Source organism: Streptomyces sp. NPDC045899 (assembly GCF_056431485.1).
In genome coordinates this window covers 1-115,343 of record NZ_JBWKKP010000007.1, presented here as the reverse complement: position 1 = coordinate 115,343, position 115,343 = coordinate 1, and the positions used below count along the sequence as shown (strand labels likewise).

At 70.7% G+C, this 115,343-nt stretch carries 96 protein-coding genes and 1 pseudogene; 54 read left to right on the top strand and 43 right to left on the bottom strand.

Annotated features, from left to right (window positions below; translation table 11 throughout):
- Window positions 1-99 precede the first annotated feature (99 nt).
- The 3 genes from AC07FT_RS12995 to AC07FT_RS12985 all read left to right on the top strand — a co-directional run bounded on the left by AC07FT_RS12995 (window position 100) and on the right by AC07FT_RS12985 (window position 9,621).
- Window positions 100-1,311 carry a serine/threonine-protein kinase gene (locus AC07FT_RS12995; RefSeq protein ID WP_479176317.1) on the top strand — a complete coding sequence of 404 codons (1,212 nt, stop codon included), beginning with the start codon at window positions 100-102 and terminating at the stop codon, window positions 1,309-1,311.
- Window positions 1,312-1,393: 82 nt separating this feature from the next.
- Window positions 1,394-4,423 carry a helicase-related protein gene (locus AC07FT_RS12990; RefSeq protein ID WP_479176316.1) on the top strand — a complete coding sequence of 1,010 codons (3,030 nt, stop codon included), beginning with the start codon at window positions 1,394-1,396 and terminating at the stop codon, window positions 4,421-4,423.
- An 11-nt stretch (window positions 4,424-4,434) separates the two neighbouring features.
- The gene (locus AC07FT_RS12985; RefSeq protein WP_479176315.1) at window positions 4,435-9,621 is read left to right on the top strand and encodes an Eco57I restriction-modification methylase domain-containing protein; all 5,187 of its coding nucleotides are present in this window, start codon (window positions 4,435-4,437) and stop codon (window positions 9,619-9,621) included.
- Window positions 9,622-9,703: 82 nt separating this feature from the next.
- On the opposite strand, the gene AC07FT_RS12980 is transcribed toward AC07FT_RS12985, so the two are convergent.
- Both AC07FT_RS12980 and AC07FT_RS12975 read right to left on the bottom strand, forming a co-directional pair.
- A complete protein-coding gene (locus tag AC07FT_RS12980; protein ID WP_479176314.1) occupies window positions 9,704-9,964 on the bottom strand; it encodes a DUF397 domain-containing protein in 261 nt (86 codons plus the stop codon).
- A complete protein-coding gene (locus AC07FT_RS12975; RefSeq protein WP_479176428.1) occupies window positions 9,961-10,854 on the bottom strand; it encodes a helix-turn-helix domain-containing protein in 894 nt (297 codons plus the stop codon). The genes AC07FT_RS12980 and AC07FT_RS12975 overlap by 4 nt, the downstream gene beginning before the upstream one ends.
- Window positions 10,855-11,003: 149 nt before the next feature.
- Here AC07FT_RS12975 and AC07FT_RS12970 point away from each other — a divergent pair, with 149 nt between their 5' ends.
- From AC07FT_RS12970 to AC07FT_RS12960, 3 genes are all read left to right on the top strand, one after another.
- Window positions 11,004-11,507 (top strand): ATP-binding protein, encoded by a 504-nt coding sequence (locus tag AC07FT_RS12970; RefSeq protein ID WP_479176313.1) that lies wholly within the window; start codon window positions 11,004-11,006, stop codon window positions 11,505-11,507.
- Between the two features lie 158 nt (window positions 11,508-11,665).
- A complete protein-coding gene (locus AC07FT_RS12965) occupies window positions 11,666-12,085 on the top strand; it encodes an effector-associated constant component EACC1 (protein WP_479176312.1) in 420 nt (139 codons plus the stop codon).
- A gap of 6 nt (window positions 12,086-12,091) precedes the next feature.
- On the top strand, window positions 12,092-16,015 hold the full coding sequence (locus AC07FT_RS12960) for a caspase, EACC1-associated type (protein WP_479176311.1): 3,924 nt from the start codon (window positions 12,092-12,094) through the stop codon (window positions 16,013-16,015).
- 30 nt (window positions 16,016-16,045) lie between these two features.
- On the opposite strand, the gene AC07FT_RS12955 is transcribed toward AC07FT_RS12960, so the two are convergent.
- Window positions 16,046-17,104: a beta family protein gene (locus AC07FT_RS12955; protein WP_479176310.1), complete on the bottom strand. Its 1,059-nt coding sequence runs from the start codon at window positions 17,102-17,104 to the stop codon at window positions 16,046-16,048.
- Between the two features lie 231 nt (window positions 17,105-17,335).
- On the opposite strand from AC07FT_RS12955, the gene AC07FT_RS12950 reads away from it, so the two are divergent.
- From AC07FT_RS12950 to AC07FT_RS12935, 4 genes are all read left to right on the top strand, one after another.
- The gene (locus tag AC07FT_RS12950; RefSeq protein WP_479176309.1) at window positions 17,336-18,628 is read left to right on the top strand and encodes an AAA family ATPase; all 1,293 of its coding nucleotides are present in this window, start codon (window positions 17,336-17,338) and stop codon (window positions 18,626-18,628) included.
- A gap of 113 nt (window positions 18,629-18,741) precedes the next feature.
- Window positions 18,742-19,260, top strand: coding sequence for a hypothetical protein (locus AC07FT_RS12945; protein ID WP_479176308.1), 519 nt, complete (start codon window positions 18,742-18,744; stop codon window positions 19,258-19,260).
- Window positions 19,261-19,361: 101 nt separating this feature from the next.
- Complete coding sequence (locus AC07FT_RS12940) at window positions 19,362-26,312, top strand: DEAD/DEAH box helicase (protein WP_479176307.1); 6,951 nt, start codon at window positions 19,362-19,364, stop codon at window positions 26,310-26,312.
- Window positions 26,309-28,585: a UvrD-helicase domain-containing protein gene (locus AC07FT_RS12935; protein WP_479176306.1), complete on the top strand. Its 2,277-nt coding sequence runs from the start codon at window positions 26,309-26,311 to the stop codon at window positions 28,583-28,585. Before AC07FT_RS12940 ends, AC07FT_RS12935 begins: the two co-directional genes overlap by 4 nt.
- A 116-nt stretch (window positions 28,586-28,701) precedes the next feature.
- Here AC07FT_RS12935 and AC07FT_RS12930 read toward each other — a convergent pair whose 3' ends face one another.
- The gene (locus AC07FT_RS12930; protein ID WP_479176305.1) at window positions 28,702-31,254 is read right to left on the bottom strand and encodes a GmrSD restriction endonuclease domain-containing protein; all 2,553 of its coding nucleotides are present in this window, start codon (window positions 31,252-31,254) and stop codon (window positions 28,702-28,704) included.
- 494 nt (window positions 31,255-31,748) lie between these two features.
- Window positions 31,749-32,381: a hypothetical protein gene (locus tag AC07FT_RS12925; protein WP_479176304.1), complete on the bottom strand. Its 633-nt coding sequence runs from the start codon at window positions 32,379-32,381 to the stop codon at window positions 31,749-31,751.
- A 521-nt stretch (window positions 32,382-32,902) separates the two neighbouring features.
- Here AC07FT_RS12925 and AC07FT_RS12920 point away from each other — a divergent pair.
- The 3 genes from AC07FT_RS12920 (at window position 32,903) to AC07FT_RS12910 (ending at window position 36,390) form a co-directional block, all read left to right on the top strand.
- Entirely contained in the window at window positions 32,903-33,145 is a 243-nt protein-coding gene (locus AC07FT_RS12920) for a DUF6411 family protein (RefSeq protein WP_432586698.1), read from the top strand.
- Between the two features lie 199 nt (window positions 33,146-33,344).
- Window positions 33,345-33,725 (top strand): hypothetical protein, encoded by a 381-nt coding sequence (locus AC07FT_RS12915; RefSeq protein ID WP_479176303.1) that lies wholly within the window; start codon window positions 33,345-33,347, stop codon window positions 33,723-33,725.
- 196 nt (window positions 33,726-33,921) lie between these two features.
- Complete coding sequence (locus AC07FT_RS12910) at window positions 33,922-36,390, top strand: penicillin-binding transpeptidase domain-containing protein (protein WP_479176302.1); 2,469 nt, start codon at window positions 33,922-33,924, stop codon at window positions 36,388-36,390.
- A 53-nt stretch (window positions 36,391-36,443) separates the two neighbouring features.
- On the opposite strand, the gene AC07FT_RS12905 is transcribed toward AC07FT_RS12910, so the two are convergent.
- On the bottom strand, window positions 36,444-36,821 hold the full coding sequence (locus AC07FT_RS12905) for a hypothetical protein (RefSeq protein WP_479176301.1): 378 nt from the start codon (window positions 36,819-36,821) through the stop codon (window positions 36,444-36,446).
- Window positions 36,822-37,023: 202 nt separating this feature from the next.
- Between AC07FT_RS12905 and AC07FT_RS12900 the strand changes: the two genes are divergently transcribed.
- Genes AC07FT_RS12900 through AC07FT_RS12890 form a run of 3 tightly spaced genes read left to right on the top strand, consistent with a single transcriptional unit; the run spans window position 37,024 to window position 40,439 of the window.
- A complete protein-coding gene (locus tag AC07FT_RS12900; protein WP_479176300.1) occupies window positions 37,024-37,479 on the top strand; it encodes a hypothetical protein in 456 nt (151 codons plus the stop codon).
- 13 nt (window positions 37,480-37,492) lie between these two features.
- Entirely contained in the window at window positions 37,493-39,787 is a 2,295-nt protein-coding gene (locus AC07FT_RS12895) for a hypothetical protein (protein ID WP_479176299.1), read from the top strand.
- 19 nt (window positions 39,788-39,806) lie between these two features.
- The gene (locus tag AC07FT_RS12890; RefSeq protein WP_479176298.1) at window positions 39,807-40,439 is read left to right on the top strand and encodes a hypothetical protein; all 633 of its coding nucleotides are present in this window, start codon (window positions 39,807-39,809) and stop codon (window positions 40,437-40,439) included.
- On the opposite strand, the gene AC07FT_RS12885 is transcribed toward AC07FT_RS12890, so the two are convergent.
- The 3 genes from AC07FT_RS12885 to AC07FT_RS12875 all read right to left on the bottom strand — a co-directional run bounded on the left by AC07FT_RS12885 (window position 40,436) and on the right by AC07FT_RS12875 (window position 42,030).
- On the bottom strand, window positions 40,436-40,900 hold the full coding sequence (locus AC07FT_RS12885; RefSeq protein ID WP_479176297.1) for a hypothetical protein: 465 nt from the start codon (window positions 40,898-40,900) through the stop codon (window positions 40,436-40,438). The genes AC07FT_RS12890 and AC07FT_RS12885 overlap by 4 nt on opposite strands.
- 73 nt (window positions 40,901-40,973) lie before the next feature.
- The gene (locus AC07FT_RS12880; protein WP_432011628.1) at window positions 40,974-41,369 is read right to left on the bottom strand and encodes a DUF427 domain-containing protein; all 396 of its coding nucleotides are present in this window, start codon (window positions 41,367-41,369) and stop codon (window positions 40,974-40,976) included.
- A gap of 124 nt (window positions 41,370-41,493) precedes the next feature.
- On the bottom strand, window positions 41,494-42,030 hold the full coding sequence (locus AC07FT_RS12875; protein WP_479176296.1) for a MarR family winged helix-turn-helix transcriptional regulator: 537 nt from the start codon (window positions 42,028-42,030) through the stop codon (window positions 41,494-41,496).
- Between the two features lie 112 nt (window positions 42,031-42,142).
- Between AC07FT_RS12875 and AC07FT_RS12870 the strand changes: the two genes are divergently transcribed.
- Complete coding sequence (locus tag AC07FT_RS12870; RefSeq protein WP_479176295.1) at window positions 42,143-44,536, top strand: MFS transporter; 2,394 nt, start codon at window positions 42,143-42,145, stop codon at window positions 44,534-44,536.
- A 67-nt stretch (window positions 44,537-44,603) separates the two neighbouring features.
- Here the strand turns inward: AC07FT_RS12870 and AC07FT_RS12865 are convergent, their stop codons facing one another.
- Complete coding sequence (locus AC07FT_RS12865; RefSeq protein WP_479176294.1) at window positions 44,604-44,846, bottom strand: hypothetical protein; 243 nt, start codon at window positions 44,844-44,846, stop codon at window positions 44,604-44,606.
- A 182-nt stretch (window positions 44,847-45,028) separates the two neighbouring features.
- Between AC07FT_RS12865 and AC07FT_RS12860 the strand changes: the two genes are divergently transcribed.
- Window positions 45,029-45,802, top strand: a complete 774-nt coding sequence (locus tag AC07FT_RS12860) for a thioesterase II family protein (protein ID WP_479176293.1) — start codon at window positions 45,029-45,031, stop codon at window positions 45,800-45,802.
- 407 nt (window positions 45,803-46,209) lie between these two features.
- Here AC07FT_RS12860 and AC07FT_RS12855 read toward each other — a convergent pair whose 3' ends face one another.
- Window positions 46,210-47,508, bottom strand: coding sequence for an MFS transporter (locus AC07FT_RS12855; protein ID WP_479176292.1), 1,299 nt, complete (start codon window positions 47,506-47,508; stop codon window positions 46,210-46,212).
- A gap of 104 nt (window positions 47,509-47,612) precedes the next feature.
- On the opposite strand from AC07FT_RS12855, the gene AC07FT_RS12850 reads away from it, so the two are divergent.
- The gene (locus AC07FT_RS12850) at window positions 47,613-48,512 is read left to right on the top strand and encodes a LysR family transcriptional regulator (protein WP_479176291.1); all 900 of its coding nucleotides are present in this window, start codon (window positions 47,613-47,615) and stop codon (window positions 48,510-48,512) included.
- 287 nt (window positions 48,513-48,799) lie between these two features.
- Here AC07FT_RS12850 and AC07FT_RS12845 read toward each other — a convergent pair whose 3' ends face one another.
- Together AC07FT_RS12845 and AC07FT_RS12840 are read right to left on the bottom strand one after the other, a co-directional pair.
- The gene (locus tag AC07FT_RS12845; protein WP_479176290.1) at window positions 48,800-49,324 is read right to left on the bottom strand and encodes a GNAT family N-acetyltransferase; all 525 of its coding nucleotides are present in this window, start codon (window positions 49,322-49,324) and stop codon (window positions 48,800-48,802) included.
- Between the two features lie 268 nt (window positions 49,325-49,592).
- Entirely contained in the window at window positions 49,593-50,675 is a 1,083-nt protein-coding gene (locus AC07FT_RS12840; protein WP_302887807.1) for a ferritin-like domain-containing protein, read from the bottom strand.
- Between the two features lie 246 nt (window positions 50,676-50,921).
- Here AC07FT_RS12840 and AC07FT_RS12835 point away from each other — a divergent pair, with 246 nt between their 5' ends.
- The 4 genes from AC07FT_RS12835 to AC07FT_RS12820 all read left to right on the top strand — a co-directional run bounded on the left by AC07FT_RS12835 (window position 50,922) and on the right by AC07FT_RS12820 (window position 54,372).
- Window positions 50,922-51,851 (top strand): AurF N-oxygenase family protein, encoded by a 930-nt coding sequence (locus AC07FT_RS12835; RefSeq protein WP_471193749.1) that lies wholly within the window; start codon window positions 50,922-50,924, stop codon window positions 51,849-51,851.
- Between the two features lie 59 nt (window positions 51,852-51,910).
- A complete protein-coding gene (locus AC07FT_RS12830) occupies window positions 51,911-52,693 on the top strand; it encodes a TetR/AcrR family transcriptional regulator (RefSeq protein ID WP_479176289.1) in 783 nt (260 codons plus the stop codon).
- 33 nt (window positions 52,694-52,726) lie between these two features.
- A complete protein-coding gene (locus tag AC07FT_RS12825) occupies window positions 52,727-52,993 on the top strand; it encodes a hypothetical protein (RefSeq protein WP_479176288.1) in 267 nt (88 codons plus the stop codon).
- A 182-nt stretch (window positions 52,994-53,175) separates the two neighbouring features.
- Window positions 53,176-54,372 (top strand): C40 family peptidase, encoded by a 1,197-nt coding sequence (locus AC07FT_RS12820; RefSeq protein WP_479176287.1) that lies wholly within the window; start codon window positions 53,176-53,178, stop codon window positions 54,370-54,372.
- Here AC07FT_RS12820 and AC07FT_RS12815 read toward each other — a convergent pair.
- The 5 genes from AC07FT_RS12815 to AC07FT_RS12795 all read right to left on the bottom strand — a co-directional run bounded on the left by AC07FT_RS12815 (window position 54,353) and on the right by AC07FT_RS12795 (window position 60,049).
- Window positions 54,353-55,606, bottom strand: a complete 1,254-nt coding sequence (locus tag AC07FT_RS12815) for a styrene monooxygenase/indole monooxygenase family protein (protein WP_479176286.1) — start codon at window positions 55,604-55,606, stop codon at window positions 54,353-54,355. The genes AC07FT_RS12820 and AC07FT_RS12815 overlap by 20 nt on opposite strands.
- Window positions 55,607-55,682: 76 nt before the next feature.
- On the bottom strand, window positions 55,683-56,375 hold the full coding sequence (locus AC07FT_RS12810) for a GTP-binding protein (protein ID WP_471193759.1): 693 nt from the start codon (window positions 56,373-56,375) through the stop codon (window positions 55,683-55,685).
- Window positions 56,356-56,748, bottom strand: a complete 393-nt coding sequence (locus AC07FT_RS12805; protein ID WP_254738445.1) for a DUF742 domain-containing protein — start codon at window positions 56,746-56,748, stop codon at window positions 56,356-56,358. The genes AC07FT_RS12810 and AC07FT_RS12805 overlap by 20 nt, the downstream gene beginning before the upstream one ends.
- On the bottom strand, window positions 56,745-57,236 hold the full coding sequence (locus AC07FT_RS12800; RefSeq protein ID WP_471193762.1) for a roadblock/LC7 domain-containing protein: 492 nt from the start codon (window positions 57,234-57,236) through the stop codon (window positions 56,745-56,747). Before AC07FT_RS12800 ends, AC07FT_RS12805 begins: the two co-directional genes overlap by 4 nt.
- A complete protein-coding gene (locus AC07FT_RS12795; RefSeq protein WP_479176285.1) occupies window positions 57,233-60,049 on the bottom strand; it encodes a sensor histidine kinase in 2,817 nt (938 codons plus the stop codon). Before AC07FT_RS12795 ends, AC07FT_RS12800 begins: the two co-directional genes overlap by 4 nt.
- A gap of 379 nt (window positions 60,050-60,428) precedes the next feature.
- Here AC07FT_RS12795 and AC07FT_RS12790 point away from each other — a divergent pair, with 379 nt between their 5' ends.
- Complete coding sequence (locus tag AC07FT_RS12790) at window positions 60,429-61,199, top strand: hypothetical protein (protein WP_479176284.1); 771 nt, start codon at window positions 60,429-60,431, stop codon at window positions 61,197-61,199.
- Window positions 61,200-61,315: 116 nt separating this feature from the next.
- On the opposite strand, the gene AC07FT_RS12785 is transcribed toward AC07FT_RS12790, so the two are convergent.
- Entirely contained in the window at window positions 61,316-61,846 is a 531-nt protein-coding gene (locus AC07FT_RS12785) for a MarR family winged helix-turn-helix transcriptional regulator (protein ID WP_479176283.1), read from the bottom strand.
- 204 nt (window positions 61,847-62,050) lie between these two features.
- Here AC07FT_RS12785 and AC07FT_RS12780 point away from each other — a divergent pair, with 204 nt between their 5' ends.
- Together AC07FT_RS12780 and AC07FT_RS12775 are read left to right on the top strand one after the other, a co-directional pair.
- The gene (locus tag AC07FT_RS12780; RefSeq protein WP_479176282.1) at window positions 62,051-62,893 is read left to right on the top strand and encodes a lysozyme; all 843 of its coding nucleotides are present in this window, start codon (window positions 62,051-62,053) and stop codon (window positions 62,891-62,893) included.
- Window positions 62,894-63,011: 118 nt separating this feature from the next.
- Entirely contained in the window at window positions 63,012-63,590 is a 579-nt protein-coding gene (locus AC07FT_RS12775) for a TetR/AcrR family transcriptional regulator (RefSeq protein ID WP_479176281.1), read from the top strand.
- 79 nt (window positions 63,591-63,669) lie between these two features.
- On the opposite strand, the gene AC07FT_RS12770 is transcribed toward AC07FT_RS12775, so the two are convergent.
- Complete coding sequence (locus AC07FT_RS12770; RefSeq protein WP_479176280.1) at window positions 63,670-64,221, bottom strand: NAD(P)H-dependent oxidoreductase; 552 nt, start codon at window positions 64,219-64,221, stop codon at window positions 63,670-63,672.
- Between the two features lie 186 nt (window positions 64,222-64,407).
- A complete protein-coding gene (gene lon, locus AC07FT_RS12765; protein WP_479176279.1) occupies window positions 64,408-66,822 on the bottom strand; it encodes an endopeptidase La in 2,415 nt (804 codons plus the stop codon).
- Window positions 66,823-67,152: 330 nt separating this feature from the next.
- Here lon and AC07FT_RS12760 point away from each other — a divergent pair, with 330 nt between their 5' ends.
- The 5 genes from AC07FT_RS12760 to AC07FT_RS12740 all read left to right on the top strand — a co-directional run bounded on the left by AC07FT_RS12760 (window position 67,153) and on the right by AC07FT_RS12740 (window position 74,363).
- Window positions 67,153-67,866 carry a spermidine synthase family protein gene (locus AC07FT_RS12760; RefSeq protein WP_471193775.1) on the top strand — a complete coding sequence of 238 codons (714 nt, stop codon included), beginning with the start codon at window positions 67,153-67,155 and terminating at the stop codon, window positions 67,864-67,866.
- Between the two features lie 106 nt (window positions 67,867-67,972).
- Entirely contained in the window at window positions 67,973-68,713 is a 741-nt protein-coding gene (locus AC07FT_RS12755; protein ID WP_432035819.1) for a response regulator transcription factor, read from the top strand.
- The gene (locus AC07FT_RS12750) at window positions 68,710-69,978 is read left to right on the top strand and encodes a sensor histidine kinase (RefSeq protein ID WP_479176278.1); all 1,269 of its coding nucleotides are present in this window, start codon (window positions 68,710-68,712) and stop codon (window positions 69,976-69,978) included. Before AC07FT_RS12755 ends, AC07FT_RS12750 begins: the two co-directional genes overlap by 4 nt.
- A 239-nt stretch (window positions 69,979-70,217) precedes the next feature.
- Complete coding sequence (locus AC07FT_RS12745) at window positions 70,218-74,048, top strand: multifunctional oxoglutarate decarboxylase/oxoglutarate dehydrogenase thiamine pyrophosphate-binding subunit/dihydrolipoyllysine-residue succinyltransferase subunit (RefSeq protein WP_479176277.1); 3,831 nt, start codon at window positions 70,218-70,220, stop codon at window positions 74,046-74,048.
- Window positions 74,049-74,180: 132 nt separating this feature from the next.
- Window positions 74,181-74,363 carry a DUF6104 family protein gene (locus tag AC07FT_RS12740; protein ID WP_201871287.1) on the top strand — a complete coding sequence of 61 codons (183 nt, stop codon included), beginning with the start codon at window positions 74,181-74,183 and terminating at the stop codon, window positions 74,361-74,363.
- Between the two features lie 36 nt (window positions 74,364-74,399).
- Here the strand turns inward: AC07FT_RS12740 and AC07FT_RS12735 are convergent, their stop codons facing one another.
- On the bottom strand, window positions 74,400-75,215 hold the full coding sequence (locus AC07FT_RS12735; protein ID WP_471193781.1) for an AfsR/SARP family transcriptional regulator: 816 nt from the start codon (window positions 75,213-75,215) through the stop codon (window positions 74,400-74,402).
- 19 nt (window positions 75,216-75,234) lie between these two features.
- Window positions 75,235-75,894, bottom strand: coding sequence for a TetR/AcrR family transcriptional regulator (locus tag AC07FT_RS12730; protein ID WP_471193783.1), 660 nt, complete (start codon window positions 75,892-75,894; stop codon window positions 75,235-75,237).
- Between the two features lie 126 nt (window positions 75,895-76,020).
- Between AC07FT_RS12730 and AC07FT_RS12725 the strand changes: the two genes are divergently transcribed.
- Window positions 76,021-76,641 carry a malonic semialdehyde reductase gene (locus tag AC07FT_RS12725; protein WP_479176276.1) on the top strand — a complete coding sequence of 207 codons (621 nt, stop codon included), beginning with the start codon at window positions 76,021-76,023 and terminating at the stop codon, window positions 76,639-76,641.
- Between the two features lie 84 nt (window positions 76,642-76,725).
- Here AC07FT_RS12725 and AC07FT_RS12720 read toward each other — a convergent pair whose 3' ends face one another.
- From AC07FT_RS12720 to AC07FT_RS12710, 3 genes are all read right to left on the bottom strand, one after another.
- Entirely contained in the window at window positions 76,726-77,124 is a 399-nt protein-coding gene (locus tag AC07FT_RS12720; protein WP_479176275.1) for a nuclear transport factor 2 family protein, read from the bottom strand.
- A gap of 62 nt (window positions 77,125-77,186) precedes the next feature.
- Entirely contained in the window at window positions 77,187-78,140 is a 954-nt protein-coding gene (locus AC07FT_RS12715; RefSeq protein ID WP_479176274.1) for an NAD-dependent epimerase/dehydratase family protein, read from the bottom strand.
- A 49-nt stretch (window positions 78,141-78,189) separates the two neighbouring features.
- Window positions 78,190-81,027, bottom strand: coding sequence for an AMP-binding protein (locus AC07FT_RS12710; RefSeq protein WP_479176273.1), 2,838 nt, complete (start codon window positions 81,025-81,027; stop codon window positions 78,190-78,192).
- Between the two features lie 392 nt (window positions 81,028-81,419).
- Here AC07FT_RS12710 and AC07FT_RS12705 point away from each other — a divergent pair, with 392 nt between their 5' ends.
- From AC07FT_RS12705 to AC07FT_RS12695, 3 genes are all read left to right on the top strand, one after another.
- Window positions 81,420-82,274: a DUF4097 family beta strand repeat-containing protein gene (locus AC07FT_RS12705; RefSeq protein WP_479176272.1), complete on the top strand. Its 855-nt coding sequence runs from the start codon at window positions 81,420-81,422 to the stop codon at window positions 82,272-82,274.
- Window positions 82,274-83,362: a PadR family transcriptional regulator gene (locus tag AC07FT_RS12700; RefSeq protein ID WP_479176271.1), complete on the top strand. Its 1,089-nt coding sequence runs from the start codon at window positions 82,274-82,276 to the stop codon at window positions 83,360-83,362. The genes AC07FT_RS12705 and AC07FT_RS12700 overlap by 1 nt, the downstream gene beginning before the upstream one ends.
- 126 nt (window positions 83,363-83,488) lie before the next feature.
- The gene (locus AC07FT_RS12695) at window positions 83,489-84,250 is read left to right on the top strand and encodes an antibiotic biosynthesis monooxygenase (protein WP_479176270.1); all 762 of its coding nucleotides are present in this window, start codon (window positions 83,489-83,491) and stop codon (window positions 84,248-84,250) included.
- Window positions 84,251-84,296: 46 nt separating this feature from the next.
- Here AC07FT_RS12695 and AC07FT_RS12690 read toward each other — a convergent pair whose 3' ends face one another.
- Both AC07FT_RS12690 and AC07FT_RS12685 read right to left on the bottom strand, forming a co-directional pair.
- On the bottom strand, window positions 84,297-85,259 hold the full coding sequence (locus AC07FT_RS12690; protein ID WP_479176269.1) for a zinc-binding dehydrogenase: 963 nt from the start codon (window positions 85,257-85,259) through the stop codon (window positions 84,297-84,299).
- A gap of 185 nt (window positions 85,260-85,444) precedes the next feature.
- On the bottom strand, window positions 85,445-86,671 hold the full coding sequence (locus tag AC07FT_RS12685; protein WP_431774876.1) for an NAD(P)-dependent malic enzyme: 1,227 nt from the start codon (window positions 86,669-86,671) through the stop codon (window positions 85,445-85,447).
- Window positions 86,672-87,184: 513 nt separating this feature from the next.
- On the opposite strand from AC07FT_RS12685, the gene AC07FT_RS12680 reads away from it, so the two are divergent.
- From AC07FT_RS12680 to AC07FT_RS12670, 3 genes are read left to right on the top strand one after another with little or no spacing between them, the layout of a single operon-like run.
- The gene (locus AC07FT_RS12680; RefSeq protein WP_479176268.1) at window positions 87,185-88,141 is read left to right on the top strand and encodes an ABC transporter substrate-binding protein; all 957 of its coding nucleotides are present in this window, start codon (window positions 87,185-87,187) and stop codon (window positions 88,139-88,141) included.
- 45 nt (window positions 88,142-88,186) lie between these two features.
- On the top strand, window positions 88,187-89,125 hold the full coding sequence (locus AC07FT_RS12675) for an amino acid ABC transporter permease (protein ID WP_471193798.1): 939 nt from the start codon (window positions 88,187-88,189) through the stop codon (window positions 89,123-89,125).
- Window positions 89,122-89,883, top strand: a complete 762-nt coding sequence (locus AC07FT_RS12670; RefSeq protein WP_471193800.1) for an amino acid ABC transporter ATP-binding protein — start codon at window positions 89,122-89,124, stop codon at window positions 89,881-89,883. The genes AC07FT_RS12675 and AC07FT_RS12670 overlap by 4 nt, the downstream gene beginning before the upstream one ends.
- A 127-nt stretch (window positions 89,884-90,010) precedes the next feature.
- On the opposite strand, the gene AC07FT_RS12665 is transcribed toward AC07FT_RS12670, so the two are convergent.
- Window positions 90,011-90,787: a class I SAM-dependent methyltransferase gene (locus AC07FT_RS12665; RefSeq protein ID WP_479176267.1), complete on the bottom strand. Its 777-nt coding sequence runs from the start codon at window positions 90,785-90,787 to the stop codon at window positions 90,011-90,013.
- 94 nt (window positions 90,788-90,881) lie between these two features.
- On the opposite strand from AC07FT_RS12665, the pseudogene AC07FT_RS12660 reads away from it, so the two are divergent.
- A pseudogene (locus AC07FT_RS12660) lies at window positions 90,882-91,370 on the top strand (CGNR zinc finger domain-containing protein); the annotation flags it as partial.
- A gap of 44 nt (window positions 91,371-91,414) precedes the next feature.
- On the opposite strand, the gene sodX reads toward AC07FT_RS12660, so the two are convergent.
- Entirely contained in the window at window positions 91,415-91,912 is a 498-nt protein-coding gene (sodX, locus tag AC07FT_RS12655; protein WP_479176266.1) for a nickel-type superoxide dismutase maturation protease, read from the bottom strand.
- Window positions 91,913-92,071: 159 nt separating this feature from the next.
- On the opposite strand from sodX, the gene sodN reads away from it, so the two are divergent.
- Window positions 92,072-92,467 (top strand): superoxide dismutase, Ni, encoded by a 396-nt coding sequence (gene sodN / locus AC07FT_RS12650; RefSeq protein WP_176180689.1) that lies wholly within the window; start codon window positions 92,072-92,074, stop codon window positions 92,465-92,467.
- Between the two features lie 99 nt (window positions 92,468-92,566).
- On the opposite strand, the gene AC07FT_RS12645 is transcribed toward sodN, so the two are convergent.
- A complete protein-coding gene (locus tag AC07FT_RS12645; RefSeq protein WP_479176265.1) occupies window positions 92,567-92,938 on the bottom strand; it encodes an ATP-grasp domain-containing protein in 372 nt (123 codons plus the stop codon).
- 54 nt (window positions 92,939-92,992) lie between these two features.
- Window positions 92,993-93,499 (bottom strand): pyridoxamine 5'-phosphate oxidase family protein, encoded by a 507-nt coding sequence (locus AC07FT_RS12640; protein WP_479176264.1) that lies wholly within the window; start codon window positions 93,497-93,499, stop codon window positions 92,993-92,995.
- A gap of 174 nt (window positions 93,500-93,673) precedes the next feature.
- Between AC07FT_RS12640 and AC07FT_RS12635 the strand changes: the two genes are divergently transcribed.
- Window positions 93,674-94,882 (top strand): serine hydrolase domain-containing protein, encoded by a 1,209-nt coding sequence (locus AC07FT_RS12635; RefSeq protein WP_479176263.1) that lies wholly within the window; start codon window positions 93,674-93,676, stop codon window positions 94,880-94,882.
- A 223-nt stretch (window positions 94,883-95,105) separates the two neighbouring features.
- Here AC07FT_RS12635 and AC07FT_RS12630 read toward each other — a convergent pair whose 3' ends face one another.
- On the bottom strand, window positions 95,106-96,173 hold the full coding sequence (locus tag AC07FT_RS12630) for a LysR family transcriptional regulator (protein ID WP_471193810.1): 1,068 nt from the start codon (window positions 96,171-96,173) through the stop codon (window positions 95,106-95,108).
- Window positions 96,174-96,460: 287 nt separating this feature from the next.
- Here AC07FT_RS12630 and snpA point away from each other — a divergent pair, with 287 nt between their 5' ends.
- A complete protein-coding gene (gene snpA / locus AC07FT_RS12625; RefSeq protein ID WP_471193812.1) occupies window positions 96,461-97,126 on the top strand; it encodes a snapalysin in 666 nt (221 codons plus the stop codon).
- 265 nt (window positions 97,127-97,391) lie between these two features.
- A complete protein-coding gene (locus tag AC07FT_RS12620) occupies window positions 97,392-97,655 on the top strand; it encodes a hypothetical protein (RefSeq protein ID WP_471193814.1) in 264 nt (87 codons plus the stop codon).
- Here the strand turns inward: AC07FT_RS12620 and AC07FT_RS12615 are convergent.
- Together AC07FT_RS12615 and AC07FT_RS12610 are read right to left on the bottom strand one after the other, a co-directional pair.
- Window positions 97,627-98,178, bottom strand: coding sequence for an STAS domain-containing protein (locus AC07FT_RS12615; RefSeq protein WP_479176261.1), 552 nt, complete (start codon window positions 98,176-98,178; stop codon window positions 97,627-97,629). The genes AC07FT_RS12620 and AC07FT_RS12615 overlap by 29 nt on opposite strands.
- A gap of 244 nt (window positions 98,179-98,422) precedes the next feature.
- Window positions 98,423-98,800, bottom strand: coding sequence for an STAS domain-containing protein (locus tag AC07FT_RS12610; protein WP_254738366.1), 378 nt, complete (start codon window positions 98,798-98,800; stop codon window positions 98,423-98,425).
- 211 nt (window positions 98,801-99,011) lie between these two features.
- Between AC07FT_RS12610 and AC07FT_RS12605 the strand changes: the two genes are divergently transcribed.
- Window positions 99,012-100,040: a helix-turn-helix transcriptional regulator gene (locus AC07FT_RS12605; RefSeq protein WP_479176260.1), complete on the top strand. Its 1,029-nt coding sequence runs from the start codon at window positions 99,012-99,014 to the stop codon at window positions 100,038-100,040.
- 41 nt (window positions 100,041-100,081) lie between these two features.
- A complete protein-coding gene (locus AC07FT_RS12600; RefSeq protein ID WP_479176258.1) occupies window positions 100,082-100,729 on the top strand; it encodes an HAD family acid phosphatase in 648 nt (215 codons plus the stop codon).
- Here the strand turns inward: AC07FT_RS12600 and AC07FT_RS12595 are convergent.
- Window positions 100,717-101,916: a DUF2330 domain-containing protein gene (locus AC07FT_RS12595; RefSeq protein WP_479176256.1), complete on the bottom strand. Its 1,200-nt coding sequence runs from the start codon at window positions 101,914-101,916 to the stop codon at window positions 100,717-100,719. The two genes, AC07FT_RS12600 and AC07FT_RS12595, sit on opposite strands and share 13 nt — an antisense overlap.
- Before the next feature lie 266 nt (window positions 101,917-102,182).
- Here AC07FT_RS12595 and AC07FT_RS12590 point away from each other — a divergent pair, with 266 nt between their 5' ends.
- Window positions 102,183-103,145, top strand: coding sequence for a beta-ketoacyl-ACP synthase III (locus AC07FT_RS12590; protein WP_479176254.1), 963 nt, complete (start codon window positions 102,183-102,185; stop codon window positions 103,143-103,145).
- A 73-nt stretch (window positions 103,146-103,218) separates the two neighbouring features.
- Window positions 103,219-103,614, top strand: coding sequence for a VOC family protein (locus tag AC07FT_RS12585; protein ID WP_254738356.1), 396 nt, complete (start codon window positions 103,219-103,221; stop codon window positions 103,612-103,614).
- A 28-nt stretch (window positions 103,615-103,642) separates the two neighbouring features.
- Here AC07FT_RS12585 and AC07FT_RS12580 read toward each other — a convergent pair whose 3' ends face one another.
- From AC07FT_RS12580 to AC07FT_RS12570, 3 genes are all read right to left on the bottom strand, one after another.
- Window positions 103,643-104,398, bottom strand: coding sequence for a DUF6597 domain-containing transcriptional factor (locus AC07FT_RS12580; RefSeq protein WP_479176252.1), 756 nt, complete (start codon window positions 104,396-104,398; stop codon window positions 103,643-103,645).
- Entirely contained in the window at window positions 104,395-104,619 is a 225-nt protein-coding gene (locus tag AC07FT_RS12575) for a hypothetical protein (RefSeq protein WP_362432353.1), read from the bottom strand. Before AC07FT_RS12575 ends, AC07FT_RS12580 begins: the two co-directional genes overlap by 4 nt.
- A gap of 80 nt (window positions 104,620-104,699) precedes the next feature.
- Window positions 104,700-105,611, bottom strand: coding sequence for a glutaminase (locus AC07FT_RS12570; protein ID WP_479176427.1), 912 nt, complete (start codon window positions 105,609-105,611; stop codon window positions 104,700-104,702).
- A 165-nt stretch (window positions 105,612-105,776) separates the two neighbouring features.
- Here AC07FT_RS12570 and AC07FT_RS12565 point away from each other — a divergent pair, with 165 nt between their 5' ends.
- A complete protein-coding gene (locus AC07FT_RS12565) occupies window positions 105,777-106,367 on the top strand; it encodes an N-acetylmuramoyl-L-alanine amidase (RefSeq protein WP_254738350.1) in 591 nt (196 codons plus the stop codon).
- Window positions 106,368-106,403: 36 nt separating this feature from the next.
- Here AC07FT_RS12565 and AC07FT_RS12560 read toward each other — a convergent pair whose 3' ends face one another.
- Window positions 106,404-108,014 (bottom strand): Na+/H+ antiporter, encoded by a 1,611-nt coding sequence (locus tag AC07FT_RS12560; RefSeq protein WP_479176250.1) that lies wholly within the window; start codon window positions 108,012-108,014, stop codon window positions 106,404-106,406.
- A gap of 43 nt (window positions 108,015-108,057) precedes the next feature.
- On the opposite strand from AC07FT_RS12560, the gene AC07FT_RS12555 reads away from it, so the two are divergent.
- The 4 genes from AC07FT_RS12555 to AC07FT_RS12540 all read left to right on the top strand — a co-directional run bounded on the left by AC07FT_RS12555 (window position 108,058) and on the right by AC07FT_RS12540 (window position 110,491).
- Complete coding sequence (locus tag AC07FT_RS12555; RefSeq protein ID WP_471193833.1) at window positions 108,058-108,318, top strand: UBP-type zinc finger domain-containing protein; 261 nt, start codon at window positions 108,058-108,060, stop codon at window positions 108,316-108,318.
- 46 nt (window positions 108,319-108,364) lie between these two features.
- Window positions 108,365-108,904, top strand: coding sequence for an N-acetyltransferase family protein (locus AC07FT_RS12550; protein WP_479176248.1), 540 nt, complete (start codon window positions 108,365-108,367; stop codon window positions 108,902-108,904).
- A gap of 244 nt (window positions 108,905-109,148) precedes the next feature.
- Window positions 109,149-109,562 (top strand): ATP-binding protein, encoded by a 414-nt coding sequence (locus AC07FT_RS12545; protein ID WP_176180706.1) that lies wholly within the window; start codon window positions 109,149-109,151, stop codon window positions 109,560-109,562.
- Window positions 109,563-109,579: 17 nt separating this feature from the next.
- Entirely contained in the window at window positions 109,580-110,491 is a 912-nt protein-coding gene (locus AC07FT_RS12540; protein WP_471193837.1) for an RNA polymerase sigma factor SigF, read from the top strand.
- Between the two features lie 37 nt (window positions 110,492-110,528).
- Here AC07FT_RS12540 and AC07FT_RS12535 read toward each other — a convergent pair whose 3' ends face one another.
- Entirely contained in the window at window positions 110,529-111,065 is a 537-nt protein-coding gene (locus AC07FT_RS12535; protein ID WP_479176246.1) for a hypothetical protein, read from the bottom strand.
- A gap of 84 nt (window positions 111,066-111,149) precedes the next feature.
- Between AC07FT_RS12535 and AC07FT_RS12530 the strand changes: the two genes are divergently transcribed.
- Both AC07FT_RS12530 and AC07FT_RS12525 read left to right on the top strand, forming a co-directional pair.
- Window positions 111,150-112,118 carry a diacylglycerol/lipid kinase family protein gene (locus AC07FT_RS12530; protein ID WP_254738340.1) on the top strand — a complete coding sequence of 323 codons (969 nt, stop codon included), beginning with the start codon at window positions 111,150-111,152 and terminating at the stop codon, window positions 112,116-112,118.
- A 318-nt stretch (window positions 112,119-112,436) separates the two neighbouring features.
- Window positions 112,437-112,694, top strand: a complete 258-nt coding sequence (locus tag AC07FT_RS12525; protein ID WP_003953983.1) for a WhiB family transcriptional regulator — start codon at window positions 112,437-112,439, stop codon at window positions 112,692-112,694.
- A gap of 165 nt (window positions 112,695-112,859) precedes the next feature.
- On the opposite strand, the gene AC07FT_RS12520 is transcribed toward AC07FT_RS12525, so the two are convergent.
- Both AC07FT_RS12520 and AC07FT_RS12515 read right to left on the bottom strand, forming a co-directional pair.
- On the bottom strand, window positions 112,860-114,329 hold the full coding sequence (locus AC07FT_RS12520; protein WP_471193843.1) for a sensor histidine kinase: 1,470 nt from the start codon (window positions 114,327-114,329) through the stop codon (window positions 112,860-112,862).
- Between the two features lie 261 nt (window positions 114,330-114,590).
- On the bottom strand, window positions 114,591-115,343 hold a 753-nt coding region (locus tag AC07FT_RS12515; RefSeq protein WP_479176243.1), incomplete at its 5' end, for an SIS domain-containing protein.

Below are 115,343 nucleotides of genomic sequence, written 5' to 3'. Positions count from 1 at the left end.
GCACCGCCTCATCGGTGCACCCCCACGTCCTCAATGAGTGGTCTAGCGTGACGGTGAGCACTGCCCCTTGTACGCGCCGTCCCGAAGGAGAGGCCCCACGTGCACATCGCGCCCCTCAGCCCCGAGGACCCAACCGAGCTCGGCGGGTACGAGCTGCTCGGCAGGATCGGACAAGGCGGCATGGGTCAGGTGTACCTGGGGGAATCGCCGGGCGGAGAACCGGCTGCCGTCAAGGTGATCAAACCGTCTGTCGTGGACTCGCAGACGCGGCAGAGGTTCGCGCAGGAAGTGGAGATCCTCAAGGCGGTCTGGGGCGCGCGGATCGCCGCCCTGATGGACGCCGATGTGGAGGCGGACCCACCCTGGCTGGCCACCGAGTATGTCGAGGGACTGGACCTGAGCCGGCATGTGGGCACTCACGGTCCGTTGCCCGCCCTACTCACCGCCTCTCTGGGCGCGACGCTCGCCGAGGCGCTGGCGACCGTGCACAAGCAGGGTCTGCTGCACCGCGACCTCAAGCCCGCGAATGTGCTTCTCGGCCCCAACGGCCCGAAGATCATCGACTTTGGGCTCGCGGTGTTCGCCGAGTCGAGCGTGTCGCTGACTTCCCCGAACACGGTCGTCGGGACGCCTTCCTGTATGCCCCCCGAGCAGGCGAACGGCGAAAGGCCGCTGACTCCAGCGGTCGACGTGTACGCCCTGGGTGCCGTGCTGCTGTTCGCCGCCTCGGGCCACCTCCCCTACCGGGCCGACAACATCCACGTCCTGTTCCATCAGATCGTCGATCCCACGACCGCTCCGGATCTGTCCGGGGCTCCGGAGGGACTGGTGCCGCTGCTGACAACGATGCTGGCCCACCAGGCGCAGGACCGGCCCCCGCTCGACGATGTGGTGCAACAGTGCCGGACGCTGATCGAAGCGCATGGGCTGAAGGTTGCCCAGGCGCGGCGCAGGCTCACCAGCTACACAGCCGCTCCAGCACACCTCCTGGACGAGTTGCTCGCCGTCCCCCGAACCGAGGCGTCATCGCAGGCGCTCTCGAATGGCCAGCGGGTATCGGTTTCCCAGGCACCCTCGGAGGCGGCCAACACCCTGACTGACGCTCCGCCCGGCCGACAGCAGCCACCAGTACCGCCTCCCGGCGCCCCGAGCCACCCTGACCGCGCTTCCGCAGACGCCCCCGCCACACGGCCTCCCGTGCGCCCGCAGGACCGCAGCGGTGCCGGACGGCGATCGCTGCGGCACAGTGCCCAGGCCCGTATCACCGCACAGCGGCTGCGCGAGGCATACGCCGCCAGTACGCCCTTCTGACCAATACGCCCGTCTGACCCGCGATACTGAACGGGCCCTTGACGGGCGCCATGTACGACAGAACCGCCTCAGGAGGCCACGGGTGACCGCCGTCCAGACCAGCGCAGAGTTCAGTGGCGCCACAGCGGACCGGCCGGTGCAGGAGCAGGAGCAGTACCCGGCCGGTGCCCAGATCCTCGTACGGGACGAGGAGTGGCTGGTCAGGAGCTCCGCGCCGACGACGGACGACGGCACCCGGCTCGAAGTCGTCGGGGTGTCGGAGTTCGTACGCGACCAGGAGGCCGTCTTCTTCTCGGGCCTGGACCGGATCGAGCTGCTCGACCCGCGCGACACCCAGCTGGTCCGGGACGACTCGCCGAACTACCGGCGCTCCCGCCTGTTCCTGGAAGCCGTGTTGCGCCGCACCGCGCTGCCCCAGTCCGAGCGCCGCCTCGCCCTGGCCGACTCGTTCCTGCTGGATTCCCTGCCCTACCAGCGGCGCCCTGCCGAGCTGGCCTTGTCCGGCGCCAACCTCCGACCGCGTCTGCTGATCGCCGACGTGGTGGGCCTGGGCAAGACCCTGGAGATCGGCTTGACGCTCGCCGAGCTGATCCGCCGCGGCCGGGGCGAGCGCATCCTCGTCGTCACCCCGCAGCATGTGCTGGAGCAGTTCCAGCAGGAGCTGTGGACCCGGTTCTCCATCCCCCTGGTACGGCTGGACTCGGTCGGCATCGAGCGGATCCAGCGGGAGATCCCGGCCGGCCGCAACCCCTTCACCTCCTTCAAGCGGGTCATCGTCTCCATCGACACCCTGAAGAACGCCGACCAGTACCGGCACCATCTGGAGCAGATCCGCTGGGACGCCGTCGTCATCGACGAGTCGCACAACCTGATCAATCGCGGCTCCCTCCGCAACCAGCTCGCGCAGATCCTCGCTCCCCGCACCGACGCTCTGATCCTGGCCTCCGCCACCCCGCACAACGGTGACGCCAGGTCGTTCGCCGAGCTGATCGGTCTGCTGGACCCTGCGGCGATCCGCGACCCGGAGAACTACCACGCCGACGACATCAGGCACCTGTTCATCCGCCGCACCAAGATCAGCCCCGAGGTCCGCGAGCAGATGAAGGGCCAGTGGGCGGACCGCGGCCCCTCACAGTCGGTGCATTGCCAGGCGACCCCCGCCGAGGAGAAGGTCTTCGAGGAGCTGGCGTCCGTCTGGCTCCCCCACGACGGCAGCCCCTCGGTCAGCTCGGTCCCCCTCTTCCCGTACACGCTGCTGAAGTCGTTCCTGTCCTCCTGCGCGGCGCTGAGGGCCACCGTCTCCGCCCGCATCAAAAGCCTGGAGAAGAAGGACGACCCGCGGGCCACCGCTGCCGAACTGGCCGCCCTGGGCCGGTTGTCGGAGCTGGCTGCCGAGCTCACCGAGTCCGACTCCGCGAAGTTCTCCGCCCTGGTGCACCAGCTCAAGGAGGAGATCGGTGTCGGCCCCACCTCCGGCGCGCGGGTTGTGGTCTTCTCCGAACGCGTCCAGACCCTGGAGTGGCTGGCGAGGGTGCTCCCGGCCGCACTCGGCTTCAAGGGCCGGGCGGCCCGCGACTGCGTCCGCGTCATGCACGGCGGTCTCTCCGACGAGCAGCAGATGGCCCGGGTGGAGGAGTTCGGCCTGGCCGACACGCCCGTACGGGTGCTGCTGACCGGTGATGTGGCCTCCGAGGGCGTCAACCTGCACCGCCAGTGCCACCAGCTGGTGCATTACGACGTGCCGTGGTCGCTGATCCGCATCGAGCAGCGCAACGGCCGTATCGACCGGTACGGGCAGGCCCGGCCGCCGCAGTTCCGCGCGCTGATCCTGACCAGTGAGGTCGAGGGCGCCAAGGACGACACGGTCGTCGCCGAGCGGCTGCTGGGCCGTGAGGACGAGGCCCACCGCTCACTGGGCACAGCGGAGGCCGTGACCGGCCTGTACCGGGCGGAGGCGGAGGAGAAGTCCCTCATCCAGGACCTGCTGCGCGGGAAGACCGTGGACGAGTCGCTGGACTCCCGCCGCCCCGGCGCGGACGACGAGGACACGGGCATGGACGACTTCCTGGCCGACTTCTTCGGCCCGGTCGGTGAGGAACCGGCGGACCGGGCCGACCCGGCGGACTCCGCGGGCATGAGCAGGCCGGACGCGGCCTCGACGGCGTCCGGGCGCGCCGAGACGTCTCCCGTACTCCCCCGTCTCTTCGACTCGACCGCGCACTTCCTGGACGAGGCGCTGGGCGAGGTCTACCCCGACGCCCACACCCGGCTGGAGCTGGACCGCGACCCGCAGTCGGGGCTGCTCTCCTTCCAGCCGCCCCCGGATCTCGTCCACCGCCTCAAGGCCCTGCCCATGGACTACCTCCGCGAGCAGCGGCTGCGCGAGCGGCTTCTCGTCACCTTCAACCGCCGCCTCGCGGAGCACTCCCTCCAGCGGGCCCGCGAGTCATCCACCTCCAGCTGGCCGGAGATCTCCCTGCTGACGGACCTGCACCCGGTCGTCGAGTGGCTCACCGACAAGGTCCTCGTCCGCCTGGGCCGCCAGGAAGCCCCGATGATCACCGCGAACGTGGCGGAGCCGATCTACCTCGTCCAGGGCGTGTACTCGAACAAGCTCGGCAAACCCACGGTCGTCAAGTGGATGGGCGTGACGCGCAGGGGCGCGGTCGACGACGACATGGTGTCCTTGCTGCGTCGCTGCGGGGTCGACCCGACAATGGCCAACAAGCGTCACTACCGCGCCCCCGAGCCCCTGCGCGAGGCCCTGCCCAAGATCCTCGGCACGGCGGAGGCGTTCCTCGACGAGCGGCGCGACGCCTGGGACGAGCCGCTGCGCGAGCCCATCGCGGCGTACAAGAGCCGGCTCGCCACCTGGCACCAGCCGACCCTCGCCGGGGAGCGCGCCAAGGAGCGCCTGGCCGACCTCGCCGACTCCCTGCTGACGACCGGCCGGCCGCTGCTGCGGGTCCTGGCGGTTCTCCTGCCCGACCCCGATCGCAAGCCGGACGCCGCCCGCAAGCGCGACCCTGATGAGCCGCCGCCCGTCGTCCTCGGTCCCCCGCCGCTGTCCGTGCCCGCCGCTTGGTGGCTCTCCGCCCCCGTGACCCGCTGAGAGAAGCTGTCATGACGTACGACTCCCTGGTCAACCGCGGCGACTACTTCTCGGCCCACTACCTGGCCGAGGTCTTGCCCAAGGACCTCAAGTCGGGCCTGCTGCAAACGTGGAAGGAGCGCGAGGAGGCCGCGAAGCCCCCCGCGCGGACCGACAGCACCCCGGAGCCCGGACAGCCCGAGGCAGCAGCGCCCGGTGGCGGCGAACTGCCCGTGACGCCACGGACCGGGCTGCGGGAGCTGCGCCGCTCCTACTTCAGGGCCCGCTCCTTCTTCGCCCTCCCCGAGAACGAGGACGGCATCGTCGCCGTACGAGACACCGACGACGACGCGCTGACGTACGACGCGCCGGAGTGGCGGGAGCGGGTGCGGGCCCTCAACGCCGAGGTGCTGCGCGCCCTCGGATACGACGCGAAGCCGCGCACGCTCACGGTGGAGCGCGCGCGGCAGACGTACGAGGTCCCCGTCGCGCACGCCGAGAAGGGCCTGGTCGCCCTGGACTGCGGCTGGGCGGCCGAACCGGACGCCGCCCTCGACTCCGAGGGGCGCGGACGGCTGTTGGAGGAGGTCGTGCTCGACGGCTCGACCACCCTCACCACGGGCTCGAAACTGGCCTCGTTCCTGTTCGCCTGCGAGGAACCACCCCGGTACGTGCTGCTCCTCGGCGGCGGGGTGATCGTCCTCGCCGACCGCGCGGTGTGGGGCGAGGGCCGCTACCTCGCGGTCTCCCTGGACACGGCGTTGCAACGCAACGACACCAAGGCGGGCGGCGAACTCGACACCGTGGCCGCGCTGTTCGGCGCGGACTCGCTGCGCACCCCGGAGGAGGGCGGCGAGAACCCCCTCGCCGAGCTCCTCGGCAAGTCCGCGAGGCACGCGGTGGGCGTCTCCAGCGACCTGCGCGACGGGCTCCGGACGAGCGTCGAGCTGATCGCCAACGAGGTGCTGGCCCGGCTGCGCGAGCAGGGCATCCGCCCCGAGGACATCGGCGAGCTCCAGGAGCTGGGCCGCCAGTTGACCCGCGAGTCACTGCGCTATCTGTACCGCATCCTGTTCCTGCTGTACGCCGAGGCCCGCCCCGAGCTGGGCATCCTGCCCGCCGACTACCCGGAGTACCAGCAGGGGTACGGGTTGGGCCGGCTCGGCGAGCTGATCGCCGACCGGCAGCCGGTCGGCGAGAAGGCCCGCGAGGGCGTCTACCTGTACGAGTCCCTGGACCTGCTCTTCCGCAAGGTGCAGGACGGCTACCGCCCGCGCCGCACCCACGGCGTGGAAAACGAACCGGTGGGCGCGAAGACCAGCGAGGACATCGGCCTGCGCTTCGAGCCCCTGCACAGCAAGCTGTTCGAGCCGGAGTCGATCCGCCTGATCGGCGCCGACACCCTCCCCGACCCGCGCCACGACTCCGACGAGGCCCTCGCCCAGGGCGAGGCCGTCCGCTACCTCGACACCCGGCTGCGCAACGCCACGCTGTATGAGGTGCTGCACCGCCTGATGATCACGCGGGGGAAGAAGGGCGAGCGCGGCGGCTTCATCTCGTACGCCCAGCTCGGCATCAACCAGCTCGGCGCGGTGTACGAGGGCCTGATGTCGTACAGCGGCTTCATCGCGGGCGAGGAGCTGTACGAGGTCGCCAAGGGCGGCGACCCGAAGGACGGCTCGTGGCTGGTGCCGAAGTCGAAGATCGACGAGTATCCGGACTCGGTGTTCGTCACCCGCCGCGACCGGGACACGGGCGAGGTGCTGCGGGCCCGGTACGCGCCGGGGGAGTTCGTGTACCGGCTGTCGGGCCGCGACCGGCAGACCTCCGCGTCGTTCTACACCCCCGAGTCGCTGACCAAGGTCACCGTGCAGCTCGCCCTCCAGCACCGCCTGGACCAGGACGGCACGACCACGGAGGCGCGGGAGCTGCTGGAGTGGCGGATCTGTGAGCCGGCGCTCGGCTCGGGCGCCTTCCTGAACGAGGCGATCAACCAGGTCGCGGCCGAGTATCTGCGGCGCAGGCAGGGCGAGCTGGGACGGTCGATCGACACCGATCAGTACGCCGTGGAGTTGCAGAAGGTCAAGGCGTACATCGCGCTGCACAACTCGTACGGCGTCGACCTCAACGAGACGGCCGTGGAGCTGGCCGAGGTCTCCCTGTGGCTCAACACCATGCACCCGGGCATGGAGGCCCCCTGGTTCGGCCTCCACCTACGGCGCGGCAACTCGCTCATCGGGGGGCGGCGCGAGGTGTACGCGGCGGAACGGCTGAAGAAGGGCGCCTGGCTGGGCGCTACTCCGGAGCGCTTCCCGCTGGCGGACGCGCTGGGGGGCGGCGAGCGGTTGCCGGAGGGCGCGGTGCACCACTTCCTGCTTCCGGCCAAGGAATGGGGCGCGGTCGCGGCCGAGAAGGAGGCGAAGGCGCTCGCGCCGGAAGCGGCGAAGACGCTGGCCGCGTGGCGGAAGGCGATCACGAAGTCGCCGACGGCCAAGCAGACGGCCCGCCTTCAGGGGCTGGCCCGACGGGCCGAGTACCTGTGGGGGTTGGTGGTCCGGCGGCTGGAGCTGTCCGAGCGGGACATCTCGCGGCGGATCGGGGTATGGGGCGCGGAGGACGACTGGCTGCGGAAGCCGGAGGTCGCGGTGCAGCGAGAAGCCGTGCTGGCGGATCTGCTGGCGGCGGACACCCCGTACTGGCGGCTGAAGACGCTGATGGATGCGTGGTGCGCGCTGTGGTTCTGGCCGGTGCAGAGTGCTTCGCTGCTGAACGGTACGCATGAGCACTACGCGCGGGCCGAGGCGCTGGCGGAGCGGGCGGCGGAGTTCGAGGCGGGGGCGGGGGTCGTTCCGGATGCTGCTGGTGATGATGCCGTGGCCGAGGAGGACTCCGGGGTCTTGTTCGCTTGGGAGGCGGATGCGCTGCCCGGCTTTGTCGCCGAGCCGAAGCAGATGGCTCTGACGCGTGACTCGCTCTCCCGCCGCCGCAAGGGCCGTCGCGAGGAGCAGATCAAGGGCCAGCGTCGGCCTGTCATCCCGCTGGCCAATCTGGAGGATTGGATCCAGTTCGCGGAAGCGTTGCTGGGCACGCAGGACGTGCCGAGCGAGTCGCTGGTCTCGACGTTTGAGACCCTGGACGACCTCTCCGTGTACGAAGACGAGCTGCCCGAGTGGATGGGAATGGACCGCTTCCAGTGGCTGGAGACGCGGTTCCCTTGGACGGCGGTCGCGAAGGATGTCGCGAAGGGGCAGGGGTTCTTCCACTGGGAGTTGGAGTTCGCGCAGGTATTTGCGCGGGGTGGGTTTGATTTGCAGGTGGGGAATCCGCCGTGGGTAAGGCCGAGGTGGCAAGAGGACTTGGTTTTGGCGGAGCTGGAGCCGTGGTTCGTGCTGGCAGACAAGCCCAGCGCGGCGGAATGGCGCCTCCGCAAGGAAGACGTTCTGGCCGCACCGGCCGATGGTCAAGGTTTCCTCCTCAACGAACTGGCCGCCCACGCGGGGGCCGTCGCCACACTGGGCAGCCCGTCTACATATCCGCCCCTTGTCGGTACCCAGGGCGACCTCTACCGAGCTTTCATGGCGCGGGTGTGGCAACACATCGCAATGCGCGGCAGTGCGGGCCTGATCCACCCGGACACGCATTTCGGCGGCGCACGAGAGGGCGCTATCCGGGCTGCGGCGTATCGGCATCTCCGGGTCCATGGGCATTTCGTCAACTCATCCAGATGGGCGTTCGATGATCTGAACTGGTCCCAAGAGTTTGGAATGCACATCTATGGCACACCACAGGACCCCGATTTCTTGCACCTCAGCGAGCTCCGTGGTGCCGACGTCCTGCCCGATTCGCTAGCCCACGACGGTGTGGGAGCGACGCCCGGTATCAAGCACAACGGCTCGTGGGACATCCGGCCGCACCGCAAGCGCGTGGTGCGCGTGGACACGACATTGTTGGCCAGTTGGCAGGCCCTGACAGGATCGGCGAATGAGGCAGCACAAGCCCCTCTGCTGTACCCGGTCCTCGTTGGTGAGCAAGGGGCGATCGAGGCGCTGGCCACATATGGCAACAGCCTGGCCGACCACCACCCAATGATTTCAAGGGGATACCACGAAACCAGCGCGAAAAAGGATGGGCTGATCCGCTGGGGCAATCAGGCTGTTCCCAAGCTCGCAGACGTAATCCTCCAAGGCCCGCACTTTACCTCGGCGCTTCCTTTTTCGAAGGAGCCGAGGATCCCCTGCCGGAGCAACCGGGACTGGGACTTGCTCGTGCCGACGGAACTGCCGGAGGAGTGTGCTCCGGTGACCAATTATGTGCGGGCCACGGATGAGGCGACGTACTTGGCAGCCCAGGATTCCTGGCTCGGCAGGCCATTCACCGCGTACTTCCGGCTGGCCTGGCGCATCATGATCCCCTTCGATAGCAGCCGCTGCCTACACGCCGCTCTCATTCCTCCTGGCCCGGCTCACATTCATGGCGTGCACAGCATGGCGTTGTCAAGTAATCGTGCAACAGTCCTCAATGCAGGATTTTGGGACGCCCTTCCGCTGGACTACCTCCTACGGATCACTGGCCGGGCAAATCTCATGACGGGCGAAGCGTTGAAGATGCCAGCCCCCGATCCGAAACACCCCCTCGCCTCGGCCCTCCTCCTGCGCACCCTCCGCCTCAACGCTCTTACCTCCCACTACGCCCCCCTCTGGTCGGAGCTGTTCGATCGCCGCTGGGCAGGCTACGAGGATTGGGCCAACCCAAACTGGCCATACCTGAAGCCTCTCGCCGCCGAACTCAAGCCAACCTGGGAGTACAACACTCCCCTCCGCACTGAGCACCAGCGCCGCGCCGCACTCGTCGAGTTGGACGCTCTCGTAGCTGTCTGGCTCGGTATCACCGCTGACCAACTCTTCGCGATCTTCAAGTCCCGCTACCCGCAGCTCTACGCCTACGAGTCGGCAACCTACTTCGACGCCAAGGGGCGCAAGATCGCGGCCGACTTCAACACCTTCGGCCATGGGCAGAGCAAGCAGGACTACCTCGACCTCCTCGCCCACCTGGAAGACCCGGAGCGCACCCCGCCCCCGGCTGGCTACTCGGCCCCCTTCTACAAGGCGGACCGTGAGGCCGAGATGAGAGCCGCGCACGCACACTTCCAGGCGCGGCTGGATGCGGAGATCGCCGCCGGGCGATGGACGCCGCCCGTCCGCGAAGAGGCGAAGGCATAGTCGAAGGCCGTTGGCTCGGCACAGGGCTGCCCCTGACATCGTGGTGTCAGGGGCAGCCGTTCAATGTCTCTGGCGGCGACTCTTATCGGCCCGCGAAGTTGACGAACGCGGCCCAGGCGGCAGCACCGACCCTGAGGCCGGGGCGGGCTACGTCCTTGGAGTCGCGTATGTGGACAGCGTGGAGACAGGAAGCCACCTCGACACATTCGCCACCCGCTCCGCTGCTGTGGCTGGACTTATGCCATTCCATGGCAACTTCGACGCATTCGCCGCCTTCCTCACTGCTGTAGCTGCTCTTGGCCCAAACAAGCTCAGATGCGCACTCCCGAACCCTGGCTTTCATAGCTCTCCCAGCAGCTCCTCAACGTAGTTGAGCGACGCCTGAGGCGTGAGCGCCTGTGCACGTAGCATTCCGTACTTGATCTCAAGCCCCTTCACGAGCCGTCGCTCGGTGTGTACGTGGCTAACGTTCTGAACCTCAACATAAGCGATCCTGCGCCCTTCACCTGTCTCGATCAAGGTGAAGGGACCAGCAAGTCCAGCATTCTCTTCGCTACCCAGAGGCATGATCTGGATCTCAACCGTCCGCTTCTGTCCGGCCAGCAAGAGCTGCTCCATCTGGCCACGCAACACGCCCCGGCCGCCGATCGGCCTTCGAAGTACCGACTCATCGATGACGAAGCTCATCAACGGCTCGGGACGTTTGGCAAACACCTCTTGACGTGCGAGGCGGGCCGCAACTCGATGCGCGATGGAATCCACGTCCAATGGTGGACGCATCATTCCGAACACCGCCCGTGCGTACTCCCTCGTCTGCAACAACCCAGGCGCCGCCTGGTTCGCGTACACATGCAGCTCGACCGCCTGCGCCTCCAACCGCGCCGCGTCCTGGAAGAACGGCGGATAATGCGCCTTCTCCATCTCCCCCTTCATCTCCAGGAGGACACCGCCCGCGTCCAGCAGCTCGTCCGCCCGGTCGATCAACCGGGGCGGCGGGATACGCCGCCCCTGCTCGTATGCGGCGATCGTGGACACCGAGTACCCGACCATCGACGCGAACTCGGGGCGTTCCAGCCCCGCCCGCACCCGGCAGCACTTGAGCTGCCGCCCGAACACCCGCACAATGCCCGAGTTGACCTCTGGTTCCGCACCCGCCTCCGCCCCCGGCTCAGGCTGCTGCCCCTCGCCGAGGCCCGCCACGCCGTCGCTCTCCACATCTGTCGGTTCGCTCATCTCCATCAACCGCCTCCCCGGCCAACGCGCCCCCGCGTCGGCCCGTCACGCTCCGCCCCGCCTACACGCGCGCCTCGGCCACATACAGCGACAGCCCGTGTGCGCGTCGTATCTCGTCACGCTAGGACCAGGGCGGAAGCGTGGGCCATATGAACAGCGAGAATTCCCCCGCACAGGGGGTCACCAGCCAGGCTCACAAGCCCGCTCCCGCCGAGGCCCACCCGGCCCGGACCAACCACCCCCACTTCCTCCGCGAGTTCTCCATGCGGTTCACGTCCTCGCGGCACGGCGCTCGCCTCGCCCGTCGGCTCGTCTCCCACCGGCTGGACACCTGGGGCCACCCGTACGACGGCCGCCTCAACGAAACACTGACACTGATCAGCGCCGAGTTGGCCGCGAACGCCATCCGCCACGGGCACGTACCCGGCCGGGACTTCCGCGTCCGCCTGACCGAGACCGGGGACGCGCTCCGCGTCGAGGTCCCCGACACCCGCACCGAACGCGTACCGCCGCTGACCGCCCACGAGCCGCCGGGCGACGTCGAGTCGGGCCGGGGTCTGCTCATCGTCGCCCAGCTGGCGACCCGTTGGGCGGTCACCCCGCGCGTCAGCGGACCGGGGAAGACCGTATGGGCGGAGCTACGCCTCCGGTGAAGGACGTGTGACCGACACCAGCCGATTTCGCGCCAATGACCAGCGGTTTCCGGAATCTAACGCGCCCGTTGTCAGTCCCGCGGACTAACCTCGTGCGCTCCGTGCGGGCATGCGCCCACGCGGCCCGTCCACACTGCGGAAGCCCAGGGGGAAGCGCCGTGACCACCACACCCAACGACGGGACCGGATACCGGATCTCCATCCTCGACGAGGACCCGTTACGCGCCCGTAAGGAGGCGCGCGAGCTCCTCGCCGAGATCGCCGACGCCGATCCGGGCGCGACCCTGGACGTCCCCCGGCAGCGCATGCCCGGGGGTACGGACAAGGGCGGGCTGTCCGTCGACACGATCGGAGTGTTGATCAGTGCCGGCTCGCTGGTCGTGGCCGGGGTACAGCTCTGGCTGGCCCGCGTACCGCAGCGGACGATCGTCGTCAGGCGGCCCGACGGCGCGACCCTCCAGATCACGGGCAAGGATGCACGCGAGGACGACGAGCGGATCGCGCGGTTCTTCGCGGCCGACGGCGAGCCCGCGGCCAACCACGAGGACGACGACGGCGACGCGACGACGGCGGGCTGAGCGCGCATGACCGACAACGACCGGTACGCGATGCTCGTCGGCGTCTCCACGTACGACAGCGACGCCTACCCCGATCTCCCGCCCGTCCGCGCCGATCTGCATTACATGCGGGCGGTGCTGGAGAACACCGAGATCGGCATGTACAACGACTGCGCGATGGTCGCCGAGCCGACCCGCGCCGAGATGCTGCACGCCATTGAGACGTTCCTGGAGGAGCGGCAGCCGAGCGAGACGGCTCTGCTGTACTTCAGCGGGCACGGCGAGTTCTGCGAGGACGACAACCAGCTGTACTTCCTCACCCGGGACGCCGACCCCGACGACCTGCCGGGCACGGCCGTACCGGCACAGTTCCTGGAGCGGGTGCTCCAGTCCTGCCGTGCTCCGTCGAAGCTCGTACTGCTGGACTGCTGCTCCAGCGGGTCCGTCGTCCAGGGCTGGATCGCCAAGGGCGCCCCGGGCGACGCTGACGAGCGGCCCGTGCCCAGCACCCTGCTGCGGCCGACGGGCGTGTACTTCATCACGGCGTCCGACGCGCTGCAGTCGGCCTCCGCGATGGCGCCGCCCGGCTCCACGCTCGGCACGTCCCGGTTCACCGGAGAGATCGTGGAGGGGCTGCGGAACGGACACATCAAGGGCGGCGGCTGGATCAATCCGGACGACCTGTTCGAGTACCTGACGGCTCAGATGACGCGCAAGGGCGTGCCCGAGGAACAGCGCCCCACCAAGTCCACGTTCCGCGCCACGCGGAGCCTGCCTTTCGCGCTGTCCGTGGCGCGTCCCGTCCACCTCCCGACGCCACCGCGTGACGCGATGGAGGGGGCGCAATCGCAGCCGTCCCCCGCCCTGCTGAAAGCCCGCCAGCTGGCGTTGCTGGACGCGCGGGACGGCGTGGACTGGCAGCGGCTGCTGCACTACTACGTGCAGTGCCTCACTGCCGAGGCGGCGGCCGGGATGCTGCCCGACCGCGACAAGGAGCGGGACTCGGGGTATTTCCTGCTGGGCAGGGACGAGGAGATCATCCAGTCGGGGCGAGGTTCGACCTTTCGGGCACCCGGGAAACTGTCCAGGCCCCAGGCCAGGCGAGGCCGGGACGACGGCGACGCGGGAACGCAGCAGGAGTACTGGTACGGCTATCCCGCCGTCACGCTCCCCGTCCGCGAGGGAGGCGGCCGGGGGCGCCGTACGCCGGTGATGATCGCGCCGCTGCTGGTCCAGCAGATGGAACTCGCGCCGGACGAGAACGGCCAGGACGTACTGCGGCCGACCGGGGTGCCGTCCCTGCACACCGGTGTCATCTCGGAACTGCTCGACACGGACGACGCGGCCGACCTCATCGCCGGCTGGCAGCCGACCTGGCAGGAGGGCAACGACACGCAGATGCTGCGGGCCGTGCGGCAGTTGCTGGAGGAGCTGAAGCTGCCGGAGCTGGAGCCGCTCGATCCGTCCGCGCTCAGTGAGCGGACCGTGAATGAGGCGCTGCGGCCCGGCGCGCACAACGCGGCCGTCCTGCTGGTGCCGTCCGGCGTGGAGGCGAACGCGACGCAGGGTCTGGTGGACAACCTGCTGCAGATGTCGGCGCGGACCGGGCAGATCCCCGGCACCGCGCTGGACGCGCTGCTGAGCGGCGGTGAGGAGGAGGCGGGGGCGGGGTCCCCGGCCGTCGTGGTGGCGCCAGGGCCGTGCAACGAGAGTCAGGAGCTGGTGGTCTCCTCGGCGATGACGCGTGCGCTGACGGTGGCCACGGGGCCGCCCGGCACGGGCAAGAGCGAGGTGGTCACGGCCACCGTCACCACCTGTGTCGCCGCCGGGCAGTCCGTGCTGGTCGCGTCCACGAACAACGAGGCGGTGGACGTCGTAGCCGAGCGCTGCGATGCCATCGCGCCGGGGCTCATGATGCGGACGGGCAACGCGAAGGCGCTGAAGGAGGAAGCCGAGAAGCTGGAGCGGCTGCTCGGCGAGCCCACCGAGGCCCCGCGGCGGGGTTCGGCGACCGTGGGCGGGGACCTGCGCAACACCCGTACGCGGGCCGACGGGCAGCGGGCGGAGGCGGAACGCCGTGTCGGCGAGGAGGAGCGGCTGCTGGACCTGCTCCGTGAACGGATCGAGCGGGCGGCCGCGCTGGAGCTGCCGCTGACCCTGCTGGAGTCCGCGTGGGCGACTGCGGCGGCCGGGGACGGTACGGCCGCGCTGGGCCGCTGGGAGAGCAGGGCCCGGAAGGCGGCCGGGGCCGGCCGGTGGCTGCTCGGCGGGTGGCGCAGGGCACGGGCTCTGGCCGCGCTGGTCACGGCGGCCGGCGCCCCGGAGGGTGACGGCCCGCTGTGGCCGGGGTGGGCGAACCAGCGGCCCGTGCCGCCGGAGTTGCTGGCGGCCCTGGCGGACGCGGTGGCCGTGGAGCGCCGACTGCGGGAGCTCGTACCCGGGCACACCGAGTGGGACGAAGACGGGCTGAAGCAGGTGCGGCTGGAGACGGCGGGTGCCCTGTCGGAGCTGTCCGCGGAACTGTCCCGGGCGGTGTCGGCGGAGGCACTGTCGCGGGCACAAGGGCTGATGGGGCAACGGCTCCAGGCGCTGCGGAGCCGTCGGGGGCTCCGGAAGAGCCAGCAGAACCTGATGGCGCACCTCAAGGGATGGGCGATCAGCACCCACTCAGTGCGACAGCTCGAACTCGCCCCGAAGCTGTTCGACCTCGTCATCATCGACGAGGCCAGCCAGTGCTCCATTCCGTCGGTGCTGCCGCTGCTCTTCCGGGCCCGGCGGGCGCTGATCATCGGCGACCCGATGCAGCTGGGCCACATCACCAAGATCGCGCCGCAGCAGGAGCGGCAGGCGAGGTTCAGGGCCGGGCTGAGCGCGGCACAACTGGAGGACCACCGGCTCGCGTACCACGTGCACTCCGCGTACCACGCGGCCGCGCAGCATGGCGACGCCGCGCTGCTGCTCGACGAGCACTACCGCTGCCATCCGCGGATCGCCGATGTGGTCAACGGCTACTGCTACGCAGGGCAGTTGCAAGTGCTCACCGACGTACGGCGGCAGGTTCCGGCACTCGACCCGGTGGGGGCGGCCGATCCGGCGCCGGTGCTCGGCTGGGCGGACGTACCGGGCGGCGAGTCGGCGCGGGGCAGTGGCGGACAGTCCTGGCGCAACGAGGCCGAGGCCGAGGCCGTGCGGCGGGTGGTGGACGAACTGCTCGCGCGGCTGCCGCAGGACGCGACGGTCGGCGTGGTGACGCCGTTCCGGGCGCAGAAGCAGGCGCTGGCGCGGGTGTGGCGCGACGACGACCGGGTGCGGGTGGGGACCGTGCACGCGTTCCAGGGCGGGCAGCGCGACGTGATGGTGCTGAGCCCGGTGGCCACGCTCAACACCCCGCCGAGGACGACCCACTGGGTGGCCAGCCAGGTCAACCTGTGGAACGTGGCGATCACACGGGCCAAGTCGCAGCTGATCACCGTGGGCAGCCACGCGTTCTGGCAGGGTCAGAGTGGTCTTCCCGCGATGCTCGCCGGGCGCTCGGCGCCGCTGGGGGCCGATTCCGACCACGGCTCGGGCGCCGGGGACGCCGTCGGCGGCATGCAGAGTGCGGCCGGACCGGGCACCGCGTTCCGCGAGGAGCTCGCCGACCGGCTTCAGCAGTACTTGGGCGAGCGCGGCATCACCGATCTGGAGCGCGCTGCGGTCGTCGGCGGCCATGTGGTGGATCTGCTGTTCACGGTGGACGGAGAGAACACGGCGGTACTGATCGACACGGGGCCGCTGCCCGGCCGGGACCCGGCGAGGCACCTGCGGCTGACGCATGCCCGCAGTGATCTGCTGACCGGGCTGCCGTCCGGTGGGCACGGGGCGAAGGCATGCGAGGTGGGCCGGACGGTGCGGGTGCCGGCGTGGCGGATCATGGCGGGCGCGGAGATGCTGGCACCGCTGTTCGACTGACCCGGTCCACGCCCAGGCGGGCAGGCCGGGTCAACGTCCCAGAAGGCACCGGACGACGTGGGACATGTGCTGGACATTCCCGGCCCGCAGCCAGTCCATGACCTGTCCGGTGCCCTTGCTGGACGAGAGGGGGCCGTCGGCGCAGTCGCGCAGCCAGGTCTCCCCGGCGCCGGCCGAGGCTCCCCTGAACTCCGGTAGATCGCGGATCCCACGAGCCGCCGTTCGGATGCTCGCCGTGCGGTCGGGGCCGCCGTTCAGAACCTTGCACAGTACGAACCAGTCGTCGGTGGTGTAGCGGAGGAGACCCCAAGGCGGGCCTCCGCCGCCCTGCACCTGAGCAAGAGCGGTGACTGGCTGCACGCCGTAGTCGCCATACGCGAGCCGCGACAGGTAGTCGCGGCCGCTCACCCCTACCTCGCTCCACATCTGCCAGTCGGCGCGGGGTTCTTCGTGAAGCTCTCCCAGTTCCAGCATGTCGTCCGTGACCCGGGGGAAGCTCCCGCCGAGAACGGCGGCCGTGCGCCAGGCCGCCAGGGGGTACAGGGCGTCCAGGGCCCGCAGCGCCTCCTTGCCCGCGTCGGGGCGGCCGGGGAGGACGCTGCCCAGGTCCAGCAGCAGATCGACGGGCACGTCGGGGGCGGCCCGTCCCAGGAGTTGGCCAACCGCTTCGGTCGTACGACCGCCCCACTCCCCCGGCACGCCCACACGAATGCCGACCCCGCAGCCATAGCGGTGAGCTGTCCCCAGGGCGGCCGACTGCTGGGCCATGCCGCGCTCGGGCCCGGTCACCGGTCGGAGCAGGCGGGAGAGCCCGGTGCACTCGGCCAGGATCTCCGCGAGCGCCGGTAGCTGCGCCTCCTCGGCGAACGGGGCATCGAGCCAGCCGGGATGACGGCGGTGCGCTCCCCTCACCTTGCTCAGTTCCCTCTGCCAGCGGGCCTTCGTCAGCGCCGACGCGGGCATTCCGGGGCACGGCGGAAGGTTCCACAGCGGGGCAATCGCGGCCTGTATGTCTGGCCGGACATCTTCGTAGGCCATCCGGGCGTGCTGCCGGACGGGTAGGACGGGAACGTAGAGCGGTTCGGCCATCGCGGCTCCCCCTCGGCACTGCCCGCGCGCTTTCCCTTCTCGTCAGGATCGGCGGACGGCAAGACGCCGGAAAGAGGCCCTTTCGGTCCGGATGGCTGGAACCGGCAAGTACCTGGTACAGCTGTGACACAGGATGTACTGTTTGTGATGCTCGGTGGCCGGTCACTTCATGTGAACGGCGCACGTGGGGGACTGAGTACTGTTCAGCCAAGTGCGTGTGATCCGTCCGCCGTGCGCCGGAGCAGTCCGCCGGGTGCTTCGCGCCCCGGCCGTTCACGATTGGCGCGAGGCTTGAACCACCGCTTAACGAGGCTGACGGTGCGCAACTTCCGCACCTTGACCGACACGAAGCTGCCTCTGGGCCCCTTGACCGTGATGGTCGGCCCCAACGCGGCAGGCAAGTCAAACGTTCTGCACGCCCTGGAGTTTCTGGGTGATGTGTCCCGCAAAGGGATCGAGTCGGCCCTGGAAGAACGGGGCGGATTCGACGCCCTGGCCTTCCGCGGCGGCCGGAAGCCGGTGTCGCGCATCACCGTTGGAGTTGAGGGCATCTGGTCCGACTTCGCGTCGGAGGAAGCGCCGGACCGCTACGAGTTGAGAGTCTCGCGCACCCGGCAGCCCGAGGGGGCTCGCAAACGCTACTCGATGTACCGGCGCGAGAGCTTCACGCAGCATCCGGCAGAGGGCACCGAGACGTCGGTGGAGCTGACGAGCGGTTCCTTGACGGTCAGCAGTCCACTGGACGCCGACGGAGCGGACGGGGCGGTCAATGTCGGGCGCATGGCGTCCGCCCTGCACCAGGACCAGCTGTTGCCGCTGACCGACGGCAGCCCATCCGCCCACGTCGTGGGCAAGGTGAGCAGCCACCTTTCCGAGATCCGGGTCTTCGATCCGGACGTCCGGGAGGCCCGGAAGCCCTCTCCCATCACCAAGTCAGGACGAAGCCTGGAGGACAACGCCTCCAACCTGGCCGATTTCCTGAAGACCCTTCGGGACATCAGAGACGAGGACGGTGACCGAATCGTCTGGGAAGCCCTGATGGAAGACGTCAGACGAGTGGTACCGCAGATCCGTGAAATCCACATCGTGGATGTTCCTGGGCACGTCGACCGCATCGCTGTCGAACTGGAGGAAGACGGCCTCCGGGGGCGCACGCGCCTGACCGAGGCATCGTGGGGCACCGTCCGCATCCTGTGCATGCTCGCGATCTTCCATGATCCGAATCCGCCGCTGTTGACGTGCATCGAGGAGATCGACCACGGCATCCATCCGCATGCGCTGAGCCTCCTCGCGGAACGGCTGCGCGAGGCGAGCGAGCGGAGCCAGTACCTGGTCACCACCCATTCGCCGGTCTTCGTCAACGAGTTGGAGCCCGAGGAGTTCGTCCCCTGCGAGCGCCGCCGCAGCGGCGCCTCCGTCATCCCGGCGCGGAAGGCAAGCGACACCCGTCGGGTCGTGGAGGTGTCCGAGTACGAGCCCATGGGGAACCTCTGGTACTCCGGGTCAGTCGGCGGGACGCTGTGAGCCCCGCCCGAGGCCGGCAGCGGTCGGTCATCGTGGTCGCCGGCGAGAGCGAGAACGACCGGAGGGTGCTCCAGCACCTGATACCCGCTCTTTTCCCCAGGTGCCCCAAAGTCGTGACGATCAACGACAAGATCAGGCTCGCGCCCGCCCAATTGCAGCTCAGCCCGCGGATCGACACGTTACGCAAGAACGCGCTGACCAAGGCGGCATCGGTCGGGGCCGAGCTTGCGGGCATCGTCATCCACGCCGACCTGGACAAGGTCTCGGCCGAGACGTACGAGCAGGTCCGGGACAAGATCACGGCCCAACTCCGCAAGAACATCCCCTGCGACACCGCGCTCGCGCTTTCCGCTGTGGAGATGGAGTCCTGGCTGATGCTCTTCCCCGCCGCGTTCCCGAAGGTGAAACGCAACTGGGCCATGCGACCGGAGGACTGCCGGAAAGACCTCACCAAGCTGGCCGACCCCAAGGAGCACCTCAAGAGGCACTTGGGCAAACCTCCGTACCGGGAGTCCGACTCCCCGACGATCATGGCTGCGGCCGTGGAACTCGGCCATGTCAGCGCCCGGCCGAGTGGCAATAACCGGTCGTTCAGGGACTTTGCCGACGAACTGGCAAGCTGGAAGAAGTAGGTATCGGGCTCGTTGCCCAACTTATCGCGGCAGGGGCTGTCAGCACCCCCGTATACCGTGGTATCGATCATCAGGGCACCGGCATCGCAAGGGGGACCGTCGTGAAGCCCACCATGGCCGCCGCGCAGCTGCGCGGCAGTCTGACGCAGTACCTCACGACGACGTACGCCCTCGCCGACGAGGACACCAGAAGCGCCCTCGAACGCTTCCTCGGACATCCCGAGACCGGCATCTTCCGGGGACCCTACCTGCGGATCAGGACACCGTTCCACCTCGCCGAAGACGGCTGGCAGCATGACGTGGAGGGAGCGGCCGGGTTCCCGGGGTTCGTGCCGTGGCGGCACCAGGCGAAGGCGTGGGCGCGGCTGTCCACCCTGCGCGGCGCCGCCCAGCCGACTCTGGTGACGACCGGCACCGGCTCCGGCAAGACGGAGTCGTTCCTCGTTCCCGTACTGGACCACTGCCGGCGGCAGAAGGCCGAGGGGCGGGGCGGAGTCAAGGCGGTTCTGCTGTATCCGATGAACGCGCTCGCCACCGACCAGGCGGGGCGCATCGGGGAGTATCTGGCGCGGCCGGAGTTGGCACAGGTCACCGCGGGCCTCTACATCGGCGACCGGCCCGACACCGACTTCCGGCGAGTGATGACGCGCCGGGAGGAGATGCGAGTGTCCCCGCCCGACGTGCTGATCACCAACTACAAGATGCTCGACCTGCTGCTGCAGCGCGGGGAGGACCGGAGCCTGTGGGAAGGCGCCGACCTCACCTATGTCGTGCTGGACGAGTTCCACACGTACGACGGGGCTCAGGGCACCGACGTCGCGATGCTGTTGCGCCGGCTGGCCGCCGCCACTGGCGCGTCCCGGCCCGGCAGGCCGCTGGGGTCGATCTGCCCGGTGGCGACCTCGGCCACGCTCGGCGAGGGGGCACCGGACAGCGGGGCCGGGGGCGTCCTCGACGTGGCGGCGCGGGTGTTCGGGATGCCGTTCCCCGCTGACGCGATCATCGGCGAGGAGCGGCTGACCGCAGATGAGTTCACCGGATCCGTGGACTACGAGCTGGAGGAGCCGCCCTCCCCGCAAGAAGTGGTGGCGGTATCCGGCGGGCCGGACGTGGAGGCCCAGCCCGACCTGCTGGATCTGGACGCTCTCGCCACGAGGCTGCTGGGCCGCTCCGGGCTGGACGCCTTCCGTATGGGGCGGCTGCTGAAGCGGCACGACTTCACCCATGGCGTGCTGTCCCTGCTGAGCGGGGAGCCGCTGGACGAGTGGGCTCTGCGGGACCGGCTGGCCCGGTTCGGCTACTCCTGGGGCCGCACCGCGCGGGAGAACCCGCGGCTGGTGCTCCAGGCGCTCGGCCGGTTCGTGGCGCTGCTGTCGGCGGCCCGCGACCCGGAGTCCGATGAGCGCAGGCCCCGGCCCCTGCTGCACATCGAGGCGCATCTGTGGGTGCGGCCCGTGACGCGGGTGCTGCGCGGAGTGGGGCGCGCCCCGGAGTTCCGCTGGTACGAGGACGATCGGACCGCCGCCCGGCGGGCCGCGCTGAGCGCCGCGCCGCCCGGCGACGAGGACCCGGACGCCTCGTCCGGGGGCTGGCCGTCGTCCTCCGCGAGCAGCCCGCAGCCGCTGCCCGGTGCCGACACCGCGCCGCGCCCCGCCCAGGTGCACCTGCCCGCCGTGTACTGCCGCAACTGCGGGCGCTCCGGGTGGGCGGCGCTGTCCCCCGAGGCCGATCCGCAACAGCTGGTGACGGCGCAGGACCGCATCTGGCGAGCCGCGGTGGGGCGGGACAAGCGGCGCATCCGCTACTTCATCTCCGCCACCCACGGCGAGCGGCAGCAGGCGCTCGACGCGCTGACCGGGGCGCGGCCCACGGACGGCAAGGGCGACCCGCTGTCGGTCATGGTGCTGGACGGCGGCCAAGGCACCTACCGGCTGCCCACCGCCGGTGATGACGGAGAGCTCGTCGACGCCTGGTTCGCGCGGGCCCTGCTCGACAAGAAGACCGCCGACCGCGCGGCGAAAGACGACCGCTGCCCGGCCTGCCACACCGACAACAGCATCCGCTTCCTCGGCACGGCCCAGGCGGCCCTCGCCTCGGCGGCCGTGACCCAGCTGTTCACCGGCGGCGACATCGCGCTCGTACCGGAAGAGCGCAAGACGCTGCTGTTCAACGACTCCACTCAGGACGCGGCGCATCGCGCGGGGTACGTAGCCAACGCCTCGTACAAGTTCTCGCTGCGTTCGCTCCTCGCCCACAATCTGGACGACTCAGGAGCCCCGACAGCACTGAACGAGCTGATCGGCCATGTCCTGGACTCGGTGGACGACGCGGAGGCCCTGGCCGCCGTGGTACCACCTGATCTGCACGACGAGCCGGGCGTCGACCGTCTGCTGTCCGGCCGCGGCACCGGCGACGCGCGGACCTGGAAGCTGATCGGGGAGCGGCTGGCGTTCGCGACCGTGATGGAGTTCGGGCTGCGCAGCCGCATGGGGCGCACCCTGGAGCTGACGCGCACCGCTGCCGCCGAGGTCGTCGTGGCGGAGCCCGACCGCGTCACGGACCTCGCCCGTGACCTGCATCTGGCTCTGCCCGGGCAGCTGTTGGCGGGAGGGGGCCTGCCCACGCCCGAGCGCTATCTGGCGTATGTGCGGGGGCTGCTCGAGCGGCTGCGGATGCGCGGCGCGGTGCGGCACCGCTGGCTGGACGATTGGATCAAGGAGGCTGGCAGCAACCGGTACCTCATCTGGGGACTCAGGCCGCCCGGCATGCCAGCCTTCCCTGAAGGGGTCGCCCCACCTCGCTTCCTGCTGGACGGGCAGAAGGACCGGTCCGAGTTCGACGCGGTCACAGGGCGCCTGGGCTGGTACCAGGACTGGACCCGCAGGTGCCTGGCGCTGGATGCCGCCGGGGCCGTGGAGTATCTGCGCAGGCTGCTGCCCGCGCTCGCCGAGGAAGGCGTCCTCGCCGTGCGGACCGCCCGCGACCGGCAGACCCGGGTCTACGGGCTGCAGCCGGGGCACATTCAGGTGCGGCTGCTCGGCGACAAGGTCGTCAACAAGGCATTCGTCAGCTGTGAGGACTGCGGCTGGCAGCAAGTGGTAGCGCCCGAGCGGCGCACGCGCTGGTATGGGCACCCCTGCCCCAGGTACCGCTGCGGGGGGCGGCTGACCGCACCACAGCCAGGTGTGCCCCGCAACGAAGCGGGGCTCCCTCACCTCGGCGGCGTCGCGCAGGAGCGGGACTACACCGGCGATTACTACCGCCGCCTCTACCTGACGGGCGGCACGTTCCGTGTCGTGACCGCCGAGCACACGGGCATGCTCAGCCGCCCGGAGCGGGAGCGGGTGGAGCGCACTTTCAAGGCGGGCACGCACTATACCGACCCCAACGTGCTGTCGTGCACGCCGACACTGGAACTCGGCATCGACATCGGGGAGTTGTCCGCCGTACTGCTCGGCTCCCTGCCCGCCGGACCGGCCAACTACGTGCAGCGCGCCGGGCGGGCCGGACGGCACACGGGCAACGCGCTGGTGGTCGCCTTCGGCGGACGCAAGGCACGCGACCTGTACTACCTGGACGACCCGAAGGAAATGATCGCCGGCACCATCCTGCCGCCGGGCTGCTACCTGTCCGCCGTGGAGATCCTCCGCCGCCAGTACACGGCCCAACTGCTGGACCTCGCGGCCCGTGGCGAACTGCGGACGTCCGACGGCGAAGTGCTGGCACCGCTCCCCCGGCTGTCGTCGGCCCTGTTCGGGACCAGCGGATGGTGCCAGGACCTGGCCGATGCCGCGCAGACCCGCGGTGCCGAACTCGCCGAAGAGTTCCTGGCCCTGTTCCCCGAAGACAGCAGCAGGCGAGAGTCCGACGGCTCCGACGGCACGGGCGTCTCGGCGTACGCGGCCGAGGAGCTGCGGGCGTATGCGACCGACGGCATCGTACGTGCCCTCCAGGAGGCCGAGGAGGACTGGACGGGGCGGCGCGAGGAACTGCGGCGCAGGATCTTCGCGATCGACGAGGCCGCCGAGCAGCTGGCCCGGTCGGACGAGACGCAGAACCGGGAGCGGCGAGAGCTGCTGGCCGAGCGCCGCAGCGCCGGGGACCTGCTGCGGGAGCTGAGCCAGTCGAGCGCCCACGCCACCCTGGTGGAGTTCGGTCTGCTGCCCAACTACAGCCTGACCGATACCACCACGCAGCTGGAAGCGACGCTGTATTGGTCCGAGAATCCGGGCGAGGAGGACGACGGACAGGAGGCGGGCACCGAGGAGGGCCCGGCCCGCAAGATCTTCCGCAGTGAGACACGGGACTACGAGCGGTCCCGCAAACTGGCGCTCACCGAGCTGGCCCCCGGCAACAGCTTCTACGTCAACGGCTACCGCCATGTGGTACGTGCCCTCGACATCGGCAGCCCCGATCGCAGGGCCTGGTCGGCATGGCGGCTCTGCCCCGCCTGCGGCTACGTACGCACCGAGCACGAGGACGCCGAGAACAACACCGCCCCATGCCCGCGCTGCGGCAGGCGGGAAATCGCCGACGCGGGCTGCGTGCAGTACGTACTCCAGCCGAGGCGGGTGTTCTCCCGCGACAAGCGGGACGACGCCCGGGTGCGGGACGACCGCGACGAGCGGGACCGTAGGCACTACGCGGTTCTCACCACGGTCGATGTCGATCCCGACCGGCTCGCCCCCGGCTCCTGGCGGCACCACACCGCGGTCTTCGGAGTGGACTTCACCCGCCAAGCGAAGATCCGGACGCTCAATCTCGGGCTGGACCGCGAGGACGGCAGCAGCACGGTGCCCCTGGCGGGACGGGACGTGCGGATCAACCCGTTCTTCGTCTGCACCAGTTGCGGCGGGGCGACCGCCGAAGGGCGTCCCGTAGTGGACGTACCGCAGCACGCGCTGACCGAGTCGGGAGCGGCGAGCACCCCGGCCGCGAGGCACCATCTGCTGTGGTGCCCGCGTCGCCGCGCCGGGGGATCCACTACCGGCGGCGGCTCGGGCGGGCAGGGCAGAGGACAGGATGTGCCGCTGCTGCTCGCGCACGAGCTGACCACGGAGGCCGTGCGCATCCTGCTGCCCGCGTCGATGGCCCGGGTCAAGGAGCGCCTCGCCTCGTTCACCGCCGCCCTGTTCGCGGGCATAGCGGCCCGTTACGGCGGCGACCCCGACCACATCGACATCGCCGAGGCGACGATGCCCGACCACGCGGGCGGCTTGGGCGCGGACTGGCCGAGGCGCTTCCTCGTCGTGTACGACCGGCTGCCCGGCGGCACCGGTTACCTGCACCGGCTCGCGTCCGCCGACGGCTTCCGGGAGGTGCTCCTCAAGGCGCGTGAGGTCATCGAGGAGTGCGCGTGCCGCGTGAAGGGTCTCGACGGCTGCCACCAGTGCCTGCTGCGGCGGGTCCCGGCCGCCGACTACGACAAGGTGAGCCGCAACGAGGTCCGGCAGATGCTCGACGAGCTGCTCGGCGCGGAAGGCGAGCGCTGGCAGACCTCGCCGGTCGCGACGACACGGCACATCCCCCTGCAGCGGCAGGCCGAGAGCGACCTGGAGGTCCTGTTCATCGACACGCTCCAGGACTGGGCCAAACTGGCCGAGTCCAGGGCAGCCGCGGACACGTACACCACATCGGCCGGTACGTACGCCCTCGATCTGCGGCTGACGGCGGCGGACGGCACGACCGTGAGCTGGCGCGTCTCCCAGCAGCGCGCGCTGGACGGCACCCGGCCCGATTTACTGCTCGAACGGCTCGACGCCCCCGGCCCGCGCGTGGCTCTGTATCTCGACGGCTACGCCTACCACGCCACCAGCGAGCACAACCGGCTCGCCGACGACGCCATGAAGCGGACCCGGCTCAGAGCCGAAGGTCTGCGGGTGTTCCAGCTGACCTATCACGACGTCAAGGAGTGGCGTCAGCATGTCAAGGACACCGGGTACGCGGCGGCGGGGCCGAGTGATCCTGTGTGGGAGCCGTACGGCACGAACGGCCGGAAGCGCGCCCGTGACTACTACGAGCGGGTGGGCCGGGGTCTGCCCGGCGAGCTTGCCGAAACGATGTGGGTCAATCCGGCCCGGCTCCTCCTGGCCTATCTGCGTGCCCCGGAGCCCGGGCGCTGGCAGCGGAAGGCGGAGGCGGTGGCCGCGGGCCTGAGCGGGACCGACGGCATCCGTACGACCGCCCTCGTCGGTGACGGCGTCGGCGAGGGCATCCGGGAAGCGCTGCTCGGCGGTACTCCCTCCGGGGCCGCGGGGCCGGTGCGCCTGCTGTCCGGCCCGGGCGCGTCGGGCTGCCGTCTCGTGCTGGCCGCGGACGGCAGGCGCACACCGCCGGTGTGGACGGGGCTCACCGTCCTGGACGACGGCGACGCGGCCCTGGCCGACGAGCAGGCGCACAAACGGCGCTGGCGGGCCTGGCTGTACTGGAGCAACGTGCTGCAGTTCCTGGAGCACGGTGGCGGTGACAGCGCCCAGCTCACGACCAGCATGCTCGACGGTTTCGCCACCGAAGCGCTCATCGTGACGGGCGGAGTGGGCTGGCTGACGTCGATGCGGATCCCGGTACCGGCACGGGCGGAAGATCACGCCGTCCCCATCGTCGCCACGCCGGCCGTGCCCGCTCCCACCCGTGGTGAGCAAGTCACGCCCCAGTCCGGGGCGCGCGAAGCAACCACGCCTACCCATCCGAAGCGGGACCCCGGCTGGGACCAGGTCATCGAATACCTCGATCCGGAGGAGCCGGGGCTCACCGGCCTCGCGCACGCGCTGGCGGACGCGGGTGTGCCCGCCCCCCGGGACGGCTACGAATTGGACGAGCACGGATGGCAGGCCGAACTGGCCTGGCCCGACAGACGTATCGGAGTGGTCCTGGCACCCCGCGTGGACCGCGCCGAACCGGACCACGAGGCAGAGGACCGGGACAAGGCGTTCACGGCCGCGGGCTGGGAGGTCCGCACCGCCACGGCCTGGGACGGGGCGCACCTGATCGCCCGTCTCACCGGCCAGGAGCAGAACAGCACGGTCACCAGCGACGGGGAGTCGAAGCGATGAACACCTCGGGCGTCACTCTGCGCCTGCTCGACAAGGCCGACAAGGAAATTCTCAAGCTCCCCCGCACGGTCAAGGGCGCGTTCTTCGACTTCCAGCACAAGTTCAAGACCAACCCGCACACCGCCGGCCTCAAACTCCAGCAGCTCAAGGGCGACAACAGGCTGTGGTCGGCGCGGGTCAACGACGAGTACCGTGCGCTACTGCTGCGGCTCGCCGAGGACGACTGGCTGATCGTCTCCGTCAAGCACCGCAAGGATGTCTACGACCGGCTGTCGTACGGCGTCAACCAGGTCACCGGCGGTATCGAGTACGTGGACCTGGAAGTGGTGGAGGACAGCGTGCTGCGCCGTCTGCCGCCTCCGCCCTCTTCGAAGACCGCGCCCGACGCGGCCCAGGCGCCCGCGCCGCCCGAGTCGGCACGGCCGCTGTTCGCCGACTGGAGCGACGGGCAACTGCTGGACCTGGGCGTCGCCGAGCCTTTGCTTCCGGTCATCCGCACGCTCACCACCGAGGACCAGTTGCTCGGTCTGGTCGAGTACGCGCCGCAACTCACCGGCGAAGTGCTGCTGTCGCTGTTCGACGGGGCGTCGTACGACGACGTCCTCGATCAGGTGACGAAGCCTGTGGCCACCGCCGAGCCGGTCGACCGGGAGGACTTCGCGGCAGCCGTACAGCGTCCGGCAACGGTTGTCACCACGACGGACGAAGCCCTCCGGGAGGCGCTGGAAAGCGGCGACTTCGGCCGCTGGAAGGTCTTCCTGCATCCCACCCAGGCCAAGCTGGTCGAACGGCGCTACAACGGCCCCGCCCGGGTGGGCGGCGGCCCCGGTACCGGCAAGACCATCGTCGCCCTGCACCGGGTGCGGCATCTCGTGCGGCATCTCTCCCCCGGGCGCGACAAACCCGTCCTGCTGACGACCTACAACAAGAATCTCGCCGCTGACCTGCGCTCCCGGCTCCTGGAACTGGGCGGCGAGGATTTGCTGGCCCGGGTCGAGGTGAGCCACGTCGATCAGCTGGCGCTGCGGATCGTCCGGGAAGCCGAACCCGGCAACGGCAAGCAGACCATCGACGACAGCCAGGCAGTACGGGAATGGCGTGCGCTGCTCGACGAGCTCGATGAGAACACCTGGGATCCGGAGTTCCTGCACGAAGAGTGGACGCAGGTCATCCTGGGACAGGCCGTCGGCACCCGCACCGACTACTTCCGTGCCCGGCGTGCCGGTCGCGGCAGGAACATCGGCCGCGCCGAGCGCGCCGAGATCTGGCAGCTCGCCGAACGCTTCACTCAGCGACTCGACCGTCTCGGGCGGCAGACCTGGGACCAGGTGGCCGAGCGTGCCGCGCGCCTGGAGATGGGCCGTGAGCAGCGCATCCTCGGCATCGCCCGGCAGCGGGAGGAGGCGGGCGGCCTCGACAACGTCCACGTGGCGGACGGCTCGGGAGGTTGGCTGCGCCACCGGTACCGGCACATCGTCGTGGACGAAGCCCAGGACCTGCGGCCCGCCCACTGGAAGATGCTGCGCGCGATGGCTCCTTGTGCGGCTGACGACCTGTTCCTGGTCGGCGACACGCACCAGCGCATCTACAAGAACCAGGTGACCCTCGGCAGTCTGGGCATCCATATCCGCGGCCGGTCCTCGAAGCTGAGCCTCAGCTACCGTACGACCCGGCAGATCCTCGGCTCCGCCCTAGGCGTACTGGGAGAGACCAAGTACGACGACCTCGACGGCAGCGAAGAGAACCTGTCCGGCTACCGGTCGGTGCTTAGCGGCAGCCGACCGACCGGGCACCCGTTCCCGGACTGGGCCTCGGAGCGGGAGGGTATCGCCGCGCTGATCAAGGAGTGGGACGTGGCTGCGGAGCCGACTACTCCGCACGAGCAGATCGCGATTTGCGTGCCCACCAACCAGATGGCGGCCGAGGTGGGCTACACGCTCAAGCTGCAGGGCATCCACTCGGTCGAGATCCGTTCCGACGGGCCACACGGCACCCGCGGCGTACACATCGGCACTATGTTCCGGTTCAAGGGGCTGGAGTACCAGCGGATGATCATAGCTGGGGTGACGGACGGTCTCGTGCCCAGGGAAGCCATCAACGCGTTGCGCGATACGGACCCCATGCGATACCGGCACGAAATCCAGCGATCCCGTTCCCTGCTGTTTGTGGCGGCCACCCGGGCACGCGACACCGTGGATCTCTTTTGGCATGGAACCCCTAGCCCATTTCTGAGTTCCTCATTGACAGACGCGACGGAGAGAATCGGCCGCTAAATTCGGCTAGGCCAGGCTCGGGTAAGGTACAGACGCTGGCAGAAACCGTCCTCGGCATGGCCGGGGGTAGTACCCCCGGCCATGCCGAGTGAAAGAATAAGGCTGCTCGCCGTACGTCACAGGCTCTGTTGACGGAACCATTCCAGAATCTCGGCAAATCGCACCAGCCCACCGCCGCGCAGGACGCCCAGCGGAAAGCTCGGCCGTCGACGGGGCAATTCCGCATTGGGGACGGTCAGCGTCACTCCAGGGATCGCCCGGATGCGGTCACGGAGTTCCGCAAGCAGCCCCGGCCTGGTGAAAGGCTCCCTCCTCGCCAAGTGCGCGAAGACGACTTCGACGACCCCCGACCGCGGATAGATACTCACGGGCCATATCGAACCCCGCGGGCCGTTTCCATCGCGAAGCATCGGCGCACAGCTCGTCTCCTCGGCGAGGCCGTATCCGAGCCACCCCCCATCCGTCTCCCACTTGCGCAACAGGGTCAGCAACCCATCGGCCAGGTCGGGGTGGTGATCGCTGAGCAACCTGCCAAAGTTCTCCGCACGGCCGGTGATGGTGCTCTCGGCCTCAGATGTCGCCACGGCCTCCTCTTGTACCTCACGGGGCCTGTCAAGACCGGCTAGATCGGCCAGTTCTTCCGTGGTCAGCTTCTGTTCAGGGTCGGCCACCGCACCGTTGAAGCGGACGCCATCACGCTCGAGCGCCTCACGCTGAGATTCCTTACGGCCGTCGAGCCAGGCGAAGTCGGGCGAAGACTCACCGCTAGCCCGCAGTACCCGATAGGCATTGGGGACATCGGTGCGGGTGGCCAGATAATTCCCGACAGTCTGCGGAGAGCCGGCTCCGGTCACTGCGGCGAGGTCCTTATATGTGGCCCACCTGCCGGAAGGCAAGGCCGCCAGCACCTTCCTCAGCCGCAGCCATTCCGAGCGCTCACCGGACTGACCGTCGTCGCCCGCGATTGGTCCGGGCCACATGCGCACCGCACGATCAGCAAGCCGACCGGAGCGGCTGAGAATCTCCTTCCTCCCCCAGCGTTCGGTGACGGCAATCTCCCGGTTCATCCGCAGGGCGCTCTGGTCGAAGATCTGCTGCTTGCGCTCGTAGGGGTGGTTGGACAGGCGTGTGTTCTCACCAGTCAGGGTCAGATTGCCCAGAGTGTGAACCACCGTCTCGTGCAAATCCTCTGCCCGCTCCCCCTCCTCGGCATCCTCGGCGAGCATGGTGAGCCATTCGTGTCCGGGCCGCTGCGGAAGTACGTGCTCGATGGTCGCCCAGGCCCGCGAGAAGTCGACCGGCTCCGGAGCCATGTAGTCCTCCTCGAACCTCCGGAGCACGTAGGCGCGATGGCGGCTGCTGCCCTGCCAGTAGAAGGGCTGGGTACGGATCGCTTCCCGCAGGTCCTCGTCCCGTGGCCACCCCCGCCGCAGGCCGGACAGATAGCGGCGTACCGCCTCCGGCAGCGAACGGTCCCGCTCAATACTCGAAGGCAACGTGGCCAGAATCTGCCGAACGCTGTGCGATGGTTCCCGACAGATCATGCGCCGGACCAGGAAGCTCTCCACAAAGCTGAGCGCTTCGAAGGCCTCCCTGGGCTCGACTGTCCCACGATCCACCCGGTCCAGAACATGGAGTGTCGGAGGGTAATGGGCTTCCCCGCCCCACTGGACAAGACGCTGCAGCACCGCGCGCAACTCGACGTCGGGCTCGCGCTCGGGTTCGAAGACCCGCATGAGCAGGTGGCCAAGGCGCCGGAGTCGAGCCAGATCGTCCCGTAGCCCTTCCTCATCGGAAGCAGCGACAATCCGGCCCATTCGGCTTTGCTGCCCCTGGTAGACGTCGCTGACGGTGGCCCGCGACTGCCCCTGCAGAACGAGGTCCAGCCACGCCAGAGTGGTGAGTCGCTCCGGCCCGAGTTCCGTCTGCAGAGGAAGCCATATCTTGTCGTACACGCGCTCGCCCAGACGCGGGAGCTGCATGAACACATAGTTGCGCAAAAGGTCGGCCTGGCTCAGCGGCTTGCCTGTGTTGTTCAGGGACTCGAAAATTCGAAAAGCGTTGTCCTGTGGCCCGGCAGTGATCGTCACCAGCGTAAGCCGGTGTCGCAACGCCTGGTCGATGTGACGAACGGTGTCCCACTCCCCGGCGGCGTCATACTCGGCCAGCGCCGCAAGGAAGAACCGGTAGGCGACGCCGATACTGTCGTCCCCACCCGCCCGGGGGTCGTTGTCCACACACGCGAGGTACGAAGGCCGGTCGGCCTGTGTCGGGAGCAGGCGGTAGGCGTCGAGGCCGCTGTAGTCCTCTTCGTTGATCAAGTACCGGCGGTGAATGAGATCGGCCTTGACCTTGTCGAATATCCGCACGTGATCACGAAGGGCGCAGGCAAGCAGCATCAGCGTGGTCAACCGCTGCTGACCATCGATGACGACCCAGCGTTGCACCGTGTCGGGCATGGGCGGGCGGGGATCGAGCACCAGCGACCCGAGGAAATGGCCACTGGGCGCCTGCGGCGCGTCCAAGCCGGACGTCGTCTGCTCCACCAGGTCGTCCCACAGCCGCTGATGATCGTCGACATCCCAACTGTAGGTGCGCTGATACAGCGGAATCTGAAACTGGTTGTCCCCCTGAATCAGCCGCTCGAACGTTGTCTCCCGTGCTTCCACCTGTTCTCCGCCTCCCCCTGTGCCGGCACCTTCCGCCCGGCGTCCCCAAAGCTGACAACCTAACGAGATTGCATCGTGGGAGCAGAGCTATCTGTACATTTTCGGGGTTCTTCTGCCACCTTGGCCGAAACCTGTGATAGGCCCGGCACCATGCCCGGCATGGGGGCCTGTGCGGTCTGCGGACACCGGACGTTCAGCCACGCTGATGGAACTACCGGGCCAGCCGGAAAGCAGTCTGAATCACAAGCTCACCGACCCAGGCCAACGGCTCCGGCTCCACGCGCCCCACGATGCCGTGGGTCCTTCGCCGAGGGCACCATGCATGAGGCGCCTAAAGACCCCGCCATCAGCTCAGACTCTGGGAGCGGGGTCTTCGCTTAGGTACGGCCGGACGCCACCGAAGGCAGCCCCAGGCCAGTGATCACGTGAGGATCTTGAAGGACCAATGTGCAGGCCACGCGAAGACTGAGCGTCGCTCCACACAGTCCCTTCCTTCAGCTGCCATCGGCAGGGTCGCGCCAGATCGTCGCAGAATTGGACGGCATCCAGACGGCAGGTGAATCTCGGTCGAGGGCCGGAGGCTCTTCGTGGACAGGCAGTGGCTCGCCATCTATGACGAACCCGAGAGACACCTGCACGTAACGCAGATAGTTGCGCACGTCTCGGATCAGCCGTTCGGGATGTCGGCCTCCGGCCCCACGCCACCCCGCGTCGTAGACGAGGCGTACCAACACTCGATACCGCTCACGCAACTCGGTGTCGGTAATCGAGAAGAGTTCGGTGAACATCCCCCGGTGGACGGACTCCATCGCCTCGGCGCAGCGCATCCGCGCATGGTCACTCAGTCTAGGATTTTCAAGAGCGACGTCTGGCAATGACGGTAACCACGCATAGAGATCGGCCAAGCGCTCGAGGAGTTTCTTGGCTGCGACCACCGCGTTCTCCTGCTCCCTCCCAGCGCGCGCCAGTTGAACGCTGGCGGCATGTTGCTCAGCTGCTAGGTTGACCTGTGCATTGATCGTCTTGGCGGTTTGCCAGCGTGCAACGAAAACCGTGATCGCACCACCGACAACGGTCCCCAGTAAGGCGCTGAGCGCTTGGCTTATGAGATCAGTCCAGTCTGGCACGCACGATACGATCCTTGGCTCGGCTCACGTTCAGCAACAGACATTCCCGCCTCCTCATGCGGCCACTTCCGGAGCGGGAGTACCGGAGTTGAGCCACTGGGAGACACCTGCATGCCGCAGGTCTAGGCAGAAGCGGCCAGCACCGAGGAGACCTGCCCGGGCAGCAGCGTCAGTTGCCGCGTCGCCTTCCAGACGTGCGAGTCCGACGGCGCGGCCACGACGTTGTCCGGCTTACTGTTAACAGGCGTCCGTCCTCCCCCGTCCCGAACTCTTCCAGGTGTTCCCGGAGCAGCCGGGCCAGCGGCGGCGGGTTAGGAAGGAGAGCCGCCTCGCAATCGTCGCGCTGGTTTAGCCCTCGTCGGTCGTGCACCTCGCCGGAATCGGTCCACACCTTCCCTGCTGTCGAACGTGTCTCCTGAAGCGCTCCGTCCCAGCCGCATGTGGGGGCGTCGCGGTGATGACGCATGTCCCGGCTTCCCCGGGGCACTCGGCAAAGACCGCTCATGTTCAGGAGGACCATCATGGTGATCGTGGGAATCGTCGCCGTCTGCGCCGTTCTGCTCGTCCTTGCATTCCTCGTGCCGCGTCTGTCCCGGCACCCGGAGCGCGGAACGCAGCGGACGCTCGGCGCTGGATCACGTGTCGGCGGAAAGGCCCCCGGGATCTTGGGCCGCGCGCTCAGCAAGCCCTTCCGCAGCAGTTCCAGGGCTGTTGGCCGCAGCGGTTCGGCTGGTCGGCGCGCCCGTGGTCATATGCCGTTCTGACCCATTCCCGTGGTAGTGATCGGGCGGGGACGCACCGAGGCAAACTGCGCGTCCCTGGATCGTCGGCACGGTGTCGAACGCATGCGCCTTACTCCCTGAAGGCGCATGCGTTCATCCCGGGTTCGGTCCCGCGCGATCGGACGGTCCCGACTTTCGGCGCAATGTGGAATCGTCTACTCCCCTCCACCAGGGGAAAGCGATGGCCATGACAATGGCCCGTTCTCTCCCCGACAGCGCCAATGAGTGGTGGATCTTCCTGGGCGCGTTCGTGCTCTACGCATCGAGCCGTTGGATTTTCGCCTGGCGGCAGGCTCGACGTGCAGGCGAAGGGCATCCCGTACGAACCGCGCTCGCCGACGAGGACGGCCCCACTACCTCGAACGCGACGCCAGGCGGTGGCTTCGGCTCCTACCGGCAGTTCTTCGGGTTCGTCGGCAGCGTGGTCGTGGTGGTCCTGATTGCCGTCCTGACCGAGGGGCGACTTCGGCTGACGCTGTTGTGGACCATCGCTCCGCTCCTGGTCATCGCGCTGTCCTACCTCGACTTCCGCCAGGCGGGGAAAGCCCGTACAAGGGCCTGACGGATCGTCCGCGCCATCGAGAAGCTGGGCAGCGTCGCCCTGAGCGGGTGCGCCTCGTACCCTGCCCCGCTGGCGTCGGCCAGCGAGGCCGTGCTGGAGTATCGCTGCTTCCACGGTGCCGTGACCGACACCACTAACATGATTCCCCATCGCGGCAGTCCATGAGCCGTGAGCTGTGGCCGAGGGGGACGGGTCAGTGGACGCTTGGGGTGGGGACGAGCCCGCGGAGATCGCCGGGTACCGGGTGCGGGGCAGGCTCGGGGTCGGGGGGATGGGCGCCGTGTACCTGGCGTACACGCGGGGCGGTCTGCCCGTGGCGCTCAAGGTGATCCGCGACGAGTACGCCCAGGACCAGGAGTTCCGGCGGCGGTTCGCACGGGAGGTCGCCGCGGTGCGGCGGGTGCAGGGGCCGTACACCGCGCCCGTCATCGACAGCGACGCCGACAGTCCGCGCCCCTGGCTCGTCAGCGCGTACGTCGCCGGGCCCTCGCTCAGCGCGGCGGTGAGCGAGCACGGGGCGCTGCCGACCACCACCGTGCTCCAGCTGGTGGCCGGAGTGGCCGAGGCGTTGCAGTCGATCCACGGGGCGGGGCTGATCCACCGTGATCTGAAGCCCTCCAACGTGCTGCTTGCCTCCGACGGGCCGCGCGTCATCGACTTCGGTATCGCGCACGCCATGGACGCCACGGCGCTGACCGGGCCGGACGCACGGCTGGGTACGCCCGGGTACATGGCTCCGGAGCAGATCTCCGGGCGGGCGGTCAGCCCCGCCCTGGACGTCTTCGCACTCGGGCTGCTGGCCCACTTCGCCGCCACCGGCACCCATGCCTTCGGCGAGGGGTCGTCGCACGCGCTGCTGTACCGGATCGTGGCCGAGGAGCCGGATCTCGGCGACTGCCCGGAGGAGCTGCGGGGGCTGGTGTCCCGCTGTCTGGCGAAGGATCCGGTGGAGCGGCCGACACCGGCCGCGGTGATCGAGATCTGCCGGGAGCTGGCCGGGGACGAACTGTTGGAGCGGGACTCCCGGGGATGGCTCCCCGCGGCGGTCGCCGGACATGTGGCCCGGCGGGAGAAGGAGGAACCGCGGCCGGAGGCGGCCCGTGAGGCGGGGGCCCGTGAGAGGCCCGTACCGGACGGACCGGACCCGCGCGTTCCGCACTCCTCCCCCGCCGTACCTGCCGCACCACCCCGGCCCGGCGTCCCCGCCGCCCCTCCCGTACCCTCCGCTCCCCCCGTTCCGGCTCCCGACTCGCGACGGCGGTCGCGGGCGCGCGTCGCGCTCGCGGTGGTGGCCGCGCTGGCGGTGATCGGTGGCGGGGTGTTCACCGTCGTGCAGCTCACGGAGGACGACGGGACTCAGAAGGACGGCGAGAGCAAGGGCGGCTCCGCCCAGCGCGGCGGCAACAAGGGCCTCGGCGACATCATCGTGGACGGCAAGCCGGTGACCGGTTCGCGGTACACCCCCAAGAACGGCTTCCCGTACCAGCGCACGTACACCGACGGTGCGCTCTACCTCCCCGTGACCGGACAGTCGTCCCAGTCCTTCGGCGCCTCGGGGATCGAGAGCCTGTACCGCGAGGTCCTCAACGGCAAGGAGAAGGGGCTGACGGCCCCGGGCAACGTCATCACGACCGTGGATCCCGCGGTGCAGAAGGCGGCGTACGAGGCGTTGGGGAACGCCAAGGGCGCGGCCGTGGCCATCGATCCGTCGAACGGCGAGATCCTCGGGATGGTGAGCACCCCGTCGTACGACCCCTCGTCCTACGCCGGGAACACCACCGAGGACCAGAAGGCATGGCGGGAGGCCAACGACGACGAGAACAAGCCGCTGCACAACCGCGCGCTGCGGCAGACCTATCCACCCGGCGCGACGTTCGAGCTGGTGGTGACCGCGGCGGCGCTGGAGAACGGTCTGTACGAGTCGATCGACGCGGCCACGCGGAGCCCCGAGCCGTACGCCCTCCCCGGCACCGCCACGGTCGTGCGGAACGAGGGCGCGGGGCACTGCAAGAACGTCAGCCTGCGCGTCGCGCTGCGCGAGTCCTGCAACACCGTGTTCGCCAAGGCGGCCGCCGACCTCGGGTCGGAGAAACTGCGCGGCACGGCGGAGAAGTTCGGCTTCAACTCCGAAGACCAGATGACACCGGTCCGGGCCGGTGTGAGCCAGTACCCGGAACCCGCTGACCAGGCGCACACCGCGCTCTCGGGCCTCGGTCAGTCCGAGGTGACGGCGACCCCGCTCCAATTGGCGATGGTGTCCGCTGCCCTGGAGAACGACGGCAAGCTGGTCGCGCCCCATCTGGTCTCGCGGGTGACCGACTCCGAGGGCAAGACCCTGCGCGGCAGGACTCCGGAGTCCGCCACCACCCAGGTGGTGAGCGCCAGGACGGCGGGCGAGCTGCGCTCGGCGATGGCGGACGTCATCGCCGACGGCGCGGGCCGCCCGGCCCGTATCAGCGGCGCCGACCTCGGCGGCCAGCCGGCCACGGCCAACGGCGGTACGGACGAGGGGCAGACCAGTTGGTTCACCTCGTACGCACGGGGTGGCGGGGGCGGGAACGGCGGGAAGCGGGTCGCGGTCGCGGTGGTCGTGGAGGACGCACGGGCCGGGGACGACCGGGCGGCGGCTGTCGCCAACCGGATGATGCGGGCGGCGATCGGCTGAGAAGCGGGCCGCTACCTCCGCGGAGTCCTATCGCATCGGCGGCGCCCCGGGGCTCAGGTGCTCGGAGGCCAGTCGACCATGCCGTTGAAGACGGCGTACAGGACGAGCACGGCGATGGGCACCAGCAGGGCGAGGACGCCGCGACGGAGGCGCTGGCTCCGGTGTCGCGGCAGGGTCCAGCTGGCCACCAGCAGTGCCAGCGGGAGCAGCAGACCCCAGAAGTACACCTTGATGGCGGGAGCCGCACTGGCGTTGCAGCGGCTGATCTCGGCGCTGGAGCCGGTGTCGCACGACATTCCGGCGAAGCCCACCCCGATGCTGAGCACGTAGACCAGCGGAAGCGTGACGAGCAGGGAGAGCAGGGGGAAGATCCAGGCTCGCTGGTCGTACGCGTCATCCGGTGTGGAGGCGGGTGCGGTGCTGTCGGGCATGGGCACCATCCCACCCTGCGGGCAGCGCCCGCGCATGAGTCCTGCTACTCAGATCACCTGGTGTTTCTCCCCCGGCGTCAAGGGCCGGGATGGTGCGCCTACCGCTTTTCGGTGACACGCCGACCTTCGCGCATCCGTACGAGGCGTCAACTCCCATAAGCTGTGCGTGACTTCATGTTCATGGCGCACCTGGGGAGAGAGCGTGTCATTCGACGGGGAATGGAGTGGGCTGCGTGCCGAGGCGGCGTCCCGGATGCGGGTCAACAGCGCGGGTAAGAGCTCATCGAACGGGGATTCCGGCGATCTCGTGGTGCATCAGGACGATCTGGGACGGGTTGGCCATGAGGCGTTCTTACTCCACGCCCGCCTGAAGAAGGCGGGCGATATGACCCGGGGGGCGAAGGACGACGGCGCGACGGCCGAGGCCGCGACATCTCTGGGGGCGCACCACTTCAGCATGGCCGATGCCCTCACCACCATGGCCACGATGTGGAACGACCAGCTGAAGACGTTGCTCCAGGCGTGCGCCCATATCTCCAACGGTCTCGACTACACCAAGAAGTCACAGGCCCATACGGACAAAGAGATCGGCGCTTCCATGTCGCATCGGAACGGAAGCGCCATGTCGGTTTCCGAGATCTCCCGCTACTACCGGTAGGGGGAAGGCGACCATGACTCGATTGACCTTCGACGACCTCTATCACGTCTCCTTCAAGAGTCTCGGCGCGGCGGCCGACGACTGGAAGGAGATGGTGGACCAACTGGACACACTGGCCACGGATGCCAAGGACGGCATGGTCAAGCAGTCCGAAGCGGCGCGCTGGGCGGGGCTGACCGCCGATGTCACCCGGCCGTTCGTCCGCAAGACCGGGAAGGAGTTCCGGGACGCGCACACCGAGGCCAAGGCCATCTGGAGCATGCTCCGGGACGCGCACACGGATCTGACGGAGATCCAGTCCGACCTGAAGACCGCTGTGGACGTCGACGCCAAGAAGTCGCACATCAGGGTCACCGGGCTGGACGACGGCACCGTCTCGTGCGTGGCGGTGGGGCGGCAAGGGGACACCAATCAGGAGACCCCGACGCAGGCCCGGGAGCGGGAGGCCCTGGAGAGCCGGATCAACGGGCTCATCGCGCAGGCGGACGAGATCGACAACTCCGTGGCCCGTGCCCTGAAGAAGATCCATGGCGGCGACAGCCACAACTTCGGCCACGCGAACTATGACTCGCTCGATGACGCCCAGGCGGAACGGGCCGTCGAGCTCGCCAGGCTGGCCCTCGAACCCGGCAAGGCGTGGGACAAGGAGCTCACCGGGGCCAAGCTGGCGGAACTCAAGCAGCTTCTCGCGGGGAACCGCAAGGACCGTGAGTTCGCCGTGGACTTCTACCGTTCGCTGGGGCCCACGGACGCCTTGCGCTTCCAGCAGTACGTCGCGCTCGGTGCCCCGGAGGGATGCAGCAAGGCCCAGCTCGAACTGGCCCACAGCATTCAGGTCAGCATGGGCGAGACGTTGGCCACGGCGACCCACCGGCCGACCGGGAAGGACGACCCGCACACCGCGTTTCGCGAGGACAAGGACTACCTCGGGAAGTCATGGGTGACCGAGCTGAAGAAGGTGGGGAAGGAATCTCTGCCCTCCGACCCATGGGGACGGGCGGACACCACCGGCTATCAGGTCCTGTCCACCCTGCTGCGCCACGGGAAGTACGACAAGGAATTCCTCGTCCCCATCGCGCAGGACATGGTCGCCTTCGACCGGAAGAACCCGAACGAGTGGGTGTGGGCCGAGGGGCCCGATGGGGACACGAAATACCGGCTCAACCTCGACAAGAAGGGCGGGCCCGGCTGGGACCCGATCCCAGGACTCCTCGAAGGGCTCGGTCACAGCCCGGAGGCGTCGACGGAGTTCTTCCAGGGATCGACGGGTGGGGGGAAGGACGACGGGCTCGAGAAGCTCCGCAATCTGGACTACTTCCTGGGTGACAAGGACGGCAAGAACCATCGTTGGCACGCGACGGACGCGACGAAGGATGTCCTGGGTGGAGTCGGGGAGCGTACGGGCTACGGCAAGGAGGCCCTCGGCCATGCGCTGGAGTCCGCCACGTCCGGGCGGGCGTACGACAGCGCGGGCCCCGCGAAGGATCACACCGTGGATCAGGCGGAGCTGTTCAGCACGGTGGTGAAGAAAGTGGCGGCGAACCCCGATCTGTTCAAGGGGGAGGGCGGACTCGCGCCGATCGCGGGGAGTTTGGGGAACATGTCGGCGGAGTACATGCACGACATTCAGCGGGTGTATGCGGGTGGGGACGACAGCGGTTACATCAAGTCCACCGGCTTCCCACCCGATCTCTCGGAGAGTGAAGGTCTGGGTGTGCTGAATCGCTTCTTGGAGACCACGGCGGCAGACCCGGAGGCATACGCGAGCATCACTCAGGCTCGGCAGGCCGTCACCACCGAAATGATGCGCGAGGCTCTCACTCAGCGCGGGAATGGCGACGGTCTCGCTCAAGTCGCCTCGTCAGCGGCTGACCCCGGCGGGAGAATTGCTGGCCTCACGGCTGCGGGGCGGGCCGATGCCATCGCTGCGGCGGATGACAGTGTCGAGAAGATCGAGGAGTACAACGAGAAACTGGCGGACAGGGACAAGTGGGTCGGCCGTTTTGTCGATCTCGGCACGAGCTATGTGCCGGTGGCGGGTGATGTGCTCGGCTGGGCATCGGAGGACATCCGCGAAGCGACACTCGAGCACCTGGTCAAGGACCCCGAGGGGGCGGCCCGGCAGATCGAGGAGAACCGGGATGGATACGTGAACACCGAGCGCGAGCGTACTGCACAAGCAACCAAGAAGGCGTTCTACAGCGCCGCGACGGACGCCGGACTCGATCCCACCAGCGCGAGCGTCAGGCGCGCCGCCACCGAGGTCTACCAGACCTCGAACAAGGCCAACTCCCTGGAATCCCACTAAGAAGCGGACCGTTTCACAGATGTCGTTCTCGATGCGGAACAGCCGCGGCGCAGCAATAGTCATCGCCCTGATGGCACTGGGTATCGGCGGAGGATCATGGTGGCTGCTCGATGATTCCCGCTCGAACCATTCCGCCAGTGTGCCCGAGAGTGTCTGCAACCATCGCCTGCCCGGGGAGAAGGTAGCTCCTCTCCTCCCCGACGGGGGGGCAGATTTCAAGGAAGATGCGATTCAGTTCAGCAGCCCTCAGTCCACCGGCAGTTGCCGCCTCGAGGGCGGCGACGAGGAAGTGTACGTCACGTACCTCGCCGGACTGGGCAACCATCCTCGTGAACGCATACAGAGCAAGGGGACCCCAGCTTCTCTGGGAGATGCCTACGGCTATCTGTCCGCTAAAGGGGAGATCTCGCTCTACATCTCTTGTGGCCGCTCGTCGGCCGAGGGCAAGAACCGGCTCAACGTCGGCACCAGCGCCTCCCTGGTGCGGGACGCCGTCAAGCCAGGCAGCGCACCCACCAAATCGACCAAGGGGCTTCGCGCGCTGTCCGCGTTCGCGGCCCAGGCGGCGCGCGACATCGCGCACGACTGGTTCAAATGCCCCGGTGCCGACCGGCTGCCCGACACCCCCGTCACCATCCACTGGGACGACTAGCCGCCCCGCGGGCACCGCAGGGTCGGGGTGGCGTGGTTGGGGGAGCAGGTGACCAGGGCCAGGGAGAGGAAGGACGTCCGGCCCAGGTAGAAGCCGAACGAGACGTCCCCGCCGTGGGCCAGGCGTTCCGCCGCCGTGGCGACCAGGCGGGACAGGCGGGCTGCGTCCGCCTCCTGCTGGGCGAGGAAACCGGGGGCGTGTTCGGTGAGTTCGCCGCCGAGCCAGGCCGCCGCGTCCTTCGGTTCGTCGAAGGTCGCGCGGATCGCCGAGGGCGACTTCAGCAGCCAGTGGGACGTCTCCATCGGGGGCAGCTCCGAGCGGCGGAAGGTGTCGAGGAGCGACCGGTAGTGCTCCTCGTCCTCCGCGGTGGCGGGCGGCCGGGGGCGGTCCGGGAGGCGGCGGCGCGCCTCCCGGTCGAAGAGCTCCTTCTCGCCGAGCCACGAGTACGCGTGGATGTGCACGCGACAGCCGTTCCCGCCGGCGGGGCCGGGCAAGGCCCCTGCCCGGGTGACGGCGGCCGGAGGCCGGGCGCCGTCACTCCTCCACGGTGACCTCGGCCACGGAGTCGTAGAACGACAGGTGGTTCTTGATCTCCGCCACCGCGTCGATCGGCTGCGGGTACGCCCAGACCACGTCCGGTCGCAGCGTGCCGCCGCTCTCCGCGCCGATGAACGTCCAGTAGGCCGCCTCGCCCTTGAAGGGGCAGGTGGTCGTGGTGTCGGTCGGCTCGAAGAGGGTCAGGTCCACGTCCTCCGGCGGAAGGTAGTAGCGCACCGGCATGCCCGTCTCATGGACGAGCAGCGGGCGGCGGGACTCGGCGACGACCTGGCCGTCGATGGTGACCTTGACGCGCTGGGAGCCGCGGACCACATCCACGCGGTGCCCGCCGCTGCCGCTTCCGGTCGTGGGATGGGGTGCGTGGGTCGACATGACCGCGTCCTCCTCGGACTTCTCGGGTGAAGGTGAATGCGTGCGGTGCCCGTGCGGTGCTCCGCACTGTGACGCTTTCCCTGTTCAGGGCAACGTACGGCCGGGTGCACACATTCCGGCCCGCTCACACCTCGCCGCGCGGCCAGACGTGGCCCTCCTTGGTCTCCACCTCGCGGTTGAAGCGGGTCAGCATCTCCTCGAAGCGGGCGACCTCCTCCGGGGTCCAGCCCTCGAGGAGCCCGGCGAGGGCGGCCCGGCGGCGGTCCCGTTCGGCGGCGAAGCGGCCGGCACCCTGGCTGGTGGCGCGCAGTTTGCGGGCGAGGCCGCCGTCCGGGTCCGGGATGCGCTCCAGGAGACCGCTGCGGACCAGGGTTCCGGTCTGCCGGTTGACGGTCGAGACGTCCAGCTGGAACGCGTCGGCGAGCTGGCCGATGGACATCGCGCCCTCCGCGTCCAGCCGGGAGAGGAGCAGATAGGCGGAACGGTCCAGCCGGTCCGGACCGCAGCCCGCGGTCCCGTCGGCGTCGCGGGTCCCGGTGGTCCCGGTGGCACCGGCCGCGGTGTCGCCGGCCCCGTCCGCGCCCGTGGTCTTGCGGTCCCGGGGCGTCAGCACATGGCACCGGGCGACCAGCATCAGCTCGCGTTCCAGGCGCTCCAGCACGCTTCCTCCTCACCGCCCCCGTACTTCTCTTTGGCAATGTGCATCGTACACATCGTGTGTAGGATGCACATCATTCGTTGTCCCCTGAACTTGTTTGGAGGCGGGCACCCGCATGCCCCAGTCAGCCCCCACCCGCGTCGAGGAGCTCCAGAGCACCGCGTCGCCGGGCTCTCCGCTTCCGCGCGAGGTCGGCGGCGGCTTCGTGGCCGTCCTCGCGTTCTGCGGTATCGCCGTCTCGGTGATGCAGACGCTGGTCGTCCCGCTGGTGACCGACCTGCCCCAGCTCCTGAACACCACCAGCTCGAACGCTTCCTGGGTGATCACCGCGACCCTGCTGGCGGGCGCGGTGTCCACCCCCGTCATGGGGCGGCTCGGCGATATGTTCGGCAAGCGCCGGATGCTGATGGTCGCCCTGTCGCTGCTGGTGATCGGCTCGCTGACCTGCGCGGTCACCTCCGACCTGGTGGTGATGGTGGTCGGCCGGGCCATCCAGGGCGGGGCAATGGGCGCCATTCCGCTCGGCATCAGCATCATGCGGGACGAGCTCCCGCCGCAGAAGCTGGGCTCCGCGATGGCCCTGATGAGTTCGTCACTGGGGATCGGCGGTGCGCTCGGCCTCCCGGCCGCCGCGTTCGTCGCCCAGCACACCAACTGGCACGTGCTGTTCTACGGGGCCGCCGGGATCGGTGTGGTCGCCATCGCGCTGGTGCTGATGGTCGTGCCCGAGTCCAGCGTCCGCACCCCCAGCCGCTTCGACTTCATCGGGGCGATCGGACTGTCCGCCGGGCTGCTCTGCCTGCTGCTGCCGATCACCAAGGGCGCCGACTGGGGCTGGGGCAGCGGCACCACCCTCGGGCTGTTCGGGGCCTCCGCGGTGATCCTGGTGGTGTGGGGTCTGATCGAGCTGCGGACCGAGCACCCGCTGGTCGACCTGCGGACCACCGCGCGTCGTCAGGTGCTGCTGACCAACCTCGCCTCGATCATGGTCGGCTTCTCGTTCTACGCGATGTCGCTGATCCTCCCCCAGCTGTTGCAGCTGCCGGAGGCCACCGGATACGGCCTCGGCCAGTCGATGGTCATGGCCGGGCTCTACGTCGCGCCGATGGGTGTCGCGATGATGGCCGTCTCCCCGCTGTCCGCGCGGATCAACGCCGCGAGCGGCCCCAAGGTGTCGCTGGTCCTGGGGCTCATCGTGATCGCCGCGACCTACGGCGCGGGCACCGTGATGATGGACCACGTCTGGCAGATCGTGGTGCTGTCGGTCGCGCTCGGCATCGGTGTCGGGATCGCGTACTCGGCCATGCCGACGCTGATCATCAGCTCCGTTCCGGCCAGTGAGACGGGTGCGGCCAATGGGCTCAACACCCTGATGCGGTCCATCGGGATGTCCACCTCCAGTGCGGTGGTGGGTGTGATCCTGGCGCACCAGACGACCAGTTTCGGCGGTGTTCCGCTGCCGAACACGGACGGGTTCAAGACGTCGTTCGCCGTGGCGTGCGCCGCCGCGGTCGGTGGTCTGCTGATCGCCCTCTTCCTGCCCGCCCGGCGCCGGACCGCCCTCGCCTCCGGGAACCCGGCGGCCACGTCCGAGGCACCGCGGGACGGCGCGGACGCGCCGCGCGCCGAAGCCGAAACCAAGGCCGACGCTGAGGCTGAGGCCGAGGTGGCGGCTGAGGCTGAGCCCGTCGCCGACGAGCCCGTCGCCGACGGCGCGACGGCCCCCGCCGGCCGGCTCGTCCACGGCCGTGTCCTCGGCCCCGGCGACGTTCCGCTCGCCGATGCCGCCGTCACCCTCATCGACACCGGCGGTCAGCAGCTCGGACGTACGGCCAGCGGCGACGACGGCCGCTACCGCGTCACCGTCCCCGATGCCGGGAACGACGCCGGGAACGTCGTCCTCATCGGCTCCGCCCCCGGCCACCGTCCGCAGGCCGCCACCCTGCTGGTCGCGGACCGGCCGGTCGTCTGCGATCTGCGGCTGACCGGTGGGGGCACCGGGATCGCCGGTTCGGTACGGACCACCGGCGGGGAACCGCTGGCCGGGGCGACCGTGACCGTGACCGGCCCCGACGGAGCGGTCGCGGGTGCGGCGACGACCGACGAGAAGGGCGAGTTCACGCTGCCCGAGCCGGCGTCCGGCGCGTACACCGTGACCGTGGCCGCCGACGGCCACCGTCCGCACGCCACCCAGGTGGAGCTGACCGGCGGTGAGCCGGTGCGCGTGGACGTGGAGCTGCGGCCCGCCGCCCGGGTCCGGGGCACGGTGCGCGGACGGAGCGGGCGGCCGCTCCAGGACGCGCGGGTGTCGCTGCTGGACTCCACGGGAGACGTCGTCGGGCAGTTCATCACCGGCGAGGACGGGACGTTCGGCTTCGAGGGGCTGACCGGTGAGCACTACACGGTGGTCGCGGGCGGTTACGCACCGGCGACCCGGCCGGTCACGGTCGGCGGCGCGGAGCCCGCGGAGGCCCGGGACGTGGACTTCCTGCTGACCCACGGCAGCTGAACCCCACCCCCACCGGCGGAACATCGATGAGTACACGGTGCGGCGGCCCCCGGGCCCCGCGCCGTGCTCATTCCGCTTCCTCCTCCTCGGGCAGGCTCTCCCACGCCTCGCCCTTGCGGAACAGTTCGAATCCCTCCTCGTCCGCGATGGACTCCGCCTGCGCGCGGCTACGGAGGGAGATCTCGTACGTGTGACTGTCGACCGTCGCGTGTACGCCCTCGCCGTCGGTGATCGTTTCGATCGAGTGCGTCTCATAGATGACGCGCCCCGGCTCGGTCTTGCTCCAGACCACGTGCATGCTCACTGCCATCGGACCCACTCCCGAAGACGAGTCCCCTGGTTTCAGGGTCTCACCTGCTCGCCCCGTCCACATGGCCTGAGCCTTTCGCCGCTCAAGCCGCACATAGGGGGTGCCTGGTACCAAGGCGGTGGTCGCAGCGGGAGTGCTGCCTCCCCGGCTCCCGCGTACCCCGGCGGAAGGAACCGTTCACCATGACGAGCATCGCCAGCGGTGCCGACACCTGGCTCAGGCGATACCAGGAGGCCCCGGACAGCGCGATCCGGCTGCTCTGCTTCCCCTACGCCGGAGGGTCGGCCAGCTACTACCTGCCGGTGGCGAAGGCCCTGGCGCCGTCGGTCGAGGTGCTGGCCGTGCAGTACCCGGGGCGGCAGGACCGCTACCGGGAACCATGTCTGGACGATCTCCACGAGCTCGCCGACGCCGTCGTCGCCGCCGTCCGGGAGCGGGCCGGGATCTTCGACCGGCCGCTGGCACTGTTCGGGCACAGCATGGGGGCGACCCTCGCCTACGAGGTGGCGCTGCGTCTGGAGGAGCGCGCCGGGGTGACGCCCGCCGCGCTGTTCGTCTCCGGACGGCGCGCGCCCTCCACCCGGCGCGATGAGACCGTGCACCAGCGCGACGACGAGGGTGTGCTGCGTGAGCTGCGGCGGTTGAACGGGACGGACGGGCAGGTGTTCCGGAACGAGGAGCTGCTGCGGCTGGCCATGCCCGCGATCCGGGGCGACTACCACGCCATCGAGACCTACCGCTGCGTTCCGGGGCAGCGGGTCGGCTGCCCGGTCACCGCGCTGACCGGGGACGCCGACCCGAGGACGACCATCGACGAGGTACGGGCCTGGCAGCGGCACACCAGCGGCGCCTTCGAGTACCAGGTCTTCCCGGGCGGGCACTTCTACCTCAACGACCAGGTGCCCTCCGTGGTGAGGACGGTCGCCGAGCGACTGCGGGCCCTGCCGGGGGCGTGACGGCCGGGGTCGTACGGGACGGGTGGCGGTCCGCCGGGGTCCGGGGCCGATGGCGCCGTGTCACGCGCGGGCGCCCGGTCGCCCGGGCGTGGCCACCCGGGCGATCAGGGGTGACCGGCGGGCCCGGGGTCCGGATACGGATACGCGCGGTCCGGGAGACCGCGGGCGCACCCGTGCCGCGGCCCTGGTCGCGTGCCATCCCTGCTCCGCAGCCGGTTCCGCCCACGGACGCCGGGGACTCGTCGCCGATCACCCGCGCCGCCCGGGGACCTACGACACGAGCGGGCCGGCTCCGGCCGCACGCGGCCGGGGAGACCGCGAACGTACCGGCGGGCCGGGCGCCGGTAGCGCACCCTTCCGGGCCCACCGCCGGTTCCGCCCGGAGCGGGGCCGTTCCCCGCTCCGGCTCAACACCCGCGCCCGCGCCCGCTTCCACTCCCGCGCCCGCCGAAGACCGCCGCGTTCAGCAGGGCCAGTACCGCCAGCGCGCCCCCGCACCACATCACGCCGGTCGGACCGGCGCCGTCCGCCACCCGGCCGCCGAGCAGCGCGCCCAGTGCGATCGCCACGTTGAAGACCCCGACGAACAGCGCCGAGGCCGCCTCCCGCGCATCCGGCGCCGCGTGCAGCACCCAGGTCTGCGAGGTCACCGACACCCCGCCGTACGCCAGCCCCCACAGCACCAGCAGCGCGGCGGCGCCCGCCGGGGAGCCGCCGGTGACCGGGACCAGCAGTTCGGCGGTGGCCAGCAGGATGAAGATCACCACGAGGGTGCGGCGCGGATCGCGGTGGGCGGTCGCGCCCGCGAGGAAGTTCCCGGCGATGCCCGCCACCCCGTACGCCAGCAGCAGCCCGCTGATGAGGCCCGTGCGCACACCCGCGACGTCCTCGAGCACCGGCCGGATATAGGTGTACGCGCAGAAGTGGCCGGTGACCAGCAGCAGGGTGGTCGTGAGTGCGACCCGCAGCCGGACCTCGCGGAACAGGCCCGGGACCTCGCGCAGCCGGATCGCCTCGGTCGCGGGCAGCCGCGGCAGGGTGATCGCCAGGGCGGCGGCCACCGCCAGCGACAGCGCGGCCATCACCGCGAACGCCGCCCGCCAGTCGATCAGGTCGCCGATCAGCGTTCCGGCGGGTACCCCCAGGACCGAGGCCACCGCGATCCCGCTGAAGACGATCGCGGTGGCGTGCCCCGCGGACTTCTCCGGCACCAGCCGTACGGCGAGTCCGGCGGCGATCGACCACACCCCGCCGATGCTCACCCCCACCAGGACCCGGGCGGTCAGCAGGACGGGGAAGCCCGGGGCGAGGGCGGCGAGCAGGTTGGCCGTGGCCAGCAAGCCCATCAGTGCGGTCAGCACCAGCCGCCGGTCGAGTCCGGCCACCCCGACGGTGATCAGCGGTGCCGCGACCGCCGCCACGATCCCGGGCACCGTCATCGCGAGCCCGGCGGTACCGTCCGAGACACCGAGCGTGGATCCGATGGAGGTGAGCAGGCCGACCGGCAGCATCTCGGTGGTGACGACGGAGAAGGTGCCGAACGCCACGGCGACGACGGCGAGCCAGGACCTGAGCGGTGAGGTGTGCGGAGTCGGGGTCGGGGTCGAGTGCGGAGTCGGGGTCGGGGTCGAGTGCGGAGTCGAAGGCGGCTGCGGACCGGGCCCGGAGACGCCTGTCGGAGTGGTGAATTCCGTGCGGTTGGACATGGTTCCAGCGAACTGCCGTTCCCGGCGGGGAACAACGGCGAACTCCTCACCCTTGCCATGAGCGAGGCTCATCGATCCCGGTGGGACCGTCCGGGAGGGGTGTCATGAGCGGGCTGGACCTCCGCGAACTGGAGTGTTTCCTCGTGCTCAGCGAGGAGTTGCACTTCGGACGGGCGGCCGAGCGGCTGTACGTCTCGCAGAGCAGGGTGAGCCAGCTGCTGCGTGCGCTGGAAGGGCGTATCGGCGCCCGGCTGCTGGACCGCACCAGCCGCCGGGTCCGGCTGACCCCGCTGGGCGAACGGTTCCTGGCCGAGCTGCGGCCCGCCCACGCCGCGCTGCATGGCGCGGTCGAGGGGGCGCGGGAGGCGGCCCACGGGGTCGGGGGCGTTCTGCGGGTGGGGTTCCAAGGGGCGGTCGGGGACGGGTTGATGGCGGCGATCGTGGCGTTCCGGGACCGGCATCCCGGGTGTGAGCTGGAGACGGTGGAGATTCCGCTCGCGGATCCCTTCGGCGCGCTGCGCCGGGGTGAGGTGGACGCGGCGGTGGTCTGTCTGCCGGTCGCCGAACCGGATCTCGTGCTGGGCCCGGTCTTCTCGCGGCAGCCGCAGCGCCTGGCGGTGGGCGGTGGCCACCCGCTCGCGGGCCGCGCCGTCGTACGGGCCGAGGAGCTGGCGGAGAGCCCGCTGGTCTCGCCGGCCGGTCCCGCACCGCGCTACTGGCGCGACGCCATGGCCCCTGCCGCGACCCCGGGTGGACGCCCGGTCCCGCCCGGCCCCCGGGTGCACACCCTCCAGGAGGGGCTGACGGCGGTCGCCGCGGGCCGGGGCGCGATGCTGCTCTGCGCGCCGACGGCCGAGTACCACGGCCGCAGCGCGGTGCGGTTCCTCCCGGTGGAGGGCATGCCGGAGTCGGCCCTTGGCCTGATCCGGCGCAGGGCCGACGCGACCGCGCGCGTACGGGAGTTCGGCCGGACCGTCGCCGCGACGTGCACGGCACGGACCTGACCGCGAGGTGCGGCGACGATCCCGGAACGGCCCTCACCAGCCGGAGCCGCCCCGGACCGGCCCCGGCGGAAAGCCGGGGCGGCCACGCCCGCACGCGGAATCGAGCCGGATCCCGTGATCCTGCACGGCACGGACCTGACCGCGGGACCGTGCGTACACCCCCCGTGCCCGTCCGGCCCGGGTCCGAGCCGACCCAGCCGGGGCCGGAGCGGCGGCCCGGCTGATGCCGTACACCCGTGTGTACGGCATCAGCCGGGCATGACCACAGCGCACGCGGCCCGGTCGGGTCAGCCGGAGGCCGCCGGCAGGTCCCTGCGCATGCAGACCCTCGGCCACCGGTCCAGGCCGTGCCTCGCCTCGCTCCGCCGGATCTCGCGCAGACCGGGGGTGAGTTCGCCCTCGGCCAGCGTCCGGAAGCCGCACCGGGCCGCGTAGTACGGCGCGTTCCAGGCCACGTCCACGAACGTGGTCAGGGTCAGCGCCGGTACGCCCATCGCGGCGGCGTGCGCCGCGATGTGGTCGATCAGGGCGCGGCCGACGCCGCGCCCGGCGGCGTCCGGGTGGACCGAGACCTGCTCGATATGCACATTGCCGTCGACGGGGTCGGTGATCAGGTAGCCCATCGCCCGGTCGGTGTCGTCCACCGCGACCCACGCCCGCCCGGCCCGCTGGTAGCACCCCAGCTCGGCCAGGCTCAGTGGCTCGTCGTCGGCGACCTCGTCCATGCCGACGTCCCGGAAGCACAGGCCCGCCGCGCGCTCGATCTCCTGGAGGACGGGGAGGTCTTCGATGGTGCTCGTTCGAATCCGCACACCACCATCATCCTCCGGCCGGACACACGAAGAGATGCCCCCCACCGCCGTGGAAGGCACCTCTTGGCCGTTCTGCTGCACTACAGATGCCACCGGACCGAGATCACCCCAATGACCTCGGTGTTCCCGGTGGCACTGATCACGAAGGTAACAAGCGCCGTGTCACAGAGTTGTGTTGACGGTGTCACGTCCCCGCCACGCGGCGTTTCGGCACCGACGCGGCGATGCGGCAGGTGCGGGTCGCTCCGCGCCGGGGTCGCGCGCCCCCTCAGTCCTCCGCACCCTGGGCGATGGCCTCGGCGACCTCACCGGTGCGGGCCGCCTCCTCCGTGGCGAAGCGTTCCGCGTCCAGCCGTTCGGCGAGCTCCTCGTCCTGGTTCATCAGCAGGTCCAGATTGCTGTCGCCCAGCTCCAGCACGCCCATGTCGACGTAGGCCCGCTGGAGCCGCTCGCCCCACAGCCCGATGTCCTTCACACAGGGCACGATCCGGCTGAACAGCAGCTTCCGGAAGATGTGGAGGTAGGGCGAGCGCTCGCTGAACTCCTCGGCCTCGGCCTTGGGGATGCCGAGGTTCTCCAGCACCTCGACACCGCGCAGCCGATCGCGCATCAGATAGCAGCCCTCGATGACGAACTCCTCGCGCTCGCGCAGCTCCGCGTCGGTGAGCTGGCGGTAGTAGTCGCGCAGCGCCATCCGGCCGAACGCGACGTGGCGGGCCTCGTCCTGCATCACATAGGCGAGGAGCTGCTGCGGCAGGGGTTTGTCGGTGGTGTCGCGGATGACGCCGAACGCGGCGAGCGCCAGGCCCTCGATGAGCACCTGCATACCGAGGTAGGCCATGTCCCAGCGGGAGTCGCGGAGGGTGTCGCCCAGCAGGGCCTGGAGGTTGTCGTTGATCGGGTAGAGCATCCCGATCTTCTCGTGGAGGAAGCGCCCGTAGAGCTCGGCGTGGCGCGCCTCGTCCATGGTCTGGGTGGCGGAGTAGAACTTGGCGTCGAGGTCGGGGGCCGATTCGACGATGCGGGCGGCGCAGACCATGGCGCCCTGTTCACCGTGGAGGAACTGGCTGAACTGCCAGGCGGCGGCGTGGCGCCGGAACTCCGCCCGCTCCTTTTCGGACATCCTTTCCCAGTAGCGGGTTCCGTACAGGGCCAGGGCCTCGTCGGGGGTGCCCAGCGGGTCGTACGGGTCCACCTCCAGGTCCCAGTCGATCCGTTTGGTGGCGTCCCACTGTTTGTCCTTGCCCTTCTGGTAGAGGGCGAGGAGCCGGGCACGGTGATCGTCGTACTCCCAGCTGAAGCGCGCAGCACCGGTGGCCGGCACCTTCCACATCGGGTCCCCGGAGTCCATCGCGTAGAGCTCATGCGTCGCCACCGACGCCCTCCTTCACCTCGCTCCCCCGTAACGGATGCGTTTTCGGCAGGCTCACACGCGCTCACCAAACGGTCAACAACACATCCGCGGGGGATTGACGCGCTTGCTGACAGGCAGTCTTATAAGAGGAGTTCGCCGGTCACCCGCCGACCTCGGCGTCGTGTCCGGGCCCTGTGTGTCCGTGCCATCCGAGTCCGAGCCATCAGCGAGGTGCCCCCAGCGATGACGACCATGACCGAACCGCCCGCGCTCCGGGACGCACTCGGGCTGATCAAGGACCGGGAGCGGGTGGCGCAGCGGCTGCTCGAATCCTCCGCCAAGCACTCCTTCGACCCCGACAAGGAGCTCGACTGGGACGCCCCGTTCGAGCCGGACAAGTGGTACTGGCCGCCGGAGCTGGTGTCCCTGTACGACACCCCCATGTGGCGGCGGATGTCGGAGGAGCAGCGCCATCTGCTGGCCAAGCACGAGGGCGCCGCCCTGCTGTCGCTGGGCATCTGGTTCGAGGTCATCCTGATGCAGCTGCTCGTCCGGCACATCTACGACAAGCCCGCCACCAGCGCCCATGTGCGCTACGCGCTCACCGAGATAGCGGATGAGTGCCGTCACTCGATGATGTTCGCGCGCCTGATCAACAAGGGCGGCATCGGCAACTACCCGGTCTCCCGGCTCCACCACAACATCGCCCGCTTCTTCAAGACGGTCTCCACCACGCCCGGTTCCTTCACCGCCACCCTGCTCGGCGAGGAGGTGCTGGACTGGATGCAGCGGCTGACCTTCCCGGATGACCGGGTGCAGACGCTGGTGCGCGGGGTGACCCGGATCCATGTGGTGGAGGAGGCCCGTCATGTGCGGTACGCGCGCGAGGAGCTGCGCCGCCAGATGGTGACCGCCCCGCGCTGGGAGCAGGAGCTGACCCGGGTCACCGCGGGCGAGTTCGCCCGTATCTTCTCCCGGGCGTTCGTCAACCCGCGGGTGTACACCGATGTGGGGCTGGACCGGCGGGAGGCGGTGGCCCAGGTACGGGCGAGCGGCCACCGGCGCGAGGTGATGCAGACCGGCGCCAAGCGGCTGACCGACTTCCTGGACGACATCGGGGTGCTGCGGGGTGTGGGCCGCCGGATGTGGCAGAGCTCGGGGCTGCTGCCGTAGGCGCCATGCGAGGACCCCGCACCCTGGCGCCCCCGACCGGGGCGGTTACGCTGCCAGACATGACGACAGGCAGCGGCACCGCCCCGGCCCGCCCGGAGGCAGCACCCCCGGCGGACCGCACCCGGGCCGCGCGCCGCGGAACCTATCGCCGGCTCAGCGTCGAGGCGCGGCGCGCCGAACTCATCGCGGCGGCCCTGGATCTCTTCGCCCACCGTCCGCCCGAGGACGTGTCGCTGGACGATGTCGCCTCGACCGCGGGTGCCTCCCGTCCCCTGGTCTACCGCTACTTCCCCGGCGGTAAGCAGCAGTTGTACGAGGCCGTGCTGCGCAGTGCCTCCGATGAGCTGGAGCGGTGCTTCGAGGAGCCGCAGCAGGGTCCGCTGAGCGCCCGGCTGGGCCATGTGCTGGACCGCTACCTCGCCTTCGTGGACGAGCACGACACGGGTTTCAGCGCGCTGCTCCAGAGCGGCAGCGTGGCCGAGACCTCGCAGACCAACGCGATCGTGGACGGCGTGCGGCGGGCCGGGGCGGAGCAGATCCTGCTGCACCTGGCGGTCCAGGCGCCCGGTCCGCGGCTGCGGATGATGGTGCGCACCTGGATCACTGCGGTCGAGGCGGCCTCCCTGGTCTGGCTGGACGAGCGCAAGGAGCTGCCGGTCGAGGAGTTGCGCGACTGGCTGGTCGACCACTTCGTCTCGCTGCTGTGCTCGACCGCGGCCTGTGATCCGCAGACCGCGGCGGTGGCCCGGGCCGCGCTCGCGATGGAGCCCGCGCAGGGGCCGGTGGGCTCGCTGCTGCGGAGGATGCTGCCGGTGGTGGGCGAGGCGGCGCATCTGCTGTGAGCGCCGTGGCGGGCGGGCTGTGAGACTGGTCCGGTGAGAAGCGAGGAGATGCCCTTCGTGGGCGGGCCGCTGGACGGCCGGGTGCTGAAGGTGCTGGTCGGCGCCACCGGACAGCCGCCGAAGCACTATGAGGTCCCGGTGGAGGACCAGGCGGGCGGACCTCCGACGGTCCATGTCTACCGCCGCGTCCCGGCGGGAATGTCGAAACGGCTGGGCGTGATCCGGGGCTGGCGGTACGAGTACGACCCGGAGGGCAGGGCGCACGGCGGGCTGAAGTGGCCGTGGTCCAAGCCGGGCTGATGCCGCGGGGGAATCGCCCCCTCGGGGTGTCCACCGGACCAGGGCCGATCGGCGGGACCGACCCACCGGACGGGTGACCGTGTTGACCCGACTCGCCCACAATTCTCCTGAAGATACGACCAACGTGCCACGATCCTGCTGATCTGGAGTGGAGAGACGCTTCAGCAGCCGGAGGTGAGCACGTGTCAGGACGATTCGTGGGCTCGGTCTGCGTGGCAGCGATCACCGCAGCCGCCGCACTCGTACCGCCCGTCGCGGGAGTCACGGCACAAGCCGCCCCGGCCCGCCCCGTCGACGCATCCGTCGCCGAGCTGCTGACCCAGCTCAAGACGATGTACCGGAAGGCCGAGGAGGCGACCGAGGCGTACAACGCGACCGAGGAGAAGCTGCGCACCCAGCGCGCGAAGACCAAGAAGCTGGCGGCCGACCTCGCCCGCACCCGCACCCGGCTGGCCGACAGCCAGGCCGACGCCGGACGGCTGGCCCGGCAGCAGTACCAGGGGCACAGCCGGCTCTCCTCCTACAGCTTCCTGCTCACCCTGCTCAGCACCCATCCGGACGCCGCCGCCGACCAGGCGCGCGAGCTCACCCGGGCCGCGGGCCGGGAAGCCGCCCTGGTCGAACGTCTGTCCAAGGGTGAGCGGCGCGCCGACACCCTCGCCACCCGGGCCCGTACCGCCCTGGACAAACAGCTGTCGCTGACCTCGAAGCGGAAGAAACAGCGCGACAAGGTGAAGAAGCGGCTCACCGGGATCGAGAAGAGGCTGGCGTCGCTGACCGCCCAGCAGATCGCCGAGGTGGCCGAACGCGAGCGCCAGGAGACCGAGGAGGCCCAGCAGAAGCTGGTCGCCTCCGGTGCTCTCGGCTCCGGGGCGGACGATCCGGCGGGCGCCGCGGGACCGCCCGCCGCCGACCCCACCGACCCCGGCCAGGAGACCGGCGGCCAGCAGGGCCAGACCGGCGGTGACGGCCAGGCGCCGCAGTCCACCGGCGGGTCCATGGCGTCCGCCACGGCCGGGCAGCGCGCCCTGGACTACGCCATGGACCAGATCGGCAAACCGTATGTGTGGGGCGCCGAGGGGCCCAACTCCTTCGACTGCTCGGGGCTGACGTCGCAGGCGTGGGCCCATGCGGGACGCACCATTCCGCGCACCAGCCAGGAGCAGTGGCGGCAGCTCCCCCGGATCTCCCTCCAGCGGCTGCGCCCCGGCGATCTGGTGATCTACAACAAGGGCGCCAGCCATGTGGCGATCTACGCGGGCAACGGCCAGGTGGTGCAGGCGCCGCGCCCCGGTCAGCAGGTGAAGCTCTCCCCGCTGGCCACCAATCCGGTGCAGGGCGCGGTGCGTCCGGGGCCGGTCACGACGCGGAAGCGCTGACCCGCTCCAGATAGGCCGCGGCCCGCTCCGGCTCGTAGAAGAAGTGCTCGAAGTCGGCGGGGTCGTCGAATCCGTTGGCGATCCGCCGGGCGACGTCGGGCAGCCCGGTCGCCGCGCCGAGGAGGCCCACGATGTGCTCCGGCGGCGGGGCCAGCATCGTGTTGGTCCACTTGGTGACGTGCCGTGCGGTGGCCCAGTAGCGGTCGAAGGTCCGGTGCATCCAGTCGGCGTCGAACGGGCGGTCACCGTGTTCGACGATGCTCTCCAGATAACCGGCGGCGCATTTGGCGGCCGAGTTGGCACCCTGGCCGGTGATGGGGTCGTTGGTGACCACCACATCCGCGACGCCGAGCACCCGTCCGCCGCCGGGCAGCTCCCCGACGGGGTGGCGCACGGTCGGGGCGTACCGCCCGACCAGGGTGGCGCCCGCGTCCGTCAGCTCGACCTTGGTGGCCCGCGCGTACTCCCACGGGGTGAACCGCTCCATCAGCTCCAGGATCAGGGCCAGCTGTTCGGAGGGGTCGGTGATGCCCTGGAAGACATCGGCGGGGCCGCCCGGGACGCCCTCCCAGAAGAGGATGTCGGCGCGGCCGGAGCGGGTGAGGGCCGGCATGACGAACAGTTCGCCGACACCGGGCACCAGATTGCAGCGCACCGCGTCCAGCTCCGGGTGTTCCGGACGCGGGCCGAGACCGTGCACATAGGCGAGGGCGAGCGCGCGCTGCGGGGCGGCGTACGGGGAGCGGGCGCCGTCCCGGCCGAAGAGCGAGACCAGTTCGCCCTTGCCGGCGGCCACCAGCACCAGGTCGTAGGCGGTGGCGAAGACATCGAGGTCGGAGACGGAGGCACCGTGCACGACCACCCGCCCGCCGCGCCGTGCGAACAGCTCCAGCCAGCCCGCCATCTTCAGCCGCTGGTCGACGGACTGGGCATACCCGTCCAGCGGTCCGAGCCAGTCGACGGCGCGGGGGTGGCCCGCGGGGGTCGGCGGTCCGGCGATGGACACGCCCAGCCCCTCGATCCGCGGCGCCTGCGCATCCCAGAAGTTCAGTTCCAGGTCACGCTCGTGCTGGAGCGCGGTGTGGAACATGACCTGGGTGGACATCACCCGCCCGGAGCGGATCTCATCGGCCGTCCGGTTGGACATCACGGTGACCTCGTACCCCCGGGCCTGGAGGCCGAGGGCGAGCTGGAGCCCGGACTGTCCGGCTCCGACGATGAGTATCTTCCGCATGACTGTCGACGCTCCCTCGAGCTCGGACCAAAAGAGGAATGGAGCATTCCATTCCGCGAGCGGTGCCGAGGTTACGTCACTCGGGTGAAACGTCAACGGCGTGCCGCACCAGGGCCAGCAGCGCGTCCACCACCGTGATCCGCCGACGGGCGTCCATGAGCACCACGGGGACCCCCTCGGTCACCGAGAGCGCGTCCCGCACGTCCTCCGGCAGATACCGGGGTGCCCCCTCGAAGTGATTGACCGCAACCACATAGGGCAGTCCGAGGCTCTCGAAGTAGTCCAGCGCCGGGAAGCTGTCCTCCAGTCGCCGGGTGTCGGCCATCACCACCGCGCCGATCGCCCCGCGCATCAGGTCGTCCCACATGAACCAGAAGCGGTGCTGGCCGGGGGTGCCGAAGAGATACAGCACCAGGTCGTTCTCGAGCGTGATCCGGCCGAAGTCCATCGCCACCGTGGTGGTCAGCTTGTCCGGGGTCGCGGTGATGTCGTCGATGTCCTCACCGGCCCGGGTCATCAGCGCCTCGGTCTGCAGCGGGGTGATCTCCGAGACCGCCCCCACGAAGGTGGTCTTCCCCACCCCGAAACCGCCCGCTATCACGATCTTGGTCGCGATCGGCGCCCGCGAACGGTCCGTCTGCCAGCTCTGTGGAGCCTCCTCGGCACCGGGTATCCCCGTGCCCGGAATCCCGGCACCGGGTATGCCGGACCCCCGCGACGGCGGCACCGCCGTCGCGGCCGGAATCGTGTCAGAGCCTGCGGAGTCCACTGAGCACCCTTTCGAGCAACGCGCGGTCCGGCTGTCCCGGGCCCCGCCCGGTGCCGTAGACGCGGATCTTTCCCTGGTCGGCTAAGTCGCTGAGCAGGACGCGCACCACCCCGAGCGGGATCTTGAGCATCGCGGAGACCTCCGCGACCGAGCGCATCCGGCGGCAGAGTTCGATGATCGCCCGGATCTCCGGCAGCATCCGGGCGCCCGGCCCGCCGGAAGGGGCCGGGTCCCACCGTCCGTCCGGTGGCTCCAGCGAGGCCACGAAAGTCTCCACCAGCAGCACATGGTCCGAGCGGGTCCGCCCGCCGGTGAGGGAGTACGGCCGGACGCGGCCGGGCTGGCGGGCGGGCCGACCGGACCCGGCCGTCACTGAGCCGACTCCAGGGACCTGCGTAGTTCACCGCGGAGTTCGGGGGTGAGCACATGTCCGGCCCGGCCCACGAACAGCGCCATGTGATAGGCGACGACGGTCATATCGCAGTCGGGGGTGGCATGCACGCCCAGCAGCGAACCGTCCCCGATCGTCATGACGAACAGACTGCCGCCGTCCATCGCCACCATCGTCTGCTTGACGCCCCCGCCGTCCATCAGCTTCGCCGCGCCGAGCGTGAGACTGCCCAGCCCCGAGACGATCGTGGCGAGGTCCGCGCTGGAACCCTTGGGCCCGTCCTGTGCCGTGGGGTCGAGGGCGCCCGCGGCGGTGAGGTGCCGCGCGTCGGAGGAGAGCAGCATCAGCCCGTCCGAGGAGACCACCGCGACCGATCGGACGCCCGGCACCTCCTCCACGAGATTCGCCAGCAACCAGTGCAGATTACGGGCCTCGGAACTCAACCCGTAGGTACTACTGGGCGCATTCACCTGCGTGCCTCCTCAACCGTGTCACCCTCGTCATGCGCCCCCGTACATTCTGGGCCGCCCTGGGGGCCGTGCTCCCGGCCCCGGCCGCGTGCGGCGATCTCGGCCTCGGCGTCCCGGCGGCCCTCCAGCGCACCGCGCTGGAAACCGCCGAGTCTGCGCCGCAGCTCCTCCGCGTCCACCGCCCCGGACCGCTCCCGCGCCCCGGGGGCGCGGCGCTCCACGCTCTTCGGGGTGCGCTTGGGAAGTCCCTTGTCGGTGCGGGGGTGTTCGGCGGCCCGGGTGTGCTCCTCGGAACCGATGGCGTACGGATCCGTACGATCCGCGTCCGCACCGGCCGGGCCCCAGGCGTCCGCGCCCACCGGGCGGGCCCCGTGGCCGCCCGCGGGCTCCTCGGCGCCGGGGTCACCGGCCGCGTCGCCGGACGCGGCCGGGGCGGTGCCGGACCGGGACGTGCGCCTGGGCAGCGCGGGCGGCGCCGCGGCACTCCCCGGGGCCGGGTGGCCGCGCGGCGGCGTCGGTTCCATCGGATACGGCGCGTCGTCCGGGGCCACGGCCGGGGCCGTGCTCCACCGCTCACCCGGAGCGGCCCAGGGGGCGGGGGTCTCCGCCCCGGGGTCCACGGCCGCGGACCCGGGCACCCCGTCCGGCTCCGGCTCGGCAGCCGGCATGGACGCCGAACGGGCCTGCGACGGAAGGAAGTTGGAGTTGGCCTCGGCCTCCGACCCGGGGAAGGCGGGCAACCCCACGTCACCGCGGTCGGCGCCGGCACCTGCCGAGGGCGCGGGCGGCAGCCCGGCACCCGGCGGACCCGCCGGGAGGATCTTCGTGGGCAGGACCACGACGGCCGCCACCCCGCCCGGCTGCTGCTCGCGCAGCTGCACCCGGACCCCGTGGCGCGCGGCGAGCCGGGTCACCACGTACAGGCCGAGCCCCAACGGGTCCTCGGGCTGCGGGCCCTGGCAGTAGTCGGGCACCGGATCGGCGAGCCGGTCGTTCAGCTCCACCATCCGCTCGGGGGTCATCCCGATGCCCTCGTCCTGGATGGAGAGCATGACCTCGCCGCTCTCCAGCAGCCAGCCGGAGAGCTGCACCGGGGCGTCGGGCGGGGAGAACGAGGTGGCGTTCTCCAGGAGTTCGGCGACCAGGTGGCTGATGCTGTCGGCGGCGTACCCGGCGACCTGGGCATGCGGCGGGAGTGACTGGATCCGCACCCGGTCGTACCGCTCGACCTCGCTGATCGAGGCGCGCAGCACATCCAGCAGCGGCACCGGGCCGGGATGGCCGGAGGTGTTCTCCGAGCCCGCGATGACCAGGAGGTTCTCGCCGTACCGGCGCATACCGGTGGCCAGGTGGTCCAGTTGGAAGAGGGTCTCCAGCCGGTCGGGGTCCTGTTCCTGCTCCTCCATGCCCTCGATGACGGCGAGCTGCCGCTCGATCAGACCGAGGGTGCGCAGGGCGAGGCTGACGAAGCTGCCGTGCACCCGGGACCGCAGCCCCTCCAGCCGGGCGGCGACCGCGTCCCGCTCGCGGCGCAGCGCGTCCCGTTCATCGGCCAGCCGCTGCCGCTCCCCGACCAGCCGGGTGCGCTCGGTGCCGAGTCCGGCGGCGCGCTCCTGGGCGCGCACGGCCTTGGCGTGGAGCTCGTTGACCGCGCGGACCGCGTCGGCGAACTCGTCGTCGCGGCCGGTGTAGCCGACCGGTTCCTCGGCCGCCGGATCGGCCGCGACCCGGCGGGCGCCACGCCGCAGGACGGCCAGCGGCCGGGTCATCGAGCGGGCGGTCTGCACACCGGTGCCGAGGGCCAGCAGCAGGGCGCCGCCGACGATCGCGATCCGCACCTCCAGGGTGGTGACCGCGTCGTGGCGCACCCCCGTGACCGCGGAGATCTCGGCCGAGGCCAGGGAGGACTCGACCCCGCGCATCCGGGTGAGGCGGGCGCTCAGGGCGGTCTCGACCCGGTCCTCGTCGACGAGGAGGTCGGCGCCGGACAGCCGGCCCCGGTCGGTGAGGCGGGTGGCGTACCGCTCGGCGGTGCCGACCTCGGTGCCGTTGACCGTGCGGTCGTAGCGCTCACCGGCCGGGGCCGGGGCGAGCTGGCGGAAGTCGGCGAGCGCGGACCCGTCGCGCAGGTGGGCCCGCTGGGCGGCGGAGGTCAGCGCGGGCTGGGCGCCGCCCCCGGCCAGCGCGGCCGTGAGCAGGCCGCGGGTGGCCGACGCCTGCTCGGTGGCCCGGCCCAGCGGGACGAGCGCGGCGGCGGAGCCGGAGCCCGCGTCGGGCAGTTCGCGGGCCAGGCGGACGGAGACCTCGTTCAGCGCCTGGACGGCGGTGGTGTACGAGGTGAAGACCTCCAGCGCCGGGCCATGGCCGGTCAGGGCCTGCTGGCGCAGCCGCGGGAGGCCGTCCAGCAGCCGCCGGACGGAGCCGGGGACCTCCTGGCGCACCTCCTGGACCTGGCGGTCCACCCGGGCGCGCTGGCTCTCGGAGACACCGCCGCCGGAAGCGGTGGTGCGCCCGCCCGCGACATAGGCGGTCATGGCGTCGCGCTCGTCGGCGAGGGAGTGGGCCAGGGTCACCGCGTCACGGTTGGTCCGGGCGAGGCCGACCAGCCGCTGGGCGTCGGTGCAGTCGTCGAGGGCCAGGAGGACGGCCGGGGCGCCCGCGCCGAGGACGGCGAGGGAGACGAGGACGACGGACGCGGCCAGGCGGTTGCGGACACGCGCGGTACGCCGCCGTGCCGTGCCGCCCTGGAGATCCTGAAGGCGTGGCCCGCCGTCCGGTTCGCGCTGGGTGCCCCGAAGCCGCTTCTTCCGCACCGGTGCTCACAATCTTTTCTCGCCCGACCGCTGTGATTCCAGAGGTGACGACGGATCAACAATTGTGTTTCCCCACCCCTGGTAGGGAATCCGACCCTTCCAGGACGGCTCGGGGGCGGGCGTGCATCACCCACCCGGCCACCTGAACGAGTGAACCGCATTGCGTAGTTGACCACCAACTTTGTGTATGGGCCATACCCTTCCGCCGCCTTTTGCGGGAGTGGAAAAGACGTGGCCGCCCTGGAAAGATGCCCGCCCACACCTTCCCAGACATCGCATTCCCGCCCCAATCCGACAAACATCTGCTTGGTACGAACCATTGTCTTTCTCTTCACCCCTGGAGGGGCGGTGTTCGAAGGGGGTCCGGCAGACTGACGGCATGCGCATCGAACTCGCGACGGCCCCGGGCGATCAGCGGCGCCCCAACGAGGACTGGGCCTCGGTGACCCTGCCCGCCTCGGGGCTCGGCGGCTCACTGGTGATCCTGGACGGGGTGACCCCGCCCGAGGGTGACGACGGATGCGTCCACGGAGTGCCGTGGTTCACCGCGCGACTGGGCGGCGCACTGCTCGAACTGTCCGGTTCGCGAAGGGATATGACCCTGGCCGCATGCCTCTCCGAGGCGATCGGGCGTACCGCGGAAGCGCATGGTTCAACCTGTGACCTTTATCACCCACTGACCCCGCAGGCCACCGTGGTGGCCGCCCGCTGGGACGCGGAGCGGGTCGAACATCTGGTGCTCTCCGACTCGGCGTTGCTCGTCGAGGAGGCGGGCGGCGAGGTGACCCCGGTGCTCGACGACCGCATCGACCGGCTGCGCGCGGCGGGCCACCGGCTTGCCGGACTGCGGAACGCCGAGGGCGGCTTCTTCACCGCCGCCGCCGATCCCGCCGTCTCGGCCAGGGCGGTCACCGGCACCCGGCCGCGCACCGGGGTCCGGGCGCTGGCGGCCCTCACCGACGGGGCGTCGCGCTGGGTGGAGGTGTTCGGCGAGGGCGACTGGACGGCCTGCTTCGCCCTGCTGCGCAAGGAGGGCCCACAGGCACTGATCGACCGGGTACGGGCGGCCGAGCACGCCGACCCGGACGGAACCGCTTTCCGGCGCGGCAAGGCGCACGACGACGCGGCCGTGATCTACGCCGAACTCTGAGCCCCCCGCACCCCGGCGGGGCGCCGCCCCTCCGATGGAGCACAGGGGGTACCGCCGTTGCCACATCCGCGTCGCCGTATCCCCACGGCTCGCGGATGCTGACGTATGTGAGTGCCCTACTCCTCGCCCCCGCGGGCCGAGTGCCCGGCGTCGTCGGCCTCCTGCTCACTGTTCAACCGGTGCAGCAGGCGGGCGAGTTCGGCGACCTCGCTGCGCTCCCACCCGGCGAGCCGGCGGGCGTAGCGGGCCCGGCGGGCGACCCGGACGGCGCGGAAGCGGCTCCGGCCCTCGTCGGTCAGCTGCACCAGGAAGGCCCGGCCGTCCGCCGGGTCCGGGGCGCGGGTGACCAGACCGAGCCCCTCCAGGGCGCGCAACTGACGGCTCATCGTGGCCTTGCCGACGCCGATGTACCCGGCGAGGTCGGTGGCGCGCTGGGGCCCCGCGTCCTCCAGTCGCATGAGCAGCCCGTACGCGGCGGATTCCAGATCGGGGTGGACCTCACGGGCCAATTCCCCGGACGCGGCACGGGCCCGGCGGAGGAAGACCGCCAATTCGCGCTCCAGAGCCAGGAATGCGTGGTCCACACCAATTCCACCCAGGGTGCCGCCCTCACCCCGCTCGGGGGGCAGTGGCCCGTTGTTGTGCACGTCAGAGCCCTCTCCGCATTTTCACATGGTGAAAGTTTCTGCCAGGCGCGGCTGTTGCCGCAGCTCCGTCAGTATTTCGCAGGATTAGACCAACGGCACCACCCCCTCCCCCTTCCCCGCTCTTATCTACGCCCGTAGCGTCATTTCTGACATGGCCATACCAAACATCTCCCGCTCCCCCCACCGAGGCTTCGGAGGCTCGCCATGCCCGTGCACAGACCCGGTCCGGCCCGACGCGCCCTCAGTGCGCTGACCGGCCTTCTCGCCGCCCTCGCGACCACGACCTTCGCGCTCTCCGCCCCGGCCGCCGCGGCCCAGGGCCCGGAGGACATCCCCCACCCCGAGGACGACTGGGCGGGCTCGCAGATACTCAAGCATGAGGGCGGGTCCACCACCGGCCAGGAGCCGCCGAGTGTGCTCGCCACCGTCGAGGGTGTCGACGTCAGCAGCCACCAGGGCAATGTCGCCTGGTCCACGCTCTGGAGCAGCGGCGTCCGGTTCGCCTACGTCAAGGCGACCGAGGGCACCAGCTACACCAATCCCTACTTCACCCAGCAGTACACCGGCTCGTACGACGTGGGCATGATCCGCGGGTCGTACCACTTCGCGCTGCCGAACAACTCCAGCGGCGCCGCCCAGGCCAACTACTTCGTCGACCACGGCGGCGGCTGGTCCAAGGACGGCAGGACCCTGCCCGGCGCGCTGGACATGGAGTACAACCCCTACGGCGCCACCTGCTACGGCAAGAGCGCCAGTGCGATGGTCAGCTGGATCAAGGACTTCTCCGCCACCTACCGTGCCCGCACCGGCCGTGACCCGGTGATCTACACCTCCACCAGCTGGTGGAAGACCTGCACCGGCAACTCCAGCGCCTTCGGTGGCGTCAACCCGCTGTGGATCCCGCGCTACGGCTCGTCCGTCGGTGAACTCCCGGCCGGCTGGGGCTTCCACACCATCTGGCAGTACACCTCCTCCGGCGCGACCGTCGGCGACCACAACAAGTTCAACGGCGCCCTGGACCGGCTCAAGGCCCTGGCGAACGGCTGACGCGGCGGTCCGCGGCAACTCCCCACGACCGGCGCACCCGCCCTCCGGCGTACGGACAGGTCTGTCTGTACGCTGGGGGGCACCGTCCGTCCTGGGCCCCGCCCCGAGGAGCATGACCATGAGCAGCACCCGCCCCTCCGCCCGTGAACGGATCCTGTCCACGGCCACCACCCTGTTCAACGCCCACGGGGTGCGCGGGGTCGGGGTGGACCGGATCATCGCCGAGTCGGGCGTGGCCAAGGCGACGCTGTACTCCCACTTCGGCTGCAAGGACGCCCTGGTCCTGGCGTACCTCCGGGAGTCGGACACCTACTGGCGCCGGGCGCTGGCCGAGGCGGCCGAGGCGGCCGGGCCGGATCCGCGCGACCAGCTGACCGGTCTCTTCGACGCGCTGTGCGCCGCCACCGTGCGGGACGGCTTCCGCGGCTGCGCCTTCGTCCGGACCGCCGGGGAGACGGAGCCGGGCAGCGCCACCCACGAGGCGACGGCCGAGCACAAGCGCACGGTGCGGGCCTGGCTGACCGGACTGGCCACCGCGGCGGGGGCCGCCGACCCCGCGGTGCTGGCACTCCAGATCTCCGTGCTCGTCGACGGCGCGATGTCCGCGGCCGCGGTGGAGCCCGGACCCGAGATCGCGATGGCGGCGAAGGCGGCGACCCGGGTACTGGTGGCGGGCGCCTGCCCGGCTCCGGTCTGACCGCCCCGCGGGACGACCCGCAGGACGAAGGGCCCGACCGCGGTCGGGTCCTTCACCGTCTGCCCGGGGCGCGGGACGGTCAGACGGCGGTGAGCTCCGGCTCCCGCACCGCGCCGGAGGCCAGCAGCGTCCGATAGCGCTCCTGGTGGGCGGCCAGCCCCGCCTCGTCGAGCGTCGGCGTCGCGTACAGCGCGAACGGCTCCTCGTAGCGGAGGCCGGTCATCCGGGCGGTGGCCTCCAGCGGCCTGAGCAGCTCGGCGACCGTGTAGCGGTTGGCCCCCTCGGGGCGGTAGTGGTCCTCCCCACCGCCCAGCGAGGTGGTGACCAGCAGCGACTTGCCGTGCAGGGAGGTGCCGCCGGTGCCGTACGCCCAGCCGTGCAGGAAGACCTCGTCGAGCCACTTCTTGAGCAGCGGGGGCACCGAGTACCAGTAGAAGGGGAACTGGAGCACGATCCGGTCGTGCTCCAGCAGCAGCCGCTGCTCCCGCTCCACATCGAGCACCAGACCGGGACAGGCGGCGTACAGGTCGTGGACCGTGACGCCCTCCACCGGCCGGGCCGCCTCGGCGAGCGCGGCGTTGACCCGGGAGGCGGCGAGATCGGGGTGGGCGAGGACGACAAGAGTGCGCACGGGTTCCTCCGTGGGGTTCCGTGATGCCGTGGACGGCGGGGAGGGCGGGCACGTCGGCGCCACCACACCGAACAGACAGGTCTGGCTGGCCTGCTGGGAACGCTACCAGACAGACCTGTCTGGCTGCCATCGGTGAGGGCCCGGCGCGAGCGGGCCGGAGGCGCCGCGTCGCCCCGGCGGCGTCCGTCACGCCGCCGCCGGAACCTCCGGGGTCACCGACGAGGCGGGCTGGAGCGCCAGCTCCAGCACCTGCCGGACGTCGGAGACGGGGTGCACATCCAGCTTCTCCAGCACCTCGGCCGGGACATCGTCCAGATCGGGCTCGTTCCGCTTGGGGATGACGACGGTGGTCACCCCGGCCCGGTGCGCCGCCAGCAGCTTCTGCTTGACGCCGCCGATGGGCAGCACCCGCCCGGTCAGCGAGACCTCGCCGGTCATCGCCACGTCCGGGCGCACCTGGCGGCCGGAGAGCAGCGACGCGAGCGCCGTGGTCATGGTGATGCCCGCGCTCGGGCCGTCCTTGGGCACCGCGCCCGCCGGGACGTGCAGATGGACACCGCGCTCCTTGAGATCGCCCACCGGGAGTTCCAGCTCCGCGCCGTGGGAGCGCAGGAAGGACAGCGCGATCCGGGCGGACTCCTTCATCACCTCACCGAGCTGACCGGTCAGCGTCAGCCCCGCGCCACCCGTCTCCGGATCGGCCAGCGACGCCTCGACGAACAGCACGTCGCCGCCCGCGCCGGTGACCGCGAGCCCGGTGGCCACACCGGGGACGGCGGTGCGCCGCTCGGCCGGGTCCTGGGCGGACTCGGGGGTGTGGTGCGGCCGTCCGATCAGCGGCCGCAGGCTCTCCACCCCGACGGTGAACGGCAGCTTCCGCTCGCCCAGTTCATGCTGGGCCGCGATCTTGCGCAACAGCCGTGCCACGGACCGCTCCAGGGTCCGCACACCCGCCTCGCGGGTGTACTCGCCCGCCAGCCTGCGCAGTGCCGCGTCCTCGACCACGACCTCGCCCGGCTCCAGTCCGGCACGCTCCAGCTGCCGGGGCAGCAGGTGGTCACGGGCGATGGTGACCTTCTCGTCCTCGGTGTAGCCGTCCAGCCGCACCAGCTCCATCCGGTCCAGCAGCGCCTCCGGGATGGCCTCCAGGACGTTGGCGGTGGCCAGGAAGACCACATCGCTCAGATCGAGTTCGACCTCCAGGTAGTGGTCCCGGAAGGTGTGGTTCTGGGCTGGGTCCAGGACCTCCAGCAGGGCCGCGGCCGGGTCGCCGCGGAAGTCGGAGCCGACCTTGTCGATCTCGTCGAGCAGGACGACCGGGTTCATCGATCCGGCCTCCTTGACGGCCCGGACGATACGGCCGGGCAGCGCGCCCACGTAGGTGCGCCGGTGGCCGCGGATCTCCGCCTCGTCGCGGACGCCGCCGAGCGCGACCCGGACGAACTTCCGCCCCATCGCCCGGGCGACGCTCTCGCCGAGGCTGGTCTTGCCGACCCCGGGCGGGCCCACCAGGGCCAGCACGGCACCGCCGCGGCGGCCGCCGACGACGCCGAGACCCCGGTCGGCGCGGCGCTTGCGCACCGCCAGGTACTCGGTGATCCGCTCCTTGACGTCCTCCAGGCCCGCGTGGTCGGCGTCCAGCACCTCCTTGGCGCCCTGGATGTCGTACGCGTCCTCGGTGCGCTCGTTCCACGGCAGCTCCAGGACGGTGTCCAGCCAGGTGCGGACCCAGCTCCCCTCGGGGCTCTGGTCGGAGGACCGCTCCAGCTTGTCGACCTCCTTCAGGGCCGCCTCGCGGACCTTGTCCGGCAGCTCGGCGGCCTCCACCCGGGCCCGGTAGTCATCGGACTCGTCCTCCGGATCTCCGTTGAGCTCGGCCAGCTCCTTGCGGACGGCCTCCAGCTGGCGCCGCAGCAGGAACTCGCGCTGCTGCTTGTCCACGCCCTCCTGGACGTCCTTGGCGATCGACTCGGCGACGTCCTGTTCGGCCAGGTGCTCGCTCAGCCGGCTGACCGCCAGCCGCAGCCGGGCCACCGGGTCGGCGGTCTCCAGCAGCTCCACGCGCTGGGCGGTGGTGAGGAACGGCGAGTAGCCCGCGTTGTCGGCGAGCTGCGCGACATCGTCGATCTGCTGCACCCGGTCCACGACCTGCCAGGCACCGCGCTTGCGCAGCCAGCTGGTGGCCAGCGCCTTGTACTCCTTCATCAGTTCGGTGACGGCACCGGGCAGCGGGTCGGGCACGATCTCCTCGACCACGGTCCCCTCCACCCACAGCGCCGCCCCGGGACCAGTGGTCCCGGCGCCGATGCGGACGCGGCGCACACCGCGGATGAGCGCACCGGGGTCACCGTCGGAGAGGCGGCCCACCTGCTCGACGGTGCCGAGCGTGCCGATCCCCGTGTAGGTCCCGTCGACCCGCGGCACCAGCAGCAGCTGCGGTTTCCCTCCGCCGCCGCGGGAGCGGGCGGCGGCCTGGGCGGCCTCGACCGCGGCGCGCACCTCGGTGTCGGACAGGTCCAGCGGCACCACCATGCCGGGCAGCACCACCTCGTCGTCGAGAGGCAGCACGGGCAGGGTGAGCGGTGTGGACAGCGAAGCCATGATCTCCCCTTAGGCAGGCAAGTTGAGCTATGCAGACTCAATGCGCCTGGGGCTCCCGGTGTTCCCGGAGCCGTGTTCGCTGTGAGCGATCAGCTGTTCGGTGCGCCGGATGGCTGGACGGAGAGGTCTCCACCACTGGCGGCCGTCCTTGCCTCTCGCCCCACCACAACGCTCCCCGGGCCACGAGTGATGTCACCAGAGGTCGGTGTGTCCACCACCACAGCCGCCGCGCCGGGACGGCCAATCCGGTGGACCGCCGAGCGGGCACGGCGCGAGGATGGCGGCGGGTCCGCCACGGGCCCGCGCGCCCCGTCCAGCCGGAGGATCGCCATGCAGCCCCCGTACGACACCGCGACCGGTCAGCCGGTCACCCTCGACCGCCGGGACGGGCCCCACGGCGAGGTGGTGCTGCGGCGGCGCGGGACGCCGGACGGCGGGGACGCCGTCTTCGAGATCATCGCCAACGGCTGCTTCCTGATGGACACCTCCGACGGCCGCTCCGAGCGGCTGCTGGTCCGGGCCGCCCTCGACGCCCTGCCCGCCGACCGCCCCGCCCCCGCCCTGCTCATCGGCGGTCTCGGTGTCGGCTTCTCGCTCGCCGAGGCGGCCGGTGAGCCGCGCTGGGGCCGGATCGCGGTAGTGGAGCGGGAGGAGGCGGTCGTCGGCTGGCACCGCGACGGCCCGCTGGCGGCGGTCTCCGCGACCGCGCTGGCCGATCCGCGCACCGCGATCGTCCGTGCCGATCTGATGGCCCACCTGCGCGCACCGGACGCCCCGGTCTACGACGCGCTCTGCCTGGACATCGACAACGGACCGGACTGGACGGTGACCGAGGACAACACCGGCCTCTACTCCCCCACCGGACTGGCCGCCTGCGCGGCCCGCCTCACACCGGGCGGAGTGCTCGCGGTCTGGTCGGCGCGGCCGTCAGCGGCATTCGAGGAATCTCTCCGCAATGCCGGATTCAGCAGGGTCCGTACGGAAGAGATCGCAGTTGCCCGGGGAGTGCCCGACGCGGTCCACATCGGGATTCGAGGCGCGTAGCCGAGCCGCGTACGCTGCCCTTACGCTTTCATGCCTAGACCACGCCGCACGGCACATCACCAGGCGCGGAGCGCGGTTTTTCAGGACGAACGCATGGGGCGGGCGTATGGAGCAGAATCTCAACGGCCACAACGGGGCCGTCACGACCACCCCCGGCGCACAGCGCCGGGTGCTCGTCGTCGAGGACGATCCGACCATCGTGGACGCGATCGCCGCCCGGCTGCGGGCCGAGGGCTTCCAGGTGCAGACGGCGGGTGACGGCCCGGCGGCCGTCGACACCGCCGAGGCGTGGCAGCCCGATCTGCTGGTGCTCGATGTGATGCTGCCGGGGTTCGACGGACTCGAGGTGTGCCGTCGGGTGCAGGCGCGGCGGCCGGTTCCGGTGATGATGCTCACCGCGCGCGATGACGAGACCGACATGCTGGTCGGGCTCGGGGTCGGCGCGGACGACTACATGACCAAGCCGTTCTCGATGCGCGAGCTCGCCGCCCGGGTGCATGTACTGCTGCGGCGGGTGGAGCGGGCGGCGCTGGCCGCGCACACCCCGCGCAGCGGGATCCTGCGCCTGGGCGAGCTGGAGATCGACCACGCGCAGCGCCGGGTGCGGGTCCGCGGCTCCGACGTCCACCTCACGCCCACCGAGTTCGACCTGCTGGTCTGCCTGGCCAACACCCCGCGCGCGGTGCTCTCCCGGGAGCAGCTGCTGGCCGAGGTGTGGGACTGGGCGGACGCCTCCGGCACCCGGACCGTGGACAGCCACATCAAGGCGCTGCGCCGGAAGATCGGCGCGGAGCGGATCCGTACGGTGCACGGCGTCGGCTACGCCCTGGAGACCCCGGCCGCATGACGGCCCCCGGCGCTCGCAGGGTCCCTTCCGTCCGCAAGGCCCTGAAGGCGCTGCGGACGCTCACGACGGCCGGTGAGGCGCGGGCCGCCCGCCCCCCGCAGCCGCCCGGCTCCCCCGGGGCCACCGCGCGGCGCCGCTGCGCCCGCAGCCGGGCCACCTGGGACCGGGTATGGGAGGCACTGCGGCCGTTCGACCCGTACCGCTCGGTCAAGGCCGCGCTCGGAGCGCTGGTCATCGGGTCAGTGATCATCACCACGCTGCTGGTGTTCGCGGCGATGCATTCGAACACCGAGCTGCGCGTGATCACCATCTTCTCGATCATCGCCTCCCTGCTGATCACCCAGTTCGTGGCGCACGGCCTCACCGCTCCGCTGGACGAGATGACCGCGGTCACCCGGGCGATGGCACACGGCGACTACACCCGGCGGGTGGGCGCGGCACAGCGCCGGGACGAGTTCGGCCACCTGGCGAGCGCCTTCAACCGGATGGCGGCGGACCTGGAGGCGGTGGACACCCACCGCAAGGAACTGGTGGCCAATGTCTCGCATGAGCTGCGCACCCCGATCGCGGCGCTGCGCGCGGTGCTGGAGAACGTGGTCGACGGGGTTTCCGAGGCCGATCCGGAGACCATGCGGGTCGCGCTGCGCCAGACCCAGCGGCTGGGCCGTCTGGTCGAGCAGCTGCTCGATCTGTCGCGGCTGGACAACGGGGTGGTGCCGCTCTACGCCCGGCGCTTCGAGGTCTGGCCGTATCTGGCCCAGATCCTCAAGGAGGCGAGCATGGCCAAGGGCGCGGAAGCCGGGTCGGGCTCGCACACCCGCAAGGACGTCCACCTCCACCTGGACGTCTCGCCGCCGGAGCTGACCGCGCACGCGGACGCCGAGCGGCTGCACCAGGTGGTGGCGAATCTCATCGACAACGCCATGAAGCACAGCCCGGCGCACGGCCGGGTCACGGTCCGGGCCCGGCGCGGCGAGGAGCCGGAGAGCCTGGAGCTGGAAGTGCTGGACGAGGGCCCCGGCATCCCGGAGGCCGAGCGGTACCGGGTCTTCGAGCGCTTCAACCGCGGCGGGCTCTCGCCGGGCGGCACGGGGCCCGTGGTCCGCCGTCCCTCGGGACAGGGCAGCGACGGGGGCACCGGGCTGGGGCTGGCCATCGCCCGCTGGGCGGTCGATCTGCACGGCGGCCGGATAGGTGTCGCGGAGTCCCCCCGGGGCTGCCGGATCAAGGTGACCCTTCCGGGCGGTGCCAGAGATCACATGTGACGTAAAGTCGATCCCGGACGCGCACATCCGAGCGGTGTGGGTGCACTTTTGCGTTCGCTCGTATCTGCGGAAACACAGCGGAACCCCGTGTGTTTCCCGCCATGACATGCACCGAAACCCGCCGATCGATGTGACTTGCGCGACGATGACCAGTGCGGCCTGCACGTAAGGGTCCAAGAGGCGTAGCCTTTATTCCCGCTGTCCACCACCTAAGGAAGCGGAAGAGGGCGGTTGCCGCCGTGTCGCCACAGTCCCCCAATACCTCGAGCGTCTCGACCGATGAGCAGGACGGTCAGGGAAGTAACCCTGCCGCCGCTTTTGGGCCCAACGAGTGGCTCGTCGACGAGATCTACCAGCAGTACCTCCAGGACCCGAACTCGGTCGACCGAGCCTGGTGGGACTTCTTCGCCGACTACAAGCCGGGTCAGGACACCGGCTCCGCCGTGGCCGCGCCGCCACCGGCCGTGACCGGGGGTACCGCCGCGGGGGCGCCCGCCGCCGCGCAGGCCACCCCGGCCGTCACCCCCCCGGCGCAGCCGAAGGCCGCGCCCGCCGCGAAGCCCGCGGACGCGAAGCCCGCCGCGGCCCCGGCCGCCCCGAAGCCCGCCGCCGCGGCTCCCGCCCCGGCCAAGCCCGCTCCGGTGAAGCCGACGCCCGCCGAGCCGACGCCTTCGGCGAAGGCCGCCAAGGCCGAGCCGTCCGCCGGTCCGGAGCTGGTCACGCTGCGCGGCCCGTCCGCCGCCGTGGCGAAGAACATGAACGCCAGCCTCGAGCTGCCGACGGCCACCTCCGTGCGCGCCGTCCCGGTCAAGCTGCTGTTCGACCAGCGCATCGTGATCAACAACCACCTCAAGCGCGCCCGCGGCGGCAAGGTGTCCTTCACGCACCTCATCGGCTACGCCATGGTGCAGGCGCTGAAGGCGATGCCCTCGATGAACCACTCGTTCACCGAGAAGGACGGCAAGCCGACGCTGGTCAAGCCCGAGCACATCAACCTCGGTCTGGCCATCGACCTGGTCAAGCCCAACGGCGACCGCCAGCTCGTCGTCGCGGCGATCAAGAAGGCCGAGACGCTCAACTTCTTCGAGTTCTGGCAGGCCTACGAGGACATCGTCCGCCGCGCCCGCGCGAACAAGCTGACGATGGAGGACTTCACCGGCGTCACCGCCTCCCTCACCAACCCCGGCGGCATCGGCACCGTGCACTCGGTGCCGCGGCTGATGCCCGGCCAGGGCCTGATCGTGGGCGTCGGCGCCATGGAGTACCCGGCCGAGTTCCAGGGCACCTCGCAGGACACCCTGAACAAGCTGGGTGTCTCCAAGGTCATGACGCTGACCAGCACCTATGACCACCGCGTGATCCAGGGCGCCGCCTCCGGCGAGTTCCTGCGGATCATGAGCCAGCTGCTGCTCGGCGAGAACGACTTCTACGACGAGATCTTCAAGGCGCTGCGCATCCCCTACGAGCCGGTCCGCTGGCTCAAGGACATCGACGTCAGCCATGACGACGACGTCACCAAGGCGGCGCGGGTCTTCGACCTGATCCACGCCTACCGGGTCCGCGGCCACGTCATGGCCGACACCGACCCGCTGGAGTACCGCCAGCGCAAGCACCCCGACCTCGACATCATCGAGCACGGGCTCACCCTGTGGGACCTGGAGCGCGAGTTCGCGGTCGGCGGCTTCTCGGGCAAGTCCATGATGAAGCTGCGCGACATCCTGGGCGTGCTGCGCGACTCGTACTGCCGCACCACCGGCATCGAGTTCATGCACATCCAGGACCCCAAGCAGCGCAAGTGGATCCAGGACCGGGTCGAGCGCAGCCACGACAAGCCGGAGCGCGAGGAGCAGCTGCGCATCCTGCGCCGGCTGAACGCGGCCGAGGCGTTCGAGACCTTCCTCCAGACCAAGTACGTCGGCCAGAAGCGGTTCTCGCTGGAGGGCGGCGAGTCCGTCATCCCGCTGCTGGACGCGGTGCTGGACGCGGCCGCCGAGTCGCGCCTGGACGAGGTCGTCATCGGAATGGCCCACCGCGGCCGTCTGAACGTGCTGGCCAACATCGTCGGCAAGTCCTACGCGCAGATCTTCCGCGAGTTCGAGGGCAACCTCGACCCGAAGTCGATGCACGGCTCCGGCGATGTGAAGTACCACCTGGGCGCCGAGGGCACCTTCACCGGTCTGGACGGAGAGCAGATCCAGGTCTCGCTCACCGCCAACCCCTCCCACCTGGAGGCGGTGGACCCGGTCCTGGAGGGTGTCGCCCGCGCCAAGCAGGACATCATCGGCAAGGCCGGTACGGACTTCACCGTGCTCCCCGTCGCCCTGCACGGCGACGCGGCCTTCGCTGGCCAGGGCGTGGTCGCCGAGACGCTGAACATGTCGCAGCTGCGCGGCTACCGCACCGGCGGCACCGTGCACATCGTGATCAACAACCAGGTCGGCTTCACCGCCGCCCCGGCCGCGTCCCGCTCCTCGATGTACGCCACCGACGTGGCGCGCATGATCGAGGCGCCGATCTTCCACGTCAACGGTGACGACCCGGAGGCCGTGGTCCGCGTCGCGCGGCTCGCCTTCGAGTTCCGGCAGGCGTTCAACAAGGACGTGGTCATCGACCTGATCTGCTACCGCCGCCGCGGCCACAACGAGACCGACAACCCCGGTTTCACCCAGCCGCTGATGTACGACCTGATCGACAAGAAGCGTTCGGTGCGCAAGCTGTACACCGAGTCGCTGATCGGGCGCGGCGACATCACGCTGGAAGAGGCCGAGCAGGCGCTCCAGGACTTCCAGGGGCAGCTGGAGAAGGTCTTCACCGAGGTCCGCGACGCGGTCTCCGCCCCGGCCCAGCCCGCGGTGCCCGAGCCGCAGCCGGAGTTCCCGGTCGCGGTGAACACGGCGGTCTCCCAGGAGGTCGTCAAGCGGATCGCCGAGTCCCAGGTCAACATCCCCGACCGGATCACCGTCCACCCGCGGCTGTACCCGCAGCTCCAGCGGCGTGCGGCGATGATCGAGGACGACACGATCGACTGGGGCATGGGCGAGACCCTCGCCATCGGTTCGCTGCTGATGGAGGGCACCCCGGTCCGGCTCGCCGGCCAGGACTCCCGCCGCGGCACCTTCGGCCAGCGCCACGCGGTGCTGGTGGACCGGGAGACCGGCGACGACTTCACCCCGCTGCTCTACCTCGCCGAGGACCAGGCCCGCTACAACGTCTACGACTCGCTGCTCAGCGAGTACGCGGCGATGGGCTTCGAGTACGGCTACTCGCTGGCCCGGCCGGAGTCGCTGGTCATGTGGGAGGCCCAGTTCGGTGACTTCGTCAACGGCGCGCAGACCGTCGTGGACGAGTTCATCTCCTCGGCCGAGCAGAAGTGGAGCCAGACCTCCGGCGTCACGCTGCTGCTGCCGCACGGCTACGAGGGCCAGGGCCCGGACCACTCCTCGGCCCGGATCGAGCGCTTCCTCCAGCTGTGCGCGCAGAACAACATGACCGTCGCCACCCCGACGCTGCCGTCGAACTACTTCCACCTGCTGCGCTGGCAGGTGCACAACCCGCACCACAAGCCGCTGGTCGTCTTCACCCCGAAGTCGATGCTGCGTCTGAAGGCCGCGGCCTCGAGGACCGAGGAGTTCACCACCGGCGCCTTCCGTCCGGTCATCGGCGACCAGACCGCCGACCCGGCCGCGGTGCGCAAGGTGGTCTTCTGCTCCGGCAAGGTCTACTACGACATCGCCGCGGAGCGGGATAAGCGCGGAGCGAACGACGTGGCGATCATCCGGCTGGAGCGTCTGTACCCGCTGCCGGGTGCCGAGGTCCAGGCCGAGATCGCCAAGTACACGGGCGTCGAGAAGTTCGTGTGGGCTCAGGAGGAGCCCGCGAACCAGGGTGGCTGGCCGTTCATGGCCCTCAACCTGATCGACCACCTGGAGCTGTCGGTCGGCGCGGATGTCCCCGCCGCCGGGCGTCTGGTCCGGGTCTCCCGGCCGCACTCGTCCTCGCCCGCGGTGGGGTCGAACAAGCGCCACCAGGCGGAGCAGCAGGCGCTGGTGACCGAGGTCTTCGAGATCTGATCACCGGCCCGCCACGGCCCGAACGGCAAGGCCCGGTCCCCGCGCGAGCGGAGGCCGGGCCTTCCCGGTTCCCGGGCGGCATATCCTGGGCGGTGCAGATCGTCCCCGAACCCCCCTCTTCCGGAGCGACCCTTGTACTTCACCGACCGCGGTATCGAGGAGCTGGCGCAGCGGCGCGGCGAGGAGGAGGTCACCTTCGAGTGGCTGGCCGACCAGCTGCGCACGTTCGTCGATCTGAACCCGGACTTCGAGGTGCCGGTGGAGCGGCTGGCCACCTGGCTGGCCCGGCTCGACGACGAGGACGACGACCTCTGATCCTCCGGTCGCTTCCCCGGCCGCCGGGCCGGGGGTTCAGGCCACCACCGGTCCGCGGCCCGGCGTCCCGGCCTCGTGGTCCAGCCGGGGGTCGGAGACCAGGACCGCCTGCTGGAGGCGCTGGAGCTTCACGGAGGGCTCCAGGCCCAGCTCCTCGGTCATCGCCATCCGCAGCCGCTGATAGACCGCCAGGGCGCGGGTGCGCTGTCCGGAGCGGTGCAGGGCCAGCATGTACTGGCCGTGCAGACCCTCGTGGAAGCGGTGCTCGACCACCAGTGAGGCCAGATCGCTCAGCACCTCCAGATGGCCGCCGAGCCGCAGCCGGGTCTCGATCCCCCGCTCGGTGACGGTGAGCCGGGACTCCTCCAGCCGGGCCACCTCCGCCTGGAGCGGACGGCCCAGCGGGGTGACGTCGACCAGGGCCGGGCCCTGCCACAGGGCGAGCGCCCGCCGGAAGGCGGTGTCCGCGGCCCGTTCGTCCCCGACCTCCAGCGCGCATTCGCCCTCGGCGACGAACTGGCGGTAGTCATGGACGTCGAGCTGGCCGGGGCGCAGCACCAGGGCGTAGCCGCCGGGCCGGGTCTGGAGCACGTCCCGGGCGACGAGGGCCGGGGGGATGCCCAGCACCTGGGCGAGCAGCTTGCGCAGGTGCAGGATGTAGGTCTGGAGCGTGGTCTGGCCCGTCCGCGGCGGCCCGTCGCCCCACAGCTCGGCCATCAGCGACTGCACCGGCACCATCCGGCCGTCGCTGAGCAGCAGCAGGGACAGGACCTTACGGGGCTTCATCGCGCTGGGAACTCCGGACAGGGCGCCATGGTTCAGCGTCAGCGGTCCGAGGACGTTCACACGCATGGGTGACACCTCTCACACATCATGTGCGGTACGCGCGGACAACCAGGTCGGCGGCCTTCTCGCAGATGGAGGCGGCGGCCTCGGCGGCGAGCGGGCGGGTGCCGTACATGGACTGGTGGAGGCCCTGCTGCACCAGCAGGGCCACGAACTGCCCGGCGGCCGAGGCCGGATCGGGGACGTCCAGCTCACCGCTGCCGGTGCGGCGGTCCAGCATCCCGGCGAGCCGGGTCACCAGCTGCCGGGGCTCGCCCTCGGCGCACGCGGTGCGCAGTGAGGGGTGGCGGTCGACCTCGGCGATGACCAGGCGGCGCAGCGCGGAGGCCCGTTCATCGAGCAGGACCTCCAGCACCCGGTGGCCGAAGGCGATGAGCGCGGTGCGGGCGTCGGCGCCGTCGAACTGCTCGGGGGCGTACGGCGCGCCGTCGGCGAACTCGGCGGCCACCCGCTCCCGTTCCCCGTCCACGGCGGCGATGAACAGCCGTTCCTTGTCGCCGAAGTGGTTGTAGACGGTCTGCTTGGAGACCCGGGCCTCGTCCGCGATGACGTCCACGCCGGCGCGGGCGTACCCCTCGCGCAGGAAGACGGTCACGGCCGCCTCCAGGATCGCCTGGCGCTTGGCCGGCTGGGGCCCCACCGGGCGGCCCACGGGGGCACGCCGGGGACCGTTGTCCGTCCGCAACGGTCCAACCTCCTTGATGAGTAGCGGCCTTGCCCCCGATGGACCTGTGAGTCTAGCCTTCCTTCACCGCACTGGACTAGTCCGTCCAGTCCAATAAATTCCGCACCGCGTGACGAGGAGAGCTCCATGAGCGCACCGGAGAACAGCGACGCCCTGCGGCACCTGACCCTTGTGCCGGAGGCCCAGAAGCAGCTGTTCCTGGAGGCCCGCACGGCGCACACCTTCACCGGCGAACCGGTGACGGAGGAGCAGATCCGCGCCGTCTACGAGCTGGTCAAGTACGCGCCCACGTCGATGAACCAGCAGCCGCTGCGCATGGTGCTGGTCCGCTCCCCGCAGGCGCGGGAGCGGCTGGTGGCCCATATGACCGGCCGCAATCAGGAGAAGACGGCGAAGGCGCCGCTGGTGGCGGTGCTCGCGGCCGACCTGGACTTCCACGAGGAGCTGCCCCGGCTGGTGCCGTTCATGGAGAACCCGCAGGCCGTCTTCGCCGAGGAGGGACCGCGCGAGGCGTCCGCCCGGTTCAACACCGCCCTCCAGGTGGGCTACTTCATCCTGGGCATACGGGCCGCCGGTCTGGCCGCCGGGCCGATGGCCGGTTTCGACCACGCCGCCGTCTCCAAGGAGTTCTTCGGCGACGGACGGCACCAGGCGGTCTGCGTGGTCAACATCGGCCACCCGGGTCCGGACGCCTGGATGGGACGGCTGCCGCGGCTGCCGTACGAGGAGGTCGTCACCACCGTCTGAGACCGCCCGGCGGCACCCGCGCCGCCCGGGGAGCGCGTGAGCCGTCCGCACCCGCCGTGGGGGCGGGTGCGGACGGCCCGCGGGTCAGCTCTCCATCAGCTGCTGGAAGGCCACGGTGTCGAAGATGTCCTCCATCCGCGTCGCCCGGCCGTCCCGCATGGTCCACGAGTGGACGAAGTCCAGGGTCGCGGTCGTGCCCCGGAGCGAGGTGACCTCGCGGGTGCCGAAGACCACCACCCGGTCGCCCTGCTCGATGAACTCCCGCGGCTCCAGCCGCATCCCGCCGAGCACGGTGGGGACATGGGCGAGGAACTCCTTGATCCCGGAGTGGCCGTGCTTGGTGCCGCCCAGCCCGTGGGCGGCCATCCCCGCCGGGTGCACCCACTCCACGTCGGGGTGCATGGCCGAGAGGATCCCCTCGACATCACGGTCGCGGAACCCCGCGTAGGACCGGCGGATGACCTCGATGTTCACTGATGCCACGGTGTGTGTCTCCTCGGACGACGGCTGGACGGGCCGGAACGGCTGGACGGGTGCTGCGCTGATCAGACGGCGGACCGGGCGGGGTCCGCGTACTGCGGTCTGAGGTGCTCCGGGTGGAGCGCCTGGAGCGTGCCGCGCAGCCCCTCGCGCCACGGCACCCGGCAGGGCCCGGTGAGCTCCCGGCGCCGCGCCGGGTCGAACCGGTAGGTCTCCCGGGTGATCTCGCTGGGGACGAGCCGCGCCCGCACTCCGGTGAGCTCCTCCAGGTAGCGCACGCAGTCCGTCATGCCGACCGCCTCGTCACCGCCCCAGTTGACGAGCGTGGCGGGGGCCGCGGCGGCCTCCCACAGCCGCGGCACCTGGGCCACCAGATCGTCGGTGTGCAGCAGTGAGCACCAGTTCTGGCCCTCGACCGGCACCGGTATGGGCTCGCCCGCCAGCATCCGCCGGAAGTAGAGCATCGGCACCCCGCCGTAACCGCCGGGGCCGTAGGCGATGTTGAGCCGGGCGATGGTGGTCGGCAGCCCGAGCACCTGCGCCAGCGCCCGGACCGTGCCCTCCGCGGCTATCTTGGCCACCGGGTAGACCGGGAGCCAGTCCGCCACCCCGTCGACCGGGTCGTCCTCGGTGTACGGGTGGTCCAGCGACTGCCGCTTGTACAGGGCTCCGGTGGAGACGTACAGGAACGCCTCCGCGGTGCGGCAGTGGGTCATCAGCCGGGCGCAGGAGACCACGTTGACCTCGACGGCCGTGTTGACGTCACCGTCCTCGCCGCGGCGCACCGCGGAGTGGATGACATGGGTGAAGTCCTCCGGCAGCCCGTCGTACGCCGACGCGCCCAGATCGTCCATGTCCCAGCGGAACGTGGTGATCCCCCGGGCGGTGAGCTCCTCCTCGACGCCCGGGGTGCCGAACCGGCCCAGGCACCACACCTCGTTGCGCTCGGCGAGCGCCTCCGCCACCGGCCGGGCGACCTGCCCGGTACCGCCGGTGACCAGGATCTTCTTGCCTTTCACGGGGCTCGTCTCTTCTCTGTCGGGCCGTTGTGGCGTGGTCGGGCGCGCACTAGCCGTCCCCCAGCGCGCGGTCGAGCTCCCGGCGCAGGACGGACTGGAAGGCGGCGACGTGCTGCGGACTCATCAGCGTGTAGTGCTCACCGGGCACGTCGAGGTACCGGTTGGGTCCGGTGGTGTGCTCGTCCCAGCGCCGCAGTTCGTCATTGAGCCAGTCCTCCTTGGTGCCGCGCAACGGGATGGCGTAGAAGACCGACATGGAGCGCACGGTTCCGCTGGGGTGGTAGCCGCGGCCCAGGTCGGTGAGGCCATGGGCCAGCTCCGCCCAGGCGGTGAACCGCTCCAGATCCAGATCGAGTTCGGCCAGCCGGTCGGGCGGGGCGATCCGCAGCAGCCGGGTGAGCTGCTCCTCCCGCGGCAGCGGACGCAGCTCGGCGGGGAGGTCCAGCGACTGCCTCTTGTTGATCAGGTCCAGGAAGAAGGCCAGGTTCACCGCGGTCTCGATGAAGTCCAGCTCCTCCATCCGGTACTTGATGTGCGGCGGGAGGTTGAAGCTGCCGATGAAGTCGACGCGTTCGCCCTCCGCCTCCAGCACCTTGGCCATCTCGAACGCGACGGCACCGCCGTAGGAGTAGCCCGCGATGGCGTAGGGGCCGTGCGGCTGGCGGGCGCGGATGGCCCGGACGTAGGTGTCCACCATCTCCTCGAAGCTCCCGAAGGGCTTCTCGCCCTCGTTGAAGCCACGGGCGCGCAGGGCGTAGAACGGCCGGTCGCCGACGAAGTACTTGGCGAGGTTGACGAAGACCAGCACCTCACCGACTCCGGGGTGCACACAGAACAGCGGAGTCTTCTCACCACCGGTCTGCAGCGGTACGACAGGGTCGTAGTCGCCCGCGCCGGGGGTGTCGCCGCCGGTCAGCCGGGCCGCCAGCAGACGCACCGTGGGCGCGGTGAGCACGGTGATGACCGGCAGGTCCGCGCCCAGCCGCCGGGCGACCTGGCGGCGCAGCCGGAGTATGTCCAGGGAGGTGCCGCCGAGGTCGAAGAAGCTGGCGGTGGCGCTGATCCGGTCCGGGCCGGTGTCGAACATCTCCGCGAAGATCTCGGCCAGGACCCGCTCGGTCCGGCCCTCGGCCGGGGTGTGACCGCCGAGCCTGCGGGTGGTCAGCTCCGTCACCCGCTCGATGACGTCGTCGAAGCCGCCCCTCTCCAGCCGCTGCCGCATCCGCCGGCGCAGCGTCTTGCCCAGACTGGTCTTGGGGAACGCCTCCCTGGGCAGCGGCAGCACCAGCGAGGGCCGGAAGCCCCAGTGCATCACCACGGTGGCGCGCACCGCGGTGAGCAGCCGGTACAGCCCGGCCTCGTCGTCCTCCGCGAGCTCGGGGCTGATGGCGATCACCAGCTGTTCGGTGTCGCTGCCGGGCCGCCGGGTCGGGAAGGCCGCGGCGTAGCCGCCCGCCACCCCGTCCAGCTGCTCCAGCGCCGCCTCCATCTCATGGCTGAAGTAGTTGACGCCGTTGACGATGATGCTGTCCTTGCTGCGTCCGACGAGGGTCAGCCGGCCGTCGTCGATCCGCCCGAGGTCGCCGCTGCGGAACCAGCCGTCGGGGGTGAACGCCTCCTCGGTGGCGGTCGTGTCGCGGTAGTAGCCGCTGGTGATCATCGGTCCGCTGAGCTGGAGTTCGCCCACCTCGCCGGGCGGCAGTACGCGGTGGTCGTCGTCGGCCACCCGGATCCGCAGGTCCAGGACGGGGGTGCCGAGGTTGGCGAACTCCTCGCCCCGGTCCCCGGCCGGGAAGCCACGGTTGTAGATGGATCCGGCGCAGGTCTCGGTCATCCCGAAGGCGGGCCACAGCGCGCCCCGGCGCAGCCCGTAGGGCGCGTACCGGTCGAGGAACGCCTCGCCGGTGGCGACCACATTCGCCTCGCCACCGCTCACGATATGGCGCAGTGGGCTGAGATCGAGACCCTCGCCCCCGGCCGCCACCTCCTCCCCTACTGCACCGGCGGACGCGTTAAGCGGTCCCAGCAGAAAGTTGGGCGTGAAGGTCATCGTGACCTTGTGACGCGAGATAATCCGGAGGAATCTCAGCGGTTCCTCAAGAATGACGGACGGTTCCGCATGCAATTGCCCGGCACCGACGTACAGCGGAAGCATATGCGCTTCGAGGAGTGCCGCCACATGGTCGTACGAAATCCAGTTGAAGGTGATATCAATCTCGGACAACCGCTGCTTGTCGGCCTTCCCGGCCATGGACGCCAGGATATTCCCATGGGTGAGCATCACGGCTTTGGAGTGTCCGGTGGAGCCGGAGGTCAGCACCAGCAGCGCCAGGTCCGAGGGCTCGGCGAGATGCACTCCGGGCGGCAATTGACGTCCGGCTAAGGGGAGTTGACGCGCGTTGACCGACGCGACGGAGCCGCCCCGCAGCTCGTCCACGACGGCCACCGCGAGCCCGGGGACGTCCGGCAGTTCGGCCGCCAGCGCCGCACTGGTGACCAGCAGCGGCCCCTCCAGCAACTCGTCGACATGGCCGAGTTGCGCGGCCCAGCGGGCCGGGTCGCCGGGCACGGGCGCCATCGGGCAGGGCACGAACCCGCCCAGCAGACAGGCCCAGAAGGCGGTCAGGAACTCCCGTTGGTCGGTCAGGAGCAGGGCCACCGTGTCCCGCGGCCGCAGACCGCGGTCGCGCAGCCCCTCGAGGAGGCCCAGCGCGGATTCCACAAGTTCCGGATACGACTGGTGCGTTGAATCGCTCCAGTCCCGTCCGGACACATAGCGCACCCCCGATTCGGGGTGATCGTACGCCGCCCTCAGGAGTATCTGGGCGACCGAGCGCAGATCCTTTGATTCCGCCGGTACCGAGTATTCCAATGGTTGTGCAGCCATTCCCCCCACTGCCCTCTTCCTAATCGAAATCCGGGAACCGAAGGTAACAGTCTCGAACATTCGCACTCCATTGCTCTCCACCGTCGCTCTAGCGGGGCTCTAGCGGAAATCTCCGGATCAGGATTTTCCGTGGATCCCGAGATTCATCTGACAAGGAAACGACGGTCTCGCCATACACCGGAAACCGTTTTCAGAAAAGGGCGCCTCCCGCCGGACCGCCGGATCGCGATCCGACCGGACACCCGGGGCGGGAGGGGGCGGGCTTGACTCGTACGATCCGCGATATATCGTGTCTAGCGAAGACACGATATGTTGCGTCGCGGCTCATGTCGCACATCCAGGCGCACGCCCAGTCGCACAGCCAGCCGCACAGCCAACAGGGGAGGCCGGGGATGTCAGCAGGATCAGAGTGGTCGATCAGCGAGCCGGAGAAGCTCACGTTCGACGGACCCGTCTCGGCCCTGGACGTCCGGGTCGTGGGCGGCACGGTCAACGTGGTCGGGACCGACAGCGGCCCCGCCCGGCTGGAGCTGACCGCCCTCGACGGACCGCCGCTGACGGTCACCCTCCAGCGCGGCACGCTGACCGTCGCCTATGACGACCTCCCGTGGAAGGGCCTGCTGAAGTGGCTCGACCGCAAGGGCTGGAACCGCAGCGTCCATCTCACCCTCACCGTGCCCACCGCCACCGATGTCTCGATCGGCGTCATCGGCGCCTGTGCCGTCGCCTCCGGGATCGGCGGCCGCACCGTACTGCGCGGGGTCTCCGGTGACTTCACTCTCGTCGGACTGACCGGCCCGGTGCGGGCCGACACGGTCTCCGGGCGGGTCGAGACCCAGGCGATCACCGGTGAGCTGCGCTTCCACTCCGTCTCCGGCGACCTCACCGTCGTCGAGGGCTCGGGGCCTGGCGTACGGGCCGAAACGGTCAGCGGTAACGTGGTGCTCGACCTCGCCCCCACGTCCGAGAGCGCCCGCATCAGCCTCAACACCGTCTCCGGCGAGATCGCGATCCGGCTGCCGCATCCGGCCGATGCCGAGGTCGACGCCAACACCGCCAGCGGCGTCGTCTCCTGCGCCTTCGAGGACCTGCGGGTCACCGGGCAGTGGGGCGCCAAGCGGATCAACGGCACGCTGGGCGCGGGCAGCGGCCGTCTCAAGGCCACCACCGTCTCGGGCGCCATCGCGCTGCTGCGCCGTCCGCGGTCCGAGGACGACACCGACGGATCCCAGGGAAAGGTCCTCTGATGCCCCCCGTTTTCGCCCACGGCAGGCTGCGTCTGTATCTGCTCAAGCTGCTCGACGAGGCGCCGCGACACGGCTACGAGGTCATCCGGCTGCTGGAGGAGCGGTTCCAGGGGCTGTACGCGCCCTCCGCCGGGACCGTCTACCCGCGGCTGGCCAAACTGGAGGCCGAGGGGCTGGTCACCCACACCAGCGAGGGCGGACGCAAGGTCTACTCCATCACCGACGCCGGCCGGGCCGAACTGGCCGACCGCAGCGGTGAACTGGCCGAACTCGAGCTGGAGATCCGGGACTCGGTCGCCGAACTGGCCGCGGAGATCCGGGAGGACGTCCGCGGTTCGGCCAGCGATCTGCGGCGGGAGATGCGGGAGGCGGCCCGGCAGACGCGCACCTCCGGGGAGCCCGGCGGCGGCAGGGCCGGAGGCGTCCCCTGGGAGGGCGCCTGGGGTGACAAGGAGACCTGGCAGCAGGCGAAGGAGGAGATGCGGCGCGCCAAGGAGGAGTGGAAGGAGCAGGCGCGCCGGGCGAAGGAGGAGAGCAAGCGGGCCCGGCAGGACGCGCAGCGCGCCCGTCAGCAGGCCAGGGACGCCCAGGAGTTCGCTCGCGAGGAGGTCCAGCAGATGGCCCGGCGGGTCCAGGAGCGGACCCAGGAGCACGTCCGGACGGGCGACTGGCAGCGGGCGGTGCGCGAGGGACTGGCCGAGGTCTCGCGTGGGATGAGCCGTATCTCCCGGCAGGACCGGCCGTGGCGGGACCCGGGGACGCCGACCGGTAAGGACGGCGGCCACGGGATCACGGTCGAGCGGACGGATGTCCCGGCGCCGGACGGTGCCGCGGCGAGCGGCTCCACGACGGACCCCACCACGGCCGGCGCGGCCGGGGTGGAGCGGCCCGCGTGGGCCCGGGACTTCACCCCCTCCGGCGACCCGGCCCGCGATCTGGACCGGCTGCTCGACCGGTTCCGCGACCACGTCCGCGACACCGCCCGGGACCACGGGGTGACCCCGGACCAACTGGCCGACGCCCAGGGGCGTCTGGCGGACACCGCCGCGCGGATCACCGGGCTGCTGCGGAACGGGGAGAAGGGGTAGGCGGAAGCCATGGAACGCCCTTGACTTCACCCGTGGTTGAAGTTCGAGGATCGGGAGCGGCGGGCGCGCGAGGGATCGTGATCCCGCCCCTCACCCGTCCTCCCCACCAGCCCTGAGGTGACCATCATGGCCAGCCCTGACCTTTCGCACCCCACCGGCCCACTGCCCGACCTCGCGCGCTCCGACGCGGGTACCGCGCTGTGCAGCACCTGGAGCGTGGGCACACCGGAGCGGCAGCGGGCCACCGTGGACGCCATCGCCGCCGTCTGGCACGCCCGGCCGTGGCCGTCGCGCGATCTGCTCTCGTACAACGTGTACGCGGGCACCGACGGCGACACCCTGATGCACTACTCGCAGTGGACCGGTGCGGAGGCGTACCACGCCTTCGTCCGGGAGCACCGCACGGAACGGGTCTCGGACATCGACCGCGCCGTACCGGACATCCAGCGGAACGGTGTCGGCGAGTTCCGCCACTACCGGCGCTTCTCGGGGACGGACGAGGGGACGGCCGGGGCGACGGCGGCGGACCCCGGGTTCATCGTCGTCCTCGACATCGACTTCGACGCACCCGATCCGGCGCTGCGCCGCACCTGGGTCGACACCGTCATCGAGGGCCTGCACGCCCAGCCGCACCCCGGTCTGATCTCGGCCGACTTCCATCTGAACGTCGACGGCCGGGCCCATCTGGGCAGCGACCGCGCCCGGGTGCTGAACGTGGCCCGGTGGACCGACGAGGCGGCGTACGAGGCGGCCGTCGACACCGGCGGACGACCCGGCGACGCCGCCGCCGCGGACCGGCTGCGCGCCCTCCCGGGCTTCGCGGGCGCCCGGAGCACGCGCTACCGCTTCGCCCGGGGCTTCACCCCCGAGGCGGTGGAGCGGCGGTAGCCCCACCGCCGGTGGTGAGAGGTGGCCGGACGCGGCGGCCCGTGGTTCAGACCGTCAGCACGATCTTGCCGAACAGGTCGCCGCCCGCCATCTTCTCGAACCCCTCGCGGGCCCGGTCCAGCGGCAGCACCGAGTCGATCACCGGCCGCACCCCGTGCGCCGCGCAGAAGCTGAGCAGGTCCTCCAGCTCGTCCTTGCTGCCCATGGTGGAGCCGACGACCTTCAGCTCCAGGAAGAAGATCCGGTTGAGTTCCGCGGCCTTGGGGTTGGGGCCGCTGGTGGCGCCCGAGATGACCAGGGTGCCACCGGGCTTGAGCGACTTGACCGAATGCGACCAGGTCGCGGCGCCCACGGTCTCCATCACCGCGTCCACGCGCTGCGGCAGCCGCTCCCCCGGCTCGAACGCCGCCTCGGCGCCCAGTTCGACGGCGCGCTTGCGCTTGGCCTCGTCCCGGCTGGTGGCGAAGACCCGCAGACCCGCGGCGGCGCCCAGCACGATCGCGGCGGTGGCCACCCCGCCGCCCGCGCCCTGCACCAGCACGCTGTCGCCGGGGCGCACCCCGGCATTGGTGAAGAGCATGCGGTACGCGGTCAGCCAGGCCGTCGGCAGACAGGCCGCCTCCTCGAAGGACAGCTCCTTCGGCTTGGGCAGCAGGTTCCAGGTGGGCACGGTGACCTGCTCCGCGAAGGTGCCCTGGTAGCGCTCGGTGAGGATGGAGCGGGGTTCACGCGGGCCGACGCCGTGGCCGCTCTGGCCGATGACCGAGTGCAGGACGACCTCGTTGCCGTCCTCGTCGATCCCTGCCGCGTCACAGCCGAGGATCATCGGAAGCGACTCCTCACCGAGTCCGACACCGCGCAGCGACCACAGGTCGTGGTGGTTGAGGGAGGCGGCCTTGACGCGGACGGTGCTCCAGCCCGGCCGTACCTCCGGCTCGGGGCGCTCGCCCAGTTCAAGTCCGCTCAGCGGCTGGTCACGGTCGATACGTGCGGCGTAGGCAGCGAACATGATCCTGACCATAGGGCGCGGTGGGGAGGCGGCGGAACCACACCGGGGTGTGACACGCACCGCGCCCGTCCGCCCGGGACACCGAACGATCCGCCCGGGGCACCGAACGGACGGGCCGGGCAGCTCCCCCGGGTGGGGGAGCGGCCCGGCCCGTCCCGGTGGCCGATGGCGCCTCGCGTCCTCGGTCAGCGGCGCGCCACGCCCTCGGCGCGCGCGGCCGCCGCGACGGCCGCGGTCACGGCCGGGGCGACCCGCTCGTCGAAGGGCGAGGGGATGACCTTGTCCGCGCTCAGCTCGTCGGCCACCACGGCGGCCAGTGCCTCGGCGGCGGCGAGCTTCATGCCCTCGGTGATCCGGGAGGCCCGGACCTGGAGTGCCCCGGCGAAGATGCCGGGGAAGGCGAGCACGTTGTTGATCTGGTTCGGGAAGTCGCTGCGGCCGGTGGCGACCACCGCCGCGTGCCGGTGCGCGACCTCCGGGTGGATCTCCGGGGTGGGGTTGGCCATCGCGAAGATGAAGGCACCCTCGGCCATGGTGGCCACCGCCTCCGGCGCCACCGTGCCGCCGCTGACGCCGATGAAGACGTCCGCTCCGGCCATGGCCGTCTCCAGGGAGCCGGTCAGCCCGCCCTTGTTGGTGAAGGAGGCCAGCTCACGCTTGACGTCGGTGAGGTCCTCGCGGTCCGGGGAGACGATGCCCTTGCGGTCACAGACCGCCACATCGCCGATGCCCGCCTCCACCAGGATCCGGGCGATCGCCACTCCGGCGGCACCCGCCCCGGAGATCACCGCGCGCAGCTGCCCGAGGGAGCGGTCGGTCAGCTTGGCCGCGTTGCGCAGCGCCGCGAGGGTGACGACGGCCGTGCCGTGCTGGTCGTCGTGGAAGATCGGGATGTCGACGCGCTCCTGGAGCTTGCGCTCGATCTCGAAGCAGCGGGGCGCCGAGATGTCTTCCAGGTTGACTCCGCCGAAGGAGGGCGCGAGCCGGGCCACGGTCTCGACGATCTCGTCGACCTCCCGGCAGTCGAGGGCGATCGGCACCGCGTCGACTCCGCCGAACTGCTTGAAGAGGATCGCCTTCCCCTCCATCACCGGCAAGGACGCCTCCGGACCGATGTCCCCGAGTCCGAGCACCGCGCTGCCGTCCGTCACCACGGCGACCACCTGGGACTTCCAGGTGTAGTCGTGGACGAGCTCCGGCTGCTCGGCGATCGCACTGCACACCTTGGCGACGCCCGGTGTGTACGCGAGGGACAGATCGTCCCGGTCGCGCACGGGCACGGTCGCCTGGACGGCCATCTTGCCGCCGCGGTGGAGTGCGAAGGCCGGATCGAACGGCTCTCCGTCGGTCACGTCTTCGGCTCCTTCGCCGTTGCTGCTGTCGCTGCGAGGATGGGCAATCTCCGCTGCCACTTTTGACCCCTTTGTCGTTTTCTGTCGAGGGTAGCCGCCCCGTGTTGGGAGCGGGCGGGCACCGCGTCCGGGCCTCCATGGAGCAGATAGCCGTGCCCTGGGGGGAAATACGGACGCCGGGCGTGTCGCACACACGCCCCGAGCCCCGGGTGAGGGGTGTAACGATCTGTTCTACCGGATGCGCGCTCCAAGAGACGAGCGACTTCTGTCACGGTGCCATTCAGAAAGACCGCGATACCATCGAAAGCGATCGAATCGGACATGCATGTACATGTCACCGTCGCTCCACAGGCGCCGCGTGATCATGAGTCCGTCCTACTCCCCCGGCCATCGCTGTCCGGCCCGGCGTTCCATCCACGCACCACGGGGATCGCCCGTTATCCGATTTTGACATGGATAGCCGCCCGATCGAGCCGGTCCAGATGGCAAGATGCCCCAATCACACGAGGTCGCGACACTCAAAAGCGTGTTCCCGACAACTCGGACACCCCTCACCCTGCGGGAGGAACCAGCATGACCGCCAGCTTCACGCGCCGTCGAGCCACCTTGAAGTCCCGGATGGCCACAGCCGGCGCGGTAGCGGTCGTGGGCGCCCTGCTCCTGACGGGCTGTGGCGACCAGACGAACAAGGCCCAGAGCGGCTCCGGCAACGCGAGCAAGGCTCCTCTCTTCAGCACGCTGCCCAAGGACATCCAGAACTCTCGCGTGATCGAGGTCGGCTCGGACATCAACTACCCGCCGGTCGAGTTCAAGAAGGGCGGTCAGGTGATGGGCATCGACCCGGACATCGCCGCCGCCCTCGGCAAGGCCCTCGGGGTGGAGTTCAAGTTCAACAACTCCACCTTCGACGCCCTGCTGGCCGGTCTGCGCTCCAAGCGCTACGACATCGCCATGTCGGCCATGACCGACAACAAGGGCCGCCAGGAGGGCATCGACCCGGACACCGGCAAGAAGGCGGGCAAGGGCGTCGACTTCGTCGACTACTTCACCGCGGGTGTCTCGATCTACACCAAGAAGGGCAAGACCCAGGGGATCGAGACCTGGGACGACCTGTGCGGGAAGAAGATCGTCGTCCAGCGCGGCACCGTCTCGCACGACCTCGGCAAGGCCCAGTCCAAGAAGTGCGAGAAGGACGACAAGGGCAAGATCAAGATCGAGGCGTTCGCCAACGACACCGAGGCCCAGACCCGGCTGCGCGGCGGCGGCGCCGACGCCGCGGCCAGCGACTTCCCCGTGGCCGCCTACGCCGTGAAGACCTCGGGCGGCGGCAATGACTTCGAGATCACCGGTGAGCAGGTGGAAGCCGCGCCGTACGGCATCGCCGTCAACAAGGACAACACCGAGCTGCGCGACGCCCTCAAGCAGGCCTTCGCCTTCATCATCGCCACCGGCGAGTACGACAAGATCATCGCGAAGTGGGGCGTCAAGGACGGCGCCGTCACCAAGGCCGTCGTCAACGGCGGCAAGTGACCCGGCCCCTCCTTCCTCGCGCGCTCGCGCTGAAAGGCACAATTCGTGACAACTAAGATCGACAAGGCGGGCCCGGTCGACTCCCCGCCTCCCGCCCCGGAGAACATCAAGGCCGTCCCGGTACGGCACTACGGCCGCTGGGTCTCCGCGGTCATCGCCATCGCCCTGCTGGTGACGCTCGTCCTCGCCTTCGCCCGCGGCGACGTGAACTGGAATGCGATCCCGGACTACTTCTTCGACAGCGAGGTGCTGCGGGGTGTCCGCAACACCGTCTGGATCACCATCCTGTCGATGGCGCTCGGCGTGGTCCTGGGCATCATCCTCGCGGTGATGCGGCTGTCGAAGAACCCGGTGACGTCCTCGATCGCATGGGGCTACATCTGGTTCTTCCGCGGGACCCCGGTCTACGTCCAGCTGCTGGTCTGGTTCAATCTCGGCCTGGTGTTCACCTACATCAACCTCGGTCCGATCTATAAGGACGAGTGGTCGGACTTCATGACCCCGTTCCTGGCCGCCCTGCTGGGTCTCGGTCTGAACGAGGCCGCGTACATGGCCGAGATCTGCCGGGCCGGTCTCCAGGCGGTCGACGAGGGTCAGACCGAGGCGTCCCAGGCGCTGGGCATGAGCCACGCCAAGACGCTGCGCCGGGTGGTCCTGCCGCAGGCCATGCGGGTGATCGTGCCTCCGACGGGCAACGAGTTCATCAACATGCTCAAGACCACCTCACTGGTGATCGCCGTGCAGTACTGGGATCTGTTGCAGGCCACCACCAACGTCGGACAGAGCACCGGCGCCACCGCCGAGATGCTCTTCCTCGCCGCCGCCTGGTACCTGATCCTCACCTCGGTGCTCAGCGTCGGCCAGTACTACCTGGAGCGCTACTACGCCCGTGGTTCCAGCCGCTCCCTCCCGATGACCCCGCTCCAGAAGATCCGGGTCAACCTTCTGTCAGGCTCCAACCGCCAGGGAGGCGCGAGCGCATGACCCCCATGGTGAAGGCCGAGGGCGTCCACAAGTCCTTCGGCGCGGTCCAGGTCCTCAAGGGGATCGACCTCGAGGTCGCCCCGCGCGAGGTGTTCTGCCTCATCGGCCCGTCCGGCTCCGGGAAGTCCACCTTCCTGCGCTGCATCAACCACCTGGAGAAGATCAACTCCGGGCGGCTGTACGTCGACGGCGAGCTGGTCGGCTACCGGCAGAAGGGCGACAAGCTCTACGAGCTCAGGGACCGCGAGGTCGCCGAGAAGCGGCGGGACATCGGCATGGTGTTCCAGCGCTTCAACCTCTTCCCGCATATGACCGCGCTGGAGAACGTCATCGAGGCGCCGGTGCAGGTCAAGAAGGAGACCAAGGCGGTCGCGCGGGAGCGCGCGCTGAAGCTGCTGGACCGGGTGGGCCTGGCCGACAAGGCGGGCAACTACCCCTCCCAGCTCTCCGGCGGTCAGCAGCAGCGCGTGGCCATCGCCCGCGCGCTGGCGATGGAGCCCAAGCTGATGCTCTTCGACGAGCCCACCTCGGCGCTCGACCCGGAGCTGGTCGGCGATGTCCTCGACGTCATGCGCGGGCTCGCGGAGGACGGTATGACGATGATCGTCGTCACCCATGAGATGGGCTTCGCCCGTGAGGTCGGCGACTCGGTCGTCTTCATGGACGACGGGGTCGTCGTGGAGTCCGGCAACCCGCGCGATGTGCTGACCAACCCGCAGCACGAGCGGACCAAGTCGTTCCTCTCGAAGGTCCTCTGACCGGACTCCGCCGGCCCGGGCTCCTCCGACCGAGGGCTCTCCGGCCGCGACAGTGCGACGACAGACAGCAGGGCGGTACGGCCGTTGACAGGCCGTACCGCCCTGCTGCGTCCGCGGCCGCCGGCGGCTACTTCAGCCCGAGCACCATCGCGTCCGAGACCGAGCACCACACCGGGCGCGCCTCCGCGAACCCCGCGGCGCGCAGCGTCCGGGCGTGCCAGCCGGCGGACTGGACCTCACCGTCGGCGTGGTCCCCGTCGGCCGGGTTGCCGAAGATCCTGAAGCGCTCGGCGACCGGCCCGGCGAGCGCGGTGTCCTCCGCCGCGGTCCGCCACCAGTCCACCCAGTCCTGGGTACCGGCCTCCCTGGCGCGCGCCCGGCGCGCCTTGTGGAACGCGTGGTCCGCGGCGTTGATCCGGGGCGTGGCCGGGTCCGGCATGTGGTCGGCGTTGAGGAACACCCCGCCGTCCCGCAGCACCCCCGCGAGCCGGCCGTAGAGCACCGTGAGTTCCTCCGAGCGCAGCCAGTGCAGCGCGGTGGCGGTGAGCACGGCGTCGTACGAGCGGTGCGGCAGCCGCCCTGTCCACTCCGGGTCGCGCAGATCGGCGCTGACGAACGTGACGCGGCTCTCGGCGGTGAAATGGCCCCGGGCGATGGTCAGCAGCGCCGGGTCCAGGTCCACACCGGTGCTGACGGCCTTCGGGAACCGGCGCAGCGCCCGGTCCGAGATACTGCCGGTGCCGCACGCGAGGTCGAGGATCCTGGGCTCCGGTCCGACGAGCGCCTCGACCGCGTCGAGCATCGCCCGGAACCGCTCCTCACGATCGGGGAGGTACCACTCCTGCTGGCGGTCCCAGCTCCGCTGCCACGCCTGCCAGTCCGCTACGGAGGCGGTGTCCGTCATCGTGCCACGCCCTCTCCCGGTCCGTAATACCCTGTTTTTCAGGGCGACCATTACCGACCATCCGACCCTAAAACACCCTCGGTAAGGACCACAAGTGGAACTGGCTTATTACTCGGATCTCGCGGTGCGTCTGGTCAACAGTGAGGAGCCCGTCCGCGGCAATGACGCCCTCACCTCGGTGGATGCCGTCCGCGCCCTCTTCGGCGAGAGCAAACAGGCGGCCCGCCGCGCCACCGACGCCGATGTCACCCGACTCAGGTCGGTGCGGGCGCGGCTGCGCGCGGTGTTCGAGGCGGCTGCCGAGGGGGACGAGATCCGGGCCGTGGACCTGCTCAACGCGCTGCTGATGGAGTTCCCGGTGAGCCCGCAGATCTCCGGGCACGCGACCCGCGACGAGGACGGCCGCCCCGACTGGCATATGCACATCGCGGACTACGCGGCCAACGCGGGCGCCGGGTTCGCCGCCACGGCCTCGATGGGGCTCGCCTTCCACCTCACCGAACTGGGCGCCGACCGCCTGGGCATCTGTGAGGCGCCACCCTGCCGGAACGCCTATCTCGACACATCGACAAATCGATCCCGGCGCTACTGTTCCGACCGCTGCGCCACCCGCGCCAACGTGGCCGCCTACCGCGCCCGCAAGCGCCTCGACGCCGAGCGCGCCGCCGCCGACCGGAGCCCGACGCCCCGCGAGGACCGCGACCGCACCGGCCGCACCGCGGAGGCCGCCCAGGACACCAGCCCCGCGATGGAGCGCTGACCCCCGGGCCCGGCCCCGGGCCGCGGCCGCAGCCGCATCCACGCCCGCGCGACCACCAGCTCGTCCGGCACCACACCGAACTCCCGGCTGTCGTTCTCCACGTACGGGTTGTCGCCCCGCACCCACCAGCCGCCGTCGCGCCGCTCCACCGCACGCTTGACGATCAGCAGGTCCTGGCGGAACGGATGCCGCAGGATCACCACGTCCCCCTGCCGCACCGGCGCTCCGTACCGCACCACCAGGAGGTCACCGGGGTACAGCGTCGGCTGCATCGACGGGTTGTAGACCTCGGCGAGCCCGATCCGCAAGCGACCGTGCTGGTCGCGATCGCGCTCCTGCCCGCGATCGTGCAGCTCCTCCCGCATCACGGCACCTCCGGTTCGTCACGCCATCCCTCACCTTCGCAGGCATCCCAGGCTGCCACCGGACTTTTGACCTAAGCCCCCCGGCCCGCCCGAGAAAAGCCTTCCCGCACGGAGTAATGTCGCACCTGAGAAGACGATCACGAATGGAAGGACAGCTCTATGCTCTCCCGCCTGTTCGCATCCAAGGTTCAGGTCAGCGCCCACTGCGACCTGCCGTGCGGTGTGTACGACCCGGCCCAGGCCCGTATCGAGGCGGAGTCCGTCAAGGCCGTGCAGGAGAAGTTCCAGGCCAATGAGGACCCCCACTTCCGCGCCCGCGCGACCGTCATCAAGGAGGAGCGCGCGGAGCTGGCCAAGCACCATGTCTCGGTGCTGTGGAGCGACTACTTCAAGCCCCCGCACTTCGAGAAGTACCCGGAGCTGCACCAGCTGGTCAACGACACCCTCAAGGCGCTGAGCGCCGCCAAGGGTTCGACCGACCCGGCCACAGGCCAGAAGGCGCTGGACTACATCGCCCAGATCGACAAGATCTTCTGGGAGACCAAGAAGGGCTGACCCGCCCCTCACCAGCATCGCCCGACCGCACCCGGACCGCCCCTGGCGGCCCGGGTGCGGTCGTTCCGGTCCGGGTCGGATTCCGCCGGGTGGCCGCGCTCAGCAGCCGGCCGCCTGCCGGGGGCGGAACGGCCCGTCGCGCTCCGGCAGCCGGTCGCGGAGGCCCGCCGCGCGGAGGACGACGTCCAGGACGACGGCGCTGTAGAGAACGGCGCCCCGGCGCGGATGGCGGTCCAGCGGGGCCGCGTCGAGGTGGCCGAAGACGGCGTACTGCGAGCCGGGGCGCACCCTTCCGTCCAGCAGGAACAGCCGGAACTCCGCTGCCCAGGTCACCACTTCGCTGATCTGTACCGGGATGTGCGGCGACAGGTCCGGTCCGGTGGGCAGCCGGGTGCCGTCGGTGTGGACGGCGGCGGGAAAGCTCTTGTCGCTCGGCGGCGCGGCCGGGCCGGAGAGCTCCACCACGTCCATACCGCGCCGCCGGGCGGGTGCCGCGAGCAGGTCGCGGGTGGGGCTGTTCTCCGGTCAGAAGCGCCAGCGCGTCTGACCGTAGACGCCCTTGCGGAAGCCGAACGCCGTGACCGGGGCGACCGAGTAGACCAGGGCCTGACCGCCTTCGTGGTGGAAGAGGCCGTCGCGCACCTCGAACCTCCACTCCTCGCCGTACTTCGCCACATACGCCCCGGCCACCCCGCGCAGCGCCGCGTCGTCGTGGACGGCCGCGGCCTCGCCCTCGACGACCAGGTCCAGGCCCTCGTGCAGGGTGTTGGCGCCGGTGGTGAAGGTGCACCGGGGGTTGTGCGCGAGGTTCGCGGCCTTCTGTTCACCGGGGCCGGTGCAGAAGTGCAGGGCGCCGTCGCGCCAGACCGCGAGCAGCGGGGTGACATGGGGGCGGCCGTCCCGGCGGACCGTGGACAGCCAGTACAGCTCGGCGGCGGCCAGCGCCTCGCGCCCCTCGGACCAGGGGGTGGCGATGGCTTCGGGACTGCTGAAGCGGGTGTCCAGGGCGGTCCGCGGCTCGTTCTCCGTCATGTGCTCGCTCTCCTCGTTGGTTGCCGTGGCGGCAGGCCGGTCCGGTCGGTGTTCCGTCGCTCCCCCTATGGGGGACCGCGCGGCGGACCGGAACTCATCGCCCGGCGCCGCGGCTGTGGAGGGAGCCGTCAGCACCACCCCGTACACCCCGTACCGGAAGGAGAGGGACACGCGATGGGTGCCGGAGGATGGTCCACCGCCCGGCTGGACCGCATGCGGGACGTCCTGGCCCGCCATGTCGCCGAGGGCGAGGCGCCGGGCCTGGTCACGCTGGTCAGCCGACGGGGTGAGACACGGGCCGAGGTGATCGGGGCGCAGGCGTTCGGCGGGGCGCCGATGCGCCGGGACACCGTCTTCCGCATCTCCTCGATGACCAAACCGGTGATCGCGGCGGCCACGATGATCCTGGTGGAGGAGTGTGTGCTGCGGCTGGACGACCCGGTCGACCCGCTGCTGCCCGAACTGGCCGACCGCAGGGTGCTGATCCGTGAGGACGGGCCGCTGGAGGAGACCGTTCCGGCCGAACGCCCGCTGACCTTGCGCGATCTGCTGACGTTCCGGATGGGGTTCGGGCTGGCGCCGGGGCCGCCCGGCGGCCATCCCGCGCTGGCCGCCGCCGAGGAGCTGGGGCTCGCCATGGGGCCGCCGAAGCCCGCGACCCCGCACGGTCCCGACGAATGGCTGCGGCGGTTCGGCACCCTGCCGCTGATGCGCCAGCCCGGCACGGCCTGGCTGTACCACACCGGGTCCCAGGTGCTGGGGGTGCTGATCGCCCGGGCCGCGGGACGCCCGCTGGAGGACTTCCTGCGGGAGCGGATCTTCGAACCGCTGGGGATGAAGGACACCGGCTTCCATGTACCGCCCGGTGCGCGGGACCGGTTCGCCGCGTCCTATCTGCCCGATCCCACCACCGGGGAGCCCACGCTGTACGACGCGCCCGGGGACGGCCGGTGGAGCCGCCCGCCGGTGTTCCCCGATGGGGGCGCGGGCCTGGTCTCCACGGCCGACGACTACCTCGCCTTCGGCCGGATGCTGCTCGCCCGGGGGCGGTACGGCGCCGGTGAGCGGCTGCTGTCCCGTCCGGCGGTCGAGGCGATGACGACCGATCAGCTCACCCCCGCCCAGAAGGCCGCCTCCACCGCGGCGCCCGGCTCCTGGGACCACCGCGGCTGGGGCTTCGGCGTCCAGGTGGTGACCGGACGGGACGGGATCTCGGCGGTGCCCGGCCGGTTCGGCTGGGACGGCGGGCTCGGCACCTCATGGGCCTCGGATCCGGCGGAGGACCTGGTCGCGGTCCTGATGACGCAACGCGCGCAGTTCCCCCGGTACTCGCCCCTCTACCTGGACTTCTGGACGCTGGTCTACCAGGCGATCGACGACTGAGCGGCCGGTGCCCCGGTGCGGCACCCGTGCCCCCGTGCCACACCAGCCGAGGTCCGCCCGGTGACGGGACGTCCTGGTGGCGGGACGTCCTGGTGCGGTCAGCCCGCAAGGCGCCGGACCGGCCTGGCGGGGGCACCTCTCGGCGGTGGCCGGGGGCGGCCGTGCCGGGGCGGCGAGCGGGGCGGACCTCGGCCGGCGCGACACCAGGAGGCGCGGATATGCGCTACGAGGCGTCGGCCGGGCCCGCGAGCCCCACTCCGAGCAGCGGATCGGCGAGCGCGTCGGCCAGCCGGGCCTCCTGGAAGCGCAGCAGGGGGCTCTCGTTGCGCACCAGCCACTGGCGGTAGGCGTCACTGGCACAGGCGATCTCGAAGTAGGCGTCCTCCAGGTCGCCGAAGAGGGCGTCGACGTCGAGGAGCCCGCCGGCCGGAGCGCCGCCGGGGTGCCCGGCGCGGGGCGGTACCGTCGCCCGCGAGGCGAGGAAGAGCCGGACGGTCAGCGGGTCCCCGCACAGCGGGCGGACGGCGACGCCCTGGCGGGAGCGGGCGGTGGGCTGGCAGGGGGTGACCACTTCGCCGGAGGCCACCAGATCGGCGGCGGTGAGGTAGTCGCCGTAGACGACCCGGGGGCTCACCCCGGCCGCGGCCAGCACCCGCCGCAGCCCCGGCCCCTCGCCGTCCACGCTGGGGTCGACCATCCACTGGTCGGTGGCGAGATCGGCCAGGTGCACCGTCTGCCGGGCGGCGGCCGGATGGGTGTCGGAGAGCGCGACGAACTGCGGTTCGCGCTCCACCAGCACACGGCGCCGGACGCCTTCGGGAACGTGCAGCGGGGCGCCCTCGACCTCGTGGACGAAGGCCACGTCCAGCTGGTTGGCCGCGACCATCTGCAACAGCGCGTTGGCGGACACATCGATGTGGATCGTGGTGTCCGTGTCCGGGTAGCGGGTGCGGAGCCTGCGCAGCCAGCCGACCACGGCCCGGCTCCCGGTGCTGCCGATGCGCAGCCGGGCCCCCGCGGCCTGTCCGGCCTCCAGCCGGACCTCGGTGAGCAGCGCGCTCATCTCGGCGACGATCGGCCGGGCGCGGCACAGCAGGGACCGCCCCAGCGGGGTCGGCCGGCTGCCGGTGACCTCCCGCGAGAACAGCCGGCCGCCGATGGTGTTCTCGATCCGCCGGAGCTGTGTCGTCAACGAGGGCTGGGTCATGCCCAGTTGACGCGCGGCCTTGCGTAGGCTGCCGGTGTCGGCAATGGCGCATAGTGCACGAAGGTGCCTCACCTCGAGCTCCATAACGGGAGCATAACGGCGCCCACGGTGGTCACACCAGACTCTGAATCCCCACCAAATTTGCCTCATGTTTGACCAATTGGTAGTCAAACGACGATCAACCAGGGGGCAATCGGCCCTCAGCGGGGGCCGGTCGGGGCAAGGTGATGCGCTGGTGCTATCACCCTTTGATATCTCTTCGACAGGCCAATTCTCCTCAAGACTCTCCGGCACCAAGAGTTCATCCCACGGCCCGGTCGCCTCCCCACACTCGGCGGCCGTCGGCCCGAGGACGATGAGGAGCCCCCCACATGACCCTGCCCAAGTTGGCGCTGACCGCGACCCTCGGAATCGGCCTGGCGGCCACCCTGACCGCCCTGCCCGCGTCCGCGGCCACCACCGACCACAGCCAGACCCAGCGGACCGGCGCGGTCGCCGCGTACACCGCGAGCGGTGAGGAGCGGGCCGACACCACCGCGTTCCTCAAGGCCGTGGTGAAGTCGGCGCTGGCCAAGAAGGAGAAGGCGCACGACGCGTCGGCGGCCGTCACCGTGACCTACGACGCCAGCGCGGCCCCCACGTTCAAGGACCAGATAGCCCGCAGCACCGAGATCTGGAACTCCTCGGTGAGCAACGTGACCCTCCAGGAAGGCGGCAGCGCCGACTTCACCTACCGCGAGGGCGACGACGCGCGTGGCTCGTACGCGAGCACCGACGGCCACGGCAAGGGCTACATCTTCCTGGACTACGCACAGAACCAGGAGTACGACTCGACCCGCGTGACCGCCCACGAGACCGGCCATGTGCTCGGTCTGCCGGACCACTACGAGGGCCCGTGCAGCGAGCTGATGTCCGGTGGCGGCCCCGGCACCTCCTGCACCAACTCGCAGCCCGACCAGAACGAGACCGCCAAGGTCAACGAGCTGTGGGCGAACGGCCTCGCCAAGCTGGACAAGAAGCTCGCCGGGAACCGCTGAACCGGTACCGGGGGCCGGCCGGCCCGGTGGGTGAGCCCACCGGGCCCGGCCGGCCCGTCCGGCCCCGCTGATCCCTCGCTCCATGGTTCAGGGCCCATGGATCAGGGCCCCACCGCCCGTACCCGGTCACCCGATGCCGGGTACGGGCGGTCGGCGGTTCCGGCCGGTACGCGCCGCACCGTCCACACCGGTCCGCACCGCTCCGGACCGGTCCGCTCCGGACGGGAGACGCCGTCCCCGGTCGGAGGTACCGTGTAGACACCGCATGTCGCACGAACCGGCCGGATTCCTCCAGGCTGGGGCCCGGCCCCAGGGAGTGGTCACCATGCAGACCGTCGTCACCGTGGTCGTGATCCTCGGGCTGATCGCCCTCGGCGCGCTGCTGATCCACCGGCTCAATGTCCAGCAGGGCTACCACATCACCCCCGAGAGCCACGACGCCGTCCGCGGCGGTCGCCGCCACCACGGCCAGGGCCGGGGGCGGGCGCACCCACGGCGGGTCACCCCTCCGCGGGACCGCCGGGCGTAGCTCCCGCACCACCGGATGTGATCTGCGGACCGCCGGATCCGGACCGCGCGCCGCCGGATGCGGTCTCCTCCTCGTGGAGCGCCTGCGCGAGCGTGGGCACCGGGGCGAACACCTCCGCCGGACCGCCCGCCCGCAGGGTGCGGAGGATCAGCGGATGGGAGCAGACCAGCCGCAGCCGGCCGCCGCCCTCGATGACCCGCCGCCGGGCCCGGCACAGCAGCCCCAGCCCCGAGCAGTCGAAGAAGGCGGTGGGGGTCAGATCGATCACCAGCACGGGGGTGGCCGTGGCGGCGTCCAGCTGGGGACCGACGGACGCCAGCCCCGCGATGTCGATCTCGCCGTGCAGCTCGACGACGGTGCACCGGCCGGACCGGTACGTCACCGCGCGCGGATCGGGGTCCGGGGCCGCGGACCGCTCCGGCAGGGGGCATAAGCCGTCGGCGGCGCCACCGGCCAGGCGGCCGGGCCCCACGGCGGCGTCCGACGACACCGGCGCACGGCGAGGAGCGCCTGGCTGTGTCATCGCGATATCCCCTCGGAACGGCATACTGCCCCCTCTCACCCCCGCCAGGGTCCCGCGCGCGGGCATCTCGGGCGCATGGTGTGGATCCGCGGCATAGGGTCGGATCCGCCGGTCCCTGGGTGGCGTGCGGCGAGCGTAAAGGGGTGACCGTCGGTTACAGGGGGCGGGGCACGAGATTCCGCCACCAAAAAGCGTTCTTCCGAGTGAATTTCCGCTCTTACTATTGACGCCTCGTCAGATCGACTCAGGCTCGGTCGGACGTCTGGGCCGAAGCCTCCGCCACCGCCGGAGTCAGATCCTCCAGCACCTCGAAGGCATCCTCGAGCCGCACCATGCGCAGCAGCCGCAGAAACCGTGGATCATCGATGACCAGCCGCAACCGGCCCTCGCGCTCCAGCACTCGGTTGCGCAGGCGGCACATCAGGGACAGCCCCGCGCAGTCCAGGAAGGTGACCGGCCGGAGGTCCAGCACCAGATCCGGGCACCTGGCCTGGGCGAGGGACTCCAGCCGTGCCGCGATCCGCCCCGCGGCGAAGATGTCCAGCTCTCCCGCCACTTCGGCCACCGTGACGCCGCCGACCACACGCACACGGACTCCGAAGGCGGGCCGATCATCGAACATGCAAGCCTCCTCGGCATGGTGGGAGGCGCGCGACACCGGAGCGCCCGGGATGACACACCGTCCGATCAGGGGGTGCGCGGACACCACAACGCCGCCGCGCCGGTCACCACCGGGGCCCAGGCCGGCCCTTCAGTACATGACATACCCATCTACCGGCTGACCAGTCAACGCAGGGCGCGGCACGTGACGTTGGCCTATTTAGGCTGACGTCATGACCGACACTCCCGCCCGGCTGCTGACCCTGCTGTCACTCCTCCAGACCCCGCGCGAGTGGCCCGGCAGCGAACTGGCCGAGCGGCTCGGCGTCAGCCACCGCACCATCCGCCGCGATATCGAGCGGCTGCGCGACCTCGGCTATCCGGTGGACGCGAGCAGGGGTGCCACCGGTGGCTACCGGCTGGTGGCGGGCACCGCCATGCCCCCGCTGCTGCTGGACGACGAGGAGGCGGTGGCCATCGCGGTCGGGCTGCGCACGGCCGCGGGCCACACCGTCGAGGGCATCGAGGAGGCGTCGGTGCGGGCCCTGGCCAAGCTGGAACAGGTGCTGCCGTCCCGGCTCCGCCGCCGGGTCGGCGCCCTCGGCTCCGCCACCGTCCCGCTGCCGCCCGCCGCGGGCGGCCCCACGGTGGACCCCGAACGGCTGACCGCGCTGGCCGCCGCGGTGGCCGCGCACGAACGGCTGCGCTTCGCCTACCGCGCGGGCGACGGCACCGAGACCCGGCGGCTGGTGGAGCCGCACCGTCTGGTGGCCTCGGGCCGCCGCTGGTACCTGGTGGCGTACGACAACGAACGCGAGGACTGGCGCACCTTCCGGGTGGACCGCGTCCATGACCCCCGGCCCACCGGCGTCCGTACCGCCCCGCGCGTCCTGCCCGGCGAGGACGCGGCCGCCTTCGTCTCCCGCTCGCTGCGGGGCGCCGCCCCCGCCCACCGGGCGGTGGCCACCGTACGGCTGCCCTGCGAGCGGGTGGCCGGGCTGCTGCCGGGCGCCGATGTCGAACGCCTCGACGAGCACCGCTGCCGGGTGCGCACCGCCACCGAGGCCCTGGAGTGGCTGGCCTTCCGGCTGGTGCTGCTCGACGCCGAGTTCGAGGTGCATGAACCGCAGGAGCTGATCGCCTATCTGCACGCCCTGGGCGGCCGGGTGCTCCGGGCCGCGAATCCGCCAACTAGTGATTCTCCGCCAACTGTTACTGAACGGTATACCCTTTGGTCTTCCTCTGTCCGCCCCCAGCCGTGAACATGCCATCCGGGGGCACCCAACGACTGAGGATGTGACCGATGACAGCAGCACGTATACGTTCGCGACGGTTCGGCGTGACGACGGCGGCCATCGCCATCGCCATCGGCGTCGGCGGAACCGCCACGACGGCGAACGCGGCTCCGGCCGCCGCACCCGCTGCCGCCAGTGCCACCACCACCGCCGGTGCCGCGAAGGTCGACTACGAGACCTGGAAGCGCGATGTGCAGGACATCATCGACAACCAGGCCCGCCCCTACGTCGAGCAGCGCACCGCCAACCCGGGCGGCCAGAAGCAGGCCATCGTCCTCGACATCGACAACACGTCGCTGGAGACGGACCTCGGCTTCACCTTCCCGCAGCACGCCGTGGAGCCGGTGCTGAAGCTCACCCGGTACGCCCACGAGCGCGGTGTGGACATCTTCTTCGTCACCGCCCGGCCCGGGATCATCTACCCGGTCACCCACTACAACCTGGAGCACGTCGGCTATGCGGTGAAGGACCTGTACGTACGGTTCCTCCCGGACCTCTTCAAGAACGTGGGCGAGTACAAGGCCGCCAAGCGCGCGGAGATCGAGAAGAAGGGCTACACGATCATCGCGAACATCGGCAACACCCCGACCGACCTGGTCGGCGGCCATGCCGAGCGGCACTTCAAGCTCCCGGACTACAACGGTCAGTTGTCCTGAGCCTGGGCCGGGTGGCTTGGCCCCCAGCGCACCACCGGGCGGCGGCGCCCACGGACCACGGCCACCAGCGCACCGGCCGCGACGAGGACGCCGCCGCCCACGGTGAGCAGCCACACCGGAACGCCGCCCGCCGTCAGCAGCGTGTCGTGGTACCGGACCCGCCGGTACGCGCTGTCGCGGGCGGCGCGCCGCAACTCGTGGTCCCCCGAGATCCGTTCCGGCCGGGGGAACTCCTGCCGGAACGAGGTCAGGAACATCCGCCGCCCCGCCAGCTCCTCCAGCGCCCCGCGCGACGCGGGCCCGGGCTCGACCCGTCCCGCGTAGAGCACCTCGGGCCGCTTCCCGCCGATGTCACCGCGCGGCTCCATCCGGTGCGGGGCCAGGACGTGGAGCTCCAGCTCCTGCGCCGTCCTGGCCAGCCGGGACAGCCGCATCGGATAGACCAGGCGCCCGGAGGCGAAGCGCAGCCGCAGCGGCTCCAGGGTGCCGCCCAGCACGGTCCGGCCGGCCGCGCCCGTACCGCCGCCCCCGGCTGAGCCGTCCTCGGCGGGCGCCAGCCGGACGGCCACGTACTCCCACTTCGCCCGCACATAGGGCGTCAGCCCGTCGGCCAGCCGGTCCGGCAGTTCGAAGCCGTTCCGCTCCAGCCAGTCGCGCAGCGCGTGCGGATCGGTCGCGGTCAGCCGGGCGACGTCGAACGGGCCCAGCCGCTCCCGGCCCACGACGCCCACCGGCGGCGCGGCCGCCCTGGCGCCGTCCCCGGGCGGGGCACCCACGGCACCGTCCCCGTGATCGCCATCGAAAGGCCAGTCGCCGTCACGCGGCCAGAAGTAGTGGCGTTCCCTGTCGACCGGCGCGATCACCTCCGTGACCTCGTCGAAGAGGCCCCGATCACCCAGAGTGACCGAGGCCCGGTGCGGCACCGGCATGACCCAGGCGGCCTCCGAGGCGTCACCGCCCACCGTGAGGCTCATGACGATCTCCTCGGAGGTACCGTCCCAGCGCACCACCGAGGTCTCGCGCTGGACCGCGATCGTGGTGTTCCGCCCCGGCACCATGCCGCCGCAGCCGCACGCCCAGGCGGGTCGCACCAGCGATCCGAGCTGGACCAGCACCAGCGCCAGTACCACCACCAGGGCTCGCCGCCGCCCCGGCGACAGCCGTTCCCCGATTCCCCCGCCGACCATGGCTTCCGCTCCCCCGTGTTCTCCGCCACACCGGCGGACACGGCCTCAGACGGCGCGCGCGGGTGTTCCGGTTCCACCAGCGGAAAGACCGCTTCCACCGGTGGAAAGGCCGGAAGCTCCAGAACTCGGGGCGCAAGATTGGTGGGTACCTCCGCGCCCGCGCGCCCGTTGCGCACCAAGACTGGGACACACCGCCGACTGTGCGCCGACACTCACGCGAAACCGCGCATACGAACGCCGCCAGTCACCCCGCGAAGGGACGACCGATGACCGGATCACGCATAGTGGCGCTGGGCCACTACCAGCCCGCGAAGGTGCTCACCAACGACGACCTCGCGGCCATGGTCGACACCAGCGACGAGTGGATCCGCAGCCGGGTGGGCATCCGCACCCGGCGCGTCGCGCGCCCCGACGAGACGGTGGACGAGATGGCCGCGGCGGCTGCCGCCAAAGCCCTCGCCGGCAGCGGTCTGCCGGCCGCCGACATCGATCTGGTCCTGGTGGCCACCTCCACCGCGATCGACCGCAGCCCCAATATGGCGGCGCGGGTGGCCGAGCGGCTCGGTCTGGGCAGCCCGGCCGCCATGGACGTGAACGTGGTGTGCGCCGGGTTCACCCACGCCCTGGCCACCGCCGACCACACGCTGCGCGCCGGGGCCGCCACCGCCGCGCTGGTCATCGGCGCGGACAAGTTCACCGAGGCCGCCGACTGGACCGACCGCTCCACCTGTGTGCTGCTGGGCGACGGCGCGGGGGCCGCCGTGGTGGTGGCCGACGACCGGGCGGACGCCGGACCGGGGGCGGTCGCGGGGATCGGCCCGGTGGTGTGGGGTTCGGTGCCCACCATGGGCGGCGCGGTCCGGATCGAGGGCACACCGATCCGCTTCTCCCAGGAGGGCCAGTCCGTCTACCGCTGGGCCACCACCCAGCTGCCGCCCATCGCCCGGGAGGTGTGCGACCGGGCCGGGATCCGCCCCGAGGACCTGGCCGGAGTGGTGCTGCACCAGGCCAACCTGAGGATCATCGAACCGGTCGCCCGGAAGCTGGGCGCGGTCAACGCGGTGATCGCCCGCGATGTGGTGGAGTCCGGCAACACCTCGGCGGCCAGTATCCCGCTCGCCCTGTCCAAGCTGGTCGAACGCGGCGAAGTCGCCTCCGGTGATCCGGTGCTGCTGTTCGGCTTCGGCGGCAACCTCTCCTACGCGGGCCAGGTCATCCGCTGTCCGTGACCGGGGGCGCGGCCGGGGGAACCCGTCCGATTCGTTCAAGACCGGCGGCCGGGGCGCTGCCTACGCTGCCCGCATGACTCCACGATTCGACGCGATCGGCATGGTCGTCGCGGACATGGCCGCATCCCTCGCCTTCTACCGCCGCCTGGGGGTGGACATCGCCCCCGAGGCCGACTCCCAGCCGCACGCCGAGGCCACCCTGCCCGGTGGCACCCGGCTGCTGTGGGACACCGTCGAGACGGTGCGCTCCTTCGACCCCGGGTGGACGCCGCCGACCGGCTCCCCGCGCACCGGGCTGGCCTTCCTCTGCGACGGTCCGGCCGAGGTGGACGCGGTCTACGCGGAGCTGGTGAAGGCGGGCGCGCCGGGGCACAAGGAGCCCTGGGACGCCTTCTGGGGGCAGCGCTACGCCGTGGTGCTGGACCCGGACGGCAACGGCGTGGACCTGTTCGCACCACTGCCCGGCTGACGGGCGCCCCGACCGCCGGGACGGCGGCTCAGCCGGACTCCGCCAGCAGCCGTCCCAGCGGTACGCCCGCCATCGTCCGTACCTCACGGGCCAGATGGGCCTGGTCGGCGTATCCGGCCACCACCGCGACCTCGGCGTAGGGGAGGCCGTCGCGCGCCAGGTCCAGCGCCCGGTTCAGCCGCAGCACCCGCCCGAGGGTCTTGGGGCCGTAACCGAAGGCGGCCAGCGAGCGGCGGTGGAGCAGCCGCTCCCCCAGCCCCGCCGACCGGGCCACATCCGCCACGCTGCGCCCGTGCGCGAGCCCGGCGACCACGCCCGCCAGGACCGGATCGGGCGGCGGCGCCTCATCCAGCCGCCCGAGGGCGGCGTCCTCCAGCGCCCGGCCCACCGCGGCCGCGAGGCCGCCGGGCTCCGCGGCCCCGGCCGCCGCGTGTCCGGCCAGCAGTCCGGTCAGCCGCCGCACCCGCGCCCCGGGCCACAGCGCGGTCAACGGCACCCGCCGGTCCCGCAGTTCGTGCGCGGGGACACCGAGTACGGACGGGCCGGTGCCGGGCGCGAAGCGCAGCCCGACGTAGCGGGCCCCGGGCGGGGCGGCGGCCAGCTGGGCGCGGGTGTCCGGCCCGGCCACGAAGAGCCCGCCCTCCGGGGCCGTGCCGCCCGCGTCGGTCCAGATCAGATCGGTGCAGCCGTCGGGCAGCACCCGCTGGGAGCCGGTTCCGGCCGTGCGGGTCCACACCACCGTGCCGCCGCCGAGCCGCGACCCCCGCTCGCGGTATCCGCTCACGGGACCTCGCGCAGGTACATCGCACCGCAGGAGTGGCAGAACGGACCTCCGTCGTGGGTGGCCCACAGATCGGCCGCCTGGGTCTCCGCGTCCGGGGCCAGCTCACGTCCGCACATGGCCGTGGTCCCGTTGCCCCGGACCATGTGCCAGATCTTGACCGGCGCACCGGCCACCCGTCCGGAGCTGCCCTCCTCGTACTCGGCGCGCATTTCGTGCTGCATGGCGGGACACCTCCTGCTCACCACCACTCCCTCCATGCTCCCGCCCGGCCGGGCCGTACGCCACCCTGGGGCCGGCCTGCCTAGAAGACCGACCAGCCGGTCAGCGTGGTGAAGTGGTCCAGCGCGGCCACCCCGGCCACCGAATTGCCGCGGGCGTCCAGGCCGGGACTCCATACGCACAGGGTGCACCGGCCCGGGATCACCGCGATGATGCCGCCGCCGACGCCGCTCTTGCCGGGCAGTCCGACCCGGTAGGCGAAGTCGCCCGCCGCGTCGTACGTCCCGCAGGTGAGCATGACCGCGTTGACCCGCTTCGCCTCACGGCGCGACAGCAGCCGGGAGCCGTCCGCGCGCAGTCCGTGGCGGGCCAGGAAGGTACCCGCGAGCGCCAGGTCGCGGCAGCTCATCTCGATCGAGCACTGCCAGAAGTAGTGCTCCAGGACGGTCGGCACCGGGTTGTCCAGGTTGCCGTAGCTGGCCATGAAGTGCGCCAGGGCCGCGTTGCGGTCGCCGTGGCCGGATTCGGAGGCGGCCACCGCCGGGTCGAAGGCCAGCTGGTCGTTGCCGCTCTCGGCGCGCAGGAAGTCCAGCATGGTGGTGCTGGCGTCACCGGTCAGGCTGTGCAGCCGGTCGGTGACGACCAGGGCCCCGGCGTTGATGAACGGATTGCGCGGAATGCCGTTCTCGTACTCCAGCTGCACCAGGGAGTTGAACGGGTTGCCCGACGGCTCCCGGCCGACCCGCCGCCAGATCCGCTCCCCGTCCTGGGCGAGGACGAGCGCGAGTCCGAACGCCTTGGAGATGCTCTGGACGGAGAACGGCACCTCCCAGTCACCGACCCCGATGATCCCGCCGTCCACATCGGCGACGGCCATCCCGAAGCGCTGTTCGTCCACCTCGGCGAGCGCGGGGATGTACTGGGCCACCTGCCCCCGGCCGACCTGTGGCTTCACATATGCCGCGACCTCGTCGAGTACTGCCTGGTAGTCCATGGTGCCGTGGTTCTCCTGCGCGTCGTCGAGCGGATCTGACCGCACGATAACCACACCTCTCCCACTGGTCACCCCATGTGTTTATGAGAACGCAGCGGGTAAGCAACCAGTGAACGAGCGGGCCGCGGCCGGCGCGCCCGCCGCATGAGCAGAACGGAGGCGGCCATGGCCTCACCCATGTCCGCTGGGGACTTCCTTTCGGCGCTGAAGCGCGAGGGCCTGCGCGTGGTGCAGGTCGGCGACTGGCGCAACCACAACCGCAATCACAAGGGCCCCTGGGGACCCGTGCACGGAGTGATGATCCACCACTCCGTCACCCGCGGCACCGCGCAGACCGTGGAGATATGCCGGGACGGCTATGAGTCCCTGCCCGGTCCGCTGTGTCACGGCGTGATCGCCAAGGACGGCACCGTGCATCTGGTCGGCTACGGCCGGGCCAATCACGCCGGGCTCGGCGACGACGACGTGCTCCAGGCCGTCATCGCCGAGCGGGTGCTGCCGCCGGACAACGAGGCCAACACGGATGGCAACCGCCATTTCTACGGCTTCGAGTGCGAGAACCTCGGCGACGGCCAGGATCCGTGGCCCGAGGCCCAGTTGGAGGCGATCGAGCGGGTCTCGGCAGCGATCTGCCGCCATCACGGCTGGAACCAGCGCTCGGTGATAGGCCACCTGGAGTGGCAGCCGGGCAAGGTGGATCCGCGCGGCTTCACGATGGACGCGATGCGGGCGCGGATCCGCGAGCGGCTGGCCTGAACCACCCCGTCCGGGGAGGACCCGGGGGCGGGCGGCTCAGAGTCCTCCCTCCGGGGCCTCCTCCCGGAAGGCGGCGGCCTCTTCCAGATCCAGTCGGCGCAGCAGCCGGCGCAGCATCTCGTCGTCGATCCGCCGCTGGTCGCGCAGGTCGACGAAGACCTTCCGCTCGGCCTCGATCATCTCGCGGGCCAGTCTGCGGTAGGTGTCGTCCACGGATTCGCCGGTCACCTCGTTGACCGCGCCGAGCCGTTCCCACACCGCGTTGCGCCGCCGTTCCAGGACATGGCGCAGCCGGTCGACCAGCGGCGGCGGCAGGGCGTTGCGTTCGGCCGCGAGGAGTTCGTCCAGCCGGGTCTCGGCCGACTGGGACGCCTCGGCCTGCGCCTGTGCCTCCAGCAGCGTCTCGGCCTGGGGGTCGCGGCCGGGCACGCCCAGCCGCCGGATCAGGGCGGGCAGGGTGAGCCCCTGGACGACCAGGGTGCCGATCACGGTGGTGAAGGTCAGGAAGAGGATCAGGTTGCGGGCCGGGAACTCCTCACCGCCGTGCGTGACGGGCGGGATGGAGAAGGCGATGGCCAACGAGACCACACCGCGCATCCCCGCCCAGCCGACGACGACGGGCGTCGTCCAGGTGACGCCCGGTTCGCGCTCCCGGATCCGGCGGAAGAGCTTCCGGGGCAGGAAGGTCGCGGGGAAGACCCAGACGAAGCGCATCAGGACCACGGCCAGGAAGACGATGACCGCGTACCAGGCGGCCTCGGCCGAGCCGTATGGCCCAAGCCCCTGGAGCACCACCCGCAGTTGCAGCCCGATCAGCGCGAAGACCGCGGACTCCAGGATGAAGGCGATCATCCGCCACACCGCCGCCTCCTGGAGCCGGGTGGCGAAGTCGACCTGCCAGGCGTGGTGTCCGAGGTAGAGGCCGACGACCACCACGGCCAGCACACCGGACGCCTCGACCTGCTCGGCGGCGGAGTAGGCGACGAACGGGATGAGCAGCGAGAGGGTGTTCTGGAGCAGCGGGTCCGTCAGCCGCCGCCGCAGCCAGTGCAGCGGCACCATCAGCACCAGACCGACGCCGACGCCGCCGACCGCCGCGAGCAGGAACTCCCCGGCGCCGTGCAGGAAGGTGACCCCCTCCCCCACCACCGCGGCGAGCGCCACCCGGTAGGCGGTGATCGCCGTGGCGTCGTTCACCAGCGACTCGCCCTGGAGGATGGTGGTCAGCCGCGACGGCAGTCCCAGCCGCCGGGCGATGGCGGTGGCCGCCACCGCGTCCGGCGGCGCGACCACCGCGCCCAGCACCAGCGCGGCGGTCAGCGGGAGATCGGGCACCAGCAGATGGGCGATCCAGCCGACCGAGACGGTCGCGAACAGCACATAGCCCACCGAGAGCAGGGCGATCGGGCGCAGATTGGCCCGCAGGTCCAGGTACGAGCTGTCCAGCGCCGCGGTGTGCAGCAGCGGCGGCAGCACCAGGGGCAGCACGATATGCGGGTCCAGGGTGTAGTCCGGCACTCCCGGGACGAAGGAGAGCATCAGCCCGACGGCCACCAGCAGCAGCGGAGCGGGGACCGGGGTGCGACGGGCCGCCCCCGCGACCGCCGCGCTGCCCGCGACCAGCATCAACAACGGCAATACGTCCATCGGCCCCGGCCCGTCCCCTTCGGTTGCGTCTAACCTGGCAATCATGAGCGAGTGCCCGCATGTTCCCGACCTGCCGCGCCCCGGTCCGCGCCCGCTGACCGACACCTGTCCGGAGTGCCTGGCCGCCGGAAGCCATCCGGTGCAGCTGCGGATGTGCCTGGAATGCGGTCATGTGGGCTGCTGTGACTCCTCCGCCTACGGCCATGCCACCCGGCACTTCGAGGAGACGGGTCATCCGGTGATGCGCAGCGTGGAGCCGGGTGAGGGGTGGCGCTGGTGCTATGTGGATCTGCTCATCGTCTAGTGCGACGGCTGCCGCGGCAGGGGTGGCTCCGGTTAGCCTTCATCACATGATCAGACCAGCGAAGCCGTCGGACGTCCCGGACATCCTCGCGATGATCCGGGAACTGGCGGAGTACGAGAAGGCGCCGCAGGAGGCGAAGGCCACCGAGGAGCAGCTGCGCGAGGCGCTCTTCGGGACGGACCCGGCGGTCTTCGGGCTGATCGCCGAAGAGGGCACCGGAGCGGGCGCGGAGACGGTGGGGTTCGCCCTGTGGTTCCGCAACTTCTCCACCTGGACCGGCACCCACGGGGTGTACCTGGAGGACCTGTACGTCACTCCGCGGGCACGCGGCGGCGGCCACGGCAAGGCGCTGCTCGCCGAGCTCGCGCGGATCTGCGTGGAGCGGGGCTACGCCCGCTTCGAGTGGTCGGTGCTCGACTGGAACGCTCCGGCGATCGGCTTCTACGACTCGCTGGGCGCCGGACCGATGGACGAATGGACGGTCCGGCGGCTGACCGGTGAGCCCTTGCACGCATTGGCCGCCCAAGCCGTGGGCACCTCTATGACCAGCGATTCGTTGGGTGGGGCGACATCTCTTTCGAATTGAGACCGCAGACCCCTAGCCACGCTGCGTACTCATGTGCTTACTATGAGTGATATCGCGAACCTTCGGGTCGGGGTTCACCCATGACGGGGGCCGTGCTTCGTCCGGGCGACACCGCACCGCAGATCGCGATAGCGTCGCAGCCGAACCACACATCGCGCCGACTGTTCTGCCTCCACCATACGGGCATACGGGCGGCGCTCCAATCAGCTCAGCTCAACCAGCTTGTGTCACCTTGGAGGTGAGGGTGTCCCAGATCGCAGGCGAGCCCGGGACCCAGGACTTCGTAGAAGTCCGGCTGCCCGCTGCGGGGGCGTATCTGTCGGTGCTGCGTACGGCCACGGCCGGTCTCGCAGCCCGGTTGGACTTCACCCTCGACGAGATCGAGGATCTGCGCATCGCCGTTGACGAGGCCTGCGCGATCCTGCTTCAGCAAGCCGTCCCCGGCAGTGTGCTGAGCTGCGTCTTCCGATTGATCGACGACGCACTGCAGGTGACTGTCTCGGCTCCCACCACCGATGGCCGCGCACCCGAGCGCGACACCTTCGCCTGGACGGTGCTCTCCGCACTGGCGGGCAAGGTGGACTCGACCGTGGCCGAGGACCGTACGGTCAGCATCAGCCTGTACAAGGAGCGCGGCGCCGGCCCCGGACAGCCGTGACGGAACAAGGGGGCTCCGTGAGCACTGCATCATCGCGGGGAGTGGGTACCCCGGCCATCCCGCACCCGCCGGCCCGGACGCATCCCGCGGACTCGGAGGCGGCAGGAGACCGACCAGAGCGGGCGGACCACATGGATCAGCACGATCACGAGCAGGCGCAGCACCACCACGATCCGCACGACCGGAGCGGCGCGCGGGCGATGTTCATCGAGCTGCGCCGGCTCCCGGAGGGCTCCTCCGAGCGGGCCGAGCTGCGCAACCACCTCGTGCGTATGCATCTCCCGCTGGTGGAGCACCTGGCCCGGCGCTTCCGCAACCGAGGAGAGCCGCTGGACGACCTCACCCAGGTCGCCACCATCGGGCTGATCAAATCCGTGGACCGGTTCGACCCGGACCGCGGCGTGGAGTTCTCGACCTATGCGACCCCCACGGTCGTCGGCGAGATCAAGCGCCACTTCCGGGACAAGGGCTGGGCGGTGCGGGTGCCGCGCCGCCTCCAGGAGCTGCGGCTGTCGCTGACCACGGCCACCGCTGAGCTCTCCCAGCGGCACGGCCGCGCCCCGACCGTGCATGAGCTGGCCCAGCATCTGTCCATCTCGGAGGAAGAGGTGCTGGAGGGGCTGGAGTCGGCCAATGCCTACAGCACCCTCTCGCTGGACGTACCGGACACCGACGACGAGTCCCCGGCGGTCGCCGACACCCTCGGCTCCGAGGACGAGGCGCTGGAGGGCGTGGAGTACCGCGAGTCGCTCAAACCGCTGCTGGAGGATCTCCCGCCGCGGGAGAAGAAGATCCTGCTGCTGCGCTTCTTCGGCAATATGACCCAGTCGCAGATCGCGCAGGAGGTCGGCATCTCGCAGATGCATGTCTCCCGGCTGCTGGCACGCACCCTCGCCCAGCTGCGGGACCGGCTGCTGGTGGAGGAGTAACGGGCGGCGGAGCGGAAGGGCCTGCGCGGCACACCGGTCAGGCGTCGCGCGGCCCGATCCCCAGCGCCTCGGTCGCGGTGGGGTTGATCAGCAGCGCGAGGACGGTGAGGGCCACGACCCCGATCACCGCTCCGGCGGCGATCAGCCCCCCACCGTTCGAGACCAGCGTCCAGGCCACCGGCAGCGCCATCAGCTGCGTGATCATCGCCGGGCCCCGGCTCCAGCGGCGGCGCAGCCACAGTCCACGGGCGGCCAGCAGCGGCAGCGCGGCCAGCGCCAGCACGGTGACCCCGAGCATCTCCGCCTGCTGCGGGCTCTCCGGGTCGCCGGTCAGCCCCATGATCAGCACATAGACGCCGAAGCCCAGGAGCACCACGCCCTCGACGGCGGCGAGCACCGCGGCAGCGGTGATCCGCGCCGGGCGCGGCCCCTCAGGGGCGGTGTCGGCCGGCGCGGCCGCCGCGGCGGCCGCCTGAGCCTTCTTCCCCTGGGACCCCTGCGGCGCCTTCTTCCCCTGCGGGGCGGTTCCGGCGGTGCGGGGCTTCTTGGCGGTGGCGGACTTCTTACTGCTCACCCCAGCAGCGTAGCCGCCGCCCCGGGCTCCGGGGCGCACCCCGGGGATTACGGCCGTTCACCGCGGATGGGTAGGCTGGCGCGCATGCGCGCACTCCTCGTGGTCAATCCGGCAGCAACCACCACCAGTGCCCGCACCCGTGACGTACTGATCCATGCGCTCGCCAGCGATCTCAAGCTGGATGTGGCGACCACGGAGTACCGGGGGCACGCACGCGACCTGGCCCGCCGCGCGGCCGACGCCGGCACCCATGAGCTGGTCGTCGCCCTCGGCGGGGACGGCACCGTCAACGAGGTGGTCAACGGGCTGCTGCACAACGGTCCCGCACCGGAGGACCTGCCCCGGCTGGCCGTGGTCCCCGGCGGTTCCACCAATGTCTTCGCCCGCGCCCTGGGGCTGCCCAATGACGCCGTCGAGGCGACCGGCGCCCTGCTGGACGCCCTGCGGGACGGCACCGAGCGCACCGTGGGCCTCGGGCTCGCGGGCGGCACCCCGGGCACCCCGGACGAGGCGGTGCCCGCGCGCTGGTTCACCTTCTGCGCGGGATTCGGCTTCGACGCGAGCGTGATCGGCCGGGTCGAACAGCAGCGCGAACGCGGCAAGCGGTCGACCCACGCCCTGTACATACGGCAGATGCTCCGGCAGTTCCTCGGCGAGCCGCACCGGCGCCACGGCACCATCTCGGTACGGCGGCCCGGCCAGGACACCCTCGAGGACCTGGCCCTGGCGATAGTCTGCAACACCGCCCCCTGGACCTATCTGGGCAACCGGCCGGTCTACGCGGCCCCCCGCGCGTCCTTCGACACCGCCCTTGACGTGCTGGGACTCACCAAGCTGTCGGCCCCGGCGGTGACCCGCTACGCCACCCAGCTGCTGATGTCGAGCCCCGAGCGGGGCCCTCACGGCAAGCACGCGGTCTCGCTCCATGACGAGACGGACTTCACCTTGCATTCCCAGGCGCCACTGCCCTTCCAGATGGACGGTGACCACCTGGGACTGCGTACGAGCGTGACGTTCACAGGCGTACGCCGTGCACTGCGTGTGATTGTGTGAGTGAGACCGCCAAAAGTCCTTTCAGTCGAACGTTTAGGCTGGCTTCCACCCAACGGAAGTACGGCTGTGACCTAGTCGACACCAAGGAATCAAAAAAAACTTTCCGGAAGGGGTTGTATCCGCCGCCGAGGTTTGCGAGTCTCTTCTTGGCGATCGGGACGGCCGGTGAACGGCCCCCTTGAGAGCCCGAACCCCCTCCTCATTCCACGGGACCGCACCAGCCCCAACTGGTTGATGTCCCTAGCCTTGCGGGGGGATTCGTGAAAGCGTTCACATTCACAAGCAACGAACCCGCAATCGCGAGGAGATGGAGCAGCCATGGACTGGCGTCACAACGCCGTTTGCCGCGAGGAAGACCCCGAGCTGTTCTTCCCCATCGGCAACACTGGTCCTGCGCTGCTGCAGATCGAGGAAGCCAAGGCCGTCTGCCGCCGCTGCCCCGTGATGGAGCAGTGCCTGCAGTGGGCGCTTGAGTCCGGCCAGGACTCCGGCGTCTGGGGTGGACTCAGCGAGGACGAGCGCCGCGCCATGAAGCGCCGTGCCGCTCGGAACCGGGCGCGCAACGCCAGCGCCTGACCCTGAACGCCCCGTGGCCCCCGAGCCGCAGCGCGCAGTAATCCCGATGCGCACAGCAACGTGAGCTTTGAGTCCCCGGACCAGCCGGTCCGGGGACTCAGTGCTGTGCGGGCCCCGTGCTGTGCGGCGGGGGCGGTGCTGTGAGGTGGACGACAGACGGAGCGGTCAGCGCTTCTCGGCCCGCACCGGGAAGTCCAGGACCACCCGGGTGCCGCGCTCCGGGGCCGGCCGCATATCGAAACTGCCGCCGAGCTCACCCTCCACCAGGGTGCGGACGATCTGGAGCCCGAGGTTCCCGGTCCGCTGCGGATCGAAGCCTTCCGGCAGTCCCCTGCCGTCGTCCTGCACGGTGACCCGCAGCCTGCTGTCCTCACCGCTGCCGCCGCGCACCGCCGCGACCTCGACCGTGCCCTGCTCCCCCGGTCCGAAGCCGTGCTCCAGCGCGTTCTGCAGCACTTCGGTGAGCACCATGGACAGCGGGGTGGCGACCTCGGCGTCCAGGATGCCGAAGCGTCCGGTGCGCCGTCCGGTGACCTTGCCCGGCGATATCTCCGCCACCATGGCCAGCACCCGGTCGGCTATGTCGTCGAACTCGACCCGCTCGTCCAGGTTCTGGGACAGCGTCTCATGGACGATCGCGATCGAACCGACCCTGCGCACCGCCTCGTTCAGCGCCTCCCGGCCCTGCTCGGAGTCCATCCGGCGGGCCTGGAGGCGCAGCAGCGCGGCCACCGTCTGGAGGTTGTTCTTCACCCGGTGGTGGATCTCCCGGATGGTGGCGTCCTTGGTGATCAACTCTCGTTCGCGCCGACGCAGTTCGGTGACGTCCCGCAGCAGCACCAGCGAGCCGATGTGCAGGCCCTTGGGCTTGAGCGGGATGGCCCGGAGCTGGATCACCCCGTCGCCGCCCTCGACTTCGAACTCCCGGGGCGCCCAGCCGCTGGCCAGTTTGACCAGTGCCTCGTCCACCGGTCCGCGCACCGGGGCGAGTTCGGCGGTGGTCCGGCCCAGGTGGTGGCCGACCAGGTCGGCGGCCAGCCCCAGCCGATGGTAGGCGGAGAGCGCGTTGGGGCTGGCGTACTGGACCACCCCGTCGGCGTCCATCCGGATCAGCCCGTCGCCCGCGCGCGGCGAGGCGTCCATGTCGACCTGCTGGCCGGGGAACGGGAACGCGCCGACGGAGATCATCTGTGCGAGGTCGGAGGCGCTCTGGAGGTAGGTGAGCTCCAGCCGGCTCGGGGTCCGTACGGTGAGCAGATTGGTGTTGCGCGCGATGACGCCGAGCACCCGGCCCTCCCGGCAGACCGGGATGGACTCCACTCGCACCGGCACCTCCTCGCGCCACTCCGGGTCGCCCTCCCGGACGATCCGCCCCTCGTCCAGGGCGGCGTCCAGCATGGGGCGGCGCCCGCGGGGAACGAGATGGCCGACCATGTCGTCCTGATAGGAGGTGGGGCCGGTGTTGGGCCGCATCTGCGCCACGGAGACGTACCGGGTGCCGTCACTGGTCGGCACCCACAGCACGAGGTCCGCGAAGGAGAGGTCGGAGAGCAGCTGCCACTCCGATACCAGCAGGTGAAGCCATTCGAGATCGGCATCGCCGAGGGCGGTGTGCTGGTGTACGAGGTCGTTCATGGAGGGCACGGTGTGAGCCTACCCGCCCGGGTGGATTAGCCTATCCGCGCACAACCATGGACAGACCCTAGTGGTCTAGTCCAGAATGATCGAGCATTGAGATCTTCCGCACTCCCCGCACAGGAGGGCGGATCGGGTACCCGGCGCGCTCTGCCCTGACCGCACCGGGCGCCTCGTGGCCGGCCGCTCGGCCGGCGCAACCCGGGCTGCGGTGCCGGGCGGGTTGAGGGTCCCGCTCTGGCGCCGCGGCCCGCGGGTGGTTCAGCGGGTTTCGGTGACCTTGGCCAGCGCGCGCGGCGCGTCCGGGTCCTGGCCACGGGCGATGGTCACCTCATACGCCAGCATCTGCAGCGGCAGGATCTCCAGGATCGGCTGCACCTCCTCGGCCACCCCACCCGTGGGCAGGGCGAACCCCGCGGAAGCCCGGTCCACCTCCGACTGCGCACCGATCACCACCAGGTCCGCGCCCCGGCCGCGGAGCCGCTCCAGCACCGGCTGCAACGCCTCACCGCCCCGGCCCTCGGTCACGATCGCGATCACCGGGGAGATGTTGTCGACCATCGCCAGCGGGCCGTGCAGCAGATCCGCACCCGAATACGACAACGCCGGGATATAGCTGGTCTCCATCAGCTTCAGCGCGGCCTCCTTCGCCGTGGGATAGCCAAAGCCCCGCGAGGTGAGGACCATCCGCTCGGCGAACCGGTACCGCGCCGCCAGCGTCCGCACCTCCCCCTGCCGCTCCAGCACCTGCCGCGCCAGATCCGGCAGCACCTCCGCCGCCGCACCGTCCCCGCCCCGCAACCCCTCCACCAGCAGATACAGCGCCAGCAGTTCGGCGGTGTAGGTCTTGGTGGCGGGCAATGCCTTCTCCGGGCCGGCCAGCACATCGATATGGAACTCCGAGACAGCCGCCAGCGGCGACGCGGCGTTGTTGGTCACCGCCAGGGTGATCGCCCCGGCCGCCCGCGCCGCCTCGGTGGACGCCACCAGATCCGGCGAACCACCCGACTGACT

Bases quoted from the DNA above. Each gene is read 5' to 3' on its own strand.
- AC07FT_RS12985 (WP_479176315.1), top strand. From the start codon at position 4,435: ATGACGTACGACTCCCTGGTCAACCGCGGCGACTACTTCTCGGCCCAC.
- AC07FT_RS12980 (WP_479176314.1), bottom strand. From the start codon at position 9,964: ATGAAAGCCAGGGTTCGGGAGTGCGCATCTGAGCTTGTTTGGGCCAAG.
- AC07FT_RS12975 (WP_479176428.1), bottom strand. From the start codon at position 10,854: ATGAGCGAACCGACAGATGTGGAGAGCGACGGCGTGGCGGGCCTCGGC.
- AC07FT_RS12970 (WP_479176313.1), top strand. From the start codon at position 11,004: ATGAACAGCGAGAATTCCCCCGCACAGGGGGTCACCAGCCAGGCTCAC.
- AC07FT_RS12960 (WP_479176311.1), top strand. From the start codon at position 12,092: ATGACCGACAACGACCGGTACGCGATGCTCGTCGGCGTCTCCACGTAC.
- AC07FT_RS12955 (WP_479176310.1), bottom strand. From the start codon at position 17,104: ATGGCCGAACCGCTCTACGTTCCCGTCCTACCCGTCCGGCAGCACGCC.
- AC07FT_RS12935 (WP_479176306.1), top strand. From the start codon at position 26,309: ATGAACACCTCGGGCGTCACTCTGCGCCTGCTCGACAAGGCCGACAAG.
- AC07FT_RS12920 (WP_432586698.1), top strand. From the start codon at position 32,903: ATGGTGATCGTGGGAATCGTCGCCGTCTGCGCCGTTCTGCTCGTCCTT.
- AC07FT_RS12915 (WP_479176303.1), top strand. From the start codon at position 33,345: ATGGCCATGACAATGGCCCGTTCTCTCCCCGACAGCGCCAATGAGTGG.
- AC07FT_RS12905 (WP_479176301.1), bottom strand. From the start codon at position 36,821: ATGCCCGACAGCACCGCACCCGCCTCCACACCGGATGACGCGTACGAC.
- AC07FT_RS12895 (WP_479176299.1), top strand. From the start codon at position 37,493: ATGACTCGATTGACCTTCGACGACCTCTATCACGTCTCCTTCAAGAGT.
- AC07FT_RS12890 (WP_479176298.1), top strand. From the start codon at position 39,807: ATGTCGTTCTCGATGCGGAACAGCCGCGGCGCAGCAATAGTCATCGCC.
- AC07FT_RS12880 (WP_432011628.1), bottom strand. From the start codon at position 41,369: ATGTCGACCCACGCACCCCATCCCACGACCGGAAGCGGCAGCGGCGGG.
- AC07FT_RS12870 (WP_479176295.1), top strand. From the start codon at position 42,143: ATGCCCCAGTCAGCCCCCACCCGCGTCGAGGAGCTCCAGAGCACCGCG.
- AC07FT_RS12865 (WP_479176294.1), bottom strand. From the start codon at position 44,846: ATGGCAGTGAGCATGCACGTGGTCTGGAGCAAGACCGAGCCGGGGCGC.
- AC07FT_RS12860 (WP_479176293.1), top strand. From the start codon at position 45,029: ATGACGAGCATCGCCAGCGGTGCCGACACCTGGCTCAGGCGATACCAG.
- AC07FT_RS12855 (WP_479176292.1), bottom strand. From the start codon at position 47,508: ATGTCCAACCGCACGGAATTCACCACTCCGACAGGCGTCTCCGGGCCC.
- AC07FT_RS12850 (WP_479176291.1), top strand. From the start codon at position 47,613: ATGAGCGGGCTGGACCTCCGCGAACTGGAGTGTTTCCTCGTGCTCAGC.
- AC07FT_RS12840 (WP_302887807.1), bottom strand. From the start codon at position 50,675: ATGGACTCCGGGGACCCGATGTGGAAGGTGCCGGCCACCGGTGCTGCG.
- AC07FT_RS12835 (WP_471193749.1), top strand. From the start codon at position 50,922: ATGACGACCATGACCGAACCGCCCGCGCTCCGGGACGCACTCGGGCTG.
- AC07FT_RS12830 (WP_479176289.1), top strand. From the start codon at position 51,911: ATGACGACAGGCAGCGGCACCGCCCCGGCCCGCCCGGAGGCAGCACCC.
- AC07FT_RS12815 (WP_479176286.1), bottom strand. From the start codon at position 55,606: ATGCGGAAGATACTCATCGTCGGAGCCGGACAGTCCGGGCTCCAGCTC.
- AC07FT_RS12790 (WP_479176284.1), top strand. From the start codon at position 60,429: ATGCGCATCGAACTCGCGACGGCCCCGGGCGATCAGCGGCGCCCCAAC.
- AC07FT_RS12780 (WP_479176282.1), top strand. From the start codon at position 62,051: ATGCCCGTGCACAGACCCGGTCCGGCCCGACGCGCCCTCAGTGCGCTG.
- AC07FT_RS12775 (WP_479176281.1), top strand. From the start codon at position 63,012: ATGAGCAGCACCCGCCCCTCCGCCCGTGAACGGATCCTGTCCACGGCC.
- lon (WP_479176279.1), bottom strand. From the start codon at position 66,822: ATGGCTTCGCTGTCCACACCGCTCACCCTGCCCGTGCTGCCTCTCGAC.
- AC07FT_RS12760 (WP_471193775.1), top strand. From the start codon at position 67,153: ATGCAGCCCCCGTACGACACCGCGACCGGTCAGCCGGTCACCCTCGAC.
- AC07FT_RS12755 (WP_432035819.1), top strand. From the start codon at position 67,973: ATGGAGCAGAATCTCAACGGCCACAACGGGGCCGTCACGACCACCCCC.
- AC07FT_RS12750 (WP_479176278.1), top strand. From the start codon at position 68,710: ATGACGGCCCCCGGCGCTCGCAGGGTCCCTTCCGTCCGCAAGGCCCTG.
- AC07FT_RS12735 (WP_471193781.1), bottom strand. From the start codon at position 75,215: ATGCGTGTGAACGTCCTCGGACCGCTGACGCTGAACCATGGCGCCCTG.
- AC07FT_RS12725 (WP_479176276.1), top strand. From the start codon at position 76,021: ATGAGCGCACCGGAGAACAGCGACGCCCTGCGGCACCTGACCCTTGTG.
- AC07FT_RS12710 (WP_479176273.1), bottom strand. From the start codon at position 81,027: ATGGCTGCACAACCATTGGAATACTCGGTACCGGCGGAATCAAAGGAT.
- AC07FT_RS12705 (WP_479176272.1), top strand. From the start codon at position 81,420: ATGTCAGCAGGATCAGAGTGGTCGATCAGCGAGCCGGAGAAGCTCACG.
- AC07FT_RS12700 (WP_479176271.1), top strand. From the start codon at position 82,274: ATGCCCCCCGTTTTCGCCCACGGCAGGCTGCGTCTGTATCTGCTCAAG.
- AC07FT_RS12695 (WP_479176270.1), top strand. From the start codon at position 83,489: ATGGCCAGCCCTGACCTTTCGCACCCCACCGGCCCACTGCCCGACCTC.
- AC07FT_RS12690 (WP_479176269.1), bottom strand. From the start codon at position 85,259: ATGTTCGCTGCCTACGCCGCACGTATCGACCGTGACCAGCCGCTGAGC.
- AC07FT_RS12680 (WP_479176268.1), top strand. From the start codon at position 87,185: ATGACCGCCAGCTTCACGCGCCGTCGAGCCACCTTGAAGTCCCGGATG.
- AC07FT_RS12670 (WP_471193800.1), top strand. From the start codon at position 89,122: ATGACCCCCATGGTGAAGGCCGAGGGCGTCCACAAGTCCTTCGGCGCG.
- AC07FT_RS12665 (WP_479176267.1), bottom strand. From the start codon at position 90,787: ATGACGGACACCGCCTCCGTAGCGGACTGGCAGGCGTGGCAGCGGAGC.
- sodX (WP_479176266.1), bottom strand. From the start codon at position 91,912: ATGCGGGAGGAGCTGCACGATCGCGGGCAGGAGCGCGATCGCGACCAG.
- sodN (WP_176180689.1), top strand. From the start codon at position 92,072: ATGCTCTCCCGCCTGTTCGCATCCAAGGTTCAGGTCAGCGCCCACTGC.
- AC07FT_RS12645 (WP_479176265.1), bottom strand. From the start codon at position 92,938: ATGGACGTGGTGGAGCTCTCCGGCCCGGCCGCGCCGCCGAGCGACAAG.
- AC07FT_RS12640 (WP_479176264.1), bottom strand. From the start codon at position 93,499: ATGACGGAGAACGAGCCGCGGACCGCCCTGGACACCCGCTTCAGCAGT.
- AC07FT_RS12635 (WP_479176263.1), top strand. From the start codon at position 93,674: ATGGGTGCCGGAGGATGGTCCACCGCCCGGCTGGACCGCATGCGGGAC.
- AC07FT_RS12630 (WP_471193810.1), bottom strand. From the start codon at position 96,173: ATGGAGCTCGAGGTGAGGCACCTTCGTGCACTATGCGCCATTGCCGAC.
- snpA (WP_471193812.1), top strand. From the start codon at position 96,461: ATGACCCTGCCCAAGTTGGCGCTGACCGCGACCCTCGGAATCGGCCTG.
- AC07FT_RS12620 (WP_471193814.1), top strand. From the start codon at position 97,392: ATGTCGCACGAACCGGCCGGATTCCTCCAGGCTGGGGCCCGGCCCCAG.
- AC07FT_RS12615 (WP_479176261.1), bottom strand. From the start codon at position 98,178: ATGACACAGCCAGGCGCTCCTCGCCGTGCGCCGGTGTCGTCGGACGCC.
- AC07FT_RS12610 (WP_254738366.1), bottom strand. From the start codon at position 98,800: ATGTTCGATGATCGGCCCGCCTTCGGAGTCCGTGTGCGTGTGGTCGGC.
- AC07FT_RS12605 (WP_479176260.1), top strand. From the start codon at position 99,012: ATGACCGACACTCCCGCCCGGCTGCTGACCCTGCTGTCACTCCTCCAG.
- AC07FT_RS12600 (WP_479176258.1), top strand. From the start codon at position 100,082: ATGACAGCAGCACGTATACGTTCGCGACGGTTCGGCGTGACGACGGCG.
- AC07FT_RS12595 (WP_479176256.1), bottom strand. From the start codon at position 101,916: ATGGTCGGCGGGGGAATCGGGGAACGGCTGTCGCCGGGGCGGCGGCGA.
- AC07FT_RS12590 (WP_479176254.1), top strand. From the start codon at position 102,183: ATGACCGGATCACGCATAGTGGCGCTGGGCCACTACCAGCCCGCGAAG.
- AC07FT_RS12585 (WP_254738356.1), top strand. From the start codon at position 103,219: ATGACTCCACGATTCGACGCGATCGGCATGGTCGTCGCGGACATGGCC.
- AC07FT_RS12575 (WP_362432353.1), bottom strand. From the start codon at position 104,619: ATGCAGCACGAAATGCGCGCCGAGTACGAGGAGGGCAGCTCCGGACGG.
- AC07FT_RS12570 (WP_479176427.1), bottom strand. From the start codon at position 105,611: ATGGACTACCAGGCAGTACTCGACGAGGTCGCGGCATATGTGAAGCCA.
- AC07FT_RS12565 (WP_254738350.1), top strand. From the start codon at position 105,777: ATGGCCTCACCCATGTCCGCTGGGGACTTCCTTTCGGCGCTGAAGCGC.
- AC07FT_RS12560 (WP_479176250.1), bottom strand. From the start codon at position 108,014: ATGGACGTATTGCCGTTGTTGATGCTGGTCGCGGGCAGCGCGGCGGTC.
- AC07FT_RS12555 (WP_471193833.1), top strand. From the start codon at position 108,058: ATGAGCGAGTGCCCGCATGTTCCCGACCTGCCGCGCCCCGGTCCGCGC.
- AC07FT_RS12550 (WP_479176248.1), top strand. From the start codon at position 108,365: ATGATCAGACCAGCGAAGCCGTCGGACGTCCCGGACATCCTCGCGATG.
- AC07FT_RS12530 (WP_254738340.1), top strand. From the start codon at position 111,150: ATGCGCGCACTCCTCGTGGTCAATCCGGCAGCAACCACCACCAGTGCC.
- AC07FT_RS12525 (WP_003953983.1), top strand. From the start codon at position 112,437: ATGGACTGGCGTCACAACGCCGTTTGCCGCGAGGAAGACCCCGAGCTG.
- AC07FT_RS12520 (WP_471193843.1), bottom strand. From the start codon at position 114,329: ATGAACGACCTCGTACACCAGCACACCGCCCTCGGCGATGCCGATCTC.